Origin of the sequence: Acinetobacter pullicarnis (genome assembly GCF_006352475.1) — a bacterium.
Classification (GTDB): Bacteria; Pseudomonadota; Gammaproteobacteria; order Pseudomonadales; family Moraxellaceae; genus Acinetobacter; species Acinetobacter pullicarnis.
The window spans coordinates 2,076,170-2,191,512 of sequence record NZ_VCMZ01000001.1 but is presented as its reverse complement, the minus strand read 5'-3'; the positions used below and the strand labels follow the sequence as shown (position 1 = coordinate 2,191,512).

Genomic DNA, 115,343 nt, shown 5'->3' with positions numbered 1-115,343 from the left:
GCCAGGATAGGTGGTTAATACTTCAAAACTATTACGTGCTGCTGGATCGCGAGCGAGTACAGCTTGGATGTCTTCTTTGAGCTGTTTAAGCATTAGTGTTGTTTCTCCTGAGGTGTCGATTTTTTCCATGTACCGTTATTTAGTGCCTGTACTCGGGTAAATATGCCGCGTAGTAGGTGATATTCCATACGATCTAATTGTATACGTCCAAAAAGACGACGCAAGCGTAAAGGCAATAATCTTGGATTTTCTGGGTCCATAAATTCAATTTCAGCCAACATTTTCTCTAGGTGTGGGTAAAATTGCTGCATTTGTGCTTGATTGACCAAAGGTTCATCCCATTGCATGGATTGTTGATCTGTGACGGGCATACGCTCAATCTGAGCTGGTTGATGCTCAAGCGCATCTTGACTTTGGTCGGTAGATTGATTCGGCAGCGCTGCAACAGGCTGTTGTGCCAGTACGGCCATGCGCATTTCATAGCAGACAATTTGAATCGCCTGTGCAACATTTAACACACCGTAGTCGGGGTTAACTGGAATTGTCACATGATAGTTGGCTAGGGCCAGTTCTTCATTGGTGAGCCCGCGGTCTTCACGGCCAAAAATAATCGCGACACGTTGCTGTTTTTCAATAACAGCATGTACGGATTTTTCTGCTGCAGGGCGCACATCGAGCAAAGGCCAAGGAATGGTTCGACTACGTGCACTGGTGCCAAACACCAAATGACAATCTGCAATCGCTTCTTCTAAAGATTCCACGATCTTAATTTTTTCAATCAGATCGGTGGCACCTGCCGCCAGGGCATCAATATCTGGATGCGGGTAGGTTTTAGGTGCAACCAGGACCAACTCAGACAGCCCCATGGTTTTCATGGCGCGTAAGGCGCTGCCGATATTGGCGGGCAGTGTGGTGTTGACCATCACAATACGTATATGACTTAAATGTGCTGAAACAGCAGCATTGTCAAAGTGTTCCATAATTTTTCCAGATTTTAAGAATATTGACCGGCTTCGGTTTCAGCTTGATACAGATCCATCGCTTCATCCATGCTGATATCCGTCGGTGGTGGTGCCAGTGCTGTCGTCGCTGCGACTTGCACTGCTTTTGCAGCCTTGGATTTGACTTGATATTCAATGTGAATGGATTCTTTGCCAAAATAGTCACGTAATTGAGACAGTAACTCGTCGGTTGGAACCACATTCCATTGTACGCCTAGGCACAGTTGAGTGCTGGCATAGGCATAATCGAGTTGGATTTGAATGGGGATATGCTGCGCCATATCGACATCGCAAAACGGAGTGATGATTTGTTTTAAATCTGCCGCTAAAGGTGTTTCATGAAACTCTGCCTGCAATTTGATATTGATGCAGTTGGCACGTTTTTGCCGGATTTCATTGAGGCTAAAGGCTTTGTTCATACGACCCATAGGACGTTCAAAGCCTTCACGCTCGTAGATTTCACCTTCGATCACCACAATTTTTTCAGTTTGAACAATCTCTTTAAAACGTTGGAAACGTTCATGATTGACTGAAACTTCAATCCGCGCCGTGCCATCGTCGAGGGTGATCATCATTCGATTGGGGAAGTTAGCAACATCAATGACTAAACCGGCATAGACGGTGGTGACACCACGTCTGGTTGGGGTCAGTTCATTAATTTTTAGGGGCACAAAGGATTTTAATTCAGCTTTGTAAATATCAATCGGGTGACCAGTTAAATATAAGCCCAAGGTATCTTTTTCACCTTTGAGACGGACTTCATCACTCCATGGTTTAACCGGTTTACTTGGCTTGCGCTGCACTTCTTCAACTTCACCAAATAAATCCATGATGCCAGATTCACGGTTACTGCGTGCTTGATCTGCGGCTTGCACCGCTTCGGGAAGCTGTGCCATTAAGGTTGAACGTTCGACGCCTAAGCAGTCTAGTGCACCGGCACGCAGCAGGGCTTCAAGAGTACGTTTGTTGATTTTTTTCAAATCGATACGATGGCAGAAATCGAAGAGGTCTTTAAATGGGCCATCTTGCTGACGCGATTCAATCACCGACTGCATGGCTTGTTCACCCACACCTTTAATCGCACCAAGTCCATAGACAATGGTTTTATCGTCGCTGGCATGGAAACGATAGAGCGACATGTTGATCGATGGCGGCATAACGTCGAGCTTGTTGTTACGGCAGTCATCGATGAGAAACACCACGTTATCGGTGTTCTGCATCTCCGAGGTCATAACCGCAGACATAAATTCGGCAGGGAAATGCGCTTTTAGCCATGCGGTTTGATAAGCCACCAAAGCATAGGCCGCAGCATGCGATTTGTTAAAACCGTAGCCCGCAAATTTTTCCATATAGTCAAAGATATGGTTGGCGGTCGCTTCATCAATATCTTTTAAGGCGGCACCTTCAGTAAAGATTTTACGTTGCTGTACCATCTCTTCGGGTTTCTTTTTACCCATGGCACGACGCAGTAAATCGGCACCGCCCAAGGTATAACCTGCACAATACTGTGCTGCCTGCATCACCTGTTCTTGGTAAACCATAATCCCGTAGGTGGGTTCCAGAATGCCTTCAAGTAAAGGATGTAGATATTCAAACTCACCGCCGTGCATACGATGAATAAAGTCAGGAATAAGATCCATCGGACCTGGGCGATATAAGGAGACGAATGCAATAATCTCTTCAAATTTACTTGGGCGCGCTTCTTTTAACATGCGCTTCATGCCCACGGACTCGAACTGGAACACCGCGGTCGTATTGGCGTCGGCAAAGATGGTAAATGCCTGAGTATCGTCTAATGGGATTTCAGAAATTAATAGTTGTTGGTCTGAAGCTCTATTTTTATTGATATTTTGTAGGGCATCTTCGATCACCGTGAGGTTACGTAAGCCCAAGAAGTCAAATTTGACCAAACCAGCGGATTCGACATCATCTTTATCGAACTGAGCAACCCGGTTGGTACCGTCTTCATCACAGAGCACTGCGGAGAAGTCGGTGATTTTGGTTGGTGCAATCACCACACCACCCGCATGTTTACCCGTATTTCGGGTAATGCCTTCTAGCTTGAGCGCCATTTCCCAAATTTCAGCAGCATCGTCATAGTCGGGATTTGATGGATTGGTGACAATATCTTTGAGTTGCGGCTCCATGTCGATGGCACCACGAAGGTCCACCCCAAGCGGTTTGGTTGGCACCATTTTAGAGATTCGATCGGCTAAGCCATAAGCTTTACCAAGAACACGTGCCACATCTCGAATCGCACCTTTGGCCGCCATAGTACCGAAGGTTGCAATTTGCGAAACCGCATCACGACCATAGTGCCGTGAAACATAGTCAATCACTTTGTCTCGACCAGCAATACAAAAGTCGATGTCAAAGTCGGGCATTGAAACACGTTCAGGGTTTAGGAAGCGTTCGAACAGCAGATCATAACGCAGGGGGTCTAAGTCAGTAATATTGAGACTATAGGCCACCAATGAGCCGGCACCCGAACCACGGCCAGGGCCGACGGGAACGCCATTGTTTTTTGACCACTGAATAAAGTCCATCACGATTAGAAAGTAACCGGGGAATCCCATGTTATTAATAATGTTGATTTCGTATTCAATGCGTTGATCGTAAGGTCGTCGTATTTCTGGCCAATCTTGGTCACGTTCCGCGACAGGATAGAGTACATCCAGACGCACTTCTAAACCTTGTTTGGAAATATGCTCAAAAAAGCTGTTGATGGTATGGCCATCTGGAATTGGATAATCAGGCAAATGGTAAGTGCCTAATTTCAACGTGACATTACAGCGTTTGGCAATTTGGTAAGTATTTTCAAGTGCGCTGGGAATGTCAGCAAACAACTCACTCATTTGTTCCGCAGTTTTAAAATACTGCTCTTGGCTATACAAACGAGGGCGGCGTTGGTCTGCGAGTACATAACCATCGGCAATACACACGCGTGCTTCATGCGCTTCATAATCTTCAGGGCGAATAAAATGAATGTCATTTTGCGCAACCACACCAATTTGATATTTTTCTGCAAGTTTAAGCGCTTGTTGAATAAATTCTTCTTCTTGTGGGCGTTGAGTGCGGCAAAGTGAGAAGTAGACACGATTGCCAAATTTGGCAATCCACTCTTCAAGTAATGGCTCTGCTTTTTGTGGATTGGAGGAGCAGAGCATTTTGCCGACATCACTGTGTTGTCCGAGCAGCACGATTAAGTCGTCTGCTTGCTCTAAAATCCAAGGCTTTTGCACACAAGGAATGCTGAGTTGTTGGCCCTCAATAAAACCACGTGAAATAATTTCCGTCAGGCTCCGCCAACCGCGATTGCTCATCGCCAACAGGGTAATCCGGTGCTCGGCATCGTTGAGACGCAGTACACCTCCCAAAATGGGTTTGATACCTTTGCCTAAACACGCGCGATAAAATTTAACCGCTGCGTGTAAGTTGGACAGATCGGTCATGGCCAGCGCAGGCATGTTTTCAGATGCAGCAGCTTTAATCAGATCAGGTACGCGGACAATCGATTCGGTAATCGAAAATTCCGTATGAATACCAAGATGAACAAACTGCATAAAAAAATCCTTAAAGAAAGCCGCCGATATTTTAACATGGTCTGATTTGTGAATGCAGGTGAAACTGCCTTTTTAGACCGATCTGTAGTGTAATTGGCTATTTAGTGTATTCAAACTTATAAATTATCAATAATATGGCTGCCATTAATCCATTTAATTTAAAAGTCCATTGTGGGGTGCTATGAAGCTTAAAAATTTATCATTGGCTATTTTGTTGGCATTTTCTTTTTCAGGGACGGTGTTGGCGAGCGAAGTTCAATACAGCCAAAGTCTAGTCACGCAAGCGAAAAAGGGCAATGCACAGGCGCAATATGATTTAGCTGAGGCTTATTATCAAGCTTATGGCGTTGAAGAAGACAATGAGGAAGCCTATAAATGGTACCAAAAAGCCGCAGCACAAGGACACTTAGAGGCAATTTATTCCATTGGCTGTATGTATAGTGATGGCCATTTTGTCGAAGAAAATGGCGAAGAAGCAATAAAATGGTATAGCAAAGCTGCAGTACGGGGTCATGGGCTTTCCCAATATCAATTGGCCGTGGTCTATGAAGATGGTGAAGATGGTGTGGCGGAAGATGCCAAAAAATCAATTTATTGGCTTACCAAAGCAGCTGATGGCGGTTTGGCGCAAGCCCAACATCATTTAGCGTATAACTATGAAGAAGGGATTTCGGTAGAGCCAAATATTAGTAAAGCGGTACATTATTATCAATTGGCGGCTGCACAAAATAATGCGGCAGGCTTAAATAATCTGGGCTTGTTCTATAAAGATGGCAATGGCGTCAAGCAAAACTATGCTGAGGCGATGCGTTTATTTAAAGCTTCTGCTGAACAAGACAATGAGCATGCTTATTTTAATATTGGCGAGCTCTATGAAAATGGGTTTGGGGTGACTAAAAACTATCAAGAAGCAGCCAATTATTATGAAAAATCACTCGACCTTGGTTTTGAGGAAGCTGCTGAAGACTTGGCCCGTATTTATGAAAAAGGGGGGTATGGTTTGAAAAAAGATATTCGTAAATCAACTCAATATAGCGAAAAATTTGCAAATGGCTATTAAGTCCATTTAAAGAAATACGATCAATCTTAGAGATTGGTCGTATTAAAAACGCAATTAAAATTAGAATGCGTGGTACAAGCCTTCAATTTATTTTGGATTTTGTTCGGTACAAAGTGTTTATTCCAGTATTCAAACTAAAAAAATATCAATAATATATCTTACTGATCATTCTAATTTAAAAGTCTATTTAGGGATTTTATGAAGCTTAAAAACTTATCACTGGCCATGGTATTGGCATTTTCATTTTCTGGGGCAGTATCAGCGGAAGAGGTCGTATTTAGCCAAAGTCTAGTTTCGCAAGCCAAAAAGGGTAATGCACAAGCGCAATATGATTTGGGTGAAGCGTATTATCAAGGCTATGAGGTTGACGAAGATGAAGCTGAAGCCTTTAAGTGGTATCAAAAAGCCGCAGCACAAGGCCATTTAGATGCAATCTATTCAATTGGTTATATGTATAGCGAAGGCCAACATGTCGATGAAAATGCGGTAGAAGCGGTCAAATGGTATAGCAAAGCAGCCAATCGTGGTCATGGTCTTTCTCAATATGCACTCGCAATCATTTATGAAAATGGCGCTGAAGGTGTTGATGAAGATCCGAAGAAATCGATTGCCCTGCTCACCAAAGCGGCTGATGGTGGATTAAGTGATGCACAATATCATCTTGCATATAATTATGATGAGGGTATTTCGGTCAATCAAGATATCGCAAAAGCGATCCGTTATTATAAATTAGCAGCAGCACAGGACGATGCAGGTGCTTTAAATAATCTAGGCTTATTCTATAAAGATGGTAATGGTGTCAAACAAGATTATCCAGAAGCCATACGACTTTTTAAGGCATCAATTGCATTAGACAATGCACATGCCAATTATAATATGGGTGAACTCTACGAAAATGGTTTAGGTGTTGCCAAAAATTATAAAATCGCCGCTGAATACTATGAAGCAGCAGTTGATCTTGGTTATGAAGAAGTGGCAGAAGATTTAGCACGCTTATATGAAACAGGCGGCTATGGTTTGAAAAAAGACATTCGTAAATCTAAACAGTATAAAGAGTCAATGTCAGACTATTAATGCAGACTGTTAATTTAAGAGAAATACAGCAGTGAGTTAAAATGCTCGCTGCTGTATTTTTTACTAAATAAAATTAATATTCCCAGAACATGCGTTGAATTTGTTTTGGATCTGTCGTTTTGGTTAAAGCCAGTGCAGTTAAAAGTTTGGCTTTTTGCGGATTTAAATCATGCGCCACTACCCAGCCGTTTTGGTCATCGGGTTGTTCGGCATTGCGTAATACAAAACCTTGTGGGACACGTGAAGCACGTACAATTTGCACGCCTTGCTGCTGTAAATTCTTTAAGGTCGGCACAATATAGTTGGCCACCGAACCATTGCCTGTCCCTGCATGAATAATCGCTTTGGCACCAGCTTTGGCGTAGGCATCATAAGCATCTGGCAGCATATTGCCTGAGCCATAAACGATTTGCACCAATGGTAATTTGTCACCTTGAATCTGTTCAATATTAAACTCAGAACGGTTATTGAAACGTTTGGCAGAGTTTCTAAACCAATACGCTTTACCCTCCACCAAACTGCCCAAAGCCCCCCATTGGCTCGCAAAGGCATTGGTATGAATATTAATGGTTTTGGTCACATCACGTGCTGCAAAAATGGAATCATTCATGAGTACCATTACACCTTTGCCTTTGGCGGATTCATCAGCCGCTAACGCGACAGCACTATATAAGTTCAATGGGCCATCCGCAGACATTGCAGTCGACGGTCGCATCGAACCAACCAGCACAATCGGTTTATCTGAGTGAATCACTAAACTAAGAAAGAATGCGGTTTCCTCCATGGTGTCGGTACCATGCGTGATCACCACACCGTTCACATCTGGTTTTTTAAGTAAGTCATTAATTTGACGCGCAAGAGACAGTAGCTCTTTATCGGTAATGCTTTCTGAAGCGACTTGTAACGCTTGTATACCTGTGACATTGGCGAGATTTTGGATTTGAGGCACGGCATTCAATAAGGCATCGACTGGAACTTTGGCTGCGGTATAAGTGGCACTATTGGTTGAACTGGCACCTGCACCAGCAATCGTTCCGCCCGTGGCAACCACCACCACATTGTTTTTAGCCCATACAGACATGGGTGTCATGAAGGTGAGCGCAAGCGTCAGCGCAGCAATTTTATGCTTCATTATTTAATCCTTTAATTGTCATATTGTTTATTTCTAGTGCAAAAAAAAACATACACAAATTCAAAATAATATAAAACAGCTATGCTTGGCTATAGCCATCTGAAAATGGTAATAGGCATGTGATTTTTTCAATTGATGGGCAGAGGATTTAATTTTTGCAAAAGAGAGATATATATCAAACTATTTTACGAAAAGCTATCTTGTGTCGCAAAATAATTCTATAAGTTTTTGAAATATCACAGTGAGTCTCAACTTCGGTGGTGCATTTACAGACGATGAAAGTTCAGGTGGTGCAGGCGTTGGTTTTAGTTGGTAAGTTCGATTAAAATTTAAGGCATTAAAAAACCAGCGCTGAATGCGCTGGTTTTTTTTTGAAGCTTGATTTTTCTCAACCAAGCGCCAAAAAACACAATGCGTACCCAAGTAATTTAACGCATTTTTTGCAAGAAACGACCTAGACGGGTAATGGCTTCACGCAGTTCATTTTCTGCCGGCAAGAATACCAAACGGAAATGATCGGGTGTTGGCCAGTTAAAGCCTGTGCCTTGGACCAATAAGACTTTTTCAGCTTTGAGAAAATCGAGCATGAATTTTTCATCGTCGTTAATTGGGTACATTTCAGGATCGAGGCGCGGGAAGCAGTACATGGCACCTTCTGGTTTAACGCAAGTCACCCCAGGGATTTCATTGAGCATTTCCCATGCGATATTGCGTTGTTCATATAAACGACCACCTGGACGAATGAGGTCGTTAATTGACTGGTAGCCACCTAGAGCCGTTTGAATGGCGTATTGCGCTTGATGATTGGCACACAGACGCATAGATGCCAACATGTCTAAGCCTTCGATATAATCTTCTGCACGGGTTTTGTCACCGGTAATAGCCATCCAGCCAGAACGGAAGCCAGCAATACGATGTGATTTCGATAGACCATTAAAGGTGATACACAGTTGATCACCTGCGAGCGTTGCAACAGAAACTTGTTCAATACCATCGTAAATAATTTTGTCGTAAATTTCGTCAGCAAATAAAATCAGGTCGTATTTTTTTGACAGTTGTACGATTTTTTCAAGTACATGGCGTGGATAGACTGAACCTGTTGGGTTGTTTGGATTGATAATCACGATGCCGCGAGTATTTGGCGTGATTTTACTTTCCATATCGGCAATATCGGGGTACCAATAATTTTCTTCATCACATTTATAGTGAATTGCGGTACCGCCAGAAAGATTTACCGCAGCCGTCCAAAGTGGATAATCTGGCATTGGGACCAACATTTCATCGCCATCATCGAGTAGACCTTGCATGGCCATCACGATCAGCTCAGAAACACCATTGCCGATATACACATCTTTGACCGATAAATCGAGAATACCTTTTTGTTGGTAATACTGACAAACCGCTTTACGTGCTGGAAAAATCCCTTTTGAATCGGTATAACCAATGGCATTGGGCAGGTTGAGTGCCACATCATTAATAATTTCTTGTGGTGCTTCGAAGCCGAAAGGTGCTGGATTGCCGATATTTAATTTAATAATTTTATGTCCGGCTTCTTCCATTTCGTTGGCGGCTCGTAATACTGGTCCGCGAATGTCGTAGCATACATGCTCGAGCTTTGATGATTTTTTAATTTCGCGTGGTAATGTAAAACCTAAACCGGACATATTGCCATCCAATGTGAGTGAGTTAGTGATTAAGTTAAAAAGTATATAGATTACTGAAATATCACAATCTATGTTCAAATTTTGCTAGGATTTTATAACGTTCTAGCGTAAATATGATTGTCATGAAGCATGACACCGAATGTTAAATATTTAAAGGAGTTAATCATGGGAAAACTCAATAAAACAGACCGAGAATGGCAAAGAGAGTTATCACCAGAGGAATTTAGGATTACGCGCCAAAAGGGGACTGAAGCCGCGTTTACTGGCAAATATTGGAATACCAAACAAGCAGGTACCTATTTATGTCGCTGTTGCGGAACGGCCTTGTTCCTTTCAGAGACCAAATTTGATAGTGGCTGTGGTTGGCCGAGTTTTTTCAAACCAGCCAATCCAACCGTAATTGAAGAACACGATGACCAAACACATGGCATGACGCGGACTGAAGTGACATGTCATCATTGTGATGCACATTTGGGGCATGTGTTTGAAGATGGTCCACAACCAACAGGCCTTCGCTATTGCATCAACTCAGCCTCATTAGACTTGGTAACCCAAGAAAAGAGCGATGAGGACACCTATCCATGAGTAATATTTATCAGTATGAAGCTGAATTACTGGATGGGAAGAACCAAGCATTTTCTGATTATCAGGGAAAAGTTCTACTCATTGTAAATACTGCCAGTAAATGTGGTTTTACCCCACAATTTTCTGGTCTGGAAAAGCTCTACCAAAAATATCATGCGCAAGGTTTTGAAGTGCTTGGCTTTCCATGCAATCAGTTTGGTGGCCAAGATCCGGGCAGTCATGAAGAAATCGGGGCATTTTGTCAGAAAAACTATGGCGTGTCTTTTCCAATGTTTGCCAAAGTCGATGTGAAAGGGCCGGAAGCACATATTCTCTTTCGCTACTTAACCAATCACAGTAAAGGAATATTGGGCAATGGCATTAAATGGAACTTCACCAAGTTTTTGATTAATCAGCAAGGTGAGGTGATTCAGCGTTATGCACCAACCACCAAGCCAGAAAGCATTGAGCAAGATATTGAAAATGCTTTAGCACAGGCCTGAGGCTCAGCAGGCTTATTTTTATTTCAATAATTTCTTTGGTTAAAGTTTAAAGGATATCTGGATGGCACTTGGCCAAACACCTGCTCAGCTTGAAGCGAGATTTTGGCATGATCAACGTATGCCTTATGTCGAGACGCGTCAGGCTTGCCAGAGTCGGGTTTGTTATCAGGCACATAGCCATCCAACCTTTTCAATTGGCGCAGTCGATCAAGGACAAAGCCAATTTAGTAGTTATTTAAGTGCTGCGCAAACCATTCAAAGCGGCAGCTTGGTTTGTATTCCAGCCCATGTTGAACATTCGTGTAATCCCATGCCAGGACAGCCATGGAGTTATCAAATGATGCATTTGCAGCTCGATTGGCTTTCAACATTGTTGCAAGAAAGTACCGGCCAAGCTTTACAATATTTAATTCCGCAATTTACCCCACGCATTTTGAATACACCGCAGCTATATGCCGCGTTTACGCGCATGAATCAAACTTTATTTTCACTTGAGCAAACCATTGCTGAGAAAGAACAAGTACTGATTGAGGGATTAACCCAGATCTTATTGCCTGCTTTTATTTGGCAAAAAACTCGCTATAGCAAGACTGAACACGACAAAATGGCGTGTCTGTTGGATTATATTGCGAGTCATGACGAAATCTTAACGTTGGCGCAACTGGCTGCACAGGTTGAACTCAGTCGTTTTGCGGTAATTCGTTTGTTTAAGCATTATTTGGGATTTACCCCGCATGCCTATCAATTAAATTTAAATATTCACCAAGCACGCGAACAGTTAAAACAAGGCCAGTCTATTTTAACGGTGGCCTATGACTTGGGTTTTAGTGATCAAAGTCATTTTCATCGCGTTTTCAAAGGTCACACCGGTGTGACACCCAAACAATATCAACAAAAATTCAAGGCTGCAATTTAATACAAGACCCGCGTATTCGCATTTATCTATAGTCCACCTGTATTGAACAGGAACTAGCAATGGATATTTTTTTGATGATTGCGTTGACGCATTTTATTGCGCTGCTTTCACCGGGGCCCGATTTTTTCTTACTCCTCACCAGCTTATTGAGCAATGATCGCCGTGCTGCGACGTGGGTTTGTATTGGTATTGCCTTGGGCAATGCACTGATTTTAATATTGGTCTATAGCTGCATGTTGATGCTGGGAAAACTCGATGCCAATATATTGCATTATGTGCAGTATTTGGGGGCAGGGTATTTGCTGTACTTGGCTATCCGATGTTTTAACGCCGCACGGCAACCTTTTGTAGTGACGATCTCAACCGAGACTCGCAGCACGCTATTCAATTCCTCACTCAAATATTTGGGCTTAGGTTTGCAATCGAGTTTACTTAATCCGAAGAATATTTTGTTTTATAGCAGTTTGATTGTCTTGGTCTACAGCCAATTTTCTGTTTGGCAGCATGTGTTGATTTGCATATGGATGTTGGCGGTGGTGTTGGCTTGGAATTTAGGCCTGCTGAAACTTTTGAGTCGAGCGGCATGGATCGATTGGTTAAAGTGCCAAGCAGCTTATTTATATTATTTGTCCGCTGCTTGCTTTTTGGTTTTTGCCTTACTCGGATTTCTGCTGAAAGTTTAATGGGGAGGGCGATTAGAGCCGCCCGCAATTCACCGATTATACCGTTTTTAGCATCCAGATTTCACAGGCATGGCTATGTCCGGTATGGCCTTTGGGGACATTTAGATGTTCAAAACCAAGCTTTTCATAGAGCTTGACCGCTTGCCATAAAGATGCCGTCGTCTCTAAATAGCAGGCTTGAAAGCCATGTTGTGCGGTAAAGGCAAAGGCTTGGTCTAAGATTTTCTTGGCAAAGCCGAGTCCACGTAATTCAGGTCGGAAATACATTTTCTGAATTTCTAAAATGGTTGCATCACCGGCCAAAGGGGAAAGTCCACCACCACCAAAAATCTGACCATGTTGATTTTCGACGACCCAGTACTGTGCATGAGGTTGGTCGTAAACCGCATAGAGGTCATCTAAAATGGGATCTGCAACGGCAAAGCCAGATTCGGCTGCAAGACCATATTCTTTAGAAACATCACGGATAATTTGCGCGATCTGCGCATTGTCTTGCGCTTGGAGTGGGCGAAGTTGATACATATGGATAAAACACAAACATTAAAACAAGAGGCTGTTATTTATAGCAAAAACAGAATTCTTTGCAATAGCGCTCTTGCATAAGTCGTTTTAATTCCTGTTTTGAGGAGAAAATCACAGGACCTATAAAAATGATGAAAGAGCTCTAATGCATATTGGTCGATTTTCAACAAAAGTTTGTTGCTTCTTGCTCCGTGGTTATTTTAATTCACTTGATGATTTTCCTAATTCACGTCGTGCAATGATGAGTTGTTGAATTTGCTGTGTGCCTTCAAAAATATCTAAAATTTTAGAGTCACGTGCCCATTTTTCAAGTAATTCATCTTCGTTATAGCCCAGACTGCCTGCCAGTTCGACGCATTTCAGTGTGATTTCATTCGCAATGCGGCCTGCTTTGGCTTTGGCGATAGACGCCTCACGGGAATTGGGTTGGTTATTGTCAGCCATCCATGCTGCTTTGAGCGTCAATAACCGTGCTGCTTCCCATTCGGCTTGCATCCGATAAATCTGTGCGGCCAAATGCGAACAGTGCAAATAGGGAGTGGCATAGTTGGCATCGAGCTGATCTTTGAAAATTTCTTGAATGCGCTCAAGGGATGCTTTGGCACAGCCAATCGCCATGGCTGCGACCAAGGGACGAGTATTGTCAAAAGTCTGCATTACACCGGCAAAGCCTTTGCTGACTTCAATATCAGCATTCCCCAATAAGTTTTTGGCTGGGACGCGGCAGTCGATCAGACGAATCGTGGCGGTATCGGAGGCCTTAATCCCAAGCTTATGTTCTAAGCGTTCAACGGTCATTCCCGCGGTTTCTTTCAGTACCACAAAGGATTTAATCGCAGCACGTCCGAGTTTGGGGTCGAGTGTCGCCCAGACCACAATGGCGTCTGCACGTTGACCTGAGGTCACAAATATTTTTTCGCCATTCAGAATATAATCATCGCCATCTCGGGTGGCTGTGGTACGTATTGATGCCGAGTCTGAGCCGCACTGCGGTTCAGTAATCGCCATCGCTGCCCAGATGTTTTTAAAGCGCAAGCGTTGCTCTTCGTTCGCAACGGCTGCTATGGCTGAGTTGCCCAAGCCTTGACGCGGCATGCTGAGTAATAAAGCGGTATCGCCATAACACATTTCGATAATACTTAATGCGGTGGCCATATTGACACCATTTTTATTGGCTGAATCTTGGGTATCCGATTTGCCTACAGCCGCACCTGCATTTTGGTCATCACCACTGTCATTCATGCCATCGATAAGGGAGGCGAACATATCGAGTTCGATGGGATAGGCATGTTCGGTTTTATCGTATTTACGGGAAATTGGGCGCAGCACGTGACGCGCAGCTTGGTGGGCCTGATCGAGCAGTAATTGGAATTTTTTCGGTTGTTGTAGATTCATGTTGAATCGTCCTTATTATTTTTAATGCTGGTGTTTCACTTAAGCGTGTAAGCCAGAATGTAAAATCGCGATGGCGCGTAAATCCCGATACCAACGTTCCACGGGATGTTCTTTGGTATAGCCGTGCCCCCCTAAGATTTGCACCCCATCTGTCCCAATTTTCATGGCTTTTTCTGCACAGAGCAGTCGTGCTAAATAGGCTTCACGATGAAAGGCTTGTCCTGCTTCTGCGAGACTGGCAGCTTGAAACAGCAACAAGCGCATGGCTTCAATTTCAATTGCCATATCGGCAATCATAAAGGCGATGCTTTGACGGTGAGAAATCGGTTCTCCAAAGGCATGCCGTTGATTGGCATATTCAATACAATATTTTTTAACGGCTTCACAGCTGCCTACTGCTAAAGCACACCACATCAAACTGCCTAAATCCAGAAAGGCAGCATAATTAAAATCATGATCACCTAAACGCTGAGCAGGGGTGTGATCAAAATATAGCATCACTGTTTCTGTGGCTTTAAGTCCCATGGCCGGTGACTTTTTGCAGCGGATGCTGTTATCACGTTTGACCACAAATACATCGGGTTGCGCGTTGAACTCGGCACTCACAATCAATACATCGGCAGTTTCGCCCAAAAGCACCAAGGTTTTTTCACCCTGAAGTTGAATTTCACCGAGATGATTGATGCTGGCTTGGGTTTTGAGTTGCATCGGATTAAAGCCTGAGGTGTTTTCTTGCACAGCAAAACTGGCACGTAAATCAGTTTGTGTGGCAAAGGCGGGCAAGAAATCGGCTTGCACCTGTGCTGAACCCCATTGGCTAATACAGTTGATCACACTAAAACTGCTGAGCAATCCGGCTGCAAGGCTAAAATCGCCACGTGCCAATTGTTCTGCAATCAGCACATTGCTGAGCATATTTTTTTCAGTGGCCACACCACCCAAAGCTTCGGTGAGGGCATAGTCATGTAAACCTAAATCGCTGCAATGTTGCCAAAGGACATCTGGGAATTTCTCATGTTGATCGGCATCCCGTGCCAGCGGGTAGAGTACCTCGGTTGCAAATTGTCCGAGCGCATCACAGGTCATTTGCTGATCTTCGGTTAAATGAAGATCAAACAAGTCTTTTTTTTGATTTGCTAAGCGTTGTTGTTTGAGCTGCGGTTGTGATTGAAAAATTTTTTGAGTTTGAGAGAGTGTCTTAAAACTGTGCTTGGCACTTTGATAGAGTGATTTTTCCAGCCACTTTCTCAGTTTGAGTTGATCAATCAGTTGGCTTCCTGCAATTTTTGTGAGTAGTGCTAAGCTCCAACCTTGGGCTTGGTTTGCCATTTTATTCATCTTATTGTCCTGATCATCCTGTCATTCGATCATCATGCTGACACGAGAAAATCAAAAAAACTATGTCGGCACTGACATGTAGATTGAACAAAGTTTGCGTGTAGAAGAATGGCGAGGGAGAGATCAGTCGCTTGAATTATCGTTATTTTTATATATTGATTGAGTTGGAAAAACGATCAATTGGCTAAGCTGACGTAAATTATAAATTTTCATCAAGTTAGCCAAGTGTTTAAAAAAATGGACAGGATTTAGATAAAGGGTGTGATCATTTTACGTACATTGGTTTTGGCTTCAATTACGGTCATAAAGGTATAAGCCCCGATAAACTTACGGCTAATAAACATAAATTCTTTCGGTGGAATACTGAAATAACGCGAGGCCATTGACTTAGAGGCACGTTGCATCACTCGGCTATGTAATTGACTTTTTTTCCAGTCATAGCGCTGATGTGCATCCATCACGCCTGGTGGTAAATCTGGGTTGTTTTCAATGCTACTAAACGCTTCAGTTGCCAATAAGAATACTTTGGCCATGTCTGGTTTAATACTGGCAGGCATCCCTTCAAAAAATGGATAATCAGTCATGGCATCCACCATTTGATCGATATTGTGATTGTAGCCTGCGGTAATGAGCTGACGCGCAACACGTAACAACTGTTGATCAAACTGGCGAATCGCACCGAAATCGAGTAGCACGATTTTATCGACCTGTGCTTGACCATCACCGAGTCGAACCAGGTAGTTACCAAAGTTCGGGTCGGTTTGCATTTCGCCCCATTCAAAAATTTCACGAACTGCAATTTCCAGCGAAGCTTCACCTAGGCGATTACGACGATCCTGCGGCAGAGACAACATCACTGGGCTGTTAATCGGGACACCACGTTCAAAGGTCATGCACAACACCCGATCACTACAGAAGTAATCGACAATCTCGGGGACTACATAGCGCTCATCATCTTGTAAACGCTCAGCAAAACGTCGCGTGGTTGCTGCTTCAACCGCATAATCCACTTCACGATGCATCATTTCACGCACTTCATCAAACCACTGATCAAATTCACGGGTTTGCGGCACCATACGGGTGAGTTTGAGCATGTTTTTAAACAAGCTCATGTCCGAATCGATGGCTTCTGCAACGCCTGGATATTGAATTTTTAGCACCAGTTCTAAGCCATCCGATTTACGTGTAGCGCGATGTACTTGTGCGAGAGATGCTGTACCAATCGGTTCATGATCAATGGTGAGTTCATCAAGTTTTGAGCCAAGTTGCAGCGCCAAATGCTGCTTAATCGCAGGCCATGCCAAAGCTACTGTTTGATTGTTCAAGGTATTTAATGCTTGGGTGATTTCTACGGGTAAAAAATGTTCGCCGTAGAGCGCCATCATTTGACCGATTTTGACGATTGAACCTTTAAGTTTGCCAATTTCTGCGACCAGGTATTCAGCTTGCTCTTTCATGGCTTTTTTACGTTTTCTTTCTTTTTCTTCTTCGCTTGAGAATAACGTACTTGCATTTGATGCTGCCCAACGTGTCCCTGCAAGTAAAGAGGCTTTGGCGATTGAGAAGCGTCGATCCATTGAAGAGGTTTTTAACTGTTTAAGCTTATCGTTCTGATCTGACATGAACATTAAATCCTTTGGGCAAGCGTGCAGATAAGTCATTGTAGTGAATATTACAGCGTATGCACGTATAAAAAAAGTTTAATCTAATCGTTCACATAAACCAGCCTAATCAAATTAGGCAGTCATTTGTTAAATGTTTAGAGACGGTATTTAATTTTAAGGACTTTACGTTGAGACAATTCAGTTTTGTGCGTGACAATATGATCAGTCAGCATCTCATTCACCAAATTGCTCATAAAGCCGAGTGCATAGCCTTTCACAATGATGATGCTGGGCAAGGTGAAAAACAAATACTTTGCATCTTCAAGTGTTGCGCTTTGAAAAATGCCATGTGTGGTTAAAAGTTGTTGAAAATACTGTTTTTCAGTTTGCACTTTGTCGGACTGTTCATCTTGCCAATAGTTTTGACGAATTGCGTGTAAATCATTGTGCTTATAACTCATCTGCCGTCCTTATTTCAAAAGCTTCGAGTATATGATGCCGTGTGCTTGGCGATGATGCAATGCCGTTAATACAGCAGGAGTTGCGATTGATTCAAAAAGCCCAACTCAGCAGTGCATCCATTCGAAGTGAAGCAATAATATCCTCAAATATCAAAAAAGCGCAGTCTTTCAACCTGATTCTGCAGCTGAGAGCCAAGTTTAATAAAAATGTAAACATTGCATGTTACAAACAGGATTCTATCTAAGCAATTGATTTTAAGCATATGAATGATCTAGATACCAAGAAAATTAATCAACTAATTGACGCACATATCGCAGCAGGAAAGGTGCCTGAAAAACTTGAGTTTGGTTTCAAGACCTATGCACGATTGGTCGATGCAGATGAATTTTTTATGCTGGTGAGTAAATCAGGGGATGGCAAACATCATTTATATCGAAATATCCGAGTTAAACTGGTGACGGAAAAGCATTTTTTCAAAGTCAAATAAGGGTATTTGATCACATACATGAACGGCCACTTAGAAACACGATTAAACCTTTGGGTTTAATCGGTTTGGCTGACTACAAACGTGAAAAACTTAGCCGAGCCCTTGTGATTTACACAGATTAAATTGCATGGGGAGCGCGATTATACGTTCGCGTGTATTGCAGCTACAGAATCAGAAAAAATATTCGGGGCTTTACCGCACGTATAAGCGCGATTGGGATTGGAAAATGTTTTTTGGTATAAAAAATCAGCACTGTTGCTGATTATCTGTCGTGAATCAGATCTTAAGCGCGAAATGATTCAATATTCTGCAATAACACTGCGTCAATGCCGTTAAAAAAACAATAAAAACAGGGTATGATAGCGTCTTTTAAACGACTTGCCCCTTGGAGGCGCCTTTAGTGGATCAAATGACTATCTCCCCTGAACAAATACAGGAAGCAGCTGAAAACTTAAGCACGATTCGCGATTTTATTCGCTTTGGTGTGTCAGCATTACGTCAATATGATGCCCACTTAGGTCAAGGAACCGAAGATTTTTTTGCTGAAAGTTCAGCATTGGTATTGCAAACTCTCTCGCTTGATTGGAGTGCAAATCCTGAAATCTTAGATGCTAAATTGTTGCCAAGTGAAAAAGCAGAATTCTTGGAACTCTTGGTGCGTCGTGTGAACGAGAAGATTCCAACCTCATATTTACTCAATTTGGCTTATTTCGCCAACAAACCTTTTTATGTAGATGAACGTGTGCTCATCCCACGCTCACCGATTGCCGAATTAATTGAGCAACGTTTTGCACCGTACTTCCTCGATGAACAAGGGCAAATGCGTGCTGCATTAAATGCGCTACCTGAAAACCCACTAGCGATTACCCCACGCCGTATTTTAGATATGTGTACCGGTTCGGGCTGTATCGCGATTGCCTTGGCCTATGCTTTCCCAGAATCGGAAGTCGATGCAACAGATATTTCCAAAGAAGCCTTAGAAGTCGCCTCAATCAATAGCGAACACCACAATATGCAATATCAAGTTGCATTAATGGAATCGGATTTGTTTGAAAAAATCCCTGCTGAAAATCAATATGATTTGATCGTGACCAACCCACCGTATGTTGATGCAGAAGACATGGCAGATTTGCCACAAGAATTCTTGCATGAGCCTGAACTGGCATTGGCTGCGGGTCAAGATGGACTCGACTTGGTGCGTAAAATGTTGGCGCAAGCGGCTGATTATTTGACTGAAGATGGCTTAATCGTGATTGAAGTCGGCAACTCTGAATGGGCAATGAAGCAAAACTTTAACACCGTGGATATGCACTGGTTGCAATTCCAAAAAGGCGGTTCAGGTATTTTTGCTTTGACCGCTGCACAGTGCCGTCAATACCGTGATGTCTTCATTCAATCACTTCAAAACGTATAAGGAATCATCTACATGGCTGGCAATAGTATCGGACAACTTTTTCGTGTTACGACCTGCGGTGAGTCTCATGGTGCTGGGCTCATGGCCATTGTGGATGGCGTCCCACCCGGTTTGCAACTGAGCGAACAAGACTTACAACACGATTTAGATCGCCGTAAACCGGGCACTTCAAAATTTGCTACCCAACGCAAAGAGCCCGATCAGGTCGAAATTATTTCTGGGGTTTTTGAAGGTAAAACCACTGGGACTTCAATCGGTTTGCTGATCCGCAATACCGACCAAAAATCCAAAGATTATGGCAACATTGCACAGACGTTCCGTCCGGGTCATGCCGATTATACCTATACGCATAAATATGGTTTCCGTGATTACCGTGGTGGTGGTCGTTCGAGTGCGCGTGAAACCGCGATGCGTGTGGCTGCGGGTGCGATTGCTAAAAAGTATCTTGCCGAAAAGTTTGGTATTGTGATTCGCGGTCATGTCACTCAAATTGGCAACGAACAAGCACAAACCCTCGATTGGAATGAAGTGCCGAATAATCCATTTTTCTGCGGTGATCTCAATGCGGTACCTCGCTTTGAAGCCTTAGTGACTTCATTGCGTGAACAAGGCACCAGTTGTGGTGCTAAGCTTGAAATCTTAGCTGAAAATGTCCCAGTGGGTTGGGGTGAACCGGTATTCGATCGTCTTGATGCCGATATTGCCCATGCCATGATGAGTATTAATGCGGTTAAAGGTGTTGAAATTGGGGATGGCTTTGCAGTCGCTGAACAATTTGGACACAGCAGCCGTGATGAATTGAGCGGTGATGGCTTCTTGGCCAATCATGCCGGTGGGATTTTAGGTGGGATTTCTTCAGGCCAAACCATTCGTGTGGCGATTGCTTTGAAACCAACAGCGAGTATTACCACACCGGGCAAGACCATTAACATTGATGGTGAGGATACCGATGTACTGACCAAAGGTCGTCATGATCCTTGTGTTGGTGTACGAGCGACACCCATCGCGGAAGGCATGCTTGCAATTGTATTGATGGACCATTTTATGCGTAACCGTGCACAAAATGCCGATGTGATCGCACCCTTTAATCCAATCGAACCCAAATAAGAGCGATTTAAACGTCGTTAAAGCCCCAGCAATTTGCTGGGGCTTTTTTGTATTTGAAGCTGCCTATGTGGCAGTGAACAACTAACCCAATCAATTAAAGATGGCGCTGGGTTTCTAAGCTGCCTATGTGGCAGTGAAGTAGGCAGAGTAACGTTCACAACTTTTTCAAGCTTTCTAAGCTGCCTATGTGGCAGTGAACAGTAAGTTTAAAGCTAAAAAATTATTTATAACAGCTATTTAACTTAAAAAATAGCAAGAACCCCAAGTTTTTAAGGTTGTTTGTAAACCATTGATTTTATTGAGCTGTTAAAGAGTGTTTTAAATATTGGGGTAAAAAAGGGCGATTGTCAAAATGATTATGCGTTCAGCACCTTTTTATTGATTCGATTTTAAAATCACCCATGGCAAAATTTCACCAGCTTGCTTAAGAATCTCTTTGCTATTCTTTTCAACCACCAGTTCTACGTCTATGTCTTCTGCACCGAGGATAAAGCGATAAACTGTATATTGGTAGGCACCATTTTTAAAGCGATAAAAATGATTACCGCCTGATCCATCCATGGTAACGCTACCATTATTGAGGATCAGATCAGGTTTGCTGGACTGAGCCTTTGATGCCGCCCAAGCTGCATAGCGATAGTTTCCATTGGAGAGTTGATCAATACGAACTTGATATTTCTCTGTTTTAAATTGTAGGGCAACGTCTTTAAATTGCTTGAGTGTTGGATGCAGCATTTGTTTTTGTTGAGCAATGATCTTGTTTTTATACTGCTGTTCGGCAGGACTCATGTAGTTAATCGCGCGAATCTCAGGGCCATCTAACCAAACTAGACCACTGTCTAACATCACCCCACGGTATCCGACACTCGACCATTGCGATAATTTTGAATTGGCAATTGTCTGGCTCAATTGCACATCGAAAACTTGGCTATAACGATTTTTCATCATTGCCGCATTCTCAATGCTAGGAATCGGTGATTGACGTTGTAAGGGGTAGCTGATCGATTGGCTGATCGCATCAATATCATGCTTTTTAAATAAGTTAATAATATGTTGAACCTGCTCTTGCTGTTCACTATTCAGATTATTCGCAAAAGTTGTACTGCTGATACTCAATAGAAATAAAAGGATGAGTTTTTTCATGGCGTTAGATTCTTAGGATATATAGGCATAATACAAGAATAGTCATTTAATATGGCAGTCAATGATGATTAAATAACGAAGACTTAGGCTGTATTTGTTTTATTAAAACGTGTTCAATATTATATGGCTATTTATACCTATTATTTAAAGGAATGTTGTTTAGTGAACTATAAAGCGCTCGTATTGGGAATGGTTTTAAGCAGCTTATCATTGTCTATCGTTGCAAAAGAAGTGATTGAACCATTTGATAATCATTTTATTATGCAAGATACGCATTTTATGATTAAAGATCAGTGTACAACTGCAACGCGAATGGAATTCAAAGCATTTGCGACGGAGCAACTGCTGAAACGCTTAAATAAAACTTCTACAGATATCATGACGTTTGAGGACTTAACGATATCTGAAGATATAATGTCGAATGAAAATACAGACATTTTTTTATTTTTAAAGCCTTTTGACATTCCTTATGCACGCTTATCAGACTACGCAACCTCTCAAACGGATGTTTATGCACGTTATCGTCTTGTTGTTATGGTGATGTACATCCCATTTGAGAAAAATAGTTGTATGCTCGGTTTTGGAGTATTTCCAGAAGGTTGGGATGGGACAAACTGGACACGCTTTAAATCAAATAAACAGATCGAATCAACATTATTAGAAGACTATGTAAAAGGCTCAAAAATGAGAAAGCGCTTTTTAAAAAACTAAAACCTAACTTGGAAGATGATAATACGCGGAGAGATGAGAAAGTAATAAGGCTTAAAGAAGATTTCAAACTTTGGTTTAAAATAGAGCGCTCGAAGAGCAGGATGTTAGAATAATTGAGGCTCCGGCTTATTTTTAATTTCGGCCTTGGTCGAGCGACTGTAATGCTATAAAGTGATAGAGATCAGGATTAAACAGCTGTAGATCACACATTTATAATTGATCAAAGACAAACTTTAAAATAATAAGATCAGCGTTTACAAGGATGGTAAAGATGCATCAACAGAAAGGGAAGCTTTTGTTTGCGACACTGAGTGTCATTCTATGTTGGGCCTATTCGCCGATTGGCATCAGAATTGGGTTACAGGCTTATACGCCTGAACACTTAGCATTGATTCGCTTTATTATTGCTTCTGCTTTCTTATTTATACTCGCCATCTCCATAAAAATCACACCACCCAGACTAAAAGATATTCCGCTACTGGCAGGTTTGGGTTTTTTCGCAGTGACGCTGCATCATTTATTGTTAAACCTTGGTCAAATGCATGTCAGTGCGGGTGCTGCAAGTGTATTGGCACAATCCACCCCAGTATTCTCTGCCATGATTGCTTATTGGTTTTTAAAAGAAAAAATTAGTTTATGGCGTTGCGGCTGCATATTGATTGCGATGTTTGGGGCTGCAATGGTGGTTGTGGGCGATCATGGGATTGCAGCTACGAATCTGTATGGCTTATTGGTCTTGGGCGCGGCATTGTCTTGGAGTATTTATTTTGTATTACAGAAGAAGTACTCACTGCATTATGACCCCTTTAGTATGACCTGTTATACCGTATGGTTTGGCACGCTGTTTCTTTTGCCCTATGCTAAAGGACTCAATACTGCATTCATGCTCGCGCCACTGAATGTCGATATTGCGGTACTTATATTGGGAATATTCCCAAGTGCACTCGCGTATTTAGCATGGGCTTATGTCTTAAAATATGTAGAAGTGAGCCGTGCTTCAAGTGCGCTGTATTTAATTCCCCCGACTGCCATGCTGATGGCTGCGGTTATTTTGCATGAAAAAACTTCAATTATGGTGATGTTAGGTGGTGCGATTGTGTTGATTGGGGTAGTGGCATTGAATATGGAAAACTCGGTTAAAGCCCGAAGCTTAGTAGGCTAAGTCTAGATTGAGAAAAGCTTGGTCAGAATTATTATTATTTTTCGATGCAACCAGAAGTGGAGTGATATAAGAAATATCAGACGATACAGTTGTAAAATAATAAAAAAGACATAAAAAAGAAAAGCATTTTGGGAAAATATAAAATGATTTTAATACGCGTAAATTTGCATTCTTCATCGGGATTATGGATTATATCGTTAGGATGAAAAATAAGAATTACCAAAAACAATGATAAGTATATGGAGCATCAATTTGATAAATATAACTTTTTTAACAGTTCATTCGCTATTCATATTTTTAAATATCAACCAAGCCCTAAAGACTTTTTGAGTCATGACTCATTATAGATCGGAGATAAATCATGGCTAAAGGTTTTGCGATTCATCATGCTTTGACTGATCATGGCGGTATGATTCCTTCAACTCAGATGAGAAGTTCTCAGATGGGTCATTTATTTGTGCGTGCCGGTGATGGGCACTTTTGCCCAAAATGCAAATGTTGGTCAACGGTTGTGAAAAGTCATGATCATATTATTTTTGATGACAAAGCAGTCGCTTATGTTGGCGATCAGCTTACGTGTGGAGCAATGATACTACCTCAACAAAATCATGTTGTTGGAGATAGTGGTGGGGCTGCGACTTCTGCTATATCAAATTTACAATCAACGAGTAGGCAACAGAATCAAACAAATAGTTTTACTCAAGATGAAGGTAAATATGAAATTTACTATATCGAGCAGGACAAAGTTGATTACTTGAAATTTAAGCCGTTATTAACTCCATATAATAGTGATGTAAGAGGTTGGTTTGGCGTTTTAACACAAGCAATATCAGGGGCTTGTGACTTTATAGTCACTTATATACTTAAAGAAAAGAAATTATATGTTGCAGTTTCTTATGTCCCTCCAAGGCTGAGTATTGATGCTAAAGTTTTCCCATTTGCAGCACTTCGTATATTTAGAGAGAAAAACCGGACTTTTGAATTTATTCTATCTAAAAAACTAACAATGGGTGAACCAGGTTATTGGGATAATACTAAAGGGAAAGAGCCTGTTGGTACGTGTAGTATCATTCTTCCAGAGCCTAATTTATCCATTGTTAAAGTTGAATTAGAGTTGGGGTATGAGGCTCGTATTGATGTAAGTGCAGTGGTTACAACCCCGAGTCATATGACGCATACTTTTACCTTAACTTCTGCTGCGAGGCTTATTAAATGAAAAACCACTTCATCTTGGCTATCATTTGTATTTCATTCATTGGTACATCTTGCTCTAAGGTACAAGATGTAGCTTTTCAAAAAGAGAACATCGCTAAAGAACAAAACGATGCACTGAAAATCACAGCTGAAGATCAGGAGATTAAAGATAAATATAAAGAATTAATTAATCAAATAGGTCTAAATGACCGTGAGGTTAGTCATTCTCGCTTTAGAAGTTTTTTATCCGAAACCAAGCACATAAAAAATAAATATGAGCGAGAAAAAATACAAATGAATATTTATTTTTATTTAGGGATGCATCAAGAAGCTTATGATTTAAATGAAAAACAACTGGCTGAAAAGCCATCTCTAGAGAAACAGTTTGTAAAATGCCAATTATTGGAAGTATTACATCGTAAACAAGATGAGATTAGATTATGTAATGAAAAACTAGCTCAATACATTCAAAAAAACCTAAATCTAGCGCCTAAAGATGACCCGCAGTATCCTTATGGAGAATGGGGTTATCTTTTAGCAATGTATAAAGCTGGTTATGTTGAATATAAGCAAAAAATGGAAGCATTTATAGCTTCGACAACAGAAGAAAGAATGAAAAGAGAATTTCAAGATTCTTATGATGTGGCAACTGAACAGAAATAGGTTCTTCAGATATAAAGGGAAAATGAGTCTAAAGTCGATCGCTGTTTATAATAGGGACATTTTCTGGGATTCAAAATGAAAAAATACTTCATCTTGGCTATTGTTTGTATTTCATTCCTTAGTACATCTTGCTCTAAGGCGCAAGATGGCGCATTTGAAAAAGAGAACATCGCTAAAGAACAAAACGATGCACCGAAAATTACGGCTGAAGATCAGGCGATTAAAGATAAATACAAAGAATTAATAAATGAATTAGATCTAAATGATCGTGAGGTTAGTAATCCTCGTTTTAGAAGGTTTTTATCCGAAACCGAGCACATAAAAAATAAATATGAGCGAGAAAAAATACAAATGAATATTTATCTTTATTTAGAAATGCATCAAGAAGCTTATGATTTAAATGAAAAACAACTCGCTGAAAATCCTTCTCTAGTGAAACAAATTATAAAATGCCAATTATTAGAATTATTAAATCGTAAACAAGATGCGATTAGATCCTGTAATCAAAAACTAGCTCAATATATCAAGAAAAATCTAAATGAAGCTCCGAAAGATGATCCTCAATATCCTTATGGGGAATGGGGCTATCTTTTAGCAATGTATAAAGCTGGGCATGTTGAATATAAGCAAAAAATGGAAGCATTTATAGCTTCGACAAGTGATGAGAGAATGAAAAGCGAGTTTCAAAGTTCGTATGATGTAGCAACTGAACAGAAATAGGTTTTTAAAATATAAAGGGAAAATGAGTCTAAAGTCGATCGCTGTTTATAATCGGGACATTTTCAGGGATTCAAAATGTTAGTGGATTGGTTGTTAAATAAATAAAGCCAAACCGATGATAAAACGCCATCGCTTTTGATCTTTTGCATGTATTACAACAAAATTCACCCCAATAATTTGTGCAACTTTTGACACTTGCTATGGCATCAAGACTTAATTTTTTGTGTTTTGCCTTGAATGAAAAAATACTGTTTAGGCATATTGAGTTCAACCGTTTGCTTAGCAGAGTATTGATAGATGGTCTTCGGCTTAGCTTTCTTTTATAATTTTTTGCACGCTTTAACGTTCCGATGGGTAATTCATATTGTCTAAAATATCAATGAAAGAAAAAATACTGACCAAAGCCGCAGAGCTGTTTAGTCTACAAGGGTATACCGCAACTGGAATTAATCAGATTATTCAAGAAGCCGGTATTCCCAAAGGTTCTCTTTATCATTATTTTCCAGAAGGCAAGGAACAGATTGCAGAACAGGCGATTGTGTACTTTGGTGGGGTATTAAAACAAGCGACCATTGACTTGTTTGCACAACATTCGACGGCATTGGCCGCGATGCAAGCCTATATCGAAATGGTGATTGATTACTTTCAACAAGCGGGGCTTTCAGCCAGCCTACCCTTGGTGATGGCTGTCTCCAAAACCTCATATGATGTTGAACGCATTCAGGTTGCGACCAAGCAAGTCATGCAGAACTGGATGGAGGTTTGTCAGAATAAACTTCAACAAGATCATTATTCAGCGGCAGAAGCGGAGCAACTGACTACACTATTGGTGATGTTATTAGAGGGGGCTGTGGTACTGGCATTAATACATAAAAATCTCGATCCATTGCGAACCTTATCTACGCATATTCCACAGCTGTTTGTGAAATAAAAATTCAAAATATTGAAATTATATAGACTGGTCTATTGTTAATTTCTGCAACACAGATGATAATGAATATCAATTCGTTTTCATGTGTGTTTTCTATGCGCCTCCCATATTTCACGCCGTTATTTTATGCTTTATTGGCTCTACCGACGTTTGTTTTAGCGATGGATTTAGAATCGAGTCCTACCGCTGATGAAACTGTACAAAGTTTGCCGACGATTATTGTGCATGGTCTTGTTGAAGAAAAGCTGACGGAACATTCAAAAAAATATATTAAGCCAAACTCAAGCATGGCGACCAAAATGGATATTTCATTAAAAGATACGCCACAAACGGTCAGTGTTGTGACTCAGCAACAGATCCAAGATCAGGGGTTGACCAGCTTGGCTGAGGTGTTAAATCAAGTGGTTGGTATTAATGTCAGTAACAATGACAGTGAGCGGGTGAGCTTTAGTGCACGCGGCTTTAATGTTGATAATATTCAGATTGATGGCATAACAACGGCTTATTCAGGTACGGGTGCTTCAGTTTTAGCAATCCCTGCTTATGACAGCGCCATTTATGACCATATTGAAGTGCTTAAAGGTGTCACAGGTTTAACCACGGGTTTAGGTGAACCCTCAGCCAGTATTAATATGATTCATAAGCGGCCAAGCAGTGAATTTCAAGCATCGGGAAGCGTGGGTTATGGGCGTTGGAATACGCAACGCTATGTAGGCGATGTTTCTGGGGCGATATTGGCTGATGAAAAATTGAATGGGCGTTTTATTGCCGCCTATAGCCGTAGTGATACAGGACGCCAGCATTATGAGAAAAATAATCTTGTCTTATCGGGTGCATTAACCTCGCAACTGACAGACACTACGACATTAACGTTGGGGATGGATTATCAAAAGGATGATCCTAAGGGGCTTGGAAATGTTTCACCTATTTTTTATGCGGATGGTACTGAAACCGATTTTAAGCCCAAAGACAATATCGCAAGTAGTGATTGGGTGCGTTGGACGCGAACCCATAAAAATTATTATATTTATTTAGATCAAGCATTGAATGATCAGTGGCAAGCTAAATTAGCCTATAGCTATCAGACCTTAGCGGGGTCATTGAAGAATTTCTGGCCATTTAACGGCAGTATGAACAGCGATGGCTCAGGACTGAGTTATTCCTATTGGGCAAGTGAGGGCTATTTAAAGCAACATAGCTTTGATGCAACGGTAAATGGCAAGTTCAATTTATTTGAGCGTGAGCACCAAGTGGTATTTGGCTTAAATGGATGGACGCGCAATGCTGAGGAATATGGCATGCATTATCCCAAAGGGCAGACAATCGAAAATAGTCATGCATTTGACGGCGCTCAGCTACCAGACTTCGATACAGAACGTAGCGGTCTTGGAGATAAAACTACAGAAAGTAAGCAGTTGGGAGCTTTTTTAAATACACGTTGGCATTTAACGGATCGTTGGAAATTATTTGCAGGTGGTCGTGTCAGTCACTGGGAAAGCAAACTTAAAACTTATCATTATGGGGATTTAATCAAGACCAGCAATGAGCAAAAACGCAATGCTGTCTTTGTACCTTATATTGCAACAACCTTTGATCTAACACCCAATACCACGATTTATACCAGTTATACCGAAATCTTTAAGCCACAATATAATCTGGATATTCATGATCAGTATTTAGATCCTGAGGAAGGCAGTAGTATTGAGTTTGGGCTTAAAAATAGTTTGTTGGATGAGCGCCTGAATTTAAATGCTGCGGTATATCGGACTAAAAAAGACAATATGGCTGAGATTGATCCCAATTATATAAGTCCCAATGGCCGTGATGTACGCTATCGCGCTGCAAACAATACTACCACCAAAGGCATAGAGCTGCAGGCCGTTGGGCAACTCACCGATCAATTGAGTTTAAGTGCAGGCTATGCCTACAACAAAACCGAGAATAAAGCGGGTAAGCGTTTAAATACCTCAATGCCGAACCAAGATGCTAAATTATTTGTAAATTATGCCTTTGACCAAGCTTTATCTGGGCTTAAAGTTGGGGCTGGACTGAATTGGTACGATTCAAGCACTGCACAAATTAAAATAGGGACGGCTGATCAACCTTTTGAAAAAGCGCTGACGCAAAAGGCCTACGTATTGGGTAGCTTGTATGCAGCATATGATATTAGTCCAAAAATTAATGTCACCATGAATGTGAATAATCTGTTTAATAAAACCTATTACACTCGCATCACGCCAAGTTATAAAGCAGGGTATTTCGGTGATCCAAGAAGCTATATGTTGACGATGAATTTTAAATACTAAGCGATTGTGAAACTGAACGATTGAACATTGAACAATTAAACTTTGTTAAAAGAGCGCTGACTGCGCTCTTTTATTTGAACAATGTTCATTGCACTTTTACGACGACGGTTGCCGTGGCTTTAATTTTTCCGGGCGTTACGTTGAGCCCAGGCAATGCTTCCAAGATCGCAGTGTAATTTTGCAAATAACTGCTGTAGCCCGATTGCAATCGACCGACTCTGGAAGCACCCTCTAAAACCGGATACCAACCCAGACTTTCTCCACCGCCTAATCCGGTAGCAGGATGAGTAAATAAGATTTGCTTGCCTGAAATTGCATTTTTAAGTCGAATGCCGACCCCTTGTGCCAAATCTGAGTTCGATTGATATTGATCTGAAAGTAAATAGTTCACTGCGCCATTGGCTTGTAACAAGCCTAGATTCTGTGCAACAGCATAAGCGTTATTGGAAATTTCAAAGGCAATCGCAGTTTGACCTGAGTCCGTCCCAGAGTGTACTTGATCACTACATTCAATGGTGACCGAGAAATCGGCTTGCGCACTGTCACCTTGCTGTAAATGTAATGCGGACATGGTGGGAAATTGAATCAGTGGTGTTGCATTTCTTGCAACACAGGTTTCGGTTCTGGTGAGAGGCCCGGTGTGATGGAGTCCATAAGCGAAGCCATTGTTGTCACTCATAAAGCGATGCTGAAGACTCGAATCTTCACCCACATAATCATGTGCAAAGTCAAAACCAACATTGGCATCCCCCGACAGTTGCAGATAACTATTCGGTTGTTGACAGTCATATAGGCCTGAACTGCCCATCCGATTACAAGCGTTACTGTTGCTGCCAATGATGGGCGGTAGGCTGCTGATTTTATACAGACTGGCTTCGAGTGGGGGAAGGTCCATGAGTCGAATATTGATTTTTCGGTTATTCCGTTCAAATGAAGTGATGGGAACTTTTTTCCAAAAACGAGTAATATCAACGCCCGCCATGCTTTGTTTTAAGCCAATGTATTCCCACCAAGTCGCATAAACATGACTCAAGCCATCAGCTGCACCAACTTCCCAATAACCGGCCAAGCGATCATCGCCATTGGTGGCGACCAGAAAATAGATCGAACCTAAATCCGCTTCATCACAGCTCCAAAGAATGGAGCGGGCATTGGCACCCATAAGTTGATGTGCGGTGGGTGCAACAATACGACTGCCCAACAAGGTGCCTGCAGGTTGTAAGTAGTCTGAACTGAGATTGAGTTTGGCAAAGCTAATCGTTGCAGCGTATTCATTTCCAGTACGGGTGAGCTTGCTTGAGCTGCAACTGGCTTGTGCAGTACTGGCCAAACACAAAGCAGTACACAAAACAGTGCCCAGCAATCCGAGGCTGAAGTAGTTTCCAAGTATAGGGCGCATATTATTGCTCTACTTTACAAATTGCGGAGAATTTGGTTAGGGGGATGCGAATTTGTTGTGATGTGAGCGCATAGTGAATGCTGCAAGCCTCTTGTTCATTTTCGCCCCATTTAATGCTTAGTTCACCCTTGGACTGTTCTGACCGAAAGTAGATTTGACCATTTTGCCCGACAATGCCGATATTATTGGCAGATTGATCAAAAACATCGGCTCCCATGGGGACAGCAACCCCATCTGCAAGTGTGCTTTGAACCAGAAAGGCAAAGCCTTGATGAGTGGTAAATTTAATTTTAATGGCAGCACCTGCGTAGGGTGCAACCCGTTGCTGACCAGCAACCAACTCAGCTTGACTAGACATGCCTTCTGGGCTCAGCGCAATCGTATTGTAGTGATAGGGGGTTAATGCCGGTAACAGGGCAAAGCCATAACTATTAATTGTGCTGTCTTGGGTGTTTAAAACTTTGGCGCCTTGCGCACCTTGTGCCTCAATTAAGGCAAAGGTATCAGACAAATAGCCACCAAAAGTAATGCCACCCGCATGTATTGCCAATGCACCTTGTATATTGGCAGCGGCTTGCCAAAAGTGCTGCCCCATAGCTGCATTGACATCAATGTTGGCATTTGGGCTATGCTTCTGGATGGATGCATTCCAATGACGTTGCTGTGAGGCATCCTCATAATTGACCCCCAGACTATAGTGCAGGTCGGGACGTTGTAGGATCGCACCGCTTAAATTGGCTTGATAGTCATTTTGATTGGTATTGTGGTAGGCCGACAGCATCAGTTGATGCGATTTTTGTGCGCTTTTTAGACCCAGTGGCATGGCAATTGACAAGCCAAAACTGGTTTCTGTTCTGGCATGATGTTGGTCCTTAGGATTTGAGATTACACTCGGAAGACGGGATGGGCTTTCTTGATCGGTTGGAGTAAGACCTCGTTTAAGTCGCGTTGCGGTAAGGTTTATGGAAAGTCCATTCGCCAATGATTTGCTATAGCCGAGTTGGAACTGGTTGTCATTGGGACGTTTTGCCCGATACTGTTGCGCGGATGCAGAAAGATAGATCCCACCGAAACGGCCCAAGGCTTGATTGACTGAAAGCGTGAAGCGAGAATTGGCTTGTGTGGAATTGGTACGAGAAATACGCCCTGTTGGTTTGCGTTGATCTAAGCGAATCAAATCGGTGAGTTCAAGATAACCTGAATTGGAAACCCGATAGGCACTGAGGGCAATTGTGGTTTTGGTTGGCTGGATGGTTTTGCTGTAGTTGCCTGCCAACATCCAGCCTTTTTGGCTGGCCTGTTGTTGAGCTGTGCTACGAGAAAGCGTCAGATTTGCGCCAAAAGCACCAATTCGATGGGTATAGGCACTGCCCAGTACAATGGCTTGATAGTGATTGGCAATCCTGAAGCCGCTATTGAGTGTGATGGTATTGCTGAATCCATATTGGGTGGTGAGATTGGCAAAGATACGGTCATTTTGCGTGTCACGGGTTTTGCCCAGATCAAAGCTATATTTAAATGCACCTAGCCGTACAGATTCAGCGACAGCAGAGAAGGGCACACGAAAGTTTGAGCGGCTGCCATCTGCTTCATCAATAATGACATTTAGGTCACCATTGGCGCTGGTTGGGAACAGATCACTTATTTTAAATGGGCCCGGTGCGACCGTGATTTGATAAATTTCATAACCATTTTGTTGAACTGAAACGCGGGCATTGCTTTTGGCAACACCTTGAATAACAGGGGCATAACCCTGCTTAGAGTTGGGCAGCATACGATCATCAGAATGCAGGCTGATTCCATTAAAACTGATTCCTGAAAAAAAACGACCCATACTGCTCAATTGGCCCAGTGCAAGCTCACTGTTGAGACTGGGGATTGGCCGTTTAAGATAGCGACGTAGATTGCGCCAATGCAGATGGTGCTGCTGATAGTTTAAGTTGGATTGTTGTCGGAACTGCCATTGTCCAAAGTTAATGCCGCCGTTTAATGCCAAATAAGCGGAATCTTGATGTTGGTTAAACCCTATAGCTGCATAGCGATTATAGTAAACGTTACTGATGTAGTTAATAAACCCAATTGACTCACCCATACGCCATTCACTCGGATTGACATAGCCCGCTGGGACTTGTTTGATTAAACTGTTTGGAATCGTTAAGTTCAGCCTTAAACGCTTAAAGTCGAATTGGCTGCTACCTGCGCCGATCAGGCTTTGCAATGAAGCACAATTTTCTGTTTCTGTTTCTGTTTCTGTTTCTGTTTCTGTTTCTGTTTCTGTTTCTGTTTCTGTTTTGGCCATTTTTTCAGGTATTAACGTGATAATCGATGCACGTTGTAATTGCATTGTGTTGAAACAGGCTTGAATATGCTGCTGTGCATCTTGAATAAAGCGAACATCGCGATGCTCAAAAAAATGGTTATTGATGTAAATATCTACTTTATAACGACCAGGCGAAATACTTTCTCCTTGGGTTAAATGCAGCACAGTCTCTTGATTAAAGGAAGAACCACGAAATAATGCGCCATCAAATACATATTCATCTGCGGCACCGATACCTTGATTCTCCGTTGTCGCAGCCGTAAGTGAAGTCGAAAGAATGACGCCAAAGATTAAATAAACAGGCACAGCCGTAGCGAAAATAAACAGGATGTCTGATCGCATCAATTTGACTCAGCTTGGGCTGTGTTTCAGTTGATATTTGATCGTGGCGCCGTAGTCATTGATGAGCACAATCTGTAATTGTAGCTCCGCGTTCTCTTTGATTGTTGGCGTGATTTTCCATTCAAAAACAGACTGTGGTGCGATGGTGATATTGTCCTCTTTTTGAATTTCTTTGCCATTTAACTGCAGTGATAGTTTGCTGAGATTGGCATAGTAGGCGCTATGATTATTGAGCTGAATACGGATGGTGTGGTCGGTCTGCTTTTTAATCGTATAGTTGAGTTGCTCAGATATGTTGGCAGCGCTGGTTTTTAAGGCTTCGGGGCGATAAAGCACTTTGACGCGATTTCTAAACACCACCAACAGTTTATTTTTTTCAATATCACTGCTTTTGATCGCAGGCATTTCTGAAAAGTTTAAATAAAAAAGGCTTTCACGATCGCTTGGCAATGCGCTCTGATCACCACTAAAAATCAAACGTAGCATTTGCCCTTGTTGTGCTTCAATTTTAAAAAATTGGGGGCTAACCATAAATGGCGCATTGGCGGTTTCTGCGGTAGCGCTTTCATCACCACTATCCAGCCATACTTGAACCAAATTGGGGAAGTTATCTTTGTTTTCCAGTTGAATGGTTTTTTCCATTTGTTTGGCCGGAAAAATGACCCGAGTTCCTGTCATTACCACCCCAGCTTGGCTGTAGGAGGTGAGGAGGCTAAACAAGAGGGGCATCGCTAGTGCGAAATTATTGATATAAAAATTCATAGTGAAAGCACACTAAAAAATAAAAGAGAACAAATTAAAATTCTGCCATGCATGGCAGGCAGAATCGTATTGGCGGTCTTAAGTTTTTAAATTATTGATAGCTAATGGTATATTCAGCCACTGCGGTAATCGCACCCGGCGTTGGTATCGTGCCCTCATCAACGATATAGCGTGCCCCAAATTGATGGCTTGTCGAGGCTTGGTTGAGTGGCAGGATTAAGCCATCCACTTTGGTAATCCCATTTAATACGACCGGAACTGTTCCTGCAGCCGTTTGGGTAAGTTGAATCGCTACATTTTTTGCCGGTGAAACGCTGGCGAGATTACCTAGATTGCCAGTACTGGTGACATTACGACCGAGAAATTTGGTTCCAATTTTTAATTCAGGATCCTTCCCGCTACACCCAGAGATTGAAATCGTAAAAGGGGTTAAACCAGCAGTATTATTTTTGGCAGTGAATTCACCGACTGAAACGGTTGGAAGCAAGACGATGCCGTTGGTTTGACCGTTGATTGTCGCTTGACAGGTTTGTGCTGCAACTTCTCCTTGGAAGGTTACCACTGGCGCGGCCAGTGTGATGGTAGATAAGAGGATTGAACCGGTTAAAAGTACGAGTGACGATTTATAAATATTCATTATGACGCTCACGACTAAAGGATTGAAGGAACTGTTGTGAGCTAGCGAAAGACTAGCGTACGCTTTAATTTTAACGATAATGAGAATATTTTTTATAACTATTTTAAGTGATTCTAGGCTTATTTTTGCACGTTCAAATTTGGCTTTGTGGTGTGCTGCACATTCGCTGTAATGACCGTGAATAAAGGCTATGAAATAAAAAGCGGATTATTTTTGTTGGTGATTTATATGGCTGGCACATTGCAAGGTTTCAACGAAAAGATCTCATTTTTATCACGATGGCATAGCATCACAATGTTTGGGACCGACTGATGAATTGGGACACGCCAAATAGAAAAAGAGCGCAATCAATGCGCTCTTTTTCTGTTTAAGTTTAGACTGTAGGGATGTTACAGACTTAGGCCATAAACCAAGTGTAGTAACCCCAAATCATCAGTGGCCAGGCAATGAAAGGACTAAATAACCATTTCCATAACCAGAAACGAGGTATAAATCCAACACCATGTACAAAGCCACCCGAAATGCCAATCATGATCAACATCATGGCACGATGACTATAACCCCCATTTGCATCTAACATTGCAGCAGGGTGAATGAGTAAAACGGCTGCAAGCGGTAATGCCAACAAAAATGACACGGCCATGGCAAATTTATTTACCTTTGCTTGCTTTGCTAACATTACGACTTCAGTCATGTTTTATTCCTCGTCTAAATCGTGATGAGACTCAATGTAGAGCGCACTCAATACACCTGCAAAACAGGCCATTAGAACGCCGAGAATCCATGTAAAATACCACATAACTTTTTCTCCTCGCGTAGACCTTAGTAAAGGGTGTGCGTATTGTCTTTAATGTGTTTGTTGGTGATAACGCCCCACATTTTGTAGTAACACCAGATGGTGTAGCCTAAAACGGTCGGAACAAAGATCGCAGCAACAACAGTCATTACGGTTAAGGTATTTTTACTTGATACCGCATCCCACATGGTCAAGCTAACATCTGGATTGATGCTAGATGGCATAAGGAATGGAAATAATGCAAAACCTGCAGTTAAAATCGCACCAGTCACGGCCAAAGTAGAACCAGTGAAACTGACGCCTGCTTTATTTTTACCTGCACCAAATATAATCAGTAAACCACCTAATATTGCCATAATTGGCGCAATTAAGGTAATTGGATAAGTACTATAGTTATTCATCCAACCTGGGTTCGCATCAACCAATACTTGTTTTGCTAGTGGATTTGCAACACCACCAACATCGTAAGGGGTAACGAGGGTATAACCTTGGATGTTGCCAAAGTATAACCATGCGCCTGCCAATAAGAAGCAGACCAAGAACACTACACCCATCAACTGAGTTGCTTTTGCAGAGCGTTTACGCAAGTCACTGTCGGTACGCAGCATTAACCAAGCGCCACCATGTGCATTGAGCATCGACAAGCTCACCAAACCACATACCAAAGCAAATGGGTTGAGTAGTTGAAAGAAGTTGCCGCTATAGGTAGAGCGTACAGTTGCATCGAGGTCAAAAGGAACACCGAGGAACATATTGCCGAATGCTACACCAAACACGAGTGCTGGCACCGCACCACCGACGCAGAGTGCCCAATCCCATGAAGTACGCCATTTGGTGTTTTCTAGCTTAGAGCGATAGTCAAAACCAACGGGTCTGAGGAACAGTGCAAACAGAACCAAGAGCAGGGCCCAATACATTCCCGAGAATGCTGTTGCATAAACCATTGGCCACGCTGCGAATAACGCACCACCTGCGGTTACAAACCAAACTTGGTTGCCTTCCCAGTGCGGTGCAATGGTATTGATGGCAGCACGACGCTCGTCATCATTTTTACCAACGAATGGCATGAGTGCCATTGAGCCCATATCGAAACCATCAGTAAGGGCAAAACCAATCAGTAATACACCGACTAAAACCCACCAGATAATTTTGAGAAGTTCATATTCGATCATGACTGATTCTCCTCTTTCGCTTTATTTGCAGCATCAAGTTTTTCAAAATGATAACGACCAGTGTGCAAAGAACTTGGTCCTAAGCGACAGAATTTGATCATTAAGTACATTTCAATAATCAACAACACGGTATAGAACACAGCAAGGGCAATAATAGAACCCCAAATATCGCCAGTACTCAGTGTTGATGTTGACAAGTGCGTAGGAAGTACTTCACCAATGGTCCACGGTTGACGTCCAACTTCAGCAACATACCAACCTGTTTGCGCTGCAATCCAAGGCAAAGGTAGGGCAAATAAACCGAATTTGAGTAACCATGGTTTTTGTTCTGCATTTCGTTTTGCTACCGCAACGGTCGCTAGAATGAAAAGCAATAACATGAGGAAGCCAGAACCAACCATTGCACGGAATGACCAGAATAAGCTCGCAACGTGTGGAATGGTGTCTTTCGCTGCAGCTTTAATATCTGCTTCTGTGGCATCGACAACATTAGGTGCATATTTTTTAAGTAGTAAGCCATAACCTAAGTCTTTTTGGCTTTGATCAAATGCTGTTCTAAGTTCAGGAGATTTATCACCTGCACGAAGTTGTTCTAATTGGCTATAAGCAACCATACCGTTACGAATACGCACTTCATGTTGAGCGATTAAGTCTTTAATGCCCATGACTTCAGTGGTGGTTGAACGTGTTGCGATCAGTCCCATAACATACGGGATTTTGATTGCATAATCCGTGGTCATGGTTTCCTGATTTGGAAAGCCGACTAAGGTAAAGGCAGCAGGTGCTGGGTGTGTATCCCATTCTGCTTCAATTGCAGCCAGTTTGGTTTTTTGAACGTCACCAATTTCATAGCCTGATTCATCACCCAGTAAAATGACTGAAAGGGTAGATGCCAAACCGAAAATAGCAGCAATTGCAAAAGAACGACGTGCAAAAGGTAGGTCGCGTTTTTTCAACATGTAGTAGCTTGAAATCGCGAGTACAAAAATTGCACCTGTCACATAACCAGCAGAAACCGTATGTACAAATTTAACCTGAGCAACAGGGTTGAAAATCAATGCACCGAAATCAACCAATTCCATACGCATGGTTTCATAGTTGAATTCAGAACCGACAGGGTTTTGCATCCAGCCATTGGCAACCAAAATCCACAAAGCAGATAGGTTGGAACCGATTGCGACTAACCATGTGACGCTTAAATGCTGCATCTTAGACAGGCGATCCCATCCAAAGAAGAACAAACCGATAAAGGTAGATTCAAGGAAGAAGGCCATTAAACCTTCGATGGCGAGTGGCGCACCAAAAATATCACCGACGTAATGTGAGTAATATGCCCAGTTTGTACCAAACTGGAACTCCATGGTTAAACCTGTGGTCACCCCGAGTGCGAAGTTAATCCCGAAAAGTTTACCCCAGAACTTGGTCATGTCCTTGTAGATTTCTTTTCCAGAAATTACATAGGTAGTTTCCATAATGGCAAGAATAAATGCCAGACCTAAAGTCAATGGAACGAAAATAAAGTGATACATCGCGGTCATTGCAAATTGGAACCGCGAAAGATCGACCACGCTTTCAGAAATCATCAACGTGTCTCCTTAATGTGGGAAGGACTGCCAGCAATACGCTCGGCAACTTGGTTGTCAAAATTCTTAGGAATAGTAGGCGCATCAAACCAGATATTTTTGATAATTAATAAAATAACGACCTTAATAATTAATATGATCGTTATCTCGCGTTTAAATCTAAGATTAAAATCTTTCGGCGCTAAGCTCATTCTAACAAGCCTACATTTCAAAATGAATATTGTATTATTAAACAAAAGCTAATGAAAATAAAACAACTTTAGTTGATAAAACACAAATATATTTAAATTGTGTTAATAAACAACAACTTGTAAATATTTCTTATTGTAAATTGTGTTCGAAAAATAGCAGTCTAAACCCAACCAAAACACTTGTATATTTATATTAACTGCTGCTAAAACCGCTAATTTATAATATATAAAGTATACTGTTTTAGTCGGGTTTATTTTGTTTTATGGTGATATTTAAACTGTTTGGTCAACTAATTTTCAGGTATGTGCTTTATATTTTTATCCGACTAAATTACTCGGGATAGTGATTTTTAACTTAACTGATTTTTATTTAATATATCGAAATATTTTTGAAATAAAAATGAAATATTAAAAATGGTTATAAACATGAGCAATAGAAAAGCAGTGAAATGCTGTGTGAATAAGCCTGTGGAGATAGATAAAAATTATAGTAACTTTTTGTAGACGAGATAATGAATGATTCTTATTTGTAATATAAGTAGCGCGTAATATATTATCTACATAATCCATTTTTAGATAATGCAAGTTCTTTAGACCATAATTTAGGGTGTTGTCGGCAAGATTGATTACTTATTTAACAATCAATACAGGGATAAAACTCAAATTTAACACCGTTTTTGCAACAGTTCCTAAAATATATTTACTCAATCCTGAGCGCTGATGTGTCGCAATGATGATCAGATCGGCGCCAATATGGGTGGCATATTGAATAATTGCATTACTGGTTTGCAATTCGTGCAGTAGCTTATAGTGCACGTGCAGCCCTTCTGCCAATAACTGCTGTTGATACTGCTGAAGTAAATTTTGTGCACGTCGTTCGGCATCAAAAAAATGCTGGGTCATGCTCGGTACAACTTTATAGAAATCAACCCCGAAAAAAGGATCAATGGCAACTACACCTACCAGCGTTATTTGGCTAGAAAAGACTTGTGCCAAGTCGCTGGCATGTTGAATGGCAGTGGCTGTAAGAGGGGAGTCATCAATCGCAACCAGAATATGTTGATAGCTCATTTGTCCGGTGTCCTTAGATATTTTTTGTGTTGGCCATTTTTTTATTTTCTTAATCAGCATAGGCGCGTCTGACAAGAGTTAAAAGCATTTTTCAAGCGGGATATTTGGGCTAAATCGCAGTTTAAATAAAAAACAGGATCGGATCTGTAAAAGAGATGACGGTATCTGGGAGAAATATTCAGGTGGCAGTGATTGATGTCATACAAATATATTCTGAGGGCGCTCAAACATATTTGTATTACATTGCCGTGCGGATTGGGCTTTAAGCGGGCGCTTTATTTTGCCGAGCGCTAATGAGTCGGTGGGAGCTATCCGATCTAAAACAAGATTTGAAATAGCCTAAGCAAATTGATCTAGCGCGACAAGAACGCAAAGTTACGCCACCGTAAATAGCCTAAGCAAAGTTGGATTTTAAAATCAGCCAAACCAGCAACGGATTTAATTCCGTTGCTAAAACCAATTTTTGCTTATAAAACTAGCACTGTTGCGCATAGGCTTGGGCGAAATTAGACGGATTTTTGCGTTGTAATACTGCACTGATATTTTGACTGGCGCGCATTAACGCAGCTTCATCGATACCAGTTGCAAGTCCCATCCGCGACAATAAATAATATAAGTCTTCGGTTGCGACATTGCCTGATGCACCTTTGGCATAAGGACAACCGCCTAAGCCGGCAAGGGAAGCATCAAAAATACGAATGCCTTGCTCTAACGACTGATAGGTGTTGGCGACCGCCATCCCATAAGTATTGTGAAAATGTCCTGCCAAAAATTGACTGTCCATTTCGCTCAAACAGGCTTGCCAGACTTGTTTAACCCGATCTGGCGTTGCTGTACCAATGGTGTCGCCCAGTGAAATTTCATAGCAGCCCATGTCAAACAGTTGCTTGGAGACCTTGGCTACTTGTCGAGGGTCAATTGCGCCTTCATAGGGACAGTCGACCATACAAGAAACATAGCCGCGGACTTTGACATTGTATTGTTTGGCTTTGTGCATGATCTCAGCAAACTTGTCTAAGCTTTCCGCAATCGAGCAATTGATATTTTTCTGGGTAAAGCTTTCAGAAGCAGCGGTAAACACCGCCACCTCTTTACAGCCTACGGCCAATGCTGCATCAAAACCTTTGATATTCGGAGTGAGCAGACTCAAGTGAATATCTGGCTGTTGGGGCAGTGCCGCAAAAAGTTCATCACTGCGCGCCATTTGCGGAACCCATTTGGCCGAGACGCAAGAACCGACTTCAATATTTTTAAGCCCCGTTTGCATGAGGTCTAAAATAAAGTCTTTGCGTTGTTCAAAGCTGATGGGTTGCTTTTCATTTTGCAAACCATCGCGTGGGCCAACTTCAACGATTTTGACTTGATCTGCACGTGATGCTTGACTCATGCTTCAGCCTCCTCCGGAACATCGGCTGCAAGTACGCTGAGTTCAAATGCAACTAACTCATCACCAGATTTGACTTGATCCCCAACTTGGAAATAACACGCCGTTAGTACACCATCATTCGGTGCACGAATCGAGTATTCGATTTTCATCGCTTCAAGGGTCAGCAGTACTTGATCTTTTTTCACCACGGCGCCAGCTTCGACCAAAACTTGGGTAATTAAACCTGGCATTGGGGCTTTAAGGCCCGTATCACTGCTATTGTCATCTTCTTGATTGAACTTCTGCTGTGCCACATCAAAGCGTATGGTTTGACTGTTATGGAACACGGTGATGAGGTCTGTGCTACGGCTAAAGCTTAACCCAAATTTATGTTGGTCAATTTGTAGTGCTGCATGATTGGCTTGGTCTAGTTCGCCAGAAATCTCAAAACATTGACCTGCAAATTCTGCTTTAAAACCCTGTGCTGTGCTTGAGAATACAACCTGTTGGCTTTCTTCTTCCTGCTTTAACGTCACTTGATACTGACCAGTAATATTTAAACGCCATAGCGGTGCGCTATTCCAAACCGAACGATGTTGGGTTTGATTTTTTTGCAGACGCAATAATAACTCAATAAAAGCAGCCGCCACAATCAACTTGGCGTTGCTTGGATTTGGGAAGTTAAATAACGCCTCCTGTTCGCGTTGGATCAAGTTGGTATCTAAACGCGCATGTTTAAACGAGTCACAGCGTACGATACGATCAAGGAACGCAATGTTATTGCCAAGACCCTCAACATGGAACTCACCTAAAGCGCGGTGCATTTGTACCAATGCTGCCTCACGATTGGGTGCCCAAACAATCAGTTTGGCAATCATTGGATCATAGAAGGTGGTGATTTCATCGCCTTCAACAATACCGGTATCGACCCGCACAAATTGGCTTTGTTCTGGATAATGCAAATAACTAATTTGACCAATCGCTGGTAAAAAGTCTTTTTCAGGCTCTTCCGCATAAATCCGTGCTTCAAGCGCATGACCATGAATACTGAGTTCATGCTGCTGTTTTGGCAGGGTTTCACCAGCAGCAACGCGCAACTGCCATTCAACCAAGTCTTGTCCGGTAATCATTTCAGTGACTGGATGTTCAACTTGCAGACGGGTATTCATTTCCATAAAGTAGGCAGTACCGTCTTGTTCAACAATAAACTCAACCGTACCAGCACCAACATACTTGACCGCACGTGCTGCTTCAATTGCGGCTTGGCGCATACTTTCTAGCTTCACTTCAGCCATTAACGGCGCAGGCGCTTCTTCCAGCACTTTTTGATGACGACGTTGTACAGAACAATCACGTTCAAATAAATGTACACAATTGCCGTGTGTGTCAGCAAAAACTTGGACTTCGATGTGGCGTGGATTGACCACATAGCGTTCGACTAAAACATCATCATTGCCGAAGCTTGAGCGTGCTTCGCTTTTACATGAAGCCAATGAGCTGAGAAAATCTTGTTCAGACTCGACCAAACGCATGCCTTTACCACCACCACCAGCACTGGCTTTGATCAGCACCGGATAGCCAATGTTGTTGGCTTGCTGTTTGAGAAAATCAGCATCTTGATTGGCACCGTGATAACCCGGTGTCAGTGGCACGCCCGCTTTTTCCATCAAGGCTTTAGAAGTGGCTTTGAGCCCCATCGCTAAAATTGCAGCGACAGGTGGTCCGATAAACACCAAACCATTTTTTTCGCAGGCCAGTGCGAATTGATCATTTTCAGATAAAAAGCCATAACCAGGATGGATCGCTTGTGCGCCAGTGGCCAATGCCGCTTGAATAATTCGGTCAATTTGTAAATAGCTTTGCGCAGCCGGGGATTCGCCAATATAAATGGCTTCATCTGCTTGTTTAACATGTTGTGACTTAGCATCGGCATCCGAATAAACCGCAACGGTCGCGATGCCCAATTTTTTGGCTGTGCGGATCACACGACAGGCGATTTCTCCGCGATTGGCAATCAGTATTTTTTCAAACATTTTAAAATCCTTATTGTTGTTCTGCTGCTGACATGATCCATGCAGGTGCTTGTTTATTTAAAAAAGCAGTGAGGCCATCTTTGGCTTCTGCACCCTGACGCAGTTGTGCAATATGCTGTGCTGTTTGCAACAACAATTGATTGTCGAGCGGATGTTGTTCAACCAGTTGAATCAGGTGTTTCGATGCAGCTTGCGCTTCTGGTCCACCCAATAAGAGAGCTTGCACCATCTGCTCAACTTTTTCATCGAGCGCATCAACTGTGGTCACTTCATGTACCAGCCCCAAAGTTTGTGCTTTGGTCGCGCTGATCCGTTCAGCCGTCAAAAAATAACGGGATGCTTGACGTGCACCAATGGCGCGAATCACATAAGGGCTAATGGTCGATGGTGCTAAACCTAAACGTACTTCTGAAGTTGCAAACTGTGCATTGTCACTGGCGATACAGATATCGCAAGCCGATGCCAAGCCCATACCACCCCCCAAAGCCACACCATGCACGCGGGCAATCGTCGGTTGTTTAACGGTGGCAATGGCTTTTAGCATCTCAGCCAGTTTTAACGCATCCGCTTGATTGTCAGCAGGCGAGGCCATACCCGCTTGCTTCATCCAATTTAAATCAGCACCCGCAGAAAAGCTTTTGCCACGACCGGCTAAAATCACCACACGAATATCATCACGTTGATTTAACTGCATAAAGCAAGCATGTAACTCTTCAATCAACACACTGTTAAAGGCATTGTGTAGCTCACCACGGTTTAGCCAAACGCTTGCAACCTGTGATTTAATTTCGACTTGTAAAAATTGATAATCCATACTCACCTCTTACATACGGAACACGCCAAACTGGGTGTCTTGAATAGGAGCATTCAAGGCTGCGGCTAAACTTAATCCCAAAACATGTCGAGATTGAGCAGGGTCAATGACACCGTCATCCCAAAGACGGGCAGAAGCATAATAAGGATGACCTTGGCGCTCGTATTGATCACGAATCGGTTGTTTAAATTGATCTTCTTCCTCACTTGACCAGGTGCCAGCTTTCATTTCAATTTGATCACGTTTTAAGGTCGACAATACGCTTGCCGCTTGCTCGCCACCCATCACTGAGATGCGTGAGTTTGGCCAAGTCCATAAAAAGCGGGGTGAATAGGCACGGCCACACATACCGTAATTCCCTGCACCAAACGAACCACCAATAATCAAGGTCAGTTTAGGCACTTTGGCATTGGCAACCGCCATTACCAGTTTGGCACCATGTTTGGCAATCCCTTCATTTTCATACTGACGACCGACCATAAAGCCAGTGATGTTTTGAATAAACAACAGGGGAATTTTGCGCTGACAACACAGTTCAATAAAGTGCGCGCCTTTTTGTGCCGACTCTGAAAATAAAATACCGTTGTTGGCAATAATACCGACAGGCATGCCATAGAGTTTGGCAAAACCAGTGACGAGGGTTGAGCCAAAGCGGGCTTTAAACTCATCAAAACGTGAACCATCGACTAAACGTGCAATCACTTCACGCACATCAAACGGTTTACGCGCATCACTTGGAATCACACCGTAGAGTTCTTCAGCAGCAAATAACGGTGCTTCAATTTCTGCAGGATTGGTTTTTGGTGTTAAATTTAAATTGGCCACAATTTGGCGGGCAATTTGTAGGGCATGTTCATCACTTTCAGCCAAATGATCCGCCACACCCGAAAGTCGGGTATGTACATCACCACCACCAAGGTCTTCACTGCTAACCACTTCACCCGTTGCCGCTTTGACTAACGGTGGTCCACCAAGGAAAATCGTACCTTGATTACGTACAATAATGGTTTCGTCTGACATCGCTGGTACATAAGCACCACCGGCAGTACAACTGCCCATCACCACGGCAATCTGGGCAATGCCTTTACTCGACATTTGCGCTTGATTATAGAAAATACGGCCAAAATGATCGCGGTCTGGAAAAACCTCATCTTGCATTGGCAAGTAAGCACCGCCTGAATCGACCAGATAAATACACGGTAAATGGTTTTGTTCAGCGATTTCTTGTGCACGTAAATGTTTTTTCACGGTTAAAGGGTAGTAGGTTCCACCTTTGACCGTGGCATCATTGGCAACGATCATGCAGCTAATGCCATGCACTTGACCGACACCCGCCACCACACCGGCAGCAGGAATATTGTCTGCGTAAACAGCATAGGCAGCCAATTGACCAATTTCTAAAAAAGCAGTTCCCGCATCAATCAGTTGATTAATGCGATCACGGGCCAGTAATTTACCTCGCGCCAAATGTTTGGCTCGGGCAGCTTCTCCACCACCCAGTGCAATATTTTCAGTGGTTTGAGCTAAGTCAGCAACGATTTTTTGCATTGCTGCTTGATTGGTTTTAAACGCATCACTTCTTGTATTTAGTTTGCTATTGAGTTGGTTCATACAATATATCTCTCTATTGACGCGGCATTTATCTACGCGATCTAGGCATTATTTGGTTTCGTTAAACAATTCACGTCCAATCAACATGCGTCGAATCTCGGAAGTTCCAGCACCAATTTCATAAAGTTTGGCATCGCGCCATAGGCGACCAGTGTTGTAATCATTGATATAACCATTGCCACCCAAGGTTTGTACCGCTTCACCAGCCATCCACGTGGCTTTTTCTGCAGCATATAAAATTGCACTGGCGGCATCTTTACGTAGACTGCGTGCATGATCAGCTTTATCACAAGCTGCTCCCACCGCATAAACCAAAGCTTTACATGCCAACCAAGTCGAGTACATATCTGCAATTTTGCCTTGCATCAATTGGAACTCACCCAGAGCTTGACCAAATTGTTTGCGGTCATGGATATACGGAATTACTTCATCTAAGCAAGCATCCATAATGCCTAAAGGACCTGCGCTGAGTACTGCACGTTCGTAGTCTAAGCCACTCATCAATACTTTTACGCCATTGCCAACGCCACCCAACACGTTCTCTTTCGGGACTTTGACATTGTCAAAAAATAACGGATAAGTATTTGAGCCACGCATGCCCAATTTATCTAAATGGTGACCATGGCTGAAACCAGGCATGTCTTTTTCAACTAAAAAGGCAGTCATGCCTTTGGTGCCTGCATTTAAATCAGTTTTGGCATAAACCACCAGTACATCAGCATCACCGCCATTGGTGATCCACATTTTCGAGCCATTTAGCACAAAGTGATCGCCCGCATCTTCAGCACGGAGTTTCATACTGACCACATCAGAACCCGCATTCGGTTCTGACATCGCCAATGCACCCACGAAATCACCTGAAATTAACTTCGGTAAAAAACGCTGTTTTTGTTCTTCATTACCATTTCGATTAATTTGGTTAATACATAGGTTAGAATGAGCGCCATAGGAAAGACCAATCGAGGCTGAAGCACGTGAAATTTCTTGCATCACCAAGATATGTGCTAAATAACCGAGATTGGTACCACCGTATTCTTCACTGACGGTCATGCCCATTAATCCCATATCGCCCATTTTTTTCCAAAGATGAGCAGGGAAGAGGTTTTTTTGATCGACTTCTTGAGCAATCGGGGCAATTTCTTTTGCGCAAAAAGCGGCAACTGAATCACGTAGTGCGATTAATGTCTCGTCTAAACCGAAGTCTATGCTGTGTAAATTCATATCTGCATTCATCCTAAGCGTTGTATTTGTTAGTCCTTGAAAAGCATTTTTTTGTGCTTAATGAATACAATACAGATAAATTTTAAAAAAGTGAATCATTATTCATAAAATGATTTACAATTTACTTTGATTAGTTGAGAATAAAACCATGAGCTATAAAAGATCTTCTTTGATGCAGGAACGAATGGAACAAAATCGTCAAACGATTTTGCAATCCGCGCGTGAACTGATTGCATCAGGTGGGATTAAAGATGCACAAATACAAGCGATTGCTGAACGTGCTGGCGTTTCAAGTGGTTTGGTATATCGTTACTTTGAAAATAAAAGCCAAGTGCTTATTGAGGTTCTGTCCGCAGCGATCCAGCATGAAATTCAAATTTTGAATAGCATTGCACAAAGTGAGCAGGGGCCAGAAGTGAAATTGCGCAAGGCGGTAACGACCTTTGTAAAACGTGCAATGAATAGTCCACAACTGGCATATTCATTGATGTTTGAACCGGTCGATCCAGGATTGGAGCATGAACGTTTTCGTAGTAAGCAGTTGATTAAAGAAAGTATTATTGAGATCCTGTCTGAGGGGAAGGCCAGTGGTGAGTTTGAATTTCAAGATTTAAATACCGCTGCGCTGTGTGTGGTCAGTACCATGACTTTTGTGGTGATTGAACCGCTCAGTCCGTCCCAATATGCCAAATTTGATCAAAGCTACATTGACTTCTTCGTGAAACAAATCGCCGATTTTTGTGTCAATGCGGTGAAACGCCAGTCTGAGCACTGACGTTCAACCGCGCTTTTAAAGGCACATTGTGCTACTTCGGCGATTCAGGGAATGAATCGAAGTCATATAACAATGAAAATGGTTTTAATAATTCGTAGAACGTAAGAAAGTTATAAAGAATCAAGGAGTAGGATTCAATGACACCATCAAGATTAAGTTATGCCTCAGGTCCGAGCAGTGCACCCTTGTTGGGTATGACGATTGGGGATCAATTTGATCAAGCTTGTCAACAGTATGCTGATCAAGATGCCGTTATTAGTTTACATCAACAGGTTCGGTTGACTTATCGGGAGCTGCAACAAAAAGTCGATGCTTTTGCTTGTAGTTTGCTCAAACTGGGGCTGCACAAAGGTGATCGTATTGGGATTTGGTCGCCCAATTGTGTGGAATGGACGATTACTCAATTTGCCGCTTTTAAAGCTGGCATTATTTTGGTTAATTTAAATCCAGCTTATAAAAGTTATGAGTTGGAATATGTACTGAATAAGGTGTCGTGCAAGGCTTTGGTTATCGCATCGAACTTTAAAACCAGTAACTACCAAGAAATTTTAACCCAGTTGGCCCCCGAACTGACTGAGGCCACAGACAATGTTCTACATGCCAGTCGACTCCCGCATTTAAGAACGGTGATTAAAATTGATGATACAGTGCATCAAGGGATTCATCGTTTCTCGGATCTTATGCCAACACCTTCTGTTGAGCAACAGCAACAACTACAAGGCATTGCTGCTGAACTACAGTTTGATGAAACTATTAATATTCAATTTACTTCAGGCACGACAGGCAACCCGAAAGGGACCATGCTGACCCATAATAATATTTTAAATAATGGTTATTTTGTCGGTGAAACAATTCGCCTGACCCCACAAGATCGTGTCTGTATTTCCGTACCGTTGTTCCACTGTTTTGGTATGGTGATGGGTAACTTAGCGTGTATTACTCACGGATCAGCAATGATTTATCCGTCTGCAGTATTTAATCCACTGGAAAGCTTAAAAGCCATTCAACAAGAAAAATGCACGGCGGCGTATGGTGTGCCTACCATGTTTATCGGTATTTTAGAGCATGAACAATTCGATCAGTTTGATTTGAGTAGTTTACGCACCGGTATTATGGCGGGCAGTCCGTGTCCACGCGAAATTATGCAACGCGTGATTGATCGCATGCATATGAAAGACATCACCATTTGCTATGGCATGACCGAAACGGCTCCAGTTAGTGTGCAAAGTTCAACTTTTGATTCACTGGAATGCCGTGTGGCAACGGTTGGTCGCGTCCATCCGCACCTTGAAATTAAAATTGTTGATGAGCAAGATAAAATCGTGCCGCGTAATCAACTGGGTGAACTCTGTGTACGCGGTTATTCCGTCATGCAGGGCTATTGGGATGATGAAGAAAAAACCACGGAAGTGATTGATAATACGAAATGGATGCACACTGGCGATATCGCTGAAATGGATGATCAGGGCTTTATTAAGATCAAAGGTCGGATTAAAGATGTGGTTATTCGAGGTGGAGAAAATCTATTTCCTAAAGAAATTGAAGATTTTCTATATACCCATCCTGATATCAGTGATGTGCAAGTGGTTGGTATACCTGACGCACGTTATGGTGAAGAACTTTGCGCCTGTATTATTTTGCATGAACATCATCAGACAGACATCGATTCAATTCGTAAATACTGTGCAGCGCATATTTCGCATAATAAAGTCCCTAAATACGTGCGCTTTTTTGATGAGTTCCCAATGACCGCATCGGGTAAAGCACAGAAGTTTAAATTGCGGGAATTTATGTGTGATGAACTGAATCTGATTAACGAGTTCAGTTGAAGAGTACCTTTATTCCCTCTCTTCTTGAGGAGAGGGCAAGGGAGAGGTATTTATTCCCTCTCTTCTTGAGGAGATGAGCAGCACTGCTGCGTAAAGGTGAGGTATGTATTGATTTGCTCGTTCCACCGCGCAGCAGTGGAATGAGCAATAACCTAATAATACTTAAGTAAATTTAATGCCTTAAATATACTTGCTTTCATTTACCCCAAGCCTTAAATATATAACAACGCGATAATTGCTCAGTGGTCGCGTGACCATCAAGGATTAGATTGAGCAAAACCAACAAATGTAATAAAGCCCTCATGTATTAATATTGCAAAAGTTAAATGAACATCGAAAAAATATCTAAGAACAATAATTTAAGTACAACAATTAATTAGAGAACAGAGAAAGACAGCCTTTGTGATTGCAATATTTTAAGTGAGATCAGCAGCATGCCAAAAAGAATCAAGGAGTATGATTCAATGACACAATTAGGTTTAAGTTATGCCACGGGTCTAAACGATCAAGCACTTTTAGGAATGAGCATCGGTGAAAAATTCGATCAGGCTTGTCAGCAATATGCAGATCAAGCTGCGGTCATCAGTGTGCATCAGAATATTCGTTTAAGTTATGCTGAATTACAGCAACAGGTCGATGCCTTTGCCTGTAGCTTAATCGCACTGGGCTTTGAAAAAGGAGACCGCTTGGCGATTTGGTCTTTTAATTGTGTGGAGTGGACGATTACTCAGTTTGCAGCCGCTAAAGTTGGGATTATTTTAGTCAATCTCAATCCAGCCTATAAACGTTCAGAACTCGAATATGTCTTAAATAAAGTATCGTGTAAGGGGATTGTGATTGCACCAAGCTTTAAAAGTATGGACTACCAAGCCGTTTTGACTCAGCTTGCACCTGAATTAAATACAACGATCGGACAAACTGAAAATAAACAGCTGAGCTTACAACGCCTGCCACATCTCAAGTTTGTGATTAAAATGGATGATGTTCCACATCCTGCAATACATCGCTTTTCAGATTTAATCGGTTCGCCAACAACCGCACAACTACAGCAACTCCAAGCCATTGCAGCAAAACTACAGTCAGACGAGGTGATTAATATTCAGTTTACCTCGGGTACTACGGGCAGTCCGAAAGCCACCATGCTCACCCATCATAATATTTTAAATAATGGTTATTTTTCAGGTAAAACAATGCATCTCCATGCCCAAGATCGGGTCTGTATTACCGTGCCATTATTTCATTGTTTTGCCATGGTGGTCGGAAACTTGGCCTGTATGACCCATGGTGCGGCTATGGTTTATCCATCTACAGGCTTTGATCCCTTAGCGGTACTCAACACTGTAGAACAGGAAAAATGTACAGCGCTTTATGGTGTACCAACCATGTTTATTGCCATTTTAGAACATCCACAATTTGAACAGTTTGATTTAAGCAGCTTACGCACGGGCGTGATGGGGGGAAGCTTATGCCCGCGTGAAGTGATGCAGCGGGTGATTGATCGCATGCATATGAAGGAAGTGACTATCTGTTATGGAATGACGGAACTGTCTCCAACCTGTACACAAACTTCAATTCACGACTCATTAGAAGCACGAGTCAATAGTGTTGGGCGTGTACATCCACATCTTGAAATTAAAATTATTAATGAGCAGGGTGAAGTGATTCCATATGGGCAGTTGGGTGAACTGTGTGTGCGTGGTTATTCGGTCATGCAGGGCTATTGGGAAGATACTGAAAAAACCAATGAAGTGATTAATGCAGAAAATTGGATGCATACAGGTGATATTGCAGAAATGGATGATCAAGGCTTGATCAAAATCAAAGGCCGTATCAAAGATGTGGTCATTCGCGGTGGAGAAAACTTATATCCTAAAGAAATTGAAGATTTTCTATATACCCATCCCAATATCAGTGATGTGCAAGTGGTTGGTTTGCCAGATGCGCGTTATGGTGAAGAACTTTGTGCTTGTATTATTTTGCATGATCAAGATAAAAGTGATCACGAAAGCATTCGTCAATTTTGTAACGAACACCTTGCACGCAGTAAAGTGCCTAAATATGTGCATTTTCTTGAAGCCTTCCCAATGACCGCATCAGGCAAAGCACAAAAGTTTAAACTACGTGAGATGCTCTGTGATGAAATGAATCTAGAGAGTGCGTTTAGTTAAATATGAAGTTCGTTTAGTACCCCTCTTTTGAGGAGAGGTATCTACATATCTATTTAAGACACCTATCTAGTAGAAATCTGTAATCTATTTGAGCTTAATACAAGGTATTTAAGTCCTGTCTAGATTCGGAATTTCGAGCTGAGTGCAAATTTCATTGAATATCAAAAATACTAAATCTCCCCTCTTACGCCATATATGGCTCATCTTTTCCAAAGAGGGGGACTTTTTTGGGAATTCAAAGCCTAGTATATGCTACACAACGCTCCTCCCTTTGAAAAAGGGAGGTTGGGAGTAATGCTAGTCAGTTAAGGGATTTTGTAGTTTAAAAGCACCCTCTTCCCAGCCTTCTCCCAAAGGGAGAAGGGGCTTTCAGATACAACTGATCAATCAAAAACAGTTGTATTTGTCTTAACTGACTAGCATTAAGGTTGGGAGGGATTATCTCGAAAAAGCTAAGCAGTATGCCGCGCAAGGGAGGGATTTTTTCGACTAGTAATTTTCAAAAGATGTGTAGATCCCTATGCTTTTGAGGAGATGAGCAGCACTGCTGCGCAAGGGAGAGGTACACTTTGAACACCAACCACTAAGGACCAAATTAAATGGCAAAAGATTTTAATAACCAGCAAGTCGTTGAAGGCTATGATCAACATATTCGTAAACTGATTCCAGGCTATGAGCTGATTCACTTACAAGTTCATGCCATTTTAACGGCTTATTTAAATCCTCAAGCTGAAATATTGGTGGTGGGGTGTGGCACGGGATATGAATTACAGTATTTGGCAGAGCGATTTCCGCAGTGGTGTTTTACTGCAATTGATCCTGCCATCAATATGTTGGAAAAAGCGCAGCAGCATATCCAGCAATTAGGTCTTGAGCAAAATATAACGTTTGTCCATGGTGATACTTCAGTCCTTGCACAAATCGACAAGAAGTTTGATGCTGCATTGGCGATTTTAGTTTCGCATTTTGTTGCATATGAACATAAAGCCAATTTTTTCCAAGAGATTGCACAGAGTCTAACGCCAAATGGATTGTGTATTAGTTATGACCTGATGCAGCTCGGAAATGCCAAACAAGCCCAAGTGTTAAAACAGATGGTGCAGTTAACGGGTTTAGCTGAGGCACAAGCCGATGCGATGTTGGCGCGTTTAGAAAATGATTTCTTTTTGATGGACTTGACGGCATTTAAGCAGCTGTTATTGACTGTTGGATTTAAACAGATTGAACAATTTAGCCAAGTCCTGAGCTATGCAGGCTTGATTGCTTTTAAAGCCATAGATTGAATTAAGGTTTCATAGGTTTTCATATTATTTGCTAAGCAAAATTCAATAGAAACAACATCACTAAGCAAAAGACGTTATCATGTTTGCATCTTTTAGTACTCCAAGGAAAGACCATGTCTACAGATCAACAATTTCCTAAAACCTCAAATTCAGGCATTGCCGTATATTCTAATAATGCTGAAGCAATCGGGAATACGCCCTTGATTCGCATCAATCGTGCGATTCAAAGTGAAGCGACCGTATTGGCCAAAATTGAAAGCCGTAACCCAGCATTTTCAGTGAAATGTCGTGTGGGCGCTGCTTTAGTTGCGGATGCCGAAGAAAAAGGTCTATTAAAAAAAGGCATGCATATTGTTGAACCAACCAGTGGAAATACTGGAATTGCCTTGGCTTTTGTTGCAGCAGCAAAGGGCTATCCAATTACCTTGACGATGCCAGCCAGCATGAGTATCGAACGTCGTAAAGTACTCAAAGCATTGGGTGCAAATTTACTGCTGACTGAACCAGCTAAAGGTATGAAGGGTGCAATTGATGAAGCAGAGCGCTTGGTCAAAGAACAACCTGAGCTGTATTACTTACCTCAACAGTTTGAAAACCCAGCCAATCCTGCGATTCATGAAACCACAACTGGCCCAGAAATTTGGGAAGCGACTGGCGGTCAAGTCGATATTTTAATTTCAGGTGTGGGTACCGGTGGTACGATTTCAGGTATTTCACGTTATTTTGAAAAAGTAAAAAACCAAGCGCTCTATTCAATTGCAGTTGAACCAGCTGAATCAGCCATTATTACCCAACATTTACGCGGTGAAGAGATCACACCAGCCCCACATAAAATTCAGGGTATTGGCGCGAACTTTATTCCTAAAAACTTAGACGTAGATTTAGTCGATGAAGTGATTGCCATCACCAGCCAAGATGCGATTGATTGGGCACGTCAAATTGCAACCCAAGAAGGAATTTTGGTCGGTATTTCGAGTGGTGCAGCGATGGCAGCGGCAGCGCAAGTGGCAGCACGTCCTGAAAATGCAGGAAAAAATATTGTGGTGATCTTGCCGGACAGCGGTGAGCGTTATTTATCTTCTGTGTTATTTGAAGATATTTCAGCAGATTAAACTAAAAAACTTCTCCCTTGAGCAGCACGGCTGCGCAAGGGAGAGGTCGCTTAAAGACCCGCTTCGTAATCGCTATTGCTCAGTAATTCTTCTACATCGGCCATATCGTGTGGCTTAATCTTATAAATCCAACCTTTGCTATATGGGTCATCATTGACAAAGTCTGGATCATCTTCAAGTTCAGTATTCAATTCAACCACAACCCCTGAGATTGGGGCATGAATATCTGAAGCCGTTTTAACGGATTCAACCACACCAACGGCTTGACCTGCAGTCACTTCGCTATCGAGTGCTGGAAAATCGATATAGACCAAATCGCCAAGTGCGTCTTGGGCATGATCTGAAATACCAGTCACCACAAGATCACCTTCGATTCTTACCCATTCATGTGTTGCTGCGTATTTTAAATTTGAAGGATGATTCATGCTAACTCCCTTAAAAGTCATTAAAAACTTCAATATTTTCAGCAGATTTATACAGGGTTTTTGCAGGGATGAAAAGTCCTAAACACCGATCAGGTGCAACTTAAAGATAGGGATCTTTACGCCAACTGCTTGGGCTGCGACCACTCCAGCGTTTAAATGCACGGCTAAAGTTGGCCACATCAGAATAACCGAGCGCATCTGCAATTTGTTCTAAGCTGTAATCTGTACGTGACAGTAACGAGGTTGCATAGCGATAACGCACTTCATCAACGAGGCTTGAGAAAGAGGTTCCTTCAGCGGCAAGTTGCCGTTTTAAAGTGCGATCAGAGCGATGCAAACGAGCTGCGACGTGTTCAATGCTGAGATAGTGTTGCTCAGCGTGGCTCAATATATCACGAACTTGTATGGCGATGCTGCGTCGTTCAACCTGTGCAGATAATTCAGCTTCACATTGTTTAATCGCAATTTGGTTCGCCAATGGATCAGCATTCACCATTTTTAAACTTAGATATTTTTGATCAAAACTTGCCAGTAAATGCGCTTGTTCAAAACGGAAATGATAACCAGCAAGCTGACTTCGATGTTGCTCAAAACCAAGCGGTTTGGGAAAGTCAAAATCGATCACGGCATTTAATTGTTGAATACCGGTTAAAGTCTTGGCCATGCTCAACATACCGAGGGTGAGGCTGGTGACGATTTCGGTACGCAATGGCTCAATTTCAATATCACATTGCAGCTCTAAGGTGGCTTGATGTTCAATGGTAGAGAAATATAGCTGAATAAAAGGTAATCGCAGTTGGATAAAACGATTGGCCAAGACAAAGGCGGCTGCAAGATCTTCCGCAGTCATAATTGCAGAGCCAATCGAACCATGAATGGAAATTCCCATTTGTGTACCAAGCTGAAAGCCGAGACTGCTTTCACCCGTTAGTTTTAAGGCATATTTAACTAATTCGTTGGCGGTTCGGGTTGCAATACGAAAATTAGGCTGCGCTAACTGATCGGCAGTCAATTGAAATGGTGCAAACAGTACTTCAGCAGCGTACCCCGAACGTGACACGACATCGCATAATAAAAGCGCATAGACACCAGGAATTCCTTGATCTTGACGAGCTGATATTGTATTCATTGGCGGTCCATGCCTCATTGGGGGTGAATCGAAGAAGTAGAGGGTTCCAATATTAGTTTTCTGAGATTGGTTTTCCTAAGATACGGTGATCACCCCGAATCTTCTGCGCTTTAATTGTTTAAAAGATGAGCATTTGGTTAAGTTGGCTCTCGTCGAAAGACCAGAACTTTTGTGGTGGAGACCATTAAGTCTTGGCCATTTTGGTTCTTAGCATGGGTCAAGTAAGTCACCATACCACGGTCATTTTTACGTTTCGATGGCTGAATATCTACAATTTCAACGTCAAGATGAATACGATCACCAACCCGAGTCGGTTGCGGCCAACGTAAGTTCACATCAACGCCAATCAAGCCTTGTGCAATCGGCAAACACTCTGTCCATAAGCGCATGGTGACCGCAGCCGTATGCCAACCACTGGCAGCGAGGCCTTGGAAAATAGGATGATCTTTGGCTTTTTCTTCATTGATATGAAAGACCTGCGGATCATATTGGCCCGCAAAATTTTTAATTTCATCCAAGGTCATTTCATATTCACGACTTGTAAAATGATCACCAACGTTCAGATCTTCTAAATACAACATAGATTTGCTTCCTTTGCTTGCGGTTATGCTTGTTCACTTTCATTTATTGCTGGCGTATCTTCAACCAAAAAACCACCTGTTTGACGATGCCATAATTGGGCGTAAATCCCATTTTGTGCAATCAGTTGTTCATGTGTCCCTTGTTCTGCAATATGTCCTTCATCTAGAACAATTAGGCGATCCATTTGTGCAATGGTTGATAGGCGATGTGCAATGGCGATCACTGTTTTGCCTGCCATTAAATCATCTAAGCTCGATTGAATTGCAGCTTCAACTTCAGAGTCGAGTGCACTGGTGGCTTCATCTAAAATTAAAATCGGTGCGTCTTTTAAAAACACCCGTGCAATGGCAATACGTTGGCGCTGACCACCAGAAAGTTTGACACCACGTTCGCCAACATAGGCGTCATAACCCGTTTTCCCACGCAGATCACTTAATTGTGGAATGAACTCATCAGCTTTGGCTTTTTCTACAGCTGCAAACATTTCTTCATCTGTGGCTTCTGGGCGGCCATATTTAATATTTTCAGCGACTGAACGATGCAGGAGAGAGGTATCTTGGGTGACCAAAGCGATATTTTTACGTAAGCTGTCTTGGGTGACAGCTTGAATATTTTGGCCATCAATCGAAATTTGACCTTTATTGAGACTGTAAAAATTAAGCAAGAGTTGAATCAGCGTCGACTTACCAGCACCTGAACGTCCCACAATACCAATTTTTTCACCGGCTTTAATTTCTAAATTAAATTGATCAATGACATTTTTTTGATTATAGGCAAAGCTGACCTGATCGAACTTAATCGAACCAGCTGCAATCTGTAGCGGCATTGCATCAGGCTTATCTTCAATACTAATTTTTTTACCCAAGGTTTTCATACCATCTTGGATGGTACCGACATTTTCAAACAATGCTGAGGTTTGCCACATCATAAATGCAGCCATACTATTCAGCTTTAAAATCATCGCGGTTGTTGCGGCAATCACACCGATCGCGGCTTGGCCATTTAGCCATAGATATACAGCTGTGCCCAATACACCAAAAAACAGAATAAAGGTCAATAAGTTAATACAGATTTCATAGCGAGTTCCCAAGCGCATTTGCCTAAATACCGTCACCATAAAGAGTTGCATTGAGGTTTTGGCATATTGGCTTTCACGGCCAGCATGTGCAAATAGTTTTACCGTCTGAATATTGGTATAGGCATCGGTAATACGACCTGTCATTTCAGCACGGGCATCCGCTTGTGCTTTAGAAATACGGCCTAAACGGGGAATAAAATACAGTGCTGCACCGACAAAAAGCACCAGCCAAAGTAATAACGGCAGCAATAATATCGGTGATATCGCACCAAGGACAATACTGATTGTAATAAAGTAAATGATGACATAGGTCACCATATCTCCCAAAATCACCCAGAATTCACGTACAGCAAGTGAGGTTTGCATGACTTTAGCCGAAAGACGTCCAGCGAAATCACTGTGAAAAAAATCGAGTCCTTGTAGCAGCAATAAATTGTGGAAGCGCCAACGTAAACGCATTGGGAAACTACTATAGAGAATTTGATGCCGTACAATCGATTGGACACTGGAAAAAAAGATATTACCAAACAGAAAAAAGCTTAAAACCAGTAAATTTTCCGAGTGATTCTGTAAAAAGGTATCTGGCGTTGATGTGCTTAACCAGTCTACCAAGTGACCAATTTGAGAAAAAAAGATGGCTTCAAAACTGGCTGTAGCAGCCGTTAATAGAATTAACACCAGTAAATAGCGTTTTACACCATGTGCCGCTTGCCAAACAAAATGAAAAAATGTTTGTGGCAATGGTTCATTTAAATGTTTAGTCGGATAGGGATCGACACGTTTCTCAAACCATTGCAACATAACCAAGCTACCTTTTTTTAAGAATTTTTCATACGTTATAACGGGCTATAGAATAGCAGAAAATGAGATCAACAAATGTGATAAGTCATATGAAGTTCGATTCAAAATTTTAGAAAAAATCATGCCGAAATCAGATTGTGCATACCTTTGATTCATTTTCTATTTCTACAGCATCAATATATTTTACCAGTCAACTAAATATTCAAAAAAAATTAAGTATTGATGTTTATCTAAACAAAAGCCTGCTAACGCGATTAAAACTAAAGATTGGATTGAGAAAATAATATGCATAGTTTCTCAGTTTACTCAGATGCTACAGGTTAAAGTCCATTAGATTTTGCTGAAAATATCGCTGTGAGGTAAAGCAGCTCATCTGTAAAAATAAATCACTAAATAGAAATATCTAGACCGTATGAGAATTAATAGCACATCTACTGATATTTGCTATGTGGTGAACCACGGAAAAATTCTGTTAAAACCTCTAATCTATGACAGCAAGAAGAAGTCTTTATCTATAGTTATCTTTTGGTTTTTTAAACATTTATTGCAAATTAATACGGCAATACATTAATGGTGGAATAGGTGGGTGAAGATGATTGTGTTTATATTGATGGAATCAAAAGCTATTTAATAAAAATAAATGTTTTAATAAAATGAATTTAAAAACAAGTTTTACTCTGCGAGGAGTTTATATTTAATTTGGCTTGTAAATAATTTAAATGATTATAGTGAGTTATTTTTTTAAATGGATATTTGGTTGTATTGGGTTTTATGTGAGCATAAAGAAAAAATCACGCTTAACTTGTATTTTTAAATTGATTTGTTGTTCTGTATTTTAATTTGAATGAAGTTGAGCTTTTGGGGTTATTGAAGTTTTATAGTTATTTATAAGTATCATGATTTTTTTAATTTAACTTTGTGCTAGACAAGATAATTGAATGTTTTTTGTGGTCGAAAATGTTTTGATTTTTTGTGTGATGTGCTTAACAGTTTTTATTTTGATTATCTTTCTTTAAAAACCAAGTGATTTCGTTTGATGTAAAATAAAAAAGTTATAAAGTAAAGTAGTCGAAGTTGTGGTTTTAGTTTTTGACACTGACGTTAATCGGTTGGCGTACTTTGTTATTAATATGTCTTTGTTTTAAAAGTTATAATAAATTCAATAGTTTGTGATTTTATTTTTTTTGAAAGATTAATTTAAAAAACCATTGTAATTATAGGGTTTTAAAATAAATTTACTGAAAATACCAAATACTTCTTTAAGGCAAGAATAGATATAAATTGCCAATCATTTAAGACTTTAATTCTAGGTTGCTTACAGCTAGAGGAGCGGGTTAACACCTTTTTGTCAGCATTTTGATTTAATTTAAAGGGCTAGGAGAGCAACAGATGCAGGCCATTTTTGTACGCTAATCTATATGTTTCATGCGTGTTGATACTGTTCTTTACAGGATGTTTTACATATTTTTACTGAAGGTCAGAACACTGCACTTTGCAGATTAAAAGATTAAGCAAAAATCTTGTAAATTTGATATTAAATGTCGCTTTAGCTTTAGAGTAAATTGATGAAAATCATTGGCTTTATCTTTATGTGGCACTGTTCTTTATTAGAAATAAAAGACTGAGTTAATGTTATTGAAACCTAGAAGCCAAGAAAGTAATAAATATGATATTTATCACTATTTTTTTAATATAATGACAACTCATTCCATTTTTAATAATAAAAACAATACAATGTATTTATTGAATAAAGAATTAATAACTATATTTTAAAATAATACAAATATACTAATTGGTTGTTTTATTGGCTTTGGTGTTTTTATTTTTATTAATAAAAGGTTTTGGAGAATTTAAATGAAAAATAAAGTATTTTTAGACTTGGTTTTGCTTGATAAGGTGAGCGGTATCCTATTTATTTGTACGACCGAACTTTGAAGGATTTAATAAAAATAACGCTAGATTTAACTGGTTTTATATATTGGGTTTCTAATAATTTGTGGATTTGGTATAAGTTTTAATTTGGTTTTTAGGTTTATTTTTTAAGTTGTATTAAGCTTATATTGATGAAAGCAAAGGAGAAATTATTATTAGATCGTTTTAGAGGGAGTGAGCTAATCAGCTTTTATTTTAATAGTAACGACGTCTAATCTACTTAATAAGAAATGTTGAAAAGTATTTATTGAGTTAAATGTTAATAATTAATTTTTTTAAGTAAATATAAATCAAGAAAAGTATTTAATGTATTTTCAAATACTTAGGGTGCTTAAAATAATAAATAGTTGAGTATTAAAATGAAATCTAAAGTGTTTCTGCCAACCGTTTTAGCTGTAGCAATTGGGGCAATTTTAGTCGGCTGTGGCGGAGGAGGTTCTTCATCTCCGAATATAGTCTCTACTCCACCAACAAATGGTGGAATTGACCCTAAACCACCAGAAGGTGGAGGAACTGATCCTAAACCGCCAGAAGGTGGAGGAACTGACCCTAAACCACCAGAGGGTGGAGGAACTGACCCTAAACCACCAGAGGGTGGAGTCGACCCAAAGCCTTCGTTTGTTTATGACCGCAATAATTACACGGTTGCCGAGCCTGATACATCTCAAAATAAAGTCAATGTAGGCGTGATGGATACAGGAGTCCGTATGAATGACTACTTGAGTCATTCTGTGCAGAAAGTTTTTAATTATATTGAAGATTATTGGTCAGGGAAAATAACGATCGATGATTTAACCAACGCTGGTATTGAGGTTCAAGACTTAGGCAATACTTTTCATGGGACAAAGGTCTCTGAGGTGATTGCAGGAAAAAACCCGGCTGGTTCGGGTGGTAAAGATGGATTAGCTGCAGATATCGCACAAATTTATGGTGTGCGGACCTCAAATACAAGCAGCCTAGGATTAACTACTGCCAACTTTCAAGCCATGATCGACTTGAATGAAAAATACGGTGTTAAATTATTTAATGCTTCATTTGGTAGTGCTCCTTTTACCGATGAAATTTATAAAGGAAAAATTACTCAATATGCTTTAAAGCTTGTGAATGGTGGTTCATTGGTTATATTTGCTGCAGGTAATAAAGGTGATTCATTTCCCGATGCCGAGAATCTATTACCCGTCGGTCACTCGGAGATGGAAAAAGGATTTTTGACTGTCACGGGGCTAAATAAGGCTGGGGATGCGCTTTACAAGGGCTCTAGGGATGCGGCTAATGCATGTGGTGATGCTGCGCGTTGGTGTTTGGCGACAAGCTACACCTTTGGACCAATTTATAGCGATAAGATTAATGATCTGGTCACATTTACGGGGACATCCGCCTCTGCACCTCAGGTTACTGCGACTGCAGCAATGGTCTGGTCCAAATATCCGTGGATGACCGCAGATCAAGTGCGCCAAGTTATTTTAACCTCCTCCGATTATATGGATGATGGTTCTGGCAAAGATGTTTTATTTAATAAAACCTTTGGTTGGGGGGCACTGAATATTAAGGATGCGCTTAAGGGACCAGAACTCTTTAGCCGGATATTTAGCGATAATTTTGACGCGAACTTAGGCAACAATTTGGCGATTTTCTCCAATAATATTGGTGGTGATGCCGGTTTGGTTAAATCGGGTCATGGTACTTTGGTCATGGCAGGTGAGAGTACCTATACAGGGTCAACCACAATTGATCAAGGAAAACTCCAAGTCACAGGCAGTATCACTTCTGATGTACTGGTAAATGCAAATGGGACTTTATCTGGGCGTGGAACGGTTGGCTCGGTTTCGAATAATGGTCTAGTGTCCACCAATGATGGTCGTTTAACAATTAAGGGGGATTTCTTGCAAAGTGCCAAAGCTACATTTGGCTATAGCTTGCATCACTTCTTAAAAGTGAATGGAAAGGCTCAGCTTGATGGAGCCCTCGAAGTCTCAGCCAAAGATAAAAAAATGGTCACTGAAGGTACACATGATGTGCTTTATGCCGAGCAAGTCAGTGGCACATTTTCAAGTTATAAATCGACCAGCCCCTTCTTAAAAGTAAATGGTTTGACAACGGGTTCAGATAAAGTTTCGATAGAGGTTGGTTTTGCTGACGCAGCCAAAGCAGGCACAGTGAGTGGCGGTATTTCAACTGCATCTGGGGAACTATTAAATAAATTGATGGCCAAGGCAAATACGGATGCTTTAGCGGGTGAAAATAACGGCCTGACTGATTATATTGCAAAAGTACAGCAGTCTTCTAATCAGGTCGCGGCACAAGCGGTATTAAATAGCAATGCAGGTGCCTTGTTTGTTGAAACCCCATCGGTATTACTGCGTAATGATACTCTGATCAATGCTCAAATTTCACAGCGCACACATCAGGTCACTAAACAAGGTCTGACCGGTGTTTGGGCAACCGGGAGTTATCTTGAAAGTACCAATAAGGCATCAGGTTGGGACACTGTAGATTCTGATATTCGTGTGGTTTCTGCGGGTGCCGATACCAAACTGTTTGAAAATATCATGCTAGGTGGTTATTTGTCTCAATACGATGAAAAGTCGAAGTATAGTGCTTCAAATGGGACCAGCGAAACAAAACTCACAGAACTTGGTGTCTATGGAAAATGGAAATCTGAAACACCACTCTATGTTGCAGCCAATGCAAAATATGGATTCGGTGATACCAAGTTTGATCGTACCGTTACCAATGGCGTTGATTTTGAATCCAGTAAGGCAAAATCTGATGTTGATAAATATGCGGTTTACGGCGAGGTCGGTTACGATTTCATGCAAAGCCCATTTGCGCTGAGCCCCTATGTAGCACTTAGCCATAATCGTATTTCATTAGATGCTGTGAATGAATCAAGTGCTTATGGTGTATCCGTTGGTGATATCGATGCGAATGAAAGCAAAGCTCACCTCGGCTTACGTTTTGATTATGCCTTATCAAAAAACCTCGCAGTTGCTGGATATACTGAATACGCTTATGCCTTTGATCGTAGTCTACCGTATGTTGATTTGTCATCTAACGTTGCCAATAGCGTTACAGTTGGCTATAAAGCACCGTCTTTTGATAAAGATTATTTTCTTTACGGTATTGGCTTTAACTACCTCACACCGAGTATGAAGTGGAATGTATTTGGTGATATTGCAGGTAATGCGATTAACTCAGGTGATTATCAACTGCAGCTAGGCTTAAAGTATGTTTTCTAAAAGTATTTAGAGCCTTCACTGGTTTTAATATACGTATATCTGCTGCAATAAAAAACTGGAATCTATATTCCAGTTTTTTTGCAGCATATATAAAGTGAAAGTACTCCTGCCAATCAGACATTGATTTAAGCAGAAGCAGTTTTAAATATTACATGATCTCAAGCAGTTGTTGCATGTGTTCGGGGAACTGAACCCCGTGGCCAGCAGCATTAATGGTCTGAAAGTAATCATGCCAACCAGTACTGCTAATGGCTGCAATCAGTACATCTCTAGCCGCCTGATCATCAAAAGACCAAATTGCGAAGAAACTGTGCTCACTTGTATTGGAAACATTTGAGTCAATTTTTCCCATAGAAATAACCTGCATTTTATATTCAGCCAAAGCCTGCATACCATTGGCGATGCTGCTTAAAAATGATGATTTTTCATCTGATGACAGGGCTTGCCATTTTGCAGTTGGGGTATACAGTTCAATCAGATATTGCATGTGAATTTTCCTTTTGAGAGTTTTTAAATTGATCGGTTTTTTTCCAAGCTTTGGCAATGAATTGCTTGAGAAGTTGTTGCTCAGTCGCAGTTAAATCAGAAAATAATTCGCCAATCCATTCGGTATGTATGACCGAGACCTGATTTAAGATTTTTGCACCTTGTGTGGTTAAGCGAATAATGACTTTTCTCTTGTCATCACTGTTATTGAGTCGTTGTATATAGTTGGATTTTTCTAAGCCATCGAGCAAACCCGAAATGGTTGCTCGACTAATTCCCAATTGATCGGCCAAGATATTGGGGAAGCATTGCTGCTTAGGTGCATCATTTAAAATGCTGAGCAAAACAAATTTACTTTCTGAGAGTTCATAGGGTGCTAGACGCTGTGCGCAATCTTTATCAATGGCTTGGGTAAGACTGAGAATTTCGAAACACAGCTGAATATTGGAATGTAGCTGTGTGTCCGCATTCACTTTATTTAAGAGAGAGAGATGTTTGGCTGCGAGCATAGTTAGCTACCTAATGGTTAGGTGGCTAACTATATCGATTTATTTTAATCAGATCAAGTCACACTTGAGCTATAAGTGCATATGTAATCATAGATTTTAAGAACTTTACGGCGCTTGGAGTGTCCGTACTTTCCCTTATTTGGCATTGGCTATAAGGAGGGAGGATTTAAAAATGATTGCGTCTGGGCATATTCAATTGGACAATATCATTCAACGAATAAATCAAGCTGTGCAGAGGAGCAACCGTAATAGGGCTGTTTCAAAGTACTTTGTTCGCATAAAAGCAGTAGCATCGATTTGATTGATTTTTAATAAATATTGCAGTTATTTTGCACGCTGACTGCTTATATACCACGGCAGAATGCACATAGGTCAAAATGGAAACATCATTTGTTTTATCTTTAGAAAAAATCTTGCAGCCAAATGCACCGTTAATCGTGGCCGTAAGCCAGTCCAATCAATATTCACGTATTACACCACAACACCAGCATGCCGGTGGTCAATTATTTGGCGCAATGCGTGGTTTATTGTCAGTAGAAACACCAAATAATCATTGGGTTGTTCCTGCTACACATGCAGTGTGGATTCCACCCAATGTTCCGCATGCATTACGTTCTCATGGGCCATTTGAAGGATGGAGTGTCTATGTCGCACCCACGGCATCGACTGATTTGCCGTTGTCGCCTTGTATCGTGTCTGCTCAAGGCCTACTTCGTGAGACGGTAAATCGAGCCTTAACTTGGAATACAGATGGCTTAGATGCGGCACAGCAGCGTATTGCAGAAGTGATTTTAGATGAAATTCGGACTTTACCACACCAGTTACTTGGTCTACCTCTGCCACAAGATGCGCGGCTACTGAAAGTTGCCCAAGCACTGATACACGAACCAGCAGATGGTCGAAGCTTAGAAATGTGGGCTGAATGGGTTGCGATTGCACCCCGTACAATGACACGTCGTTTTGTGACTGAAACGGGTTTCACCTTTACTGAATGGCGGCAAAGAGTGCGGTTGTTACGTGCGCTTGAATTGTTGGCTTCAGGACAAGCAGTTACGACTGTGGCATTAGCATTGGGGTATGACAATAGCAGTTCATTTATTGCACTTTTTAAACGGACATTTGGGAAAACCCCTGGACGTTATTCGCCTTAAACAATAGAAGGCCATTTAAAATCAGTTAAATACGCTAGATAGGTCTAGTTTGGCCTTAATGCGCTATAAGTCGTCTTCAATGGGGTAGTGAAGCCATAAAGGGAACTGTAAATTTGTTCTCACGAGATGTTTTGTGCCTGTTATTTCTAAGGCTCACTGATCGTCATTCTGACAATTGAACAAATATCTATAGAGAACCCATGATGCAAAAAAATCGTATTCACCCGAAGCTATCTGTGAAAAGCCTTCAACGAAAGTTAAGCTGTTTGGCCATGAGCATTATTCCGATGCTACCACTATCCGTTACCCAAGCGCAGTCTTGGGAGTCGCAATGGCAAACCCAAACAGCAGAACAACTACGGGTGTCGGTACAGGGCTTTTACAATCAGACTTTAAATGATGATGCAGCCGTTAGACGGTGGTTTTCAACAGACTATATTCAAGTTGCAGATGGTAATACCTTGAATTTTGCAGATTTTCTCAAGCATTTAAATGTACTTAAACGCGATACTACGTCCATGCGTTTCGAAGTGATGGATGCTGCTTTTACCGGGGATACCTTAGCTGATCGGCATCTGGTGCATATTGAACTGAAAAATGGTCAGCGAATGATTGTAGAAATGCTGGCATTTTATCGTATTAAAAATGGAAAAATTGTGCAGTTAAATGAAGTCTCTAGGCTGATAAGTGGGGATCTCGCTGATCGAGATCTTGGTTTTAGAACCCAATAATTAACTTCCATAACCCTGAGGCTGCCTTTGGAGCAGCCTCAGAGGGTATATATACATCATTCAGCTGATTAACACAGCTCTAGTGAATAATTGCTGTTTTAAGCAGCGCGATGCATTATGGAATAGGCTTTAAATCTAAGTTGTCGATGATGTATAAGGTATTGCCATCAATGACTTTCTTATCTGTATCTAAATACTTTTGTTCCATCACACCAGCTCGACTCCATAAAGCAAAATCATCATCATTGATAATACCGAGACGTTTGTTGTCAATCAGCCATAATCCTTCCATTTTATCGTGCGGGAATTTGACTTGTTTATTCATGTCGAGCGTTAATGTTTTTGCAGCAGGTCGTATATTGAGTGCGTTTAAACCGTCCCAACCTTTTGCCAAGACATATTGTTCTAAAGTCTGACCATCAATGGTTAAACCGAGTTTGGCATTTTGTTTGATTTGCTCGGTTTCTTTAACGTCTTCTAGATTGGTTGCACTACGTAAATCTATTTTATAAACCCGCTTAAAAATATTGCTGTTGTCTTTATAAAAATCGCCATCACGTTCTAATACCAGAAAACTGGTATTACTTAATGCGGTAATCGCCGAATTAGAATAGGCATTCGCACCACCTTCTTGTTTATAAAGATACTGGGTGACTTTTTTTGTTGCCAAGTCAATGGTCACAATTCGGGTAAGGTCTGATTTATTGACCGCAGCGGTTGGGTTATTTAGGGTGGATTGCATAATACCGACCAGCGTTTTTCCATCTGGAGTAATAGTTAAACCTTCCATGCCACGATTGGGACGACGGTTGGCAAACTCATCCGGTAAGAGATAACCACCAACACGGCGGGTATCTTGTTCAAAGGCATTTATACGATCAATTTCTACGCCATTTGCATCAAAATGTACAATATGTGGGCCATATTCATCACTGACCCAGAAGGTGCCATCTTTCATTGCGACTAGACCCTCAGAATCGAGTCCATATTCATCGGTTTGTTGTTTTAACAGTTTTCCATTTAAGTCATAAGCCGCTTCTTTGGTGGCACCGAAGTTCTGGTTAGGAAGTCCTGTAATATTTTGACCATCACGATCTTTAAATAAGATTTCTTTGATTTTTTTAACTGTCCCATCTGCACCAACTTCAAATAAACCAATACGCGGAGTAAAGCTTGGATCGGGAAATATTTTCCCACTGTCTTTATTAATATTAAAATCGGCATTGGGGCCACGGTCCGTGACTGCATAAAATTGATTTTTATTGGTTGGATGTGCAACCAAGTCGGATCCAAATCCACCTAAACGAAACTCAATGTTATTGCCTGGTTTAGCACCATCTGCAACGCCTTTAATATCCATGATTGCATAACCAAGACGCAGACCATTGGCAAATAAATTTTCGGTGTTGCATTGGTTTTTTGTATTTTGAATTTCATCGGCATCGAGCTTGCCATTGCCATTTTTATCTAGCCCTGTATGGATGGCTTGACCACCAAGCCAACAATCTTTGTCAGCAAAATTTAATGCAGTTTCTGAACTTAAGGTTTTATTTTGCGTTGCTGGTGAATCTTTGTCATCACCGCAACCGACCAAAAGGAGGGATGCTAGAACAGATAATGCGAATAGATTTCTTTCCATAGTGTCATCGTCATTAAAATAAGTTGAAATATTAATCAGTGTAAATGACATAATAATGACTAAAATCCTGTTTTCTATTGGTTTATTTACAATTTATTTTAAACAAGTTGCAGGGGAGTCCATCAAGAATGAGCAAGTTAAAACATATTTGAGACACTGCCTTAAAAAATAATAGTACGTGATATTTTAAAAAGAAATAAACCACTTTAAATGCTTCGGTTTGGATACAAACTAAATTGAAAATAAATAGGTTTTGCATCACAGAGTTTGTATGAAGTGATATTTTATTAGCTATTTAACCTATTGTTTTAATTGTAAATATAAGTGATTTCTGTATTCTATCTTCAGTGTAACGTGTGCTGGAAAATGGGTTGCTCGGAAAGGTTGCGGGACTGCACGGACGAGTCATCCATCATTAAAGAAGAATCCATATAGAAACGATAAGTAAATCAAAAGAATAGTGTTTTAGATCGTTTGGAACTCAATAACAATAAGGACGTGTTGAATGGAATTCCATCTATTTTTGAAAACGGTTTTAACTATAGCAATCAGTACTCTTTTTGCAGGTTGTGGTGGTGGGGGCGCATCATCGCCAAACATTGTTACTCATCTACCGAGTGACAGCGCACCACATCCAATTAGATCACCAATTGACGTGGTTACGCCACGACCACCCGTTGCGACAATTGATTTACCTCTCAGCACCGTGCCAGAAGGACTGAAACGGCCAGAAGCAGTTATTCCCAATCCACCTTTAAGTAAATTACAACCTGAGGATCGTGCGCCAGATCCACCGCCATCTGTATTTGTCTATGACCGGGATCAATACGCTGTTCCTGAGCCCAACACTGCGGAGAACAAAGTAAAAGTGGGGGTGATGGATACTGGCGTTCGTGTGAATGATTATTTGAAACATGCCGTACAAAAGGTATTTAGTTATGATGAAGATAAACGAACGACAAAAATAACCACGATTACGGATCTGACGGAAGCGAATCTTGATCTGCAAGATATTAGTGAGATATATCATGGGACTTTGGTGGCAGAGGTTATTGCTGCTAAACCTCTTGAAGGGTCTGCTGCAATTGCTGGTTTAGCCACAGATATTGCTCAACTTTATGCGGTTCGTACCACCAATCCAGAGGGGATTGGTTTTGTCAGTACCCATATGCAAGCAATGTCAGATTTAAATGAAAAATATGGGGTGAAACTGTTTAATCTGTCTGGCGGTACACCAGAGTTAAACCCAGAATACAAAGCCATAATGAATGAATATGCAGCTAAATTGGTGAATCGTAATACATTGCTTGTTTTAGCAGCGGGCAATGATGGGAAACAAGTACCTCATGGTGAAAGTTTATTACCCGTTACGAATCCTCAGCTTGAAAAAGGTTTTTTGGTAGTGACCGGTTTAAACCTTGACGGTAGCGATCTGCACCATGATAGGCAAGAAGGTGGAAGTTGGTGTGGCGATGCTGCACGTTGGTGCATGGCAACTGATTATTATTATGGACCAATTTATAGTGATAAACAAAGTCGATTAATCATGTTTGCAGGAACTTCAGCTTCTGCGCCGAAAGTAACGGCAACAGCTGCAATGATTTGGTCTAAATATCCATGGCTGACAGCAGATCAGATACGCCAAGTCCTACTCACGACATCACGTTATTTGGATGATGGCTCAGGGGGAAATCTGTTATATAACAAAAAATTTGGTTGGGGTGCGCTGCATATTGAGGATGCATTAAAAGGCCCGAAACGTTTTAGTCAAATCTTTGCTGAAAATTTTGAGGCAGATGTAACTACAAATACTGCTATTTTTTCAAATAATATAAACGGTGATGCAGGCCTAACTAAAACAGGAATGGGTACCTTAGTGATGGCGGGTGCAAGCACTTATCAAGGGGCAACGACGATTAATGCAGGAAAATTACAAGTCACTGGTGGTATTACTTCAAACGTGTTGGTCAATAAAAATGGTGCTTTGTCCGGGCGCGGTACAGTCGGTTCAGTGCTGAATCATGGGGTAGTGTCAACCCATGATGGTCGTTTAACGATGAATGGAGATTTTAAACAGACTCGTGAAGGGACTTTGGCGTATAGCCTACATCACTTTTTAACTGTTGATGGTCAGGCAACACTGGATGGCGCTTTGGAAGTCTCTGCAAAAGATCAGGCCATGGTGACCAAAGGCGTTCACGATGTGCTCTATGCCAAAGGCATTGATGGCGTCTTTACAACGCATACAGCGACGAGTCCATTTTTGCAACTTAAAGGGATGACAAAGACCTCGAATAAAGTATCTGTCGAGGTAGATTTTGCTGATGCAAGATCAGCCGGAATGGTGAGTGGCGGTATTTCGATAGCTTCGGGGGAGTTGCTCAATCAACTTATGCGCAAGGCCAATAGTCAAGCCTTAGCAGGTGAGCAGACTAAGCTCACCGATTACATCGCACAAGTACAACAAACTCCCAATCGCAGGGCAGCACAAGCGCTTTTAAACTCAAATTCAGGCGCATTCTTTGCTGAAACGCCATCCATATTATTGCGTAACGATACCTTGGTAAATGCTCAACTTACACAACGTAATCATCAAGTGATGCGGCAGGGTATAACAGGTGTATGGGCAGTGGGCAGTTTTCTTGAAAGCACCAATAAAGCGACGGGTTGGGACACGGTGAATTCAAAGATGAACGTAATCACCGCAGGTGCGGATACGAAAGTTTTTGCGCAGACCATAATCGGGGCGTATATATCCAATCTCAGTGAAAAGTCAAAATACACGGCTTCAATGGGGACAAGTCAGGCGAAACTCACAGCGCTTGGTTTGTATGCGCAATGGAAAGCTGAAACACCATTTTATATTGCTACACATTTAAAATATGGTTTTGGCGATATTCAGTTTAAACGCACGGTAACCAATGCGATTCAATCTGAATCAAGTACAGCCAAATCTGATATAGATAAATATGGTCTTTATACTGAACTCGGTTATGGCTTAAATCAAAATCAAATGTCGATTAGTCCTTATATAGCGCTGAGTCATAATCGTGTGTCATTAGATGAGTTAAAAGAGTCAAGCGCTTATGGTGTTTCTATTGGTGATTTAAGTGCAAAAGAAAATAAAGGCCATGCTGGTATTCGTTTTGACTATGCCTTATCCAAACATTTACTGCTTGGTGGTTATACCGAATATGCTTATGCATTTGATCGTAATCTTCCCAAGGTCGATTTGTCCTCAAATCTCGATCGGGATATTACCGTGGTGTATAACGCGCCAGCATTTGATAAAGATTATTTTCTCTATGGCATAGGTTTTAATTATCTCAGCGATAAATCAAGTTGGAATATATTCGGTGATCTTGCAGGGAATGCGATTAATTCGGGCGACTATCAAGCGCAACTTGGCTTGAAATACAGGTTTTAAAATAACTTCAATAAAAGACCTGAATGCGATGATTCAATATCTTTGAAAATAAACCCCAGTTAAAAATATAAAACCTTGACCTAAATATAGGTTGAGGTTTTATAGTGGCTGCATCTTGAGTTTATTTCGATTAATTGATTTTAAAAATACTTTTAACAACATACTGATTTGACCATCTGTTGTTAAAAGTTAGGCACATAGGCAAAGCATGAGTAAACAACAGCAGATCCAGCAAGATGCGTCATGGGGTGAGTTACTAAGCGGTAAAAATGGATTACGAACGTTGGCATTAACTGGCGGTGTAGCCTTACATGCCATTAATATTTATATTGTGACCACCATTTTACCGAGTATTGTGCAAGATATTGGCGGGATGCAATATTATGCTTGGAATACCACCTTATTTGTTATTAGTTCAATTATTGGTTCTGCACTTGCCGCACAAATATTAGCGCAATTAACACCACGCTCAGCCTATTTACTTGGGTTGATCATATTTGCACTGGGTTCGATTTGGTGTGGTTTAGCCAGCAATATGCCTTTACTACTGGTGGGTCGTGTATTACAAGGCTTGGGTGGCGGTATTTTATTGGCACTCAGTTATGCATTAATCCGAATTGTGTTTGAACAGCGGCTCTGGTCAAGGGCAATGGGAATTACCTCGGGGATGTGGGGGATTGCAACCTTGGTCGGTCCTGCAATTGGTGGTTTGTTTGCACAATATGGCCATTGGCGGTGGGCATTTTGGTCGGTTGTACCAATCGCATTATTCATTGCAGTGATTGTTATTGTTCAAATGAACGTGCAGCAACAACGTAGTCAAAGCAAAATCGCGATTCCTTTTGCGCAAATTGGTTTTTTAGTTTTGAGCATTGGATTACTCAGTTTAATGAGCTTAACCCATCAACTTTGGTTGAATGTCATCGGTATTTTAGCCGTGATTTTTTGTATTATCGCGATTGCCAAAATTGATGCAAAAAGTACCACCAAGTTAATGCCTACAGGTGCTTATACATTGAAACATCCTATTGGGCTGATCTTTATGGTGATGATTTTAATGATTGCGGGTCTCGCGACCGAAGTTTATCTGCCTTATTTTTTGCAAGTGATACAGCAAACTACACCATTAACAGCTGGATATTTGACAGCGATTATGGCCGGTGGTTGGACTTTAGGTGCATTTATTACCGCCAATAAGACGGCAACCCAAGTCACAAAAATTCTTCGTTATTCACCAGTATTGATTATTGCTGCCTTGATGGCTTTGGCAATCTTTATCCCAATGCCGAATTTATTAGACATGGGTGGACTGCTGATTTTATTTATTATCGCTTTGATCTCGGTTGGACTGGGGATTGGGCTTTGCTGGCCGCATCTGGCGATTCATGTATTCAATGCTGCGAATAAAGGTGAGGAGAATCTTGCCTCTTCATCTGTCGTCACCGTCCAACTGTTTGCGATGGCTTTAGCAACCGCAATAGCAGGGATCATCGTCAATAATGCCGGTATTACCGCACCTGGCGGTGTGGAAGGTACTCGTCATGCAGCCATGTGGTTATTTGCGCTGTTCTCGATTGCACCATTGCTGGCACTTATGTTGGTTCGACGAATTAAATAGCCGTGTATTGGTATGGGGGAAGCGGGTTAAACGGTTTCCCCCCGCATGGCTAAATTAAGCTGGGGGGAAATAAGCGAATATGGCGCTATAAAATTTTAGTCAACGCATCAATTTTTAAATCAATTGAATGTGTTGTTCTGCTTCAGCCAAAGCTTTGGCTTTTAATTCTGGGCCCATATTAACGCCTTCGGCACGAATCACTTGAATATTATCCACGCCTGTAAAATTAAAAATTGTTTTGAGCATCGCTTCTTGGAAATCACTCGGATGGTTTTCACCATAAACACCGCCACGACTGCTGGCAATATAAACGGTTTTATCACCGGCTAAACCAACAGCACCATTTTCAGTATATTTAAAGGTTTTACCTGCTGCACAAATACGGTCAATCCACGCTTTTAATGCGGAAGATAGCGCAAAGTTATACATTGCAGCACCAACCACCACAATATCTGCATCGAGATATTGTTGAACAAGCTGTTCAGTTAAAGCCGTTTGTGCAGGATTTTCACCCATGAGAATGGCCGTTGTTAAATGTGGAATATCCTGTTGGGCTAAATCGAGATAGTCAATCTTGAGGTCATCATGTTTTACTTTCAATTGGTCTACGATCGCTTGGCTTAGCTGACGTGAAACAGAATTGCCTGCGAGAATACTGCTATCGATATGTAAAACTTTCATTTAACCAACTCAAAATTATAAAACCAGTATCTTAATGTTTTGGTAATGCTCTGATAAGCCTCATATTATGGACTATGTGTTCTATTTATAGGACAAGTAATATCAATAATATCAGTCGTGCTTTCGAAATGGCGCGGATCATAAAATGCTTATATTAAGAAAAAGGGAACCTTGAGGTTCCCTTGATCTTAAACGCATATTCGTTTATTTAAACGGATTGCTTTGGATGTACCATATTTTGAATAGACATTGCATCTAATAAAACTTCATCAGAAAGTAAATTTTCAGCTTTGATTAAAGTCAATACACTTGTACCTGTTTCATTGGCTTGTTTAGCAATGCGGGTGGTCGTTTCATAACCCAAATACGGATTAAGTGCGGTAATAATACCAATTGAGTTCTCAACCAAAGCCTGACAGTGGGCTGGATTGGCTTGGATATTCTCAATACATTTAGTTTGGAACATTTGCATTGCTTTGCTCAATAACTCAATCGACTCGAACAGTTTAAAGGCAATCAGGGGTTCCATGGCGTTCAGCTGTAATTGACCAGCTTCTGCTGCCAAAGTAATTGCTAAATCATTGGCAATAACTTGATAGCTTGCGAGGTTGACTGCTTCTGGAATCACTGGATTGACTTTACCTGGCATAATCGAACTACCCGGTTGACGCGCTTCCAAGTGAATCTCATTAAAACCTGTGCGTGGGCCACTCGACAATAAGCGCAAGTCATTGGCAATTTTAGACAGTTTAGTCGCTGTACGTTTTAACAAGCTCGAGAGTAAAACAAAATCACCCATATCTGAAGTTGCTTCAATTAAATCAGGTGAACTTGAAATATTTTTCTGGGTAATTCTTGAAAGGGCGCTAATTGCCTGCTCGCGGTATTCAACTTCAGTATTAATACCTGTCCCAATCGCCGTGCCGCCTAAATTAACCACACTTAAAGCTTCAGGCATAATTTGATTGATCTTGTTTAAATCATTTTGCAAGGTTGTTGCAAAGGCTGCGAATTCTTGCCCCAAAGTCATTGGTACCGCATCTTGTAATTGGGTACGCCCCATTTTTAAGATGTCAGAAAACTCTTCAGACTTCGCGCGGAAACTCTGAATTAGATTTGTAAAAGGCGTGTTGAATTGATCAAGCGCAAACAATAAACCGAGTTTAATCGAGGTTGGATAAACATCATTGGTTGATTGCGACATGTTTACATCATTATTTGGATGTAAATATTGATAGTCGCCTTTTGTTTGTTGCAAATATTCTAAGCCAATATTTGCAATCACTTCATTGGCATTCATATTGGTTGAGGTACCAGCGCCACCTTGAATCATATCAATTGGGAACTGTTCATGAAATGCACCCTGCGTGAGCTGATCACAGGCATATTTAATTGCGTTATATTTATTTTCTGGCAGCTTATTTAATTTAAAATTTGATTCAGCACAGGCTAATTTCACTAATGCAAGGGCTTTAATAAACAATGGAAAGTGGCTGAGTTTACTTTGACTAAGATTAAAGTTTTCAACTGCACGATAGGTTTGTATACCAAAATAATAGTCTGCAGGGATTTCTTTGTAGCCGAGTAAGTCTTTCTCTGTCCGTGTTTTGATCTGTATATTCACTTAAATAACTCTGTTGAAGGCATGGAAATTATCTTAATAGGCTAGACCATTTTTTTCTAATGTAAAGAAATATAACTGTATGCATTTTTTGCATACTGCGCTTTCTGACTGCGTTATACTTTATTTTTCATTTGCTGTATGGATACGCAATGTCATTAGAGATTCGATGGATTGAGGATCTACTTGCGCTCGAACAAGAGAATTCCTTTTCTAAAGCTGCGGCACTCCGACATGTTACTCAATCTGCATTTACCCGCAGAATTCAAAATATTGAATACTCAATCGGCTTTAAAATTTTAAAAAGATACAGCAAGAATATCGAGTTCACGGATGCAGGGCAGATCTTGTTGGCATCCTCAAAAAGCATACAAAATCAATTAAGTACAACACTTCATTACCTTGAAAAGAATATTAAAAACGATGAGTTATCAGTTAAGTTTGCAGTCTCACATTCGTTGACGACTCAGTTTTTCCCAAAATTTATTCATGCCTTAACTGAAGAAATTGAGGCACTAAAATTAGAAATTATCGCATCAAATTTAGAGCAAGGCATGCGCTTACTCAAAGATGGTTCATGCGATTTTTTGATTTGTTATTGCGATAGAAATACCTTGCAACAATTAGATGATGACTTATTTGCATCCAGAAAAATCTTTTCGATGGAGGTTTTACCAGTCACAATTAATGATACGCGCTATAAACAATATCAATTAGATCAGCACTTTCCATTGTTAGCCTATAGTAAACATGCCTTTTTAAGAAAATGTGTTGATGAGGTTATCGTCAATAAATTAAACTTTCGGACCTTATATGAAACCGATAATGCAGGTGATTTAAAAGCATTGGTGATGCAAGGTTTGGGCGTCGCTTGGTTGCCGCGGCTTTTGGTTGAGAGTGAAATACAAGAAGCTAAACTGAGAATATTCGACACAGATCAGTATAACTTTTATCAAGATGTTTATATTATTCGCAGTAAAATTACCTCATCTAAAAAAATTGATTATATTTGGAACTTTTTAGCGGGTTGAGTTTGGGACTTTCGTTTTAATATTTCGCGGTTATACTCAGCATGAGAGAACAGCATTGGTTTGAGGCTGTGAGTCGCATTATATATGTTTAAAAATGAAAATTTAGTGTAGAAAATCAGCATGCCATATCAAAAAATATTTTTCTGCTTAATGGGTCTTTCCATATTTAGTTTATCAAGTACCACATTTTCACAAGCCTGTGAGAATGCATGTGGAGCTCAGACATTTGAGTTTAAAGATTTACTGGTCGACGAATCAGAACAAGCTTTTGAACAAGCAGAAGCTTATGATTTAGGTTTTGATGTTCAGCAAGATAAAGCGCGGGCTTTTCTTAGTTATATGCAATTGGCAGAGCAAGGCCATCAAGGTGCGCAATTAAGGTTGGGACAAAAATATTTTTTTGGTGAGGATGTTGCCGAAAATTTAGATCAAGCCTTTATTTGGTTGAGTCGTGTTGCTGAACAGGGGCAGGATGAAGCACAGTATTTACTCGGCCTACTCTATCAAAATGAAAAATTTGCACAAAAGGATGGTTTGAAAGCCATCGATTGGTTAACCCGTGCAGCAAATCAAAACTTACATATTGCCCAAGCTCAGCTTGGGCAAAGTTATGAATTGGGTATGGATATTCCAGTTGATTATGCAAAAGCTCATTACTGGTATCAACAAGCTGTTGAAAATGGTTATTCACCTGCAACATATCGTTTGGTTGTACTCTATGCCAATGGGCATGGTGTAGCCAAAGATGAAGCCAAAGCATTTGATTTACTGAATGAATTAAATCAATCCAATAATGCGGCAATCAGTTTATCTCTGGCTGAAAATTATCATTATGGTTTAGATGGTTTTCCAATTGATTTAATCATTGCAAAGCAATGGTATCAACGTTCAGTCGATCAGGGATATTCAGGTGCGAAGTCAATATTAAAGCATTTGAAATAGTACGCCTTATATCTTGGTTAGCATATCTTAAGGGTGTTTGATGAGTATTGTTTTAATTCGACATGGTCAAAGCCAAGCCAATATAAATGGTCGGACATTGTCGCATCAGACAATTTCATTAACGGCACATGGGCATTTACAAGCCCAAGCATTATGTCATCAATTACCGGCAATCGATCATGTGATGGTATCTAAATATACACGAACTTATGAAACTGCTGTTCCATTATTGAGTCAATATAATTTAAGCGCTGAGATAGATGAAGATATTCATGAGTTCAGTTATTTATCTGAACAGCGCTGTAGCAATACCAATATGTACGATCGCAGCTTATGGGTAGAAGCATATTGGGAAAAAATGGACCCAGATTATCAAGATGCAATAGATGCTGAATCTTTCGCTGGACTTTATCAGCGAGTACAAAGATTTTATCAACGCTTGAATCTATTAAAAGCTGCTTATCAAGAACGGAATTTAGTCGTTTTTAGTCATGGTCAATTTTTAATGCTATTTAAAATGCTCATGCAGCAACAACAAGCACTCAGTATCGAATTAATGCAGCAATTTCGATTTAACCTGATTCATCATCCAATAGAAAATACAGAATTCTTTTTATTCTAAATATTCAATCGCTGTTTATTTTATTTTTAAATATACGTTGTGGGCTGGCTATCATTTAAATTAAAAAATATCTGTGAGCTAGTATGATAATAAAATTAAAAAGTTGTTTTAAACAGCAAATCAATTTTGTTATAAATGTCGATATTTTATTTATTTTCAATAAAAACATATTGTTGTGTTAAATTTAAAACTTAAGTCGTATGTTTATTGAACAGTATTGATTTTGGTGCAATATTATAAAAATATTCAAACTTCATAATCTAAAAAACATTCTGAGATATGTATCCGCTATATTTTTTCAATTGTGATGGAAGCTATTATTCTGATAGGCAAAAGCCAGTAATACTGTATTCGCATGCGTAAATGGGTGGAATAGTAGCGAAAGCTTGAATATAAAAATAATTAAATTCAAAGGAATTGAATGATGCTAAATAAAAAAATAGGACTTATGATCATTGGCTTAAATATAACCATCACAGCTGCATCGGCCGCTGTAATCGAACGATCGAATCAATCTGTTGCTGCCTTTTTACAGCGTGGCAATTATTTTGAAGCTGGAATAACCGTTTTAGATCCAAGTGTTCAGGGAAAAGCGAATACTGCTTATGGTGGTGGTTCATTGGCAAATATTGCTGAATATTACACGCTTCCACAAGTTGCGGTCAAAATACAAGCCACTGAAAATTTGTCGCTCGGCTTTTTATATGATCAGCCTTTTGGTGCATCTGCGGCTTATTCGATTGGTGATCCAAAGGTCATGGCAAATATCGGCGTGTTTTATCAAAACACTGAGCGTACTCAGGTGGATATTAATACAGAAAATCTAACTTTTTTGGCCGGTTATCAACCTGATAAAAATTGGAATATCTATGCAGGTGCTGCCTATCAAAGCTTTGACATGGATATTAAATTACGTGGAACGGGATTTGCTGGACGTGCTGCGCTAGGCGCCTACAACGCCTCACTGAAAAAAGATAATGCATTGGGTTGGATCGTGGGTGCTGCTTACCAGATACCAGAGCTCGGCCGAAAAATCTCGTTTACCTACCGCTCCAAAATTGAACATGATTTAAAGACCAATGAATATGGTCAAAGTCTGGTGCTTGCTGCTGAGCAGAAAAACCCTGCTGCAGCTAATTTTAACGTCAATTCAGTGACTGCTCTGAAAATACCACAATCAATTAATTTAGAATTACAAACAGCACTCAGTAAACAATTGGCTGTATTTGGGAGTCTTCGTTGGGTGAATTGGAAAGATTTTTCGATTCGACCGAAACAGTTTGGTGCAATCTCAGAAGCACTGGGACGTAGAGGGGCAACACCTGATAATCCTAAAGGCTTTGATTTGGTGAAATATGCAGATGACCAATATGCCGTCACCGTGGGTGTCGGTTATAAATTTAATGAAAAATGGTCTGGAAATACCAATGTGGCTTGGGATTCTGGCGCGGGTGATCCAACCACAACGCTAGGTCCAACCAATGGCTATTGGGGGCTTGGATTAGGGCTACAATTTAGTCCAACACCGCAGTATTTTATTGCAGGCGGACTTAAGTATTTAATCATCGGTGATGCCGAGGCACAAACTGCTGCTATGTATGGAACAAAAAAATCTATAGCAAGCTTTAAGGATAATCATGCTTGGGGATATGGTCTTAAAGTGGGTTATCGTTTCTAGGTTCTGCTCAAAATCATCCGCCAAACAATGCACCAAAGCATGTCTTCAGGCAATGCCATCATTATTTAAAAATGGTGGCATTTTTAGTTATCGCTATTTTAATAACGATGCTGTTGTGTTTGGCTTAAATTTCCTCAGCCGAATAAAACCGGTCAAGTGCAATCGCATACTTAAAAAATGCTGCGCTGTATTTTTCTTAAAACCGAGATTGCTTTTAATTTGATTATTCGAGGTCTATTCAATAATCGATATCCATTTATCTTATAATTGCGTCATAAAATCGAACTTACTGTGAAGTTAATTGAATGATCGCATCAGTCATAGATCAAGCAAGGGCTGCGGTTGTAACACAATAACAATATGTTACTGTGTCACAGCCTGCTAAAAACAGTCTAGGTATATTGATTCATATGAAATTTAAGGTAGGGGTATCGTTTGATTAAGCTTGCAGTACGTCGCGTGGGACGTTTAGGTCAGCAATGGTTAGATCGTTTGAGTGGCTCAGAAAAACCGACTTTGTACTTTGATCCACACGGTCAAGCCAAGCAAGTACTCGATTTACTGCCACAGCTTCAGCAAAAATATAGACCGACGCCTTGGTTATCAAATCCACATGCACATTTACTCTATTTTGATTTAATTAAAAAGAAAAGTATCAGCTTAAAATACGATCGGATCGAACAATTAAATATGGCCGATGGCGGTATTACGGGGATTGCTTGGTATGGTTTAGAGCTTCCAGCGGAGACACCCACCATTGTATTAATGCATACTATTACTGGTAGTCCCGAAAGTATGCGCGAATTGGTGCGCGACTTACATCGTTATACTGGTTGGCGTATTGCGCTGTGTTTACGTCGGGGGCATGCCAAACTGCCGATGCCTGTCGCTAAAATGTCTATTTTTGGTTCAACCGATGATTTACGCGAACAGCTTCTTTATATTCAACAACAGTTACCGAATTCTGAACTCTATGCCGTTGGGTCTTCTGCGGGTACGGGATTATTGGTGCGTTATTTGGGTGAGCAGGGGGAACAAACCCCATTTAAAGCAGCTTTTGCTTTATGCCCAGGGTATAACACCGAGTTAGGTTTTAAAAATGTTCATCCTTTTTATACCAAAATCATGACCAAGAAATTATTTAAGGCCTTTATTTATCCTTATGCCAACACATGGAAAAACACAGCTTCTTTAACCCAAGTTTTAGCAACCAAGAATTTGGCAGATTTTCAGGCTGAATATTATGAAATGGCAGGCTATCCATCCCTTGATGCCTATAATCAAGCCACCAATCCAATGTATGTATTCGAGAATGTTAAAATACCGCTGATGGTATTAAATGCCGAAGACGATCCAATCTGTCATATTAAAAATTTAGCACCTTATAAAGATTTTATTCGCAGTATGCCGAATATTTTATTGGTCACCACTAAAAAAGGCAGTCATTGTGGTTTTTATCAAGGCTTGCGTCAGACGGAGTCTTGGGCATCACGCTTGATGTCAGATTACTTTTTGGCATTGCAAAACAAATAGTCGTAGCCTTTTAAAAGCGACAAACAAAAAAATAAAGCTTAGCTTGCATAAGACTTCTTGGTCTATCGATGAAAAAGAAGTCTTACTCAGATTGATCGGCTATAAATGGCTGTGAATAGGGCGCCCATTATTTTATTCATGGGTTAGACGGAGTGTAATAACATAGTATTTTGACTGCTCAGTGGCATTGATTTTAACTTGAGCGTTACTTTGCTCTTGAATCAATAAACTCTGAAAATGATCTAAGTTGAATGGTTGGTTATTTACCATCACGGCAACCGGCGTTTGATTGGGATTGAAAATAAAAATCAAAGTGCGATGACTAAAGGTATTTTCAAAAACAGGCTGTGTAGAGACCCACAGCTCTGCTTGATAACGTACTGAATTATAAATCAAATTAAAATCACGAATCGGCCCATCAACTAATTCAGCATAAATTTCATCTGCGCCTGAAAAACGGAAGACATCATATAGATAGAGCGTTTCATCATGTTGCGTATTTTTATTTTTTAAAATAATTCCCTCACCGTTCAAAACACTAATGATTCGGTTTTTATCGGGAAAGCGTGAAAAAGAACCATCCTGTGTTACATCAGCAATGGATAGGCGCCAATCAAAATCATCTAAATGGGTATGACTACATGCCAATTGTAAGGTGAAGCCTAATTTGTTTTTCCAAGGCATTTTTAAATAATCTTGTTGTGTAAGTTTTTTAATCATGGCGTTCCTCTTCTATCTCATACGGCGAATTAAATCGCTTGGTCTAATTGTAGCTTGTTGACGCTAGCTTATACATGCGCGATTGCGTGATTTATTTAACGAATGAAATTACATAAACTGGCTTGGATTTTTTTGCGTGACGCGTTGAAAGGCACGGGTAAATGCTGCCAGTGATTGATAGCCAACCTGTTCAGCACAATCTTGTAATGGAACACCTTCGCTCAGCAGTTTTTGCGCAAGTTGAATTCGATAATAAGGCAATAAAGAAAAGCAGCTCGAATAATCCAATATTTAACATGGAAATGAATACAGTGCAGAATACTTAAGCATGATGATTATGATCTTGATTGTTTTGGTATTTTGAGGATTTGCTTGTATTCGGTATTTGATTGTCTATTGATTCATCCTCTTGAATCGATTTTTTAAAATCTTTAATTGAATGACCTAAATCTTGACCTAAGGTTTTTAATTTAGATGTTCCAAAAATTAATATCAGCACCAGTGCAAATAAAGCAAGATGCCCAAAAGATAGTCCTAACATTTGATCACGCTACATTTGTTTATGAAGCGCCATTATAAATAAGAGTGAGGTGTTTTTTTAATCATATAAAATGAATAATTATGCATTATTACTGCTGAGTGATTTTTAATAAAAAACAACGAGTTTGCCCAGCTTTAATCAGCTGGGGGTCTCATTCATATTCGCTTAAACTTACTTGGAGATTGACAAGTGATTATGACCTTCAGCATCATTTCCTGTTGCTATCGTATCGGTATGTGGTGGATGTGATTTTCCAGGATGGGCAGATGCAGATGAGCGCATCGTTTCAGTTTGTTTGAGCAGAAGCCCCGTTGTATTATCGCCATCACTTCCTGTGCCGTAGTAATCAAGCATCGGTTCTTGATTGTAAGCCTGTGATGCAAAGCTTAGTGTTGAAATGCTGAAAAGACCGACTGCGACAAAGTTAATAAAAGCGTTCATATTTTTCATTCCTGTAGTGGTTTCAATCGTTTTAGTTTAGCGATCGAAGCCATACAGTTTATGGTCATGGAAATTACAAAAATGTAATTAAGCTTGCTGAGTGTTTATATTTTTAAAAATGATTTTAAATACAATAAATTCACCGATTAAAAAAACCTCAATACTTGCCTGATGCATTTCAATAATTGATTTTGTGATGGCGAGTCCTAGGCCAGTACCCTCTGTTGTGCGTTGCCTTGCAGCATCGAGTCGATAGAAACGATCAAAAAAACGAATAAGTTGTGTTTGGCTGAGGTGCTGCATTTCGATAGGAACTTTATTTTTAATCAGCAGGATGACATTTTCTTCAAGATTTTGAATTTGAATATCTAAACTCGAATTTTTTTGGCCATATTTAATTGCATTTGAAATTAAATTATTAAAGGCTCTGCGGATCATGGCTGGATCAGCAGAAATGATCGCTGCACCGCTTTGTTTTAATATTATATTTTTTTCAGCAGCAAAGGCATCAAAATACTCGAAGAGTGCTTCAAGTTCATCTTCTAGATGAATATTCTGTCGATTTTTCAATTGATCAGCATGATCTGCTTTTGCCAGAAAAAGCATATCCGAAACCATTTTTGCCATTCGCTCATATTCTTCTAAATTAGAAAATAAGACTTCCTGATATTCCTCAATCTCTCGTTTTTTGGTCAAACATACCTGAGTCTGCATCATTAAATTATTAATGGGTGTTCTCATTTCATGCGCGAGATCACTTGAAAAAGCGGATAACTGATCAACAGAGACTTCAAGTCGATCCAGCATTTGATTAAATGCTGTGGCCAGTGGAAGCACTTCAATGGGAGCATGCCGAAGTTCTAGACGTTTAGAGAGGTGATTTGCAGTAATCTTCTCAGAGATTTTGGCCATTTTTCGGATGGGTTTTAGCCCATGCCAAGTTGCAAACCAACCGAGAAACATGATGCATAAGGTACCTAAAATTCCGATGAGGAGTAGTTGCTGCTCAAAAAAATGTAGAAATTCAATATTATCTGTCGTTTCAACTCCTGCGATGATTTCGACTGTTTGTGGTTTTTGTGCGAGTTGAAGATGTTTAGTACGCACAATTGCTTGATTATTATAGGGCAGGTCGATCCAGTTCAGCCATTTTGAATGATTGCGTTGTTGTATTTGACTCAATTGCTGCGTTGCATTTTGAGTCTGATACAGAATGGCACCTTCTTGATTTTTAATTTGTATAATCAAGTTTTTATGGCCAATGAGAGCTTCATCCAAATTGCGCTGTAAGTCAGGCGGGTTTTGATGGAGTAAGTTTTCAATCAGCAGCAATTTGCCTTCAACCTGTGCTTGGTTTTGCTGAGTAAAGTGATTAATCACATGCTGATTAATCAAAAATCCCATAAAAATTAAAATCGAAACCGTAAAAACTGTAGAGATTAAGCTAATTCGAAAACCGATCGATTTTAGTATTTTATTGCTCATCCTCCACCTCTAATACATAGCCCATGCCTCGAATATTTTGGATCAGCTTGGGACTAAAGCCCTCATCAACTTTACTGCGCAGTCTGCGAATGGCGACTTCGATTACATTGGTGTCACTGTCAAAGTTCATGTCCCAAACCAGCGAGGCGATCAGTGATTTAGGCAGTACTTCGCCTTGTCTGCGCATAAACAGTTCGAGTAGCGTAAATTCTTTCGCAGTCAAATCAATCCGTTGGCCAGCGCGAACCACTCTTCTTTTTACCAAGTCGAGATGTAAGTCTGCCACAACATAAGTAGTGCGTTCCTCTTTTAAGGAACCGCGCCTGAGCAACGTTTTGATTCGTGCCAATAACTCTGCGAAAGCAAAGGGTTTAATCAGGTAATCATCGGCGCCAAGTTCAAGCCCTTTGACCCGATCTTCAATATGATCACGTGCAGATAGAAATAAGATCGGGAGGTTGGCATGAGTTTTACGGATTTCAGTTAAAACAGCCCAGCCATCCATTTTAGGCAGCATGACATCTAAAATGATCAAGTCGTATGGCGCTGTAATCGCAAAGTGCAGCCCACTGATACCATCTTGTACCCAATCCGTCACATATCCCGCTTCAGAAAGCCCTTTTTTAAGATAATCACCTGTTTTGTGTTCATCTTCCACGAGCAAGATTCGCATTGCATTTTCCACTTTAATTCATCTTTATTTACACTACATTTAATGTTTCTTCGTTTTTAATAAATGATACATTTGTAAACCCAAACTGGCTGATTCATCCTGAGTTTCAGAGAAAGGGCGTGGGACGAGCAAGGATGAGTCAACTGTTAACTGAATATAATGATTTTCACCAGTTAATGCTCACAGCCGATGGCGAGGCGATTCCATTAAATTGGTGAAGCAAAGAAAAGGCGCCAAATCTATTGGCGCCTTTTCGAGTCAAACAAACAATGTTTATTCTGCCGAGTCTTTTGAGGACAATGACCTCAGATCAAGACCAGAAGGTGCTTGAAAAATTTTCAAACCAAAAGCGGGAATAATCGCCATTAAGTGGTCAAATATATCGGATTGAATTGCTTCGTATTCAGTCCAAACAATGGTATTGGTAAAAGCATAAATTTCTAAAGGTAGGCCATCACTGGTTGGTTGCAATTGGCGCACCATCAAGGTTTGATTCTTCGCAATACCTGGATGATTTTGTAGATAAAAGTGAATATAAGCTCTAAATGTACCGACATTGGTCATTTGACGCAGATTATATTCAGACTCATCTTCAAACTGTTCATTAAAACGTTCAAGTTCAGCTTGTTTATTATCTAAGTATTGATTAAGCAATAAAAATGATTTCAATTCCTCTTGCTTATGTTGATCTAAAAAACAAATACTGCTTTGATCAATATAAATGGAACGCTTAATTCTGCGCACCCCAGATTGCGCCATGCCACGCCAGTTTTTAAAGGTATCCGTGACTAATTTATTGGTTGGAACAGTGGTTAAGGTCTTATCAAAATTCTCGACGGTCACCGTATGTAATGACATATCAATGACAGTACCATCGGCATTTAAAGAGGGCATTTCAATCCAATCACCAATACGGATCATGTCGTACGAAGAAATCTGCACGGATGCCACAATCGATAAAATTGTATTTTGGAAAACCAACATCAGTACTGCGGCCATCGCACCAAAACCAGCCAATATGCTGAATACATCTTTGTTTAAGAATGTGCCCATAATCATCAAAATACAGACGATATAGACAATCATTTTAACCAGTTGTAAATAGCCTTTGATGGGTTTATTTTTGGCCCTGGGATTACGTTGATACATTGAGTTAAAAATATTTAAAAACTCACTGATACTCAATGCAATCGTTAGGAAAATAAAAGCTTGTGCCACCATTTGGATAAAACTATGCAGTGGCGCAGATAAATGAGGAACCGTTCGAATACCATATAAAATAATCAGTGCTGGAATAACATTGGCAATACGGCGAATAACACTATGTTCAGAAAATATTTGTTGATCAATAAATTTGAATTTAGATAATAATGTTCGAACGCCACTGACAACGACTCTTTTGGCAATAAAGTTAGCAACGAAGGCGACCACAATTAGGATTGCAAGTGAACTGAGCATTTCTAGCCAAGGATACTGATTCGCCCAATTTATCGTATCTTGGATGAACTTAATTTTATTCAAAAGCAATAACCTCTCAATTCATATTACTGATCATTCTATTAAAAATGAACGATTTAAACCTGATAAGACACTTTTCATATACACGATTTGTTCATTCAGCCACTTGACCTGCACTGGCATGAGTATTTTTTATACAACTTAAGTGGGTAAATATAAAGAGGTGAGTAAGGTAAAGTCAATTTTAAATAGATTGGGCCGTATAAATTTGACCCAATAATTTAAACGTGATGGTATATAAATAAAAAATGCACTGACAGTTATGAGGTCAGTGCATTCGATATATTTTTTAAAGGATTTAATAAACAGACCGATTGGTCTCGGTCTATAATTGAAGCGATATGCTGATTACCACATTAAATCATCTGGAATAACATAGGCTGCATATGGATCTTCTTCATTGGTCACTTGTTCAGTTTGTTCTGCATTATTGACCAGAATAAAACCTTCCATTTTCTCATTAATACGATCTGCCAAAGCTTTAGGCAATAAGGCATAGCTTGCATGGTCGCGTGCGATCACCAAACTACCAGATACCAAGGCATTATATGCCTGTTGGTTGGTATAGATTTTTTTGATTTTATTTTCATCAATAAATTGATAGGTCACATCACCTTTACTGTCAGTAATTTTATGCTGACCAATCATTTGAATAATGGAAGCCTTTAACGCTTTTTCATCTAAGATGCGTTGTTTTTCCATATTGAGCGATTGGTCTTTTTTAATTTTTTCTTGATTGGCTTGTTCAATTTTTTCTTTCAGTTGAGCTTCATCACTTTGACCAGTACGATGCTCATGTTGGGCTTGTTTGGATAGTTTTTTTGCTTTTTTAGTGTCGACCAAACCCGCCTTTAATAACTGGGCTTGCAATGCATTTTTAACCATAACTCAACTCACAACGATTACTTTTTTGAAAAAGGGAGAACACGAAATAAAGCCACCCAATATACCACACACAATAATAAACTTAAGCCTGCAGGAATCAGGAAGGCTTCAAATTTTAAATAAGGATAGACCAGCGAGGCAATAATTCCACCGAGTAAAAAGCCAACGAAAATCATCAAATGTAAAATGATACGTCTTGGTTCAACAGGTAAGCCTTTAAGGAGATATCCTAGGGCTAACCCCAAGTCAGTGAGTACACCAGAAAGATGCGTGGTGCGAATAATCGCACCTTTATAATGACTCACCATGGCATTTTGAACACCCATTGCCGCAGAAGCCCAGAGCAAGGCATAACGTGGATAATAGGGTAGAAATAACCAACAAATCAGAATAAATATGGCAACTAAGCACAGTGGTGCACCATAACGTTGACTGAGTTCAAAATGACTATTACCTAAAATAAACCCACTATAGCTCGAGCCTAAAACATAACAGGCAATAACTAACAATAAATAGAGGACATGACCATACTGTTGTTGAATTAAAGCATCAGCGACAAAACTGACATTTCCAGTCATATGTGAAACCGACTGGTGCAACAAACTAAATAAGCCCAAGACATTAATCATTCCTGCATTCATGGCCAGCAAAAATGCAGAAAGAAGTAGCCAACGGGGTAAATTTTGTATCAGCATAAACCTATCTATTCGTTAATCAAGCAAAGCAGTAAGTCAAATTTAAATGAGATTAATCAAGATAAATAATCACTCAAACTTGATGCCTTATAAAATATTTGCCCTCAGTATATTACTTTTTCGACAGTTCTACAGCAGCGGTGAACAATACATCAGTCGATGAGTTTAAAGCCGTTTCGGTCGAATCTTGAATCACGCTAATCACCAAACCAATTGCAACGACTTTCATCGCAATATCGATTGGAATCAAGAACAAACCACAGGCCACCGGGATCAGCAATAACGAGCCACTACCAACACCCGAAGAACCACATGCAGTAATGACAGCCACCACCGACAGCACAATCATGGTAACCAAACCAACCTGTATGTCTAAGGTATTTACAGCTGCTAAGGTCAGGACGGTGATCGTCACTGCAGCACCAGCCATATTAATGGTTGCGCCTAACGGAATCGAAACACCAGCAATGGCATCATTAATGCCTAAGCGTTTGGCCAAATCTAAATTGACCGGAATATTTGCAGCAGAACTACGGGTAAAGAATGCAGTAATACCACTTTCTCTTAAACAGATCAGCACCAATGGATATGGGTTTTTACGCATGACAAATGCGACAATGATGGGATTAATGACCAAGGCAACAAATAGCATGGTGCCGACCAGTACCAGGATCAAATGACCATATAATGCCAAGGTTTTAAAACCAGATTCAGCAAAGGTCACTACGATGATCCCGAAAATACCGATAGGTGCAAAATTAATCACCCATTTAATCAGTTTAGACAGCGCTTCAGAAAAATCTAAGATCACTTGTTTGGTGGTATCAGCACTGTGGCGTAAAGCGACGCCTAATACAGCAGCCCAAGCTAAAATACCAATAAAGTTTGCTTCACTTAAGGCCGTAATTGGGTTGGTGATAAAGCTGAGTACCAACGCTTTTAGAATTGCACTAATATCACTCGGTGCTTCTAAATGCGTACCAGGTGCGAGATCAAGCAATAAAGTACTTGGGAACATCACGCTTGCTGCGACGGCACTCAGGGCAGCAAGAAACATGCTGATCACATAGAGCAGTAAAATGGTTTTTAAGCTGCCCACACCTTGATTGACTTTGAAATTGGCAATCGAGGCAATGACCAGGACAAAGACTAAAATTGGCGCAACAGACTTTAAAGCTTTAATAAATATATCGCCCAACAAACTCACATGGGGTGCAGATTGTGGGAATAGATAGGCGACAAGTACGCCTAAAACGATCGCAATTAAGATGCGAGAGATAAGGTTTAAACGACCTAGGGCTGAAAACATAGTCTAGCCTTATATAAATTCTGTGAAAAAATAATCCGCTATTCTACACGCATTAAATTTTATTTTTGAAAACAATTTAAAGTTGAAATTAAAGCCTTTTAAAGCATCAATTTTTTAATTTAAATTCCCCGTTTTATCAATCTCCCCCAGTATTTCAGCAGTCGAGCAGGATGAAATAATCAGAATACCGGGAGCATTTTTTAATCTCAGATTCTAGATCTGAATATAGTTATCTAACTCATATTTTAACGCAGCAACTGCTTGATAATGAGTTAAGAAAATCTGTCCATGTAAATGTTCAATTAAACTTGAGCGTCTCAGTTTATCCATAACTGGCCCTTTAACTTCTGAAAAATGTAATTTAATCCCTAGTTTATATAATTCATCATTGATATCAATCAATGTTTCTAATGCGCTTAAATCGATATTACTCACACTTGAACAATTTACGATCACATGCTTGAGTACTTGATTGTTACTGACTTCTTGAATAATAAATTCGTTAAGGCTGCTGATATTTAAAAAACTGAGGCTTTCATCCATTCGAATGGAAACCAGTTCAGATTGAGTAATCACTTGATGGCGATGAATATTTCGAAAATGTTGAGTGCCTTGTACTTGCCCAATCACCGCGATATGTGGGCGACTGATGCGCCAGAGTAACAGCAAGAACGTTGTTGCCATACCAATCATCAGACCGGCAGAAATATCGATAAAAAGCACCGCAAAGAATGTCACCCACATGGCAAGACCATCCGCTTTCGAATAGCGCCAAGTCTCAATAAACGGTTTGAAATCAACCAGCTTCCAAATTGAGACCATAATGGTTGCAGCTAAAATTGCCAGCGGCAATTCACGAAAAACCCCAGTAAAGTACAGACTTACGATTACAATGAAAATAGAGGAAATCACCCCGGAGATTGGGGTTTTGGCGCCAGCGTCGGCATTGACCACGGTACGTGATAGGCTGCCCGTCACCGGAAAGGCAGAGGTGACACCCGCACTTAAATTGGCCAGTCCGAGCGCAATCAGCTCTTGATTACTATTGAGTTCGCTACGATTTTGAAAGGCCGTGGCTTGAGCAATTGAAATCGACTCCACAAAACTGACCATTGCGATCATTGCTGCACCAGGCAGTAATTTCAGCACCAAGTCCCAAGACCAATAGGGCATATTTAAAGGGGGGAAACCTGAGGGAATTTCTCCGACAGTTTTAATACCAAAATTCTCTAAATGAAACAGTTGCATTGCCACAATGGCTAAAAAAATCATCAGCAATGGCAAGGCTTTAATTACAAAATGACGTACAGATTCAGAAAGCCAACGCGACAGCCAGCTTGAGCGTAACAGGCGAGGACTGAATATTAAAAAAATCATGGCGAAAATACCAAGCATCAACGTTTCTAAATGCATAACAGGCAGGTAGTGCCAGAAGCTGATTAGAAACTGAGTCATATTGGTAATATCAAGAGGCACATTCACCAACAGTCTGACTTGACTGAACGCAATCAACACCGCAGAAGCAATAATAAAACTCTTAATCACGGGATGACTGATTAAGCGAATTAAGAAACCAAATTTAAATACACCCAAAACCAAAGAAATTAAACCAACCAAAAGGGCAAGTAAACAAGCGGCTTGAATATAGACCGGTGAGCCAACCTCAAAAAAAGGATTAAGTGTGGCAAAGGTCATCATCGAAATTAATGCGACTGGGCCAATTGACAGGGTCGGGCTCCCCCCAATCAAGGCATAAATGATCATGGGTAAAACGCTGGCATATAAACCCGTAATTGGGGGTAAACCTGCAACGATGGCATAGGCCATTCCTTGCGGAACCAACATCGCAATGACAATTAAAGCGGCCAGTAAATCCGATTTAAACTTCAATCGGTTATAGCGCTTCATCCATGACAAGGCGGGCAGCATTGTCGTAAATTTAAATTTGGGTGTGGGCATGAGATTCTGCATATCACATTTAGATATATATTATGCACAAAAAGTGCTAACAAGTCAGTAGTCATGTTTACAGTCGTGTTGTATGAAATATTTAAAATATTGCATTTAGGCTGGCAGTGGATTTCGAAGAATTAAAAATCAAGAAAAAAAGGAATGACTTAAGTCAGAGATTTCTTTTGGAGAAATGCGGGATCTCTTATCTAATAGCAAAATAGTCTTGGCTTGATCGGCATTACATACTGCGCATTTAGAATGGCGATTTACTGACGCAATACAGAAGCAACAAGGATGTGGAACTGTTGCAGCAAGTGATCTGGTGTTTTTTAACAGCGTTATTTGTGCTTTGTATTCATGAGAATGCTGCAACACGTTAACCGAAAGTCTAAGCCTTAAATATGACGAGATTCCAGCTTCAGGTTGATCTTATTCAACTCGCCCGATATATGTTGAACCGAAATGACTCCTATTGATGTAAAACTGATTGAAAACTTTTTAAATGAATTGCGTCCAGATTTACATGGCGATATTGATATTTCAGAAGCGGTAAAAGCGGTATATGCCACCGATAATTCAATTTATCAATGGCAACCTCAGGCAGTGATTTATCCTCAAAATGTCGAGGATCTGCAAATCATGATGAAACTGGCAAACTCAAAGACTTATCAAAAGATTGCATTGACTGCACGTGGCGGTGGTACAGGTACTAACGGTCAGTCTTTAAGCAACAGTGTCGTGGTGGATTTATCCCGCTACATGAATAAAATTTTACACATCGATCCGATACAACAAACGGCATGGGTCGAAGCTGGCGTGGTGAAAGACCAGCTTAATCATGCATTAAAACCTTATGGGCTGTTTTTTGCACCCGAGCTATCTACTTCAAACCGAGCCACCATTGGCGGCATGATCAATACCGATGCCAGTGGTCAGGGCAGTTGCCGTTATGGCAAAACGCATGATCATGTTTTGGCGCTTAAAACGGTGTTAACAGGTGGAGAAGTGCTTGAATCTGAATCGATTTTAATTAGTGAATTACAACAAGCTATAGCCGATAAAAGTCCACGTCAGCAACAACTCTACCAACACATATTTGATTTATTAAATCAACATCAAGTGCTGATTGAGCACAGCTTTCCTAAATTAAACCGCTCCTTAACGGGTTATGATTTGCCTGCATGTTTTGATGAGACCCATTTTAATATCAACAATTTGCTCTGTGGCAGTGAAGGTACACTGGGATTGATCGTTGCCGCCAAAGTTAATTTACTAAAAATACCCCAACATCGTGCTTTGATTAATATTGGTTATGCGCATTTTCAAGACGCATTGAATGATGCAAAGGCATTGATGCAATTACAACCGTTGTCGATTGAAACGGTTGACTCTAAGGTGTTGAACTTAGCCAAGCAAGATATGGTGTGGCAGAATGTTGCGCCTTATTTTCCTGAGCAAAATGGGCAGCATGTCCAAGGCATTAATTTAGTCGAGATTGATGCTGAAACTGAACAGCAATTGGCTGAATTACAAGCTCATTTTTTTAAGCATCTGCAACAAGACCAGAGTGTAGAGCGTTTAACCGCTACCGTGGCAGTCGGACATGCACAGATTGCGCATGTCTACGCGATGCGTAAACGTGCTGTGGGGCTATTAGGTAATGTTGCTGGTGAGAAACGACCGCAACCCTTTGTGGAAGATACCGCTGTTCCACCTGAGCATTTAGCAGATTATATTGCTGAATTTAGAGCACTTTTAGATCAACATGCGCTGGACTATGGCATGTTTGGGCATGTTGATGCTGGGGTGTTACATGTACGTCCGTTACTGGATATGAAACAACCTGAGTCAGCACAGATGGTGCAAGCGATTAGTGATCAAATCGTTGTACTCACGCATAAATATGGGGGCGTGATTTGGGGGGAGCATGGTAAGGGCTTACGTTCAGGCTATGCACCGGTATTTTTTGGTGAAGCTTATCCCTTAATTCAGCAAATCAAAGGTTGGTTTGATCCACATAATCAATTGAATCCTGGGAAGATTGCCACACCAGAGACTCAACCGAAAACGCGCTTGCTGAAGTTGCTCGAAGTGCCTTTGCGTGGTGATTTTGATCGACAAATCGGCACACAAGATTGGGCAGCATTTGGCACCAGCATGCAATGTAATGGCAATGGTGCCTGTTTTAATTATGATTTAGATGACCCGATGTGTCCGTCTTATAAGGTGACACGTGACCGGATTCATTCTCCTAAAGGTCGCGCTACTCTGGTCAAAGAATGGTTGCGCCGTGAGCAGCTTGGTGAACAACAATCCAGCTTTGATAATGCAGTCTATGATGCCTTACATGGTTGTTTATCTTGTAAATCATGTGCTGGACAATGCCCAGTTAAAGTCGATATTCCAGATGCAAAATCACGTTTTTTACATCGCTTCCATCAGCGTCATCGTCGTTCATTGCGTGATTATATGGTGAGTCATTTGGAGCAATTGATGCCGAAACTGCTGCATATTGCGCCCCTGTATAACTTTATGCAGCAGCTGAAACCACTGCAACTGATGCAAAAAAGTTTGATGAAGATGGTCGATATTCCATTGTTTCACCCACAAGCCAAAGCAGATTTAGCCAAACATGGCGCAATTTTACTGGATGATGATCTGAGTAATCTTGATCAATATGATTTGAATGCAGTTATTTTGGTGCAAGATGCATTTACTCGCTATTTCGATACTGGCGTATTGATTGAGACTATTGAAACGATAACTGCTTTGGGGCTAAAAGTTTATATACTCCCATTTTTACCGAATGCTAAGCCCTTGCATGTACATGGTTTTTTGGCTGAGTTTGAGCAGAAGCGCGAACAGAGTATTAAGCTGCTGAATCATGCTGCTGAATTTGGTTTGCCATTGGTTGGTTTAGATCCAGCCATGACCTTGGTTTATCGACAAGAATATAAAACTGAATACCTTCAACCTGTACCTGTGTTTAATGGACAGGTGCAATTATTACAAGAATGGTTCGTCGACTGGCTTGCACAGCACCCCTCACCAGTTCAGTCAAAGACAACGGCTGCAACTTATTATTTGGCAGGGCACTGTACTGAGCGAACCCAAGCCACAGCCTCAATGGCCCAGTGGCAACAGATTTTCAAACATTTTGGACTGCAATTGGAAGCATTGTCTTTGGGCTGTTGCGGTATGTCAGGTACTTATGGGCACGAAGCCGAACACCGTGAATTGTCTGCAAATATTTATCAACAATCATGGCAACAACAGCAGCAGTTACATACCAAGCAATTGTTGGTGACTGGCTATTCTTGCCGTAGTCAAATTAAACGCATGGATCATGAAATTTCACAGCATCCTATCCAGATATTACATGCATTATTGTTAAAGCGTTAAAGCGTTAAAGCAAAGCGTTTTGCCTGCAATGCAATACAGTGCCTAAAATACCTGATTGATCTCACAGTCGTCAGGTATTTTTATGTGATATACGGCTGAAGGTGCTATCAAAAATAGGTTTAGCTTTCTAGTGATTGTTTAATCCACTGCACCATGGCCATAACTTTGGGGGTTTGTGCCATCGAGATCGGATAGGTCATGTAATAACAACGGTTGGTCTGCATATGGTAAGGCCAAGCCAAAACCAACTCCCCATTTTCTAATTCTTTTTGAACGAAAAACTTCGGTACAATCGCTATACCGGTATCAATCAACGCTGAATTTACGCAAGCTGCAAAAGTATCGACACGCGGCCCAATATAGCTTTTATCATGTAAATAGTTTTGTGCTTGAAAATATTTTTCCCAGGCCCGTGGCCGAGCACGCGATTGAATTAAAGTATAGCGCTGGAAATCATCTAAACTTTTCAGGGGAGTATTGAGTAGACTCGGTGCGCAAACTGCCACGCATTCTTCTTCAAACAATCGAATACTGGTCATATCACGCCAAATGCCATCGCCATATAGAAAGGCAATATCGGTTTGCGTAATATCAATATCGGCAGAACTAAACTGTTCTTGGATATCGACACTAATATTTGGGTATTGTTGCTTAAACCCTTTTAATAATGGGATCAACCAACGGGTGCATAAGGTTGGGTGAGCCAGCATATTTAAGGTGTCTTCTTGATTACGATGTGCCAAGACCTTGAGTACTGAGGTTTCAATTTGGTTTAAAATAATCTGGGTTTCAACTAAAAATAATTTTCCCATTGGGGTAAGTTGCAAACGCTGCAAAGAACGCTCAAACAGTGGAGCATTTAGATTCTCTTCTAAATGCGCGACTTGTTTGCTAATTGCACTTTGAGTCATATGTAATGTTTGCGCGGCTTTGGTAAAACTTAGGTAGCGAGCCGAAGCTTCAAAACAACGTAAAGACATTATCGAGGGGTATTCTTTGGATTTTAACGTCAGCATGTATACAGGTCTTCATTTCAGCATGGTTACAGTATTTAAATACAGGTAAACAAAGAGAGCAGGCTAGCGAATAAGTTTGACTTATGCTTTATCGCTTGATCATAGTTTAAATGTGAATCGGGGCTCAAGCCAAAGCACAGAAATAAAACAAGGTCAGAGGATTTGATGCAATTGAAGGGTTGAGATGTGGTGTATAAATTAAAATTTGCGGTGTGAGAATAATATAAATAAAAAACAGCCCAAACAATGTTGGGCAGCAATTTAAATCGCGTGTAGATTTTTAATTAGGTACTGAGTTTAGATGACGTCGATGCGGTCATTTCAGCCGGTTCTACAGTTTCAGTGGGTTCATCTATTGCACCTGCATGGCGCTCGGATTGATCCACAATTTTTGCACCAACCAAGTCACCGACGACATTGCCACAGGTAAAGATCATGTCTAAAAGCACGTTGATCCCCGCAGTTAATGCCACAATTTCAATTGGTAAATTGGCTTGAGAAAATACAATCGACATGCCGATTAAGCCAGCACCAGGTACACCCGCAGTACCAACAGCAGCCAGAGTACTAATAATCACGATGGTGGCCAGCTCTGGAACCGATAAACTGATTCCAATAATTTCAGAAGCGAAAATAACGGCAACACCAAAACGTAAAGCAGTTCCATTTAAATTGAAGGCTAGGCCAAGCGGTAAAGTGAGACGTGATACTTTATTGCTAATACCGCTTTTTTCTGCACATTTAAGTGAAATCGGCAGCGTACCAATACTACTGCTGGTCACAAATGCAGTGAGCATGGCTTCTTTAATATCTTTGTAAAACTGAATGACTTTAACCCCAAACAATTTTAAGAAGATTGGGAAGATCACGGTAATTAATAAGATCACTCCGAGATATGACGTACCAATAAATTTACCAAGTACGATCACCAAGTCGATGCCCTGACTACCAAAGGTATTGGCGGTGATTCCGAATACGCCAATTGGAGCATAGAGTAATACGCCCGCTAAAATTTTGGTAACGACTTCATTACACGCTTGAAGAACATTAAAGAGTAAATCGCCTGATTTACGCTGATTTTCATCTGGACTGTGGCGGAGAAATAAAATCGCTAAACCACCAACAATCGTAATAAATACGATAGCCAATAAATCTCCAGAGCTAAGCGCACTGAAAATGTTGGTCGGCACCATATTTAATAAGGTGTTTATAAAAGATGGGCTTTCTGGTGCCGTAATATTAGCTGAATTTGGCAGGGTTAAACCCACACCAGGATTGGTCCATTTCGCTAAGATAATCCCTAAGATCACCGCAACGGCTGTTGAAATAAAATAAAATGGGAATATTTTAGCGCCAATACGCCCCAACTCTTTTGGGTTCGAGGTATTTACAGCCACAATCAGCGGTAAAATCACCAAGGGGATGACGATCATTTGCAGGAGATTTAAAAATAATTTTCCAAGCGGGTAAAGCACCGAACTTTTTGGCCCCAAGAGAATACCAACCACAATCCCTAGAACAAAGCCCGTGGTCATCTTGGCCATAAACGAAGTGTTTACATAAAACTTCCAAAGTTTTTTCACAAAGTATTCCTTTCTTTTGCGTATTCGGGAATTTAGTTTAGTTTTTTGTTACGCTCAAACGAATAATTTGACAGTTACTATTCCTTTTCGGAATAAAGTTTAACAAATGGTATAGCTTCACAAAAAAACTGCTCCTATATAACACAAATTTGGTGTTTTTGTGGGGGTCTACAGATCTTTTGAGATGCTGTTTACGATCCAGAGCAATTCATCCCTTGCACAGCAGCGCTGCTCATCCATTTTTTAAAGATGAGCCATGTAGGGCGTAAGAGGGAGAGATTTAGTATTTACACATTGGTGAAAAACTATTTAAAATCAAATTACATATATTTAATTGTTAAATAAAATTCATACAATTTGAGTTGTCAATATAATAGGAGAAATTATGGGCGTTTCACTTTATTACTCAGCCGAACGTGATCAATCATTAAGCGTAGAAGAAATACAAAGCATTGAAGGTATTATTCAAAAATTTAATGATAATTTTGCACTTAAACAAGAGGCAGAATCTTTTGCATTAGATGAGTCTGATGATGATACACCGCTTGAAATATTACGTGGCTCAACAAAACTAGCTTTGCATTTAGAGCAAGATCAGTTGTTCGACAGCATCCTATATTGGTTGGAATGTTTAACAGAAATAAGAAGGGTGCTATTCGATGCAGTGTGGCAGGTCAATCTTGATGATACCGAGATTGAATGGCGGGATGAGCAATGGCAACTTTCTGGCATGTAAGGATTTAAGCTTTGATTCTCAGCTTTACCCGCGCTATTCAATGATGAAGTAGGGCGGGTAAGCGTTTAGGATAGGGCTTTGCGATTTTACCAGCAGGGTTTACTGCTTATTGAGCTGTGCTAAGCAAGCTGCTAAAGATTGCTGTTCTAAGCTTTGGTAAAGCTGCATTTCATCATGCACTTGTGCACCAAGACTTTGTTCAAACAAGGCTTGGTTTGATACCGAGGCATAGTCTGTTTGATTGGCTTCACCCAAATTTGACTGGAAAATACCTGCGGCAGAAACTGGTAAAAAGTCTTCATATACAATTGGTTCAATGCTTAAGCTGCCATTGGCCAAAAGTGTAGCAACATCGGCTGTCGTCCACGTGTGTGCTGCCTTGCTTGCAGCCGTTGCATTGACGAAATAGTAGAAATAGGCCAAACCTTCAGCCTGTAAATCGGCATAGGTATCGGGGAAAGCTTGGAAGGTTTGTTCTAAAATACGGACATATTCAACGGCATTGCTATCATCTGGGCTACGACCAAGCAAGCTGCGTGCTTGTTGTAATAACTGATCATAGCGTGCACGACCTTTAGGCGTGAGTGCTACACCACGTTGCTCAATTTCACCAAAACGTGCGGTATGACTACCTTGTGCCAGTTGATCTGCATCGGCAAAGTTCACGTTCTCTTGCAATGCTTTAAAACTGGTTTGACGCAACAAAATCGGGCATTGACGGCGCGGTGGACCTTCAACAATCGCTTTTGCAGGAATACCACGGGCCAACATATTGTGTTGAACCGCATCAATATCCAAGGTTCTTGGCGTGAGGTGGTTAATATGCGGACCTTTAAATGCTACGACATCTGCGATTAAGCGATGTTGATCATGTAGCGCTTGATACAGTGATTTGCTCACAGGTGCATCGGTATGCCAACGGAAGGTTTCCAGCACTTCTTGTACAAAGTCTTGTGCATCAGCTTCAACTAAACCACCATTTTGCTCAAACTTCGCTGTCAACGCCAAAGCCTTGTCACTAAAGATTTGACGCTTGGCTAAGGCTTGTTCTGCCAGTGTTCTGAGCTGTTCATCAGCAATCAACTCTAAACGTAACAGCGAGGTAAATACACGGAATGGGCATTGGTTGAGGTCTGCAGTTTCAATCGCACGAAAAGCAGTTGAATGTACCGGCACACCAGATGGCACCAAGTCATAGTAACCGACAGGGTGCATGCCCATGACCGCAAACACACGACGCATATTGTTGAGTTCAGCAGCAGTGCCAAGGCGAATTGCCCCATGGCGCTCTTGTGATAAGCGTGGTAGTTCACCAGTGTGTTGCAATTGACTGTGTAACGTCGGCTGTTGTTCAAGCGTACTTTGATTGATGTCTTTCACCAAGTCGATGAGATCACCATAAAGTGGTACTTCATTTTGGTACATGTCTGACATTAAAGCGGAAAATCGGCTGCGAATTTCGTTAGTACTGATCCAATGGGTCATGGCTATTTCCTGTCTTTATCTGATCTTAGCAATTACTGCATATCTGCAGTTTGGGCGAGAATGTGTTCTAAAATATCTAAACCTTCATTGAGCGTTTCTGGGTGAATGGTCAATGGGGTCAGTAAGCGAATAATATTTTTAGCAGGGCCGCTTGGCATCAGCAATAAACCTTGTTCACGTGCACTGGCCAGCACTTCAGCCAATACTTGGGTGCCTGCGCCAAGACTTGGATGTTGTAGTTCAATACCACGCATTGCACCAATTCCGGTTAAACGGCCAAGCCATGGGGTGAGTTTCTGTTGTTGCCATTTTGCATAACGCTGCTCAATGGTCTCAATATAATGTTGCGTCGATGCTTGGAATTCAGCTGACTGTAATATTTCTAAGGTTGCAAGCCCTGCAGCACAGGCAATCGGATTACCTGAATAGGTGCCACCTAAAGCCCCTTTGTTTGGTGCATCCATATGTTTTGCCAGACCGACCACTGCACCGAGCGGCACACCGCCTGCAATACTTTTACCGAGTAACATTAAATCAGGTTCGATGCCTAAATGACTAAAGGCGAAGTGGGTTCCGGTACGGGCAAAGCCCGATTGAATTTCATCAACAATAATTAAAATGCCGTGTGTATCACAAAAGGTACGTAAATATTGGGCGAATTCAGGGGACATTAAATGGAAACCACCTTCGCCTAGCACCGGTTCAAAAATGATCGCAGCGATATTATTGACATCAACTTCAACTTGGAACAAACGATCAAGTGCTTGTTTTGCTTGATCAAAGCTAACGCCATTGTCTTGGCTTGGGAACGGAATATGATAGACCGGACCCGGTAATGGACCTAGGCCATCTTTATAGGGTTTGACCTTGCCATTTAAATTGACAGCAGCGAGGGTACGCCCATGAAAACCACCATCAAAAGCGATCATGCCGGTACGACCAGTTGCCATGCGCACAACTTTTAAAGCATTTTCAGTGGCTTCAGCACCACTGTTGGTAAACATACCGGAGAGTGGCTGATCAATTGGAACGATTTGCAAAAGCTGTTCCATCAAATCCAGATAAGGACGATGTAATGCTGCATTAAATGCATAGTGAGTGAGGGTTTCAGCTTGCAGTTGGATTGCTTTCACAATTTTTGGATTACAGTGACCGAAGTTAAGTACGCCAATGCCACCAACAAAGTCGATATAGCGTTTGCCATTTTCATCCCAAACTTCCGCATTTCGTCCTTTTTGAATGGTAATTGGGTGGGTTAATCCGAGTGCCTTTGAAATCCCTGGGCTATTCTTCATCTTTAAACTTCTCTACGCTTCATATTTTTTAAGATGACTTATTTAATGATGAGTCGAAGCTGTCCCGCAAACGAATAAATTGAAGAGTATCATGAGTTTTTTTCTTGATCTTGTTTTTGAGCCGATGTTACTGACTGAAAAAGATTTTTTGCAGCCTAAGCGAAATATAAGCAGTCTGAGCCGCTTAAAAAAAGCACGGATAGATTTTAGCCAGATTTTGATGTGGATATGATGGGCTATGACGCTGAGCAATAAACCAAACTTATATAGATATGTTTTGTGATGCTATTAACAAAAAGTGCTTGTTAATTTACTTTTTTTGTCGATATACTTTGCGCACTTTTAGTAAGCGGAGACCCTAAGTGGGAAGTTGTTCGAGTTATAGGTGGTTTAATGACACCGGTTTATCCAACTGAACAAGACTGTCTTCACGAAAAGGGAGCTGTCTTGCAATAAGACGGCTTAAATCTGCATCAAATAAAATACCAATTACATTGTTCAATCAATCATGACGCCTGTGTTTTTTATACATAGACGGCACTGGTTATTAGACTCACTTGGTCGTCATTCCGCCTCAGTGATGGGGAACAGGGGATGCACTACATATATGCGACAGTATCATTCTACATGATGCTGATTTTACTGGTTTTGTCTGGACATGCAGTACAGGCGATGCCGTTATTAATCACTGACGATGCTGAAATTGTTGATGCCAGGCATTGTCAAATTGAGCTTGATCAGCGGTTTCATCAAGATCAAAAAAATGAAGTGAATATGACACCCGCCTGTAATGTACTCGATTTATTTGAGTTGGGGGTGCCATTGTCTGCGGAAGATGGTGAACAGCGTTATGCCATTCAAGTGAAAAAGAAGTTTTATACTTCTGAACATTTTCCGATGGCGATTGCGGGCAGTGTGCAATGGCAGCCTAGCCAGCAGCAACAAGCGCAAAATTGGGATTTTAATCTGCCAGTTTCAATTTACGCAGTGGAAGACTTTCAGTTCGATCTCAATGTTGGCTTACACCGTGAAGAAAAAGATCGTCATTTAACTTGGGGGGTTGCTTCAACGTATGAAATCAATCCAATCAATCAGTTAAGTCTTGAAGTTTTCAAAACTGATCCCGGAAAAGCGCGGACTCAGGCCGTTTATCACTACCATGTTTTGCCTGAAACATTGTCACTTTATGCCGCTTATGCACATCCATTACAGTCAGATGATCAATCTTGGATGGGGGTGGGACTGAGTTGGGTATTTCCAGTCCGCTAAAGCTGTATTACACTTGATTCAAATCAAAACAAAATGAACTTTTCGTTTGGGGCTTGGTGATTTAAACCAAGCGCCAAAATAAAACAATATTGCCCAAAGTAGGAGAGTCGGTATGATTCGCAACCTCTGGCAACAATTATTTTCACGCTTCTTAAAAAAATATCATCTGAGTCAGTATTTTTTAAAGTCAGCATCGCTCAAAGAATTACATCAATCAAGTTATGCCCAACAAGTGGGACAACAACTTGCGGCACAGTTAAAACAATCCGCTCAACAATCCCCTGAACTGCTTTATCGCAGCTTGGCCAGCCACCCCAAAGGCTTGACCGAAGCTGAGGCAGAGTTGCTTCGAGAACAACATGGTATCAATGAGTTACACCATGAAAAACCATTAAAATGGTGGCAGCATCTTTGGTATTGTTATAAAAACCCATTTAATATTTTACTGACCATCTTAGCGACCGTTGCGGCACTGACCCAGGACCTTGAAGGGACGTTTATTATTGTCGCGATGGTGCTGCTCTCAACATTTTTACGTTTTTGGCAAGAATCAAAATCCAATAAAGCGGCGGATGCATTGAAGTCGATGGTGAGTAACCGTGCCAGTGTGTATCGTCGTGATTTGGGCTATGCACAACTGACACAAATTGCAGAGCGCTATGCTGTAGATCTAAAACATCATCAAGGTTCAGTGTTTGAGATACCAACGAAATTTTTAGTGCCAGGTGATCTGATCCAGCTTTCTGCAGGCGATATGATCCCTGCTGATTGTCGTATTTTGTTCGCTAAAGATTTGTTTGTATCACAGGCCGCCATGACCGGTGAGTCGATGCCAGTAGAAAAATTCGCAGTCCATCATCGGGCGGATGAAGAAAATGCTATGGCGCTGGACAACATCGTATTTATGGGCACCAATATTGTGTCGGGTACCGCCACAGCGATTGTACTGACCACGGGTAATCAAACCTATTTCGGTGCGTTGGCCAAACGTGTTAGCAGCAATGAACGGGTTTCCACCTCGTTTCAGTTGGGTGTTAACCAAGTCAGTTGGTTGCTGATTCGTTTTATGTTGGTCATGGCACCGATTGTCCTGTTTATTAATGGCTTTACCAAAGGGGATTGGGGCGAGGCAGTATTGTTTGCGCTGTCGATCGCGGTGGGTCTGACCCCAGAAATGTTGCCAATGATCGTAACCTCGACTTTGGCCAAGGGTGCAGTTTTCTTATCTAAGAAAAAAGTCATTGTCAAACGGCTCGATGCAATTCAAAACTTTGGTGCCATGGATGTGCTCTGTACCGATAAAACCGGTACCTTGACCCAAGATAAAATCTTTTTATCCAAGCATGTCGATGTGATGGGTAACCATTCTGAACATATGCTGCTGCTGGCTTATATCAACAGCTATCATCAAACTGGTCTTAAAAACCTACTGGATATCGCGGTATTAGAGCATGCAGACCAAAATGTAAAAATGGAAAAGTTGCGCTACCACAAAGTCGATGAGATTCCATTTGATTTTGAACGTCGCCGTATGTCGGTCGTGGTCAGAACCCCAAGTAAAAAAGTACGCATCATTACCAAAGGTGCGGTCGAAGAAATGCTAGGGGTGTGCCGTTCAGTGGAAATTAATCATCGGGTGGTGGACTTAACCCCTGAGCTGATTGAACGCATTCAAAACAATACCCAAGCCTACAACCGTGATGGTTTGCGCGTGATTGCCTTGGCTTATCGTGAAGTCACCCATGAGCAAAGTACATTTTCGGTTGCGGATGAAAATAATCTCACGTTGTGTGGTTTCTTGGCTTTTCTTGATCCACCCAAAGACAGTGCTCGAACTGCAATTCAAGCCTTAAATCAGCATGGTGTCAGCGTAAAAGTCTTGACGGGTGACAATGAGTTTGTGACTCAGAAAGTCTGTGCGGAAATTGGTTTGGCGCATCAACACATCATATTGGGTGAACAAATAGATGCGATGTCCGAGACAGAACTGAAAGATACCGTTGAGAAATATCAAATTTTTGCCAAACTGAGTCCAATGCACAAAGAGCGCATTGTGATGCAGCTTAAAGACAATGACCATGTGGTGGGCTTTTTGGGTGATGGCATTAACGATGCAGCTGCATTAAAAACCGCAGATATCGGTATTTCAGTCGATAGTGCTGTGGATATTGCCAAAGAATCTGCCGATCTGATTTTACTTGAAAAAAGCCTGATGATTTTAGAGCAAGGGGTGCTTGAAGGCCGCCGTACTTTTGCAAATATGTTGAAATATATAAAAATGACGGCCAGTTCAAATTTCGGTAATGTTTTTTCTGTATTAGTAGCGAGTGCATTCTTGCCATTTTTACCGATGTTGCCGATTCACTTACTGGTGCAGAACTTACTTTATGATATTTCACAAATTGCAATTCCTTTTGATGATGTCGATGAAGAATCACTACAGCAGCCACAACGTTGGCAACCGCGTGAAATTGGTCGCTTTATGATTTTCTTTGGGCCGATTAGCTCGGTATTTGATATTTTGACCTTTGCTTTGATGTGGTATGTGTTTTCAGCCAATACCCCTGAAAAACAAACGCTATTTCAATCGGGCTGGTTTGTGGTCGGTCTGCTGACTCAAACCTTGGTGGTACATATGATTCGAACTGCGAAAATTCCTTTTTTCCAAAGTCGTGCAGCTTTGCCATTAATGGTGATGACGGTGGTGATTATGGCAATTGGGATCTTCTTGCCGATGGGGCCTTTGGCTGAGTACTTTAAGCTGCAAGCCTTGCCACTGAGTTACTTTATCTATTTACCCTTTATTTTGATTGCCTACATGCTTTTAACGCAATTGATGAAAATGTTTTATATTCGACGTTACGGTTGGCTGTAATTTTTTATGAAATTTTTAGAACACATTCAAGCAGATAATATTTTAGATACCACTATTAGCCTGTTCACTGCTTTTGTATTGGGTGGCTTGATTGGCTTTGAGCGGCAATATCGACAACGGACTGCTGGTTTAAGAACCAATGTCTTGGTGGCGGTTGGGGCTGCACTTTTTGTGGATATTGCACTGGCCTTAGATGGTGCTGCAGGCGCGGTGCGGGTGATTGCCTACGTGGTTTCTGGAATCGGTTTTCTGGGGGCGGGGGTGATCATGCGCCAAGAGGGCAATATCCAAGGGCTTAATACCGCTGCAACGCTGTGGTGCTCTGCTGCAGTTGGTGCGGCAGCAGGCGCAGATTTGGTGATTGAATCGGTCTTGGGTACCGCCTTTATACTGGCTGCAAATACCTTGCTACGTCCGATTGTGCATGTGATTGATCGTCGTCCATTGGATGATGAAGCCGAGATTCTCAACGTGATTTCAATTATTTGTGATCGACAACAGAGTAAGTTGGTGATGGAACAATTGAATTTGGCGCTGTTGCAATATAACTATCCGCCCAAAGATATCGAGGTTGAGCCATTTGGTAACCTTGATGTGCAAATCGAGGCGACTCTGATTGCAACTTCGATTGAAGCCAAAGACATGAATATTATTATCGACTTACTCAATGATATGCCACAAGTGCGGCATGCCTATTGGGACAAAAATATTACTGTTTAATTTTCAACGTAAATTATTTTTTAAAAGGCCTAGCAACATGCTGGGCCTTTTTATCCCTAATGTTATCCGCAAGTTTTGTGGATTATTTTCAGCTTTAAGTTATTGTTATTTTTTACTAAAAATAAAAACAGATCAACTAATGATCAGCACCCTGTGTAATTCTTTTCTTTTTGCAAAGTTCAATTTTACTTGGGTAATATGACCATTATGTGTAAACCTATTGCATATCAAACAATTTGAGGTTCAAACACTGACTTTGTGCGCAGAAAGCATACGCTCAATCAGCATCGCCAAGCCAACCAGCAGCAGTACCGCCACAAAACAAACCGCAAAGCCAGCACGTGCAGTGGCAAAGTATTCAACCAGTTGTCCTGAAAATGCAGCGCCCATTGCAATGCCGATATTTAAGCCTGCCAATAACCAGGTCATCGCCTCAGTCAGTTGTTGTTCAGGCACCACGCGTTCCACCAAACTCATGGCCAAGATCATGCTCGGTGCAAAAGCCAAGCCCATTACAAAGACCGCAGCAGTCAGGCTATATACGTCATCTATGAATAAAAATGGCAGTGTGGTTAAGGCAGTACCGATTGCCGCCCACCGTAACAGCTGCTGTAAGCGACGTTTAAATTTCATTGCACCAAAGGCTAAACCTGCAATACAAGAGCTAATCGCATAGGCAGATAATACAATGCTTGCAGCAATGGGAGCGTTTTGCTGTTGGGCAAAGGCCACACTGACAATATCAATCGTACCAACGGTCAGTCCCATTGCAATCATGAAGCCAATCAATAACTGTACGTTGCCAAGACCAATCACCGATTTTAATTTGGGCTGATTGAGCTGAGCAGAAGCCGTTGACATTGAGGCGCTGAGATAGGCCTTGGGTTCAGTGGATTTTTGTCGGCTAAAACAAAAAGTTCCCGTAAGCAGTAACAGTGCGGCAACCACAAGCCCGCCTTGGGTAAACCACGCCACACAAAGTCCAACGGACAGTGGTGGCCCAAAAATAAACGTGACCTCATCTAAAACACTTTCCATTGAATATGCCGTTTGCAACTGATCTTGGCCACGATAAATCATTGTCCAGCGCGTACGGACCATCGCGGATAGACTCGGCATAAAACCAGTTAAGACTGCAGCCAAAAATAGCCCCCAATTGGCAAAGGAAAAATAAGCACACAACACCAATAGGATCAGCCCAACAATACTGATGCCACTACTGACGACCACCACTTTGCTTTGACCATGTTGGTCGGCTAAGCGTGATACTTGCGGTGAAATCAGCGCATAACTCAACACAAAGACCGCAGCGACTGCACCTGCCAAGCCATAACCATATTGTTGCTGTACCAACATGGTGATAATGCCAATCCCAATCATCGGAAGTGCTAAACGTGCCAACAGTCCAGCCAAGGTAAAGGCCAGACTGCCCGGTGTTTTAAAAAGTTCGAGATAAGGATTGGCCATAGCGGAGATCCGATTTTTTCAGGGAGAGTTTAAATACTTATACATACACGATGTATGTAAAGTGAAATATATATTCATACGAAGCGTATGTAAATGCTAAAATCAGTTTTTTATTGCAATGAATGAGAAATATATGGCACGACGTAGCAAGGCAGACATGGAACAAACACGCCAAGCATTGCTCAGCAGTGCTCGAAAAAGTTTTACCGATCATGGCTATGCCGCTACAGCCATGGACGAGTTATGTACAGCAGCGGGCTTGACTCGTGGTGCACTGTATCATCACTTTGGTGATAAGCAGGGATTGCTCAAGGCTGTTGTGGCTGAAATGGATGTGGAAATGGATCAGCGATTACAGCAAAGCTTTGCCACAGCGAATAATACTTGGGCGGGCTTGCAACAGCGCTGCCAACTGTATTTGGAAATGGCACAAGAAGCTGAAATTAAGCGAATTATTTTACAAGATGCACGTGCGGTATTGGGGCAGCGTAGCGGTACGGAATCACAGCAATGTCTCACTTCACTTCAAAGCATTTTACAGGAGCTGATGCAGGCGGGCACGATTCACCATACCGATTCGGAAGCCTTGGCCTTGCTGATTCATGGCAGCTTAACGGAGGCCAGTTTCTGGATTGCAGATGCGCAAGATAGTCAGCAACGCTTAAAGCATGCCGTGGCTGCTGTGCAATTGTTACTCAATGGTTTGCTGGTCAACGCTTAAGCCAGTGGGGCATAGATAATCAGGCGATTATGTTTATCTAAATCAAAGGTCAAAGAACTATATTGATAATGTTGTACCACCCCTTGAATCGCAAACTGTCGAATTCCACTGCAAGGCTGATAGATTTCATGACGATTCCACATCTGTTCAAATACACTTGAAATTTGCGTCAGCTCGCGGATCATCGCTTGAATATTGGGATCATGTTTATTGAGGGCATAATCACGGCGAAAACTTGAAAGCAATTGATAGGCCTCGGTTTTCCAGTCTGGCAACAGTTGCTGATAACGTTCATCTGTAAATAAAAGCCATAAAAAATTACGTGCTTGTCCGGTTGTGCTGGAAAAGCCAAAGTACTGATCGGCTTTGTTGTTAAAGGCCAAAACATCCCAATGTAAATTCAACACATAGCATAAATAATCGGCAGGTAAATCATCCATAATCCGCTGAATAGAGGCCGGAACTTGGTATTCAGTGATGCCGGTTTCCAAAGGGTGCCGCATTGAGGTAAGTAAATATAAATGGCGCCGTTCGGCTTGATTCAATTGAAAAACCTTAGCCAAACGATCTAAAAATTGACTTGATACGCCAATATCACGACCTTGTTCTAGCCATGTATACCAAGTCAGCCCGACACCTGCCAAAGCAGCCACTTCTTCACGGCGTAGACCGGGTGTTCTGCGTCTATTGGTTGCCGGTAAACCGACAGATGTCGGACTTAAGCTTTCACGTTTATGCCTAAGGAAATCTGCGAGTTCTGGACGAGTACGTTGTCGTTGCATAAGCCTATAAGTTCTAGTACCAGTATAAGTGCTTAAATTGTACCAGTTTAAGCGTCTGGTTAAAGTGTGATTTTTCTTGCTATTAATCCGCTTATGAACAGACAACAACGCTATGCACTGATGGTGCTGATGCTCGCAGGATTCGTTACGATCTTTGATTTATTTGTGGTAAATGTCGCTTTGGTGAGTATTGAAAATAGCTTTAATAGCAGCTTTACCGCATTAACTTTGATTATTGTGATTTATGAACTTGGTTTTGGGTTGTTACTCATTACAGGGGGACGTCTTGGTGATATTCATGGGCCGAAGTCATTGTATCGAATTGGGATGCTATGTTTTATGCTTGCATCATTGGGCTGTGCTATTGCGCTTAGCAGCAATGCTTTAATTCTTGCCAGACTGTTACAAGGGCTGGCAGCGGCATTATTGTTCCCACAAGTGTATGCCAGTATTCGCTATAACTTTAATCCACAACAGGCCAAGACTGCCTTTGCCTTTCTCGGTATGAGTTTAGGCTTAGCCGCGATTGCAGGGCAAGTTGTGGGTGGTCTACTGATTGAACTGGACTTATTTGGCTTGAGTTGGCGCAGTATTTTTTTGATTAATTTGCCAATTGGCGGCTTGGCATTGTATTGGTCTAAATATTTAAACAGTCAGAAATCTGCTGAAAAAATTAGCCTTGATGGCTTTGGGGTTGTGTTATCGAGTATCGGAATTAGTTTAAGTTTAATCCCGATACTGATGATGCCCATCTGGGGTTGGACTTGGCTCAGTTCAGCGGTATTAATACTTGGATTATTATTTATAAGCGGGTTTATCAAATATGAAATTCGCCATCAGCAACAAGGAAAAACACCTTTATTAGCCGTCGGTTTATTTAAAAATAAAAGCTTTGTACTGGGCATACTGATCGTATTGTGTATTTATGCGACCTCGAGTGCCTTTCCTTTTATGATGACCATGTTATTTCAACGTGGTTTAGAATTAAGTGCCTTTCAGTCTGGTTTATTATTTATGCCAGCCAGTATTGGCTTTGTCGTAGCTTCATTTTTAACACCGCGCTGGCAACAACGCTTTGGCAATCGCGTATTATTGCTCGGAGCGATTTGCTATGCCATGTCCTATCTGATTTTAATGTTATTGGTGGGGCAGTGGGCGATGGTGCAACCAATCTGGATATTTATACCGTTGATGTTCTTGGTTGGCTTTAGCCAAGGCATGTTAATGACCCCGATGTTGAATTTGGTACTCGCAACCGTTGATTTAAAGTTGATTGGTATGGCTTCAGGTCTAACCGCGACCTTACAACAGGTCGGGGCTGCTTTAGGTGCTGCTGTCGTTGGGAGTATTTTTCAATTGAGCCTCAAACATTTTGCTGAATTAGAAACGTTAATCAAATTGGAAAAAGCCTTTGCGCTGAGTTTGGGTTTTAATGTCGTCGTTGTTGTTATTGCATGTTATCTATTCATCCGTATTCTGAAAGCACAGTATTTATTAAATCCTTAGCGGTGAAAAATATAAGGAAAATGGATTTATATTTTGATCTTCACAGCAAAATCTCCTACATTATGCAACTCAAACCTAAGGACTGGGGCCTAAGTGCTTTATTTACACGAATTTCTTATTTTAGCGTTGGTCCACTTTTTAGCAGTGGTTGCACCTGGACCTGATTTTGCGGTAGTGATTCAGCAAAGCGTTTCGCATGGACGTAAAATGGGCATCGTAACTGCGCTTGGTATTGGGGCAGGTATCTCAGTACACGTGTTATATACCATTTTAGGCTTTGGCTTACTGATTAAAACCAATGTTTGGGTATTTAACAGCGTTAAAATTATTGCGGCTTTATATTTAATTTATTTAGGTTATCAGCTGATTCGCAGTAATTTAGTGCAGCAATCAGAGACGGCAGAAGTGGCTGAGTTGGCTGCTGAAAATGCTGTGGTTGTTCCGCAGTCTTCATTGAAACAAGCCTTCTTAAAAGGCTTTATTACCAACGCGACCAATCCCAAGGCCACGATTTTCTTCCTGGGTATTTTTACCACCATCGTTTCACCCCAAACTCCAATGGCGATCCAATTTGGTTATGGCTTATGGATGTGTATGGTCAATGCCTCTTGGTTTATGTTGGTTGCGGTGCTGTTTACCACTCAACATATTCGTCAAATGTTCTTAAACAAGAAAAAGATTTTTGAAATGGTCATGGGTGTGATTTTAATCTTATTGGCCTTTAAATTAATTTTTGATTTTTCGATGTAATCATTAAAGCTGTAAATAGGTGACCACGGGTTCCACTGCTCTGCGGTGGAATACCAAAATGATGTGTAGCCGTAATCATGATAAGTTGATTATGACTTGCCCAGCGCTGCAATTTTTATTTTACTTTCTGTGATGGTGTTTTGTATTTCAAGTACTTTGTTTTTGGCAGCAATGGTTGCGAGACAAATATCACGACTAGACTCTTTCAATTCAGTTGCATCAGGCTTTTGCGCTTTAAGTGCTGCTTGATAAAGTTGTGTGGCTTGATCACATTGTGGAGCGAGTTTCTCTTGAATCTCTTGATATTTTTGCTGCTCGGCAGTGAGTAATTTTATTTTGGTTTCTAGTTTTTCAGTTTTGGATTTACCACAGCCCACCAGTCCGATCACGACCGCCAATAACAATACTTTCTTCATGATGCACCCCTTAAATTTCCAACAAGATACGCATTTTATAAGAAAAGATAAAGCGTTTACGAGATTACAGTTTTCTAAGCTGCCTATGTGGCAGTGAACGAACAATTGGATGCATTACAATCACTATTATTATTTCTAAGCTGCCTATGTGGCAGTGAACATACTGTGACATTCAAGTCAAACATTGGAGTTTTTCTAAGCTGCCTATGTGGCAGTGAACATGAAATTCAATACAGTAGATAACCCATTACTTTTTCTAAGCTGCCTATGTGGCAGTGAACAGCACCACGGCGCGGGTTCTGTGGGCTTTATGTTTTCTAAGCTGCCTATGTGGCAGTGAACCTGCAAGTGGACTCCATACTACCTTTATTTTATTTCTAAGCTGCCTATGTGGCAGTGAACATAAAGTCAGAGTCTACCGCGATAACGATCTTTTTCTAAGCTGCCTATGTGGCAGTGAACATTTCTTTACAATGCATTTGATGACTATATACTTTCTAAGCTGCCTATGTGGCAGTGAACTCGGATGCAATACTTTCAAAGCCTTCCATATATTTCTAAGCTGCCTATGTGGCAGTGAACAATATAATCGGCTGTAAGCTATATAATACGTTTTTCTAAGCTGCCTATGTGGCAGTGAACTATAGAATTTAAACCATAAATCAAATAATAACAATGGTTTAACCCTGAAAAATAGGTTTTACCCCAAGTTTTTGAGCGATACCATAAGTTATTGATTTCATTGAGTTGTTAAAGAGTCATTAAATATTGGGGTAAAAGTTAATGTTTGTCAAAGTTGATTCATGTTCAAAATAGGACATGAATCAACAGTCGCCATATTTTTATTGCGGCATTACAAAATGGCTTTTAAGCGTTCAACCACTTGTTCGCATTGTGTCATGTCTGCAACTAAGGCTAAACGTACGTGGTTTTCACCCGGATTGCCTTGTGCGGTATCACGCGATAAATAGCGCCCCGGAAGCACTTTAATATGCGCCTTTTCCATTAACATCTTGGCAAATTTTTCATCATGATCCACTTTGAGCCAGTAATAAAAACCCGCATCAGGCTTTTTAAGTGGTAGTAGATGACCCAATTCTGCTTGGAAAAGCGCAAATTTAGCACGATATTGTTGACGGTTTTCTTCAACGTGTGCTTCATCATTCCATGCGGCAATAGAAGCCAGTTGGTGTTGAACTGGCATGGCAGCACCGTGATAGGTGCGGAATTTCAAATAAGGCTTGAGTAGGTTTGCATCACCGGCCACAAAACCAGAACGCATCCCCGGTAAGTTTGAACGTTTCGATAAAGAGTGGAATACGATACAGTTTTTATAATCGTCACGGCCCATTTCTGCGCAAACTTCAAGTAAGCCAAATGGGGCTTGATCGAACCAAAGTTCCGAGTAGCACTCATCTGATGCAATCACAAAGTCATATTGGTCAGACAATGCAATGAGTTTTTTAAACTGGGCTTTAGACAGCACTGCGCCAGTCGGGTTGCCTGGGGTGCAAACAAAGACCAAAGCGGTTTTTTCCCAAACGGCAGCAGGCACTGCATCAAAATCACCGAGATAGTTATTTTCTTCCGTACAATTCACAAAATACGGCGTTGCACCAGCAAGCAAGGCTGCACCTTCATAAATTTGATAAAACGGATTTGGCATCACCACATAAGGCGCGTCATCACGATTAATCAGTGCTTGTACAAAAGAGAAAATGCCTTCACGAGTACCGGTCACAGGTAAGATTTGTTCTTCCGCATCAATTTGATTTAAATGGAAACGTTGCGTCAACCATGCTGCAATGCTTTGTCTTAGTCCCAGCAGGCCTTTGCTGTTTGGATAGGTTGATAGATGTTGGAAGTTTTCTTGAATCGCCTGTTTAACAAATTCTGGCGCAGGATGCTTAGGTTCACCAATGGATAAGGGAATTAAAAGCAGGTCTGCAGGCTTTACATCCTTAAAAAGTTGATTCAGTTTTTCAAATGGATAAGGATGTAATAAGTCTAGGCTTGAGTTCATGAAACATTTACCAAATAAAGCAAGTGAATAGGAAACTAAATATAAATAAGCAGTTGAGTATATAAGTTACTTAGTGTGAATGCGCAATTTGATGCGACGCTTCATCCAATGCCGCCTTGAGCTGTTCGGCAAAAAGTTGTGATTCTTCGGCACTCATCGGCACAGCATCTTTTTTGGTGACAAAGAAAATATCTTCAGCCCGTTCGCCAAGTGTGGCAATGCGAGCAGAATGAATATCTAAACCTTGCATCATAAATAACCCGCCAATTTTGGCCAATAATCCCGGATGATCGAGGGTTGAAATTTCCACCATATTTTGCAGTAAGGCACCATTTAAGGTGATATCGACAGTATTTTCAATATCAAAATGGCGGAGGATCCGTGGTATACGACGTTGTAATAAACCGGGGTATTGCTCTGGTGTGCTTAAGGCGTGAATCAACGCATCTTTAAGCATTTGCTCACGTTCAGGGTCTGCGAGTAGGGTACCAAAACGGTCGAGTACCATATAGGTATCTAAACTAAAGGCTTTTTCTGCCGTAATAATCCGCGCATCTTGCACATCGAGGTTCATTCGATCAAGCACAGTCACGGTGGTTGCAAATAAATTGGGTTGGTCTTGGGTATAAATAAAGATTTGTACCGCATCTTGCGCAGCTCGACGATGTCCACGAATCATCACCAAGGGTTCCGGATTATCACCATGTTGTAAAATTGCGCGGGTATGCCACGCGATTTCATCGGCAGACTCTTTGAGGAAGTATTCATCGCCCAGTTCTTGCCAAACTTTTTCGACTTGATCGAGTGAAAAGTCTTTGACCAACAGTTCACTGGCAGTAAATTTATTTTCTTCAATATGCATCTGATAATCGACTGGGCGATCGAGCCCAATCCGAATCACATCACGGGCTTGAATAAACAGTTGACGCATCAATGATGAACGCCAGGTATTCCAAAGCTTGGGATTGGTGGCATTAATATCAGCAACCGTAAGGGTATAGAGATAATTTAGATGCTCCATATCTCCGAGTTTTTCTGCAAAATTCATCACGACGTCTGGATCAGAAATATCTTTTTTCTGTGCTGTTAATGACATGAATAAATGATTTTGAATTAACCAGGCCACCAGATTACATTCACGTTCACTAAAGCCATGCATGCGACAAAATTCGATTGCGTCCATAGCGCCCAGTTCGCTGTGGTCCCCACCACGACCTTTGGCAATATCATGGAAAAGCGCAGCTAACATGACAATGTCACGGCGTAATAAACGTTGAAATACCGAACTGACGACCGGGAAGTCTTTGGCAAATTCTGGTTCTTTAAAACGATTGAGGTTGCGAATGAGCAGCAGCGTATGTGCATCAACCGTATAAATATGGAATAAATCATATTGCATCAAGCCCATAATTTGGCCAAAGGCTGGAATATAATTGCCCAAAACCCCATAGCGCTTCATGGCCAACATGGTTTCATAGAGACGATGCTGCGATCGAATAATCGACATAAACAACGCTTGATGAACGGGATTGGCACGATAATTTTGATCGATGCGTTTAGCCGCTAAAATTAACAAACGTAAGGTACGTGCACGAATCCCTTTTACATCTGGGCGATTGGCCAGAATATAAAAGATTTCCAAAATGGCACTGGGTTTTTCAGAGAAAATCTTGTGGTGTTGTACTGCAAGTTTGCCATCCACCAATTTAAAGTGTTCGTTGACGTGTTCAATTTGGCGCTCATAATTGGGAAGGCGTGGGGTAATCACCGATTCATTAAAGTAGGCCAGCAACATTTCATTTAAAGTCGAAACTTGTTGTGCTGTCCGATAATAACGCCGCATAAACTGTTCAATCGGATAGTTTGGGTGCTGATCATCTTGTTTAACATAACCAAACTTTGCAGCGATCTCACGTTGGTAATCAAACAGCAGTCTATTTTCATCACGATTGGTTAAACGGTGTAAATGGTCGCGAATTTCCCATAAGAAGCTTTCTGACTCTTCCAGTACGCCCAGTTCAAACTCAGAGATAAAGCCCAAATGCACCAAGTCATAAATACGATTGACCCGAAAATGACGTTTCGCGATCCAACCAATCTGATTAATGTCTCGAATACCACCAGGCGCATTTTTAATATCAGGTTCTAAATTGCTTTCAGTATTATTATGTTGAGCATGACGATCAGCTTGTTCTTGTACTTTGGCATCATAGAAGGTTTTATCTGTCCACGTTTGCGAAACGATACGTCGCGGCCATTTGGCCAATTGTGGATTACCACAAATCAGGCGCGCTTCGATCAGCGTGGTGGCAATGGTTAAATCTGCCGCGGCTTGTTCGAAACAGGTTTTAATGGTGCGAACACTGATTCCCGGCTTTAAATGCCCGACATCCCACAACAACGATATAAAAGTGCTGA

Annotated in this window: 94 protein-coding genes, 1 pseudogene and 1 CRISPR repeat array (2 of these 96 running past the window's edge); of the genes and pseudogenes, 39 read left to right on the top strand and 56 right to left on the bottom strand. The window is 41.1% G+C overall.

Annotated elements, in window-relative coordinates:
- The 3 genes in view from cysE to dnaE are tightly spaced (at most 14 nt apart) and all read right to left on the bottom strand, a layout consistent with a single transcriptional unit that may run on beyond the window.
- Positions 1-93, bottom strand: the 5' end (the start) of a protein-coding gene (gene cysE, locus FD716_RS09610; RefSeq protein WP_139852145.1) for a serine O-acetyltransferase. Its footprint begins 735 nt before the window's first position; the window shows 93 of its 828 coding nt (coding positions 1-93); it begins with the start codon at positions 91-93; its stop codon lies off the left edge, out of view.
- A complete protein-coding gene (locus tag FD716_RS09605; protein WP_139852144.1) occupies positions 93-980 on the bottom strand; it encodes an RNA methyltransferase in 888 nt (295 codons plus the stop codon). Before FD716_RS09605 ends, cysE begins: the two co-directional genes overlap by 1 nt.
- A 14-nt stretch (positions 981-994) precedes the next feature.
- Positions 995-4,564 (bottom strand): DNA polymerase III subunit alpha, encoded by a 3,570-nt coding sequence (gene dnaE, locus FD716_RS09600; protein ID WP_139852143.1) that lies wholly within the window; start codon positions 4,562-4,564, stop codon positions 995-997.
- A 181-nt stretch (positions 4,565-4,745) separates the two neighbouring features.
- Between dnaE and FD716_RS09595 the strand changes: the two genes are divergently transcribed.
- Both FD716_RS09595 and FD716_RS09590 read left to right on the top strand, forming a co-directional pair.
- Entirely contained in the window at positions 4,746-5,624 is an 879-nt protein-coding gene (locus tag FD716_RS09595; protein ID WP_139852142.1) for a tetratricopeptide repeat protein, read from the top strand.
- A gap of 198 nt (positions 5,625-5,822) precedes the next feature.
- Positions 5,823-6,698, top strand: coding sequence for a tetratricopeptide repeat protein (locus FD716_RS09590; protein ID WP_139852141.1), 876 nt, complete (start codon positions 5,823-5,825; stop codon positions 6,696-6,698).
- 73 nt (positions 6,699-6,771) lie between these two features.
- Here FD716_RS09590 and FD716_RS09585 read toward each other — a convergent pair whose 3' ends face one another.
- Together FD716_RS09585 and FD716_RS09580 are read right to left on the bottom strand one after the other, a co-directional pair.
- On the bottom strand, positions 6,772-7,830 hold the full coding sequence (locus tag FD716_RS09585) for an asparaginase (RefSeq protein WP_139852140.1): 1,059 nt from the start codon (positions 7,828-7,830) through the stop codon (positions 6,772-6,774).
- A 428-nt stretch (positions 7,831-8,258) separates the two neighbouring features.
- The gene (locus tag FD716_RS09580; protein WP_139852139.1) at positions 8,259-9,494 is read right to left on the bottom strand and encodes a pyridoxal phosphate-dependent aminotransferase; all 1,236 of its coding nucleotides are present in this window, start codon (positions 9,492-9,494) and stop codon (positions 8,259-8,261) included.
- Between the two features lie 165 nt (positions 9,495-9,659).
- Here FD716_RS09580 and msrB point away from each other — a divergent pair, with 165 nt between their 5' ends.
- From msrB to FD716_RS09560, 4 genes are all read left to right on the top strand, one after another.
- The gene (gene msrB / locus FD716_RS09575) at positions 9,660-10,079 is read left to right on the top strand and encodes a peptide-methionine (R)-S-oxide reductase MsrB (protein WP_139852138.1); all 420 of its coding nucleotides are present in this window, start codon (positions 9,660-9,662) and stop codon (positions 10,077-10,079) included.
- Positions 10,076-10,561 carry a glutathione peroxidase gene (locus tag FD716_RS09570; RefSeq protein ID WP_139852137.1) on the top strand — a complete coding sequence of 162 codons (486 nt, stop codon included), beginning with the start codon at positions 10,076-10,078 and terminating at the stop codon, positions 10,559-10,561. The genes msrB and FD716_RS09570 overlap by 4 nt, the downstream gene beginning before the upstream one ends.
- Positions 10,562-10,622: 61 nt before the next feature.
- Positions 10,623-11,477, top strand: a complete 855-nt coding sequence (locus FD716_RS09565) for a helix-turn-helix domain-containing protein (RefSeq protein WP_215895461.1) — start codon at positions 10,623-10,625, stop codon at positions 11,475-11,477.
- A gap of 59 nt (positions 11,478-11,536) precedes the next feature.
- Positions 11,537-12,160, top strand: coding sequence for a LysE family translocator (locus tag FD716_RS09560; protein WP_139852136.1), 624 nt, complete (start codon positions 11,537-11,539; stop codon positions 12,158-12,160).
- Positions 12,161-12,196: 36 nt separating this feature from the next.
- On the opposite strand, the gene FD716_RS09555 is transcribed toward FD716_RS09560, so the two are convergent.
- The 5 genes from FD716_RS09555 to FD716_RS09535 form a co-directional block, all read right to left on the bottom strand.
- A complete protein-coding gene (locus FD716_RS09555) occupies positions 12,197-12,682 on the bottom strand; it encodes a GNAT family N-acetyltransferase (protein ID WP_139852135.1) in 486 nt (161 codons plus the stop codon).
- 195 nt (positions 12,683-12,877) lie between these two features.
- Complete coding sequence (locus FD716_RS09550) at positions 12,878-14,077, bottom strand: acyl-CoA dehydrogenase family protein (RefSeq protein ID WP_139852134.1); 1,200 nt, start codon at positions 14,075-14,077, stop codon at positions 12,878-12,880.
- Positions 14,078-14,116: 39 nt separating this feature from the next.
- Positions 14,117-15,415 (bottom strand): acyl-CoA dehydrogenase family protein, encoded by a 1,299-nt coding sequence (locus tag FD716_RS09545; protein ID WP_139852133.1) that lies wholly within the window; start codon positions 15,413-15,415, stop codon positions 14,117-14,119.
- A 248-nt stretch (positions 15,416-15,663) separates the two neighbouring features.
- Positions 15,664-17,037 (bottom strand): ABC1 kinase family protein, encoded by a 1,374-nt coding sequence (locus FD716_RS09540; protein WP_139852132.1) that lies wholly within the window; start codon positions 17,035-17,037, stop codon positions 15,664-15,666.
- A gap of 137 nt (positions 17,038-17,174) precedes the next feature.
- Positions 17,175-17,480 carry a hypothetical protein gene (locus tag FD716_RS09535; protein ID WP_139852131.1) on the bottom strand — a complete coding sequence of 102 codons (306 nt, stop codon included), beginning with the start codon at positions 17,478-17,480 and terminating at the stop codon, positions 17,175-17,177.
- 263 nt (positions 17,481-17,743) lie between these two features.
- On the opposite strand from FD716_RS09535, the gene FD716_RS09530 reads away from it, so the two are divergent.
- The 3 genes from FD716_RS09530 to aroC all read left to right on the top strand — a co-directional run bounded on the left by FD716_RS09530 (position 17,744) and on the right by aroC (position 20,489).
- Positions 17,744-17,968 carry a hypothetical protein gene (locus FD716_RS09530; RefSeq protein ID WP_139852130.1) on the top strand — a complete coding sequence of 75 codons (225 nt, stop codon included), beginning with the start codon at positions 17,744-17,746 and terminating at the stop codon, positions 17,966-17,968.
- Between the two features lie 400 nt (positions 17,969-18,368).
- Positions 18,369-19,382: a 50S ribosomal protein L3 N(5)-glutamine methyltransferase gene (gene prmB, locus FD716_RS09525; RefSeq protein WP_139852129.1), complete on the top strand. Its 1,014-nt coding sequence runs from the start codon at positions 18,369-18,371 to the stop codon at positions 19,380-19,382.
- A gap of 12 nt (positions 19,383-19,394) precedes the next feature.
- Complete coding sequence (aroC, locus tag FD716_RS09520) at positions 19,395-20,489, top strand: chorismate synthase (RefSeq protein WP_139852128.1); 1,095 nt, start codon at positions 19,395-19,397, stop codon at positions 20,487-20,489.
- A gap of 375 nt (positions 20,490-20,864) precedes the next feature.
- Here the strand turns inward: aroC and FD716_RS09515 are convergent, their stop codons facing one another.
- Positions 20,865-21,632, bottom strand: coding sequence for a hypothetical protein (locus FD716_RS09515; protein WP_139852127.1), 768 nt, complete (start codon positions 21,630-21,632; stop codon positions 20,865-20,867).
- A 162-nt stretch (positions 21,633-21,794) separates the two neighbouring features.
- Here FD716_RS09515 and FD716_RS09510 point away from each other — a divergent pair, with 162 nt between their 5' ends.
- From FD716_RS09510 to FD716_RS09490, 5 genes are all read left to right on the top strand, one after another.
- The gene (locus FD716_RS09510) at positions 21,795-22,343 is read left to right on the top strand and encodes a hypothetical protein (protein ID WP_139852126.1); all 549 of its coding nucleotides are present in this window, start codon (positions 21,795-21,797) and stop codon (positions 22,341-22,343) included.
- A gap of 271 nt (positions 22,344-22,614) precedes the next feature.
- Entirely contained in the window at positions 22,615-23,505 is an 891-nt protein-coding gene (locus tag FD716_RS09505) for a DMT family transporter (protein WP_139852125.1), read from the top strand.
- A gap of 361 nt (positions 23,506-23,866) precedes the next feature.
- Positions 23,867-24,721 carry a PAAR domain-containing protein gene (locus FD716_RS19065; RefSeq protein WP_228714938.1) on the top strand — a complete coding sequence of 285 codons (855 nt, stop codon included), beginning with the start codon at positions 23,867-23,869 and terminating at the stop codon, positions 24,719-24,721.
- Positions 24,718-25,362, top strand: coding sequence for a hypothetical protein (locus FD716_RS09495; RefSeq protein WP_139852124.1), 645 nt, complete (start codon positions 24,718-24,720; stop codon positions 25,360-25,362). The genes FD716_RS19065 and FD716_RS09495 overlap by 4 nt, the downstream gene beginning before the upstream one ends.
- Positions 25,363-25,437: 75 nt before the next feature.
- Positions 25,438-26,082, top strand: coding sequence for a hypothetical protein (locus tag FD716_RS09490; RefSeq protein ID WP_228714937.1), 645 nt, complete (start codon positions 25,438-25,440; stop codon positions 26,080-26,082).
- Between the two features lie 70 nt (positions 26,083-26,152).
- On the opposite strand, the pseudogene FD716_RS19320 reads toward FD716_RS09490, so the two are convergent.
- Positions 26,153-26,280: pseudogene (locus FD716_RS19320) on the bottom strand (GNAT family N-acetyltransferase); the annotation flags it as partial.
- Between the two features lie 166 nt (positions 26,281-26,446).
- On the opposite strand from FD716_RS19320, the gene FD716_RS09480 reads away from it, so the two are divergent.
- Both FD716_RS09480 and FD716_RS09475 read left to right on the top strand, forming a co-directional pair.
- Complete coding sequence (locus FD716_RS09480) at positions 26,447-27,013, top strand: TetR/AcrR family transcriptional regulator (RefSeq protein ID WP_139852123.1); 567 nt, start codon at positions 26,447-26,449, stop codon at positions 27,011-27,013.
- A gap of 95 nt (positions 27,014-27,108) precedes the next feature.
- On the top strand, positions 27,109-29,319 hold the full coding sequence (locus tag FD716_RS09475) for a TonB-dependent siderophore receptor (RefSeq protein ID WP_171477017.1): 2,211 nt from the start codon (positions 27,109-27,111) through the stop codon (positions 29,317-29,319).
- Between the two features lie 85 nt (positions 29,320-29,404).
- Here the strand turns inward: FD716_RS09475 and FD716_RS09470 are convergent, their stop codons facing one another.
- From FD716_RS09470 to FD716_RS09400, 15 genes are all read right to left on the bottom strand, one after another.
- Complete coding sequence (locus FD716_RS09470) at positions 29,405-30,718, bottom strand: fimbrial protein (protein ID WP_139852121.1); 1,314 nt, start codon at positions 30,716-30,718, stop codon at positions 29,405-29,407.
- Position 30,719: 1 nt separating this feature from the next.
- Positions 30,720-33,380: a fimbria/pilus outer membrane usher protein gene (locus FD716_RS09465; protein ID WP_139852120.1), complete on the bottom strand. Its 2,661-nt coding sequence runs from the start codon at positions 33,378-33,380 to the stop codon at positions 30,720-30,722.
- A gap of 9 nt (positions 33,381-33,389) precedes the next feature.
- The gene (locus FD716_RS09460; RefSeq protein WP_139852119.1) at positions 33,390-34,142 is read right to left on the bottom strand and encodes a fimbrial biogenesis chaperone; all 753 of its coding nucleotides are present in this window, start codon (positions 34,140-34,142) and stop codon (positions 33,390-33,392) included.
- A 91-nt stretch (positions 34,143-34,233) separates the two neighbouring features.
- Positions 34,234-34,779, bottom strand: coding sequence for a fimbrial protein (locus FD716_RS09455; protein WP_139852118.1), 546 nt, complete (start codon positions 34,777-34,779; stop codon positions 34,234-34,236).
- Positions 34,780-35,176: 397 nt separating this feature from the next.
- Positions 35,177-35,473, bottom strand: coding sequence for a cyd operon YbgE family protein (locus FD716_RS09450; RefSeq protein ID WP_139852117.1), 297 nt, complete (start codon positions 35,471-35,473; stop codon positions 35,177-35,179).
- Positions 35,474-35,476: 3 nt separating this feature from the next.
- Positions 35,477-35,578 carry a cytochrome bd-I oxidase subunit CydX gene (gene cydX, locus FD716_RS09445; RefSeq protein WP_139852116.1) on the bottom strand — a complete coding sequence of 34 codons (102 nt, stop codon included), beginning with the start codon at positions 35,576-35,578 and terminating at the stop codon, positions 35,477-35,479.
- A gap of 23 nt (positions 35,579-35,601) precedes the next feature.
- On the bottom strand, positions 35,602-36,747 hold the full coding sequence (gene cydB, locus FD716_RS09440; protein ID WP_139852115.1) for a cytochrome d ubiquinol oxidase subunit II: 1,146 nt from the start codon (positions 36,745-36,747) through the stop codon (positions 35,602-35,604).
- A complete protein-coding gene (locus tag FD716_RS09435; RefSeq protein WP_139852114.1) occupies positions 36,744-38,330 on the bottom strand; it encodes a cytochrome ubiquinol oxidase subunit I in 1,587 nt (528 codons plus the stop codon). The genes cydB and FD716_RS09435 overlap by 4 nt, the downstream gene beginning before the upstream one ends.
- Entirely contained in the window at positions 38,330-38,521 is a 192-nt protein-coding gene (gene cydP / locus FD716_RS09430; protein WP_139852113.1) for a cytochrome oxidase putative small subunit CydP, read from the bottom strand. The genes FD716_RS09435 and cydP overlap by 1 nt, the downstream gene beginning before the upstream one ends.
- 630 nt (positions 38,522-39,151) lie before the next feature.
- Positions 39,152-39,592, bottom strand: coding sequence for a universal stress protein (locus tag FD716_RS09425; RefSeq protein ID WP_139852112.1), 441 nt, complete (start codon positions 39,590-39,592; stop codon positions 39,152-39,154).
- A gap of 475 nt (positions 39,593-40,067) precedes the next feature.
- Complete coding sequence (locus FD716_RS09420; RefSeq protein WP_139852111.1) at positions 40,068-40,979, bottom strand: hydroxymethylglutaryl-CoA lyase; 912 nt, start codon at positions 40,977-40,979, stop codon at positions 40,068-40,070.
- Positions 40,976-42,991: an acetyl/propionyl/methylcrotonyl-CoA carboxylase subunit alpha gene (locus tag FD716_RS09415; RefSeq protein ID WP_139852110.1), complete on the bottom strand. Its 2,016-nt coding sequence runs from the start codon at positions 42,989-42,991 to the stop codon at positions 40,976-40,978. The genes FD716_RS09420 and FD716_RS09415 overlap by 4 nt, the downstream gene beginning before the upstream one ends.
- Before the next feature lie 10 nt (positions 42,992-43,001).
- On the bottom strand, positions 43,002-43,805 hold the full coding sequence (locus FD716_RS09410; RefSeq protein WP_139852109.1) for an enoyl-CoA hydratase/isomerase family protein: 804 nt from the start codon (positions 43,803-43,805) through the stop codon (positions 43,002-43,004).
- 9 nt (positions 43,806-43,814) lie between these two features.
- A complete protein-coding gene (locus tag FD716_RS09405) occupies positions 43,815-45,416 on the bottom strand; it encodes a carboxyl transferase domain-containing protein (RefSeq protein ID WP_139852108.1) in 1,602 nt (533 codons plus the stop codon).
- 48 nt (positions 45,417-45,464) lie between these two features.
- Entirely contained in the window at positions 45,465-46,637 is a 1,173-nt protein-coding gene (locus tag FD716_RS09400; protein WP_139852107.1) for an isovaleryl-CoA dehydrogenase, read from the bottom strand.
- A gap of 148 nt (positions 46,638-46,785) precedes the next feature.
- Here FD716_RS09400 and FD716_RS09395 point away from each other — a divergent pair, with 148 nt between their 5' ends.
- From FD716_RS09395 to cysK, 5 genes are all read left to right on the top strand, one after another.
- Positions 46,786-47,412, top strand: a complete 627-nt coding sequence (locus FD716_RS09395) for a TetR/AcrR family transcriptional regulator (protein ID WP_139852106.1) — start codon at positions 46,786-46,788, stop codon at positions 47,410-47,412.
- Between the two features lie 137 nt (positions 47,413-47,549).
- On the top strand, positions 47,550-49,241 hold the full coding sequence (locus FD716_RS09390) for an AMP-binding protein (RefSeq protein WP_139852105.1): 1,692 nt from the start codon (positions 47,550-47,552) through the stop codon (positions 49,239-49,241).
- Positions 49,242-49,705: 464 nt separating this feature from the next.
- Positions 49,706-51,409, top strand: a complete 1,704-nt coding sequence (locus FD716_RS09385) for an AMP-binding protein (RefSeq protein WP_139852104.1) — start codon at positions 49,706-49,708, stop codon at positions 51,407-51,409.
- Between the two features lie 599 nt (positions 51,410-52,008).
- Complete coding sequence (locus tag FD716_RS09380; RefSeq protein WP_139852102.1) at positions 52,009-52,692, top strand: class I SAM-dependent methyltransferase; 684 nt, start codon at positions 52,009-52,011, stop codon at positions 52,690-52,692.
- Between the two features lie 113 nt (positions 52,693-52,805).
- The gene (gene cysK / locus FD716_RS09375; RefSeq protein ID WP_139852100.1) at positions 52,806-53,804 is read left to right on the top strand and encodes a cysteine synthase A; all 999 of its coding nucleotides are present in this window, start codon (positions 52,806-52,808) and stop codon (positions 53,802-53,804) included.
- 50 nt (positions 53,805-53,854) lie between these two features.
- On the opposite strand, the gene gcvH is transcribed toward cysK, so the two are convergent.
- The 4 genes from gcvH to FD716_RS09355 form a co-directional block, all read right to left on the bottom strand.
- Positions 53,855-54,229 carry a glycine cleavage system protein GcvH gene (gene gcvH / locus FD716_RS09370; RefSeq protein WP_139852099.1) on the bottom strand — a complete coding sequence of 125 codons (375 nt, stop codon included), beginning with the start codon at positions 54,227-54,229 and terminating at the stop codon, positions 53,855-53,857.
- A 100-nt stretch (positions 54,230-54,329) separates the two neighbouring features.
- Positions 54,330-55,358, bottom strand: coding sequence for a helix-turn-helix domain-containing protein (locus FD716_RS09365; RefSeq protein ID WP_139852096.1), 1,029 nt, complete (start codon positions 55,356-55,358; stop codon positions 54,330-54,332).
- A 137-nt stretch (positions 55,359-55,495) separates the two neighbouring features.
- On the bottom strand, positions 55,496-55,939 hold the full coding sequence (locus FD716_RS09360; RefSeq protein WP_139852094.1) for a MaoC family dehydratase: 444 nt from the start codon (positions 55,937-55,939) through the stop codon (positions 55,496-55,498).
- 23 nt (positions 55,940-55,962) lie between these two features.
- Positions 55,963-57,819: an ABC transporter ATP-binding protein gene (locus tag FD716_RS09355; RefSeq protein WP_139852092.1), complete on the bottom strand. Its 1,857-nt coding sequence runs from the start codon at positions 57,817-57,819 to the stop codon at positions 55,963-55,965.
- Between the two features lie 2,291 nt (positions 57,820-60,110).
- Between FD716_RS09355 and FD716_RS09350 the strand changes: the two genes are divergently transcribed.
- Positions 60,111-62,990: an autotransporter domain-containing protein gene (locus FD716_RS09350; protein ID WP_139852090.1), complete on the top strand. Its 2,880-nt coding sequence runs from the start codon at positions 60,111-60,113 to the stop codon at positions 62,988-62,990.
- Between the two features lie 148 nt (positions 62,991-63,138).
- On the opposite strand, the gene FD716_RS09345 is transcribed toward FD716_RS09350, so the two are convergent.
- Entirely contained in the window at positions 63,139-63,477 is a 339-nt protein-coding gene (locus FD716_RS09345; RefSeq protein WP_139852088.1) for a DUF6616 family protein, read from the bottom strand.
- Positions 63,461-63,985, bottom strand: coding sequence for a MarR family winged helix-turn-helix transcriptional regulator (locus FD716_RS09340; protein ID WP_139852086.1), 525 nt, complete (start codon positions 63,983-63,985; stop codon positions 63,461-63,463). The genes FD716_RS09345 and FD716_RS09340 overlap by 17 nt, the downstream gene beginning before the upstream one ends.
- Before the next feature lie 377 nt (positions 63,986-64,362).
- Here FD716_RS09340 and FD716_RS09335 point away from each other — a divergent pair, with 377 nt between their 5' ends.
- On the top strand, positions 64,363-65,136 hold the full coding sequence (locus FD716_RS09335; protein ID WP_139852084.1) for an AraC family transcriptional regulator: 774 nt from the start codon (positions 64,363-64,365) through the stop codon (positions 65,134-65,136).
- Positions 65,137-65,336: 200 nt separating this feature from the next.
- Entirely contained in the window at positions 65,337-65,867 is a 531-nt protein-coding gene (locus FD716_RS09330; protein ID WP_139852082.1) for a nuclear transport factor 2 family protein, read from the top strand.
- A 115-nt stretch (positions 65,868-65,982) separates the two neighbouring features.
- Here the strand turns inward: FD716_RS09330 and FD716_RS09325 are convergent, their stop codons facing one another.
- A complete protein-coding gene (locus FD716_RS09325) occupies positions 65,983-67,506 on the bottom strand; it encodes an esterase-like activity of phytase family protein (RefSeq protein WP_139852080.1) in 1,524 nt (507 codons plus the stop codon).
- Positions 67,507-68,011: 505 nt separating this feature from the next.
- Between FD716_RS09325 and FD716_RS09320 the strand changes: the two genes are divergently transcribed.
- Together FD716_RS09320 and FD716_RS09315 are read left to right on the top strand one after the other, a co-directional pair.
- Entirely contained in the window at positions 68,012-70,933 is a 2,922-nt protein-coding gene (locus FD716_RS09320) for a S8 family serine peptidase (RefSeq protein ID WP_139852079.1), read from the top strand.
- A gap of 208 nt (positions 70,934-71,141) precedes the next feature.
- Positions 71,142-72,551 (top strand): MFS transporter, encoded by a 1,410-nt coding sequence (locus FD716_RS09315; protein ID WP_139852078.1) that lies wholly within the window; start codon positions 71,142-71,144, stop codon positions 72,549-72,551.
- A gap of 114 nt (positions 72,552-72,665) precedes the next feature.
- On the opposite strand, the gene FD716_RS09310 is transcribed toward FD716_RS09315, so the two are convergent.
- Entirely contained in the window at positions 72,666-73,232 is a 567-nt protein-coding gene (locus FD716_RS09310) for an FMN-dependent NADH-azoreductase (RefSeq protein ID WP_139852076.1), read from the bottom strand.
- Between the two features lie 208 nt (positions 73,233-73,440).
- Entirely contained in the window at positions 73,441-74,856 is a 1,416-nt protein-coding gene (locus tag FD716_RS09305) for an aspartate ammonia-lyase (RefSeq protein WP_139852074.1), read from the bottom strand.
- A gap of 149 nt (positions 74,857-75,005) precedes the next feature.
- Between FD716_RS09305 and FD716_RS09300 the strand changes: the two genes are divergently transcribed.
- The 5 genes from FD716_RS09300 to FD716_RS09280 all read left to right on the top strand — a co-directional run bounded on the left by FD716_RS09300 (position 75,006) and on the right by FD716_RS09280 (position 80,659).
- A complete protein-coding gene (locus tag FD716_RS09300; RefSeq protein ID WP_139852072.1) occupies positions 75,006-75,884 on the top strand; it encodes a LysR substrate-binding domain-containing protein in 879 nt (292 codons plus the stop codon).
- Between the two features lie 120 nt (positions 75,885-76,004).
- A complete protein-coding gene (locus FD716_RS09295; RefSeq protein ID WP_139852070.1) occupies positions 76,005-76,826 on the top strand; it encodes a tetratricopeptide repeat protein in 822 nt (273 codons plus the stop codon).
- Positions 76,827-76,866: 40 nt separating this feature from the next.
- Positions 76,867-77,448 carry a histidine phosphatase family protein gene (locus FD716_RS09290; RefSeq protein ID WP_139852068.1) on the top strand — a complete coding sequence of 194 codons (582 nt, stop codon included), beginning with the start codon at positions 76,867-76,869 and terminating at the stop codon, positions 77,446-77,448.
- A 424-nt stretch (positions 77,449-77,872) separates the two neighbouring features.
- Positions 77,873-79,126: an OmpP1/FadL family transporter gene (locus FD716_RS09285; RefSeq protein WP_228714936.1), complete on the top strand. Its 1,254-nt coding sequence runs from the start codon at positions 77,873-77,875 to the stop codon at positions 79,124-79,126.
- Positions 79,127-79,564: 438 nt separating this feature from the next.
- A complete protein-coding gene (locus tag FD716_RS09280; protein ID WP_139853650.1) occupies positions 79,565-80,659 on the top strand; it encodes a YheT family hydrolase in 1,095 nt (364 codons plus the stop codon).
- Positions 80,660-80,791: 132 nt separating this feature from the next.
- Here FD716_RS09280 and FD716_RS09275 read toward each other — a convergent pair whose 3' ends face one another.
- The 11 genes from FD716_RS09275 to FD716_RS09225 form a co-directional block, all read right to left on the bottom strand.
- A complete protein-coding gene (locus FD716_RS09275) occupies positions 80,792-81,379 on the bottom strand; it encodes a HutD/Ves family protein (protein WP_139852064.1) in 588 nt (195 codons plus the stop codon).
- Positions 81,380-81,487: 108 nt separating this feature from the next.
- Positions 81,488-81,640 carry a helix-turn-helix domain-containing protein gene (locus FD716_RS09270; protein ID WP_215895460.1) on the bottom strand — a complete coding sequence of 51 codons (153 nt, stop codon included), beginning with the start codon at positions 81,638-81,640 and terminating at the stop codon, positions 81,488-81,490.
- Positions 81,641-81,701: 61 nt separating this feature from the next.
- Positions 81,702-81,920: a twin-arginine translocase TatA/TatE family subunit gene (locus FD716_RS09265; protein ID WP_139852061.1), complete on the bottom strand. Its 219-nt coding sequence runs from the start codon at positions 81,918-81,920 to the stop codon at positions 81,702-81,704.
- A 171-nt stretch (positions 81,921-82,091) separates the two neighbouring features.
- Positions 82,092-82,361: a hypothetical protein gene (locus tag FD716_RS09260; RefSeq protein ID WP_139852059.1), complete on the bottom strand. Its 270-nt coding sequence runs from the start codon at positions 82,359-82,361 to the stop codon at positions 82,092-82,094.
- A gap of 87 nt (positions 82,362-82,448) precedes the next feature.
- The gene (locus FD716_RS09255) at positions 82,449-83,846 is read right to left on the bottom strand and encodes a heavy metal sensor histidine kinase (RefSeq protein ID WP_139852058.1); all 1,398 of its coding nucleotides are present in this window, start codon (positions 83,844-83,846) and stop codon (positions 82,449-82,451) included.
- On the bottom strand, positions 83,836-84,519 hold the full coding sequence (locus FD716_RS09250; RefSeq protein ID WP_139852056.1) for a heavy metal response regulator transcription factor: 684 nt from the start codon (positions 84,517-84,519) through the stop codon (positions 83,836-83,838). The genes FD716_RS09255 and FD716_RS09250 overlap by 11 nt, the downstream gene beginning before the upstream one ends.
- Positions 84,520-84,792: 273 nt before the next feature.
- A complete protein-coding gene (locus FD716_RS09245) occupies positions 84,793-86,040 on the bottom strand; it encodes a mechanosensitive ion channel family protein (protein WP_228714935.1) in 1,248 nt (415 codons plus the stop codon).
- A 345-nt stretch (positions 86,041-86,385) separates the two neighbouring features.
- Entirely contained in the window at positions 86,386-86,922 is a 537-nt protein-coding gene (locus FD716_RS09240; RefSeq protein ID WP_139852055.1) for a DUF2058 domain-containing protein, read from the bottom strand.
- A 17-nt stretch (positions 86,923-86,939) separates the two neighbouring features.
- Entirely contained in the window at positions 86,940-87,617 is a 678-nt protein-coding gene (locus tag FD716_RS09235) for a YoaK family protein (RefSeq protein ID WP_139852054.1), read from the bottom strand.
- A gap of 112 nt (positions 87,618-87,729) precedes the next feature.
- Complete coding sequence (gene sstT / locus FD716_RS09230) at positions 87,730-88,926, bottom strand: serine/threonine transporter SstT (RefSeq protein WP_139852053.1); 1,197 nt, start codon at positions 88,924-88,926, stop codon at positions 87,730-87,732.
- 213 nt (positions 88,927-89,139) lie between these two features.
- Positions 89,140-90,885: a SulP family inorganic anion transporter gene (locus FD716_RS09225; protein WP_139852052.1), complete on the bottom strand. Its 1,746-nt coding sequence runs from the start codon at positions 90,883-90,885 to the stop codon at positions 89,140-89,142.
- A 456-nt stretch (positions 90,886-91,341) separates the two neighbouring features.
- Between FD716_RS09225 and FD716_RS09220 the strand changes: the two genes are divergently transcribed.
- Entirely contained in the window at positions 91,342-94,281 is a 2,940-nt protein-coding gene (locus tag FD716_RS09220) for an FAD-binding and (Fe-S)-binding domain-containing protein (protein ID WP_139852051.1), read from the top strand.
- A 119-nt stretch (positions 94,282-94,400) separates the two neighbouring features.
- On the opposite strand, the gene FD716_RS09215 is transcribed toward FD716_RS09220, so the two are convergent.
- Both FD716_RS09215 and FD716_RS09210 read right to left on the bottom strand, forming a co-directional pair.
- Entirely contained in the window at positions 94,401-95,261 is an 861-nt protein-coding gene (locus tag FD716_RS09215) for a LysR substrate-binding domain-containing protein (protein ID WP_228714934.1), read from the bottom strand.
- Between the two features lie 320 nt (positions 95,262-95,581).
- On the bottom strand, positions 95,582-96,880 hold the full coding sequence (locus FD716_RS09210) for a dicarboxylate/amino acid:cation symporter (protein WP_215895459.1): 1,299 nt from the start codon (positions 96,878-96,880) through the stop codon (positions 95,582-95,584).
- A 385-nt stretch (positions 96,881-97,265) separates the two neighbouring features.
- Between FD716_RS09210 and FD716_RS09205 the strand changes: the two genes are divergently transcribed.
- Positions 97,266-97,616 carry a hypothetical protein gene (locus FD716_RS09205; RefSeq protein ID WP_139852049.1) on the top strand — a complete coding sequence of 117 codons (351 nt, stop codon included), beginning with the start codon at positions 97,266-97,268 and terminating at the stop codon, positions 97,614-97,616.
- Between the two features lie 99 nt (positions 97,617-97,715).
- Here the strand turns inward: FD716_RS09205 and hglS are convergent, their stop codons facing one another.
- Together hglS and FD716_RS09195 are read right to left on the bottom strand one after the other, a co-directional pair.
- Positions 97,716-99,101 carry a 2-oxoadipate dioxygenase/decarboxylase HglS gene (gene hglS, locus FD716_RS09200; protein ID WP_139852048.1) on the bottom strand — a complete coding sequence of 462 codons (1,386 nt, stop codon included), beginning with the start codon at positions 99,099-99,101 and terminating at the stop codon, positions 97,716-97,718.
- 32 nt (positions 99,102-99,133) lie between these two features.
- Entirely contained in the window at positions 99,134-100,396 is a 1,263-nt protein-coding gene (locus tag FD716_RS09195) for a 2-aminoadipate transaminase (RefSeq protein WP_139852047.1), read from the bottom strand.
- Positions 100,397-100,990: 594 nt separating this feature from the next.
- Here FD716_RS09195 and FD716_RS09190 point away from each other — a divergent pair.
- The 3 genes from FD716_RS09190 (at position 100,991) to FD716_RS09180 (ending at position 105,260) form a co-directional block, all read left to right on the top strand.
- Positions 100,991-101,665 (top strand): hypothetical protein, encoded by a 675-nt coding sequence (locus tag FD716_RS09190; RefSeq protein ID WP_139852046.1) that lies wholly within the window; start codon positions 100,991-100,993, stop codon positions 101,663-101,665.
- A gap of 112 nt (positions 101,666-101,777) precedes the next feature.
- Entirely contained in the window at positions 101,778-104,540 is a 2,763-nt protein-coding gene (gene mgtA, locus FD716_RS09185; protein WP_139852045.1) for a magnesium-translocating P-type ATPase, read from the top strand.
- Positions 104,541-104,546: 6 nt separating this feature from the next.
- Positions 104,547-105,260, top strand: a complete 714-nt coding sequence (locus FD716_RS09180) for an MgtC/SapB family protein (protein ID WP_139852044.1) — start codon at positions 104,547-104,549, stop codon at positions 105,258-105,260.
- A 243-nt stretch (positions 105,261-105,503) separates the two neighbouring features.
- Here the strand turns inward: FD716_RS09180 and FD716_RS09175 are convergent, their stop codons facing one another.
- On the bottom strand, positions 105,504-106,727 hold the full coding sequence (locus FD716_RS09175; RefSeq protein WP_139852043.1) for an MFS transporter: 1,224 nt from the start codon (positions 106,725-106,727) through the stop codon (positions 105,504-105,506).
- 133 nt (positions 106,728-106,860) lie between these two features.
- On the opposite strand from FD716_RS09175, the gene FD716_RS09170 reads away from it, so the two are divergent.
- A complete protein-coding gene (locus tag FD716_RS09170) occupies positions 106,861-107,448 on the top strand; it encodes a TetR/AcrR family transcriptional regulator (RefSeq protein ID WP_139852042.1) in 588 nt (195 codons plus the stop codon).
- Here FD716_RS09170 and FD716_RS09165 read toward each other — a convergent pair.
- Positions 107,445-108,230: a helix-turn-helix transcriptional regulator gene (locus tag FD716_RS09165; RefSeq protein ID WP_139852041.1), complete on the bottom strand. Its 786-nt coding sequence runs from the start codon at positions 108,228-108,230 to the stop codon at positions 107,445-107,447. The two genes, FD716_RS09170 and FD716_RS09165, sit on opposite strands and share 4 nt — an antisense overlap.
- Before the next feature lie 93 nt (positions 108,231-108,323).
- On the opposite strand from FD716_RS09165, the gene FD716_RS09160 reads away from it, so the two are divergent.
- Both FD716_RS09160 and FD716_RS09155 read left to right on the top strand, forming a co-directional pair.
- Positions 108,324-109,736, top strand: coding sequence for an MFS transporter (locus FD716_RS09160; protein ID WP_171477014.1), 1,413 nt, complete (start codon positions 108,324-108,326; stop codon positions 109,734-109,736).
- A gap of 93 nt (positions 109,737-109,829) precedes the next feature.
- On the top strand, positions 109,830-110,486 hold the full coding sequence (locus FD716_RS09155; RefSeq protein ID WP_139852040.1) for a LysE family translocator: 657 nt from the start codon (positions 109,830-109,832) through the stop codon (positions 110,484-110,486).
- An 89-nt stretch (positions 110,487-110,575) separates the two neighbouring features.
- Here FD716_RS09155 and FD716_RS09150 read toward each other — a convergent pair whose 3' ends face one another.
- The 3 genes from FD716_RS09150 to glnD all read right to left on the bottom strand — a co-directional run.
- Complete coding sequence (locus FD716_RS09150) at positions 110,576-110,902, bottom strand: hypothetical protein (protein WP_139852039.1); 327 nt, start codon at positions 110,900-110,902, stop codon at positions 110,576-110,578.
- Between the two features lie 71 nt (positions 110,903-110,973).
- A CRISPR array of direct repeats spans positions 110,974-111,544; the repeat unit is 28 nt; unit sequence TTTCTAAGCTGCCTATGTGGCAGTGAAC.
- Positions 111,545-111,755: 211 nt separating this feature from the next.
- A complete protein-coding gene (gene dapC, locus FD716_RS09145; RefSeq protein WP_139852038.1) occupies positions 111,756-112,925 on the bottom strand; it encodes a succinyldiaminopimelate transaminase in 1,170 nt (389 codons plus the stop codon).
- 70 nt (positions 112,926-112,995) lie between these two features.
- Positions 112,996-115,343, bottom strand: partial view of a [protein-PII] uridylyltransferase gene (glnD, locus tag FD716_RS09140; RefSeq protein WP_139852037.1) — the 3' portion only. 319 nt of this gene lie beyond the right edge of the window; only the last 2,348 of its 2,667 coding nucleotides appear in the window; its start codon lies off the right edge, out of view; it ends in the stop codon at positions 112,996-112,998.

What these genes read in the sequence shown, in the direction of transcription:
- FD716_RS09605 (WP_139852144.1), bottom strand. Translation starts at nt 980, where the DNA reads ATGGAACACTTTGACAATGCTGCTGTTTCAGCACATTTAAGTCATATA.
- dnaE (WP_139852143.1), bottom strand. Translation starts at nt 4,564, where the DNA reads ATGCAGTTTGTTCATCTTGGTATTCATACGGAATTTTCGATTACCGAA.
- FD716_RS09595 (WP_139852142.1), top strand. Translation starts at nt 4,746, where the DNA reads ATGAAGCTTAAAAATTTATCATTGGCTATTTTGTTGGCATTTTCTTTT.
- FD716_RS09590 (WP_139852141.1), top strand. Translation starts at nt 5,823, where the DNA reads ATGAAGCTTAAAAACTTATCACTGGCCATGGTATTGGCATTTTCATTT.
- FD716_RS09585 (WP_139852140.1), bottom strand. Translation starts at nt 7,830, where the DNA reads ATGAAGCATAAAATTGCTGCGCTGACGCTTGCGCTCACCTTCATGACA.
- FD716_RS09580 (WP_139852139.1), bottom strand. Translation starts at nt 9,494, where the DNA reads ATGTCCGGTTTAGGTTTTACATTACCACGCGAAATTAAAAAATCATCA.
- msrB (WP_139852138.1), top strand. Translation starts at nt 9,660, where the DNA reads ATGGGAAAACTCAATAAAACAGACCGAGAATGGCAAAGAGAGTTATCA.
- FD716_RS09570 (WP_139852137.1), top strand. Translation starts at nt 10,076, where the DNA reads ATGAGTAATATTTATCAGTATGAAGCTGAATTACTGGATGGGAAGAAC.
- FD716_RS09565 (WP_215895461.1), top strand. Translation starts at nt 10,623, where the DNA reads ATGGCACTTGGCCAAACACCTGCTCAGCTTGAAGCGAGATTTTGGCAT.
- FD716_RS09560 (WP_139852136.1), top strand. Translation starts at nt 11,537, where the DNA reads ATGGATATTTTTTTGATGATTGCGTTGACGCATTTTATTGCGCTGCTT.
- FD716_RS09555 (WP_139852135.1), bottom strand. Translation starts at nt 12,682, where the DNA reads ATGTATCAACTTCGCCCACTCCAAGCGCAAGACAATGCGCAGATCGCG.
- FD716_RS09550 (WP_139852134.1), bottom strand. Translation starts at nt 14,077, where the DNA reads ATGAATCTACAACAACCGAAAAAATTCCAATTACTGCTCGATCAGGCC.
- FD716_RS09545 (WP_139852133.1), bottom strand. Translation starts at nt 15,415, where the DNA reads ATGAATAAAATGGCAAACCAAGCCCAAGGTTGGAGCTTAGCACTACTC.
- FD716_RS09540 (WP_139852132.1), bottom strand. Translation starts at nt 17,037, where the DNA reads ATGTCAGATCAGAACGATAAGCTTAAACAGTTAAAAACCTCTTCAATG.
- FD716_RS09535 (WP_139852131.1), bottom strand. Translation starts at nt 17,480, where the DNA reads ATGAGTTATAAGCACAATGATTTACACGCAATTCGTCAAAACTATTGG.
- FD716_RS09530 (WP_139852130.1), top strand. Translation starts at nt 17,744, where the DNA reads ATGAATGATCTAGATACCAAGAAAATTAATCAACTAATTGACGCACAT.
- aroC (WP_139852128.1), top strand. Translation starts at nt 19,395, where the DNA reads ATGGCTGGCAATAGTATCGGACAACTTTTTCGTGTTACGACCTGCGGT.
- FD716_RS09515 (WP_139852127.1), bottom strand. Translation starts at nt 21,632, where the DNA reads ATGAAAAAACTCATCCTTTTATTTCTATTGAGTATCAGCAGTACAACT.
- FD716_RS09505 (WP_139852125.1), top strand. Translation starts at nt 22,615, where the DNA reads ATGCATCAACAGAAAGGGAAGCTTTTGTTTGCGACACTGAGTGTCATT.
- FD716_RS19065 (WP_228714938.1), top strand. Translation starts at nt 23,867, where the DNA reads ATGGCTAAAGGTTTTGCGATTCATCATGCTTTGACTGATCATGGCGGT.
- FD716_RS09495 (WP_139852124.1), top strand. Translation starts at nt 24,718, where the DNA reads ATGAAAAACCACTTCATCTTGGCTATCATTTGTATTTCATTCATTGGT.
- FD716_RS09490 (WP_228714937.1), top strand. Translation starts at nt 25,438, where the DNA reads ATGAAAAAATACTTCATCTTGGCTATTGTTTGTATTTCATTCCTTAGT.
- FD716_RS09475 (WP_171477017.1), top strand. Translation starts at nt 27,109, where the DNA reads ATGCGCCTCCCATATTTCACGCCGTTATTTTATGCTTTATTGGCTCTA.
- FD716_RS09470 (WP_139852121.1), bottom strand. Translation starts at nt 30,718, where the DNA reads ATGCGCCCTATACTTGGAAACTACTTCAGCCTCGGATTGCTGGGCACT.
- FD716_RS09465 (WP_139852120.1), bottom strand. Translation starts at nt 33,380, where the DNA reads ATGCGATCAGACATCCTGTTTATTTTCGCTACGGCTGTGCCTGTTTAT.
- FD716_RS09460 (WP_139852119.1), bottom strand. Translation starts at nt 34,142, where the DNA reads ATGAATTTTTATATCAATAATTTCGCACTAGCGATGCCCCTCTTGTTT.
- FD716_RS09455 (WP_139852118.1), bottom strand. Translation starts at nt 34,779, where the DNA reads ATGAATATTTATAAATCGTCACTCGTACTTTTAACCGGTTCAATCCTC.
- FD716_RS09450 (WP_139852117.1), bottom strand. Translation starts at nt 35,473, where the DNA reads ATGACTGAAGTCGTAATGTTAGCAAAGCAAGCAAAGGTAAATAAATTT.
- cydX (WP_139852116.1), bottom strand. Translation starts at nt 35,578, where the DNA reads ATGTGGTATTTTACATGGATTCTCGGCGTTCTAATGGCCTGTTTTGCA.
- cydB (WP_139852115.1), bottom strand. Translation starts at nt 36,747, where the DNA reads ATGATCGAATATGAACTTCTCAAAATTATCTGGTGGGTTTTAGTCGGT.
- FD716_RS09435 (WP_139852114.1), bottom strand. Translation starts at nt 38,330, where the DNA reads ATGATTTCTGAAAGCGTGGTCGATCTTTCGCGGTTCCAATTTGCAATG.
- cydP (WP_139852113.1), bottom strand. Translation starts at nt 38,521, where the DNA reads ATGAGCTTAGCGCCGAAAGATTTTAATCTTAGATTTAAACGCGAGATA.
- FD716_RS09425 (WP_139852112.1), bottom strand. Translation starts at nt 39,592, where the DNA reads ATGAGCTATCAACATATTCTGGTTGCGATTGATGACTCCCCTCTTACA.
- FD716_RS09420 (WP_139852111.1), bottom strand. Translation starts at nt 40,979, where the DNA reads ATGAGTCAAGCATCACGTGCAGATCAAGTCAAAATCGTTGAAGTTGGC.
- FD716_RS09415 (WP_139852110.1), bottom strand. Translation starts at nt 42,991, where the DNA reads ATGTTTGAAAAAATACTGATTGCCAATCGCGGAGAAATCGCCTGTCGT.
- FD716_RS09410 (WP_139852109.1), bottom strand. Translation starts at nt 43,805, where the DNA reads ATGGATTATCAATTTTTACAAGTCGAAATTAAATCACAGGTTGCAAGC.
- FD716_RS09405 (WP_139852108.1), bottom strand. Translation starts at nt 45,416, where the DNA reads ATGAACCAACTCAATAGCAAACTAAATACAAGAAGTGATGCGTTTAAA.
- FD716_RS09400 (WP_139852107.1), bottom strand. Translation starts at nt 46,637, where the DNA reads ATGAATTTACACAGCATAGACTTCGGTTTAGACGAGACATTAATCGCA.
- FD716_RS09395 (WP_139852106.1), top strand. Translation starts at nt 46,786, where the DNA reads ATGAGCTATAAAAGATCTTCTTTGATGCAGGAACGAATGGAACAAAAT.
- FD716_RS09390 (WP_139852105.1), top strand. Translation starts at nt 47,550, where the DNA reads ATGACACCATCAAGATTAAGTTATGCCTCAGGTCCGAGCAGTGCACCC.
- FD716_RS09385 (WP_139852104.1), top strand. Translation starts at nt 49,706, where the DNA reads ATGACACAATTAGGTTTAAGTTATGCCACGGGTCTAAACGATCAAGCA.
- FD716_RS09380 (WP_139852102.1), top strand. Translation starts at nt 52,009, where the DNA reads ATGGCAAAAGATTTTAATAACCAGCAAGTCGTTGAAGGCTATGATCAA.
- cysK (WP_139852100.1), top strand. Translation starts at nt 52,806, where the DNA reads ATGTCTACAGATCAACAATTTCCTAAAACCTCAAATTCAGGCATTGCC.
- gcvH (WP_139852099.1), bottom strand. Translation starts at nt 54,229, where the DNA reads ATGAATCATCCTTCAAATTTAAAATACGCAGCAACACATGAATGGGTA.
- FD716_RS09365 (WP_139852096.1), bottom strand. Translation starts at nt 55,358, where the DNA reads ATGAATACAATATCAGCTCGTCAAGATCAAGGAATTCCTGGTGTCTAT.
- FD716_RS09360 (WP_139852094.1), bottom strand. Translation starts at nt 55,939, where the DNA reads ATGTTGTATTTAGAAGATCTGAACGTTGGTGATCATTTTACAAGTCGT.
- FD716_RS09355 (WP_139852092.1), bottom strand. Translation starts at nt 57,819, where the DNA reads ATGTTGCAATGGTTTGAGAAACGTGTCGATCCCTATCCGACTAAACAT.
- FD716_RS09350 (WP_139852090.1), top strand. Translation starts at nt 60,111, where the DNA reads ATGAAATCTAAAGTGTTTCTGCCAACCGTTTTAGCTGTAGCAATTGGG.
- FD716_RS09345 (WP_139852088.1), bottom strand. Translation starts at nt 63,477, where the DNA reads ATGCAATATCTGATTGAACTGTATACCCCAACTGCAAAATGGCAAGCC.
- FD716_RS09340 (WP_139852086.1), bottom strand. Translation starts at nt 63,985, where the DNA reads ATGCTCGCAGCCAAACATCTCTCTCTCTTAAATAAAGTGAATGCGGAC.
- FD716_RS09335 (WP_139852084.1), top strand. Translation starts at nt 64,363, where the DNA reads ATGGAAACATCATTTGTTTTATCTTTAGAAAAAATCTTGCAGCCAAAT.
- FD716_RS09330 (WP_139852082.1), top strand. Translation starts at nt 65,337, where the DNA reads ATGATGCAAAAAAATCGTATTCACCCGAAGCTATCTGTGAAAAGCCTT.
- FD716_RS09325 (WP_139852080.1), bottom strand. Translation starts at nt 67,506, where the DNA reads ATGGAAAGAAATCTATTCGCATTATCTGTTCTAGCATCCCTCCTTTTG.
- FD716_RS09320 (WP_139852079.1), top strand. Translation starts at nt 68,012, where the DNA reads ATGGAATTCCATCTATTTTTGAAAACGGTTTTAACTATAGCAATCAGT.
- FD716_RS09315 (WP_139852078.1), top strand. Translation starts at nt 71,142, where the DNA reads ATGAGTAAACAACAGCAGATCCAGCAAGATGCGTCATGGGGTGAGTTA.
- FD716_RS09310 (WP_139852076.1), bottom strand. Translation starts at nt 73,232, where the DNA reads ATGAAAGTTTTACATATCGATAGCAGTATTCTCGCAGGCAATTCTGTT.
- FD716_RS09300 (WP_139852072.1), top strand. Translation starts at nt 75,006, where the DNA reads ATGTCATTAGAGATTCGATGGATTGAGGATCTACTTGCGCTCGAACAA.
- FD716_RS09295 (WP_139852070.1), top strand. Translation starts at nt 76,005, where the DNA reads ATGCCATATCAAAAAATATTTTTCTGCTTAATGGGTCTTTCCATATTT.
- FD716_RS09290 (WP_139852068.1), top strand. Translation starts at nt 76,867, where the DNA reads ATGAGTATTGTTTTAATTCGACATGGTCAAAGCCAAGCCAATATAAAT.
- FD716_RS09285 (WP_228714936.1), top strand. Translation starts at nt 77,873, where the DNA reads ATGCTAAATAAAAAAATAGGACTTATGATCATTGGCTTAAATATAACC.
- FD716_RS09275 (WP_139852064.1), bottom strand. Translation starts at nt 81,379, where the DNA reads ATGATTAAAAAACTTACACAACAAGATTATTTAAAAATGCCTTGGAAA.
- FD716_RS09265 (WP_139852061.1), bottom strand. Translation starts at nt 81,920, where the DNA reads ATGTTAGGACTATCTTTTGGGCATCTTGCTTTATTTGCACTGGTGCTG.
- FD716_RS09260 (WP_139852059.1), bottom strand. Translation starts at nt 82,361, where the DNA reads ATGAACGCTTTTATTAACTTTGTCGCAGTCGGTCTTTTCAGCATTTCA.
- FD716_RS09255 (WP_139852058.1), bottom strand. Translation starts at nt 83,846, where the DNA reads ATGAGCAATAAAATACTAAAATCGATCGGTTTTCGAATTAGCTTAATC.
- FD716_RS09250 (WP_139852056.1), bottom strand. Translation starts at nt 84,519, where the DNA reads ATGCGAATCTTGCTCGTGGAAGATGAACACAAAACAGGTGATTATCTT.
- FD716_RS09240 (WP_139852055.1), bottom strand. Translation starts at nt 86,922, where the DNA reads ATGGTTAAAAATGCATTGCAAGCCCAGTTATTAAAGGCGGGTTTGGTC.
- FD716_RS09235 (WP_139852054.1), bottom strand. Translation starts at nt 87,617, where the DNA reads ATGCTGATACAAAATTTACCCCGTTGGCTACTTCTTTCTGCATTTTTG.
- sstT (WP_139852053.1), bottom strand. Translation starts at nt 88,926, where the DNA reads ATGTTTTCAGCCCTAGGTCGTTTAAACCTTATCTCTCGCATCTTAATT.
- FD716_RS09225 (WP_139852052.1), bottom strand. Translation starts at nt 90,885, where the DNA reads ATGCCCACACCCAAATTTAAATTTACGACAATGCTGCCCGCCTTGTCA.
- FD716_RS09220 (WP_139852051.1), top strand. Translation starts at nt 91,342, where the DNA reads ATGACTCCTATTGATGTAAAACTGATTGAAAACTTTTTAAATGAATTG.
- FD716_RS09215 (WP_228714934.1), bottom strand. Translation starts at nt 95,261, where the DNA reads ATGTCTTTACGTTGTTTTGAAGCTTCGGCTCGCTACCTAAGTTTTACC.
- FD716_RS09205 (WP_139852049.1), top strand. Translation starts at nt 97,266, where the DNA reads ATGGGCGTTTCACTTTATTACTCAGCCGAACGTGATCAATCATTAAGC.
- hglS (WP_139852048.1), bottom strand. Translation starts at nt 99,101, where the DNA reads ATGACCCATTGGATCAGTACTAACGAAATTCGCAGCCGATTTTCCGCT.
- FD716_RS09195 (WP_139852047.1), bottom strand. Translation starts at nt 100,396, where the DNA reads ATGAAGAATAGCCCAGGGATTTCAAAGGCACTCGGATTAACCCACCCA.
- FD716_RS09190 (WP_139852046.1), top strand. Translation starts at nt 100,991, where the DNA reads ATGCACTACATATATGCGACAGTATCATTCTACATGATGCTGATTTTA.
- mgtA (WP_139852045.1), top strand. Translation starts at nt 101,778, where the DNA reads ATGATTCGCAACCTCTGGCAACAATTATTTTCACGCTTCTTAAAAAAA.
- FD716_RS09180 (WP_139852044.1), top strand. Translation starts at nt 104,547, where the DNA reads ATGAAATTTTTAGAACACATTCAAGCAGATAATATTTTAGATACCACT.
- FD716_RS09175 (WP_139852043.1), bottom strand. Translation starts at nt 106,727, where the DNA reads ATGGCCAATCCTTATCTCGAACTTTTTAAAACACCGGGCAGTCTGGCC.
- FD716_RS09170 (WP_139852042.1), top strand. Translation starts at nt 106,861, where the DNA reads ATGGCACGACGTAGCAAGGCAGACATGGAACAAACACGCCAAGCATTG.
- FD716_RS09165 (WP_139852041.1), bottom strand. Translation starts at nt 108,230, where the DNA reads ATGCAACGACAACGTACTCGTCCAGAACTCGCAGATTTCCTTAGGCAT.
- FD716_RS09160 (WP_171477014.1), top strand. Translation starts at nt 108,324, where the DNA reads ATGAACAGACAACAACGCTATGCACTGATGGTGCTGATGCTCGCAGGA.
- FD716_RS09150 (WP_139852039.1), bottom strand. Translation starts at nt 110,902, where the DNA reads ATGAAGAAAGTATTGTTATTGGCGGTCGTGATCGGACTGGTGGGCTGT.
- dapC (WP_139852038.1), bottom strand. Translation starts at nt 112,925, where the DNA reads ATGAACTCAAGCCTAGACTTATTACATCCTTATCCATTTGAAAAACTG.